We start from the raw sequence: 114217 nt of genomic DNA, 5'->3' as shown, positions 1-114217 counted from the left end.
ACGCGGGCAACGCACTCGCGCAGCAGCACGCGGCTGTCCGCGCCCTTGAACGCCGCATCGGTGTCGGAGAAATGGCGGCCGATGTCGCCGAGCGCCGCCGCGCCGAACAGCGCGTCGGTGATCGCGTGCAGCAGCACATCCGCGTCCGAGTGGCCGAGCAGGCCGCGCTCGTACGGAATCGTCACGCCGCCGATGATGAGGGGGCGCCCCGGGACGAGCTGGTGCACGTCGTAGCCTTGTCCGATTCTGAAATCCATGCGTGTTCCGATTGAGTAAGTGTCAGGTGGATTGCGGGGCGCGCGCGAGGATCGCTTCCGCGAGCGCGAAATCTTCCGGATACGTGACCTTGAAGTTGCGCAGGCTGCCCTGCACGACGCGCGGCGTGTGGCCCGCCCATTCGATCGCGCTCGCTTCGTCGGTCAGGTCGTGTCCTTCGCGCTGCGCGCGCAGGATCGCGTCGCGCAGCATGCCGATGCGGAACATCTGCGGCGTCTGCGCCTGCCACAGCGCGTCGCGCGACTCGGTGCGCGCGATCGCGTCGCCGCCGGCCGGCACGCGCTTGAGCGTATCGGCCACCGGCAGTGCGACGATGCCGCCGACCGGGTCGTCCTTCAGCGTCGCGACGAGCGTGCGGATCAGCTCCGGCGTGATGCCCGGGCGCGCAGCGTCGTGCACCAGCACCCAGTCGTGGTCGGTCGCGCCGAATTCGGCCAGCCCGAGCAGCCCGTTCAGCACCGACGCCTGCCGCGAGCCGCCGCCGCAGCGGCGCACCGCGAAGCGCAGGCCCGCGAAGCGGCGTGCGTCGAAATGGGAATCGTCGGGCGCGAGGACGACGAGCGTCTGCGCGAATTCGCTGCACGCGTCGAACGCGGCGAGCGTGTAATGCAGGAGCGCGCGGCCGGCCAGCGTGCGATATTGCTTCGGCACGGCCGAGCCGGAACGGCTGCCCGTGCCGGCACAGGGAATCAGGGCGAAAAGTCGGGGAGTCACGAAAGGAAACGCCGGAAAGGTGAAATCGAGAAGCGGATTTTATAATAGGTCTTTCGTCTCGACCGGCGCACCGCGATGCGCCCGTGCACGCCACCCCTGCCGTCCCTATGCCAGATAACGCTTCCACCCCGTCCGCCTCGCCCGTTGCCCGCGTCAAACCCGGCCAGCGCTTTGCCTTCGACGGCGCGCACGGTTCCGCCGACGCGCTCGCCATCGCCCGTTATCTCGCCGACAACCGCCGGGACGTGCCGCTCCTCGCGGTGATCTGCGCGAACGCGGTCGACGCGCAACGGCTTTCGCAGGAAATCCGCTACTTCTCGCCCGATGCGCGCGTGCGCCTGCTGCCAGACTGGGAAACGCTGCCGTACGACACGTTCTCACCGCACCAGGACCTCGTGTCCGAGCGGCTCGCGACGCTGCACGACCTCGGCGAAGGCCGCTGCGACATCCTGCTCGTGCCCGCCACCACCGCGCTGTACCGGATGCCGCCGGCGTCGTTCATGGCCGCGTACACGTTCGCGTTCGCGCAGGGCGAACGGCTCGACGAGGCGAAGCTGAAGGCGCAGCTCACGCTGGCCGGCTACGAGCACGTGAGCCAGGTCGTGCGACCCGGCGAATACTGCGTGCGCGGCTCGCTGATCGACCTGTACCCGATGGGCTCGCCGCTGCCGTACCGGATCGACCTGTTCGACGACCAGGTCGACTCGATCCGCGCGTTCGACCCCGACACGCAGCGCAGCCTCTACCCGGTGCGCGACGTGCGGCTGCTGCCCGGCCGCGAGTTCCCGTTCGACGAAGCCGCGCGCACGGCCTTCCGCAGCCGCTGGCGCGAGACCTTCGAAGGCGACCCGAGCCGCGCGCCGATCTACAAGGACATCGGCAACGGCGTGCCGTCGGCCGGCATCGAGTATTACCTGCCGCTGTTCTTCGACGAAACGGCCACGCTGTTCCACTACCTGCCGCAGCACGCGCACCTCGTGTTCACCGGCGATCTCGAAGCCTCGATCCGCCGCTTCACGGCCGATACGAAGCAGCGCCACGCGTTCCTGTCGCACGATCGCGAGCGGCCGATCCTGGAGCCGCAGCGCCTGTTCCTGTCCGACGAGGATTTCTTCGCGTTCGCGAAGCCGTTCGCACGCGTCGTGCTGCCCGCGCAACCGGCCGGCGGCTGGGCGACCGCGCTGCCCGAGCTCACCGTCGACCGGCATTCCGACGATCCGCTCGCGTCGCTGCGTACGTTCGTCGAATCGTCGGGCAAGCGCGTGCTGCTGACCGTCGAATCGGCCGGCCGCCGCGAGACGATCCTGCAGTTGCTCGCCGAGCACCATCTGCGGCCGGTGTCGAACGACCACTTCGCCGGCTGGCTCGCGAGCGACGAACGCTTCGCGCTCGGCGTCGCGCCGCTGTCGAGCGGCTTCGCGGTGCCGGGCGAAGGCTACGCGATCGTCACCGAGACCGAGCTGTACGGCGCGCTCGGCCGCCGCGCGGGCCGTCGCCGGCAGGAACAGGCCAGCAACGTCGACGCGATGGTGCGCGACCTGTCGGAGCTGAAGGTCGGCGACCCGGTCGTCCACGCGCAGCACGGCATCGGCCGCTACATGGGCCTCGTGTCGATGGATCTCGGCGAAGGCGAGACCGAATTCCTGCATCTCGAATACTCGGGCGACAGCAAGCTCTACGTGCCCGTCGCGCAATTGCACGTGATCTCGCGCTACAGCGGCGCCGATCCCGACAGTGCGCCGCTGCACGCGCTCGGCTCCGGCCAGTGGGAGCGTGCGAAGCGCAAGGCCGCGCAGCAGATCCGCGACACGGCCGCCGAGCTGCTGAACCTGTACGCGCGCCGCGCGGCCCGCGAGGGCCACGCATTCGCGCTCGACCCGCGCGACTACGTGAAATTCGCGGAAAGCTTCGGCTTCGAGGAGACGCCCGACCAGGCCGCCGCGATCGCGGCCGTGATCGGCGACATGACGAGCGGCAAGCCGATGGACCGCCTCGTGTGCGGCGACGTCGGCTTCGGCAAGACCGAGGTCGCGCTGCGTGCCGCATTCATCGCGGTGATGGGCGGCAAGCAGGTCGCGCTGCTGTCGCCGACCACGCTGCTCGCAGAGCAGCATACGCAGACCTTCGTCGACCGCTTCGCGGACTGGCCGGTGCGGATCGTCGAGCTGTCGCGATTCAAGACCACGAAGGAAGTCAACACGGCGATCGCGCAGATCAACGAAGGCAGCGTCGACATCGTGATCGGCACGCACAAGCTGCTGTCGTCGGACGTGCAGTTCAAGCGCCTCGGCCTCGTGATCATCGACGAGGAACACCGCTTCGGCGTGCGCCAGAAGGAGGCACTGAAGGCGCTGCGCGCGGAAGTCGACGTGCTGACGCTCACCGCGACGCCGATCCCGCGCACGCTCGGGATGGCGCTCGAAGGGTTGCGCGATTTCTCGGTGATCGCGACCGCGCCGCAGAAGCGGCTCGCGATCAAGACCTTCGTGCGCCGCGAGGAGGAAAGCGTGATCCGCGAGGCGATGCTGCGCGAGCTGAAGCGCGGCGGCCAGGTGTATTTCCTGCACAACGAGGTCGAGACGATCGAGAACCGCAAGGCGATGCTCGAGGAACTCGTGCCCGAGGCGCGCATCGTGATCGCGCACGGCCAGATGCACGAGCGCGAACTCGAGCGCGTGATGCGCGATTTCGTCGCACAGCGCGCGAACGTGCTGCTGTGCACGACCATCATCGAGACCGGCATCGACGTGCCGAGCGCGAACACGATCATCATGCACCGCTCGGACAAGTTCGGCCTCGCACAGCTCCACCAGTTGCGCGGCCGCGTCGGCCGCTCGCATCACCAGGCCTATGCGTACCTGCTGGTCCACGATCCGCAGGCGCTGACCAAGCAGGCGCAGCGCCGGCTCGAGGCCATCCAGCAGATGGAGGAACTGGGCTCGGGCTTCTATCTCGCGATGCACGACCTCGAGATCCGCGGCACCGGCGAAGTGCTCGGCGACAAGCAGTCGGGCGAGATCCACGAGATCGGCTTCCAGCTCTATACGGACATGCTGAACGACGCGGTGAAGGCGCTGAAGAACGGCAAGGAGCCCGACCTCACCGCGCCGCTCGCCGCGACGACGGAAATCAACCTGCATGCGCCCGCGATCCTGCCGGCCGACTACTGCGGGGACGTGCAGGAACGGCTGTCGCTGTACAAGCGCCTCGCGAACTGCGAGCACGGCGACTCGATCGACGGCATCCAGGAGGAACTGATCGACCGCTTCGGCAAGCTGCCGCCGCAGGCGCACGCGCTCGTCGAGACGCACCGGCTGCGCATCGCCGCGAAGCCGCTCGGCATCGTGAAGATCGACGCGAGCGAGGTCGCGATCGGGCTGCAGTTCGAGCCGAATCCGCCGATCGATCCGATGCGGATCATCGAGATGGTGCAGAAGCACCGGCACATCAAGCTCGCCGGCCAGGACAAGCTGCGCATCGAGACGCGCTCGCCCGATCTCGCGATCCGCGTGTCGACGATCAAGGAAACGTTGCGCGCGCTCGCGCCGAAGCAGGGAGCGGCCGCCGCGGTGCGCTGAAGGCCGCGGCGATGCTGCACCGCACCGCGCCCGGCGAAGGCGGGCCGGCGCGTTTTTGAGTATGATTTTCCCATTCATCAGACGGAGTTTTGCCATGTCCACTCTCGACGCGACGGCGCCGTCCGCCGCAACCCAAGGCGACGAATCGCTCATCAGCCTGCCGTGGGTCAAGCAACTGGTGTCGATGGACACGACGAGCCGCGTGCCGAATCTCGGCCTGATCGAAACGGTGCGCGACGCGCTCGCCGCGAAAGGCATCGTTTCGACGATCACGCACGATCCGCGCGAAGGCTGGGCAAACCTGTTCGCGACGGTGCCCGCGCACGACGGCTCCACCAACGGCGGCATCGTGCTGTCGGGGCATACCGACGTCGTGCCGGTCGACGGCCAGCAATGGGACAGCAACCCGTTTGCACCGGAAATCCGCGACGGCCGCCTGTACGGCCGCGGCACCTGCGACATGAAGGGCTTCATCGGCACGGCGCTCGCGCTGTTGCCCGAGATGCAGGCGACGAAGCTCGCGAAGCCGATCCATTTCGCGCTGTCCTACGACGAGGAAATCGGCTGCGCGGGCGCGCCGCTGATGATCGCCGACCTCGTCAAGCGCGGCGTGCAACCGTCCGGCTGCATCGTCGGCGAGCCGACCAGCATGCGGCCGATCATCGCGCACAAGGGCATCAACGCGTACCGCTGCTGCGTGCGCGGCCACGCGGCGCATTCGTCGCTGACGCCGAAGGGGCTCAACGCGATCGAGTACGCGGCGCGCCTCATCTGCCACATCCGCGACATCGCCGAGCGTTTTCGCGCCGAAGGCCCGTTCGACGAGTTGTACGACGTGCCGTTCACGACCGCGCAGACGAGCACGATCCAGGGCGGCAACGCGATCAACACGGTGCCGGCCGAATGCCGGTTCGACTTCGAGTTCCGCAACCTGCCGACGCTCGATCCCGAGCAGATCTTCACGCGCATCGAAGCGTATGCGCAGGAAACGCTGCTGCCGCAGATGCTTCGCGAGCATCCGAATGCCGCGATCGAGTTCTCGAAGATCGCCGCGGCGCCCGGCCTCGACGCGACCGAACAGGCCGCGATCACGCAGCTCGTGCGCGCATTGACCGCCGACCAGGACAAGCGCAAGGTCGCGTACGGCACCGAGGCCGGCCTGTTCGAACGCGCGGGCATCCCGAGCGTCGTGTGCGGGCCCGGCAACATCGAACAGGCGCACAAGCCGAACGAATATGTCGAGCTCGCGCAGCTCGCCGGCTGCGAGCAGTTCCTGCGCAAGTTCATCCGCAGCATGTCGGTCGACGCGCACTGACTGCCTCCCGCCACGCCGGCCCGCGCGTGCGGGCCGGCCCACTCCGCCACCCGCCACGTCATGTCGACTGAACAACAGGGCACTCCCCATACGACGATCGACGGCGAGCCGATTCCGACGCTCGACGAAATCGCCGCGCAGCATTTCGCGTTGTCGCCGTGGGTCGCGCGCACGCCCGTGTTCGAACGCGCCGACCTGCCGTCCCTCGAGGGCACGCACGTCAACTTCAAGTTCGAACTGCTGCAGGTGAGCGGCAGCTTCAAGGCGCGCGGCGCATTCACGCACCTGCTCGCGCTCGACGAAGCACGCAAGGATGCCGGCGTCACCTGTGTGTCGGCCGGCAATCATGCGGCGGCCGTCGCATATGCGGCGATGCGGCTCGGCAGCAGCGCGAAGGTGGTGATGTTCCATACCGCGAGCCCGACGCGCATCGCGCAGTGCAAGCAGTACCGCGCGGAAGTCGTGCTCGCAGGCAGCGCATCGCAGGCGTTCGATCTCGTGCGGCGGATCGAGGCCGAGGAAGGCCGCTTCTTCATCCATCCGTTCAACGGCTATCACACGATCCTCGGCACCGCGACGCTCGGCTACGAATGGGCGACGCAGACACCCGACCTCGATGCGGTGATCGTGCCGATCGGCGGCGGCGGGCTCGCGGCCGGCATGGCGACCGCGCTAAGGCTCGCGAATCCGCACGTGCACGTGTACGGCGTCGAGCCGGAAGGCGCCGACGCGATGAGCCGCAGCTTCGCGGCGAATCACACGATCAAGATGAGCGCGATGCAGACGATCGCCGATTCGCTGATGGCGCCGCATACCGAGGAATACAGCTACCAGCTGTGCCGGCGCCACGTCGACCGCATCGTCACCGTGTCCGACGACGCGCTGCGCACCGCGATGCTGTTCCTGTTCTCGCACCTGAAGCTGTCGGTCGAACCGGCTTGCGCGGCCGCACTCGCCGCGCTGCTCGGCCCGCTGCGCGAAACGCTGCAGGGCAAGCGCGTCGGCGTGCTGCTGTCGGGCACGAACACCGACCCCGGCACGCTCGGCATGCATCTCGCGCACGCGAAACGGCAGCACTGACCGCGGGCCGCGCACCAGCGAACCGACCTAGGGTTATCCCCAGATTATGTTGACAGCCCTGTTGATAACCCGCCGAACAAGCACGCAAGTGGTTGAGCGCGCAGCGTTTTGCACGCGCGGAGGTCGATCGACGCGAAATGGGCAGATGTGGCTGTCTCTGACGCGCGCGGCGACGTGGCGGCAACGCGCGACGCGTGCGACCGGCGCCGCGGCGATCGCCTTGCTCGCGGGTTGCGCGGCCGCGCCCCCGCCGACCGCCGGCGCGCAACCGATGTGCGCGCAACCGGGCGAACACCCCACGCTGCAAGCCGACCTGCTGTTCGGACGCGACATCGCGGGACGCGGCCCCGTCACCGACGCCGAACGCGCGACGTTCCTCGCCGACACGGTCACGCCGCGTTTCCCCGACGGCCTCACGTACTGGGACACGCACGGCCAGTGGCGCGATCGCGCGACCGGCAACATCACACGCGAAGACAGCTTCGTGATCCGTATCATCGCCGACGATACGCCCGACACGCGCGCGCGGCTCGCCGCGATCCGGCACGCGTACGCGGAGCGGTTCCATCAGGAGTCGGTCGGCGTCACGTTCGTGCCGGCCTGCGCGTCGTTCTGATTTCGCTTCTCCCGCTACCGGCAGCGCACAAAAAACGGGCGCCCGAAGGCGCCCGTCGCATGCCGGAACAGCGGCGTACCGCTTACTTGCTCTCGAACATGTCCATGATCTGCTGCTTCTCCTGCGCCGTGACGGGCGGCGGCGTGAGCCCTGCCGCGCCGGCCGAGCCGAGTGCGTCGTTCGCGCTGATCGCGTTCTCGGCCGGGTTGATGTCGACGTTCCCGACGAAGCCGTTGCCCGGCGTGCGATCGGCGTAGAACAGCTCGCCGTCGATCGAGGTCAGGCCGTCCGGCATCGGCATCTGCTGCTCCGGCACGCCGTTCAGCGCGGTGCGCATGTAGTTCACCCAGATCGGCAATGCGAGCTGCGCGCCGAATTCGCGGCTGCCGAGGCTCTTCGGCTGGTCGAAGCCCATCCACGCGACCGCGACGAGCGACTGCTGGTAGCCGGCGAACCAGCCGTCCTTCGCGTCGTTCGTCGTACCCGTCTTGCCCTGCAGGTCGCTGCGGCCCAGTGCGTTGGTGCCCGCGCCCGTGCCGCCCGTCGCAACCGAATGCAGCAGGCTGTTCATCACGAACGCGTTGCGGCCTTCGATCGTGCGCGGCGCGGTGCTGCCCGCGATCACCGGCTGCGACTTCTGCAGCGCCTGGCCGCGCGCATCGTCGACTTCGGCGATCAGGTACGGATCGACCTTGTAGCCGCCGTTCGCGAACACCGCGTAGCCGGTCGCGAGCTGCAGCGGCGTCACGAGGCCCGCGCCGAGCGCCATCGGCAGGTACGGCGGCGTCTTCGCAGGATCGAAGCCGAAGCGCTGCGTCACGTACTGCTGCGCATACTGCGTGCCGATCGATGCGAGGATCCGGATCGACACCAGGTTCTTCGAACGCTGCAGGCCCGTGCGCATCGTCATCGGGCCGTCCGGCTGGTCGTCGTCCTTCGGCTCCCACGCGGTGCCGCCCGGCACGCTCGGCGGGAAATACAGCGGCGCGTCGTTGATCATCGTCGCCGGCCCCATGCCCTTGTCGAGCGACGCCGAATAGATGAACGGCTTGAACGACGAGCCCGGCTGCCGCCATGCCTGCGTCACGTGGTTGAACTTGCTCTTGTTGAAGTCGAAGCCGCCGATGAGCGAGCGGATCGCGCCGTCCTGCGGCGCGATCGCGACGAGCGCGCCTTCGACCTGCGGCAGCTGCACGACCTGCCAACCCGTCTTGCCCTCCTTCAGCACGCGCACGATCGAGCCCGGCTTGATGCGCAGCGCGTTGTTCGCGCGGGCCCCAAGCGCGGCCGACACGAAGCGCAGCCCGGCCGGGCCGATCGTCGTCGTCGCGCCGCCGACGAATTGCACCTCGACCGCGTTCGGCGAGGCCGACAGCACGACCGCCGACTGCAGGTCGCCGTTGTCCGGGTGATCGGCGAGCGCATCGTCGATCGCCTCGTCGCGGTCGTCGCCGGCCGCGGGCAGGTTGATCGACGCTTCCGGCCCGCGATAGCCGTGGCGGCGCTCGTAGTCGAGAATGCCGCGACGCACGGCCTGGTACGCGGCTTCCTGGTCGGCCGAATTGATCGTCGTCGTGACGGTCAGCCCGCGCGTGTAGGTTTCGTCCTTGTACTGCTGGTACATCATCTGCCGCACCATCTCGGCGACGTACTCGCCGTGCACCGCGTACTGGTTACCCGGCGTGCGCACGTGGATCTCTTCCTTCACCGCCGCGTCGTACTGCGGCTGCGTGATGTAGCCGACCTCGAGCATGCGCTTCAGGATGTATTCCTGGCGCACCTTCGCACGCTTCGGATTGACGACCGGGTTATACGCGGACGGCGCCTTCGGCAGCCCCGCGAGCATCGCCGCTTCCGCGAGCGTGATGTCCTTCAGGTCCTTGCCGAAATACACGCGCGCGGCGGCCGCGAAGCCGTACGAGCGCTGACCGAGATAGATCTGGTTCATGTACAGCTCGAGGATCTGGTCCTTCGTCAGGGCCTTCTCGATCTTGTACGCGAGCAGCATCTCGTAGATCTTGCGCGTGTAGGTCTTTTCGCTCGACAGGAAGAAGTTGCGCGCGACCTGCATCGTGATCGTGCTCGCGCCCTGGCGCGCACCGCCGTGCATCAGGTCGGCGACGCCCGCCCGCAGGATGCCGACGAAGTCGACGCCGCCGTGCTCGTAGAAGCGGTAGTCCTCGATCGCGAGCACGGCCTTCTTCATCACGTCCGGAATGTCCTGGAAGCGCACGAGGCTGCGGCGCTCCTCGCCGAACTCGCCGATCAGCACGTGATCGGCGGTGAACACGCGCAGCGGCACCTTCGGCTGGTAGTTGGTCAGCGCATCGAGCGACGGCAGTTGCGGCGCCATCACGACCAGCGCGTAGCCGACGATCAACGCACCGACGATCGCCAGCGTGACGAACAGGCCGGCGAACCACAGCGCGACGCGCGAGCCGAACGAGCGACGGGCCCCGCCGCCGCTGCGCTGTGCGCGGCGGCCGTCGTCGTGATGGTCGCGATCGTCGTCATCGGGGTAATAGGCTCCGGACGGCGAACGGCGCAGCGTGTAGTGGGGTTCGTTCCTGTCGGAAGGAGAAGGCGGTCGTTTGATAATTGGCATGTCGGAATGGCGGGCGTACGTGGCGCCCTCGGACGCATGCGGAAATGCAAGCGGATGGATCAGAGTGAGTGCATCGAGATGCGACTGTCACGTCGACAGACCCCGCCGCGCGGCGATCCGTTCCCGCGACGTGACAGCGCATTTTAATGAAATCGACCGGGCGCCTTCGCGATTTTTTGTAAAAATTCCCGCAACGCCGTGATTCGCGGAACGTATTGTCGGCATCCTCGGCCTATCATGGACACGCAATGCGGGGCGCGCGGCCGATTTTCTTTCAATCGCGAAAGGTTTGTCATTCCGATACGCAAGCCGCTTGAACTCACGCGTTTAAGCCGTATTTAAGTGAACCGGTGGTGTAATATCCGCCGGCTCACGCGGGTCGCAATCGGCCCGCGGCGGGCACTGCCGCGGTCACGCGGCGGGCACTGCCGCGGTCACGCGGCGCCTTTCAACCACGGAGGATTTCATGTCGCTTTTCGACTCTGTTTCGCGCACGATCAAAGGCCTGCTGAACGATGCGGCCGATTCGGTACAGGATCCGTCGCGCGACGCACGGCAGATCGTGCGGGAGCTCGACGACAGCATCGGCCGTGCCGAGAATTCGCTGATCGAGATCGAGGCACAGGTCGCGACCCAGCGCAGCAAGCGCGATGCGGCCGACGACAAGGTGAAGAAGTACGAAGACGGCGCGAAGCGCGCGCTGCAGTCCGGCGACGAAGCGCTCGCACGCGAGGCACTGGCCGCGCAGTCGAACGCGGAAGCCGAGCGCGACGCGCTCGCGGCCGAGTTGACGACGCTCGAGCCGTCGGTCGACAAGCTGAAGGGGCAGATCGCCGACATGCGCCAGCGCCGCAACGACCTGAACGCGCGCTCGAACATCCTGCAGGCCAAGCAGGAAATCGCGCAGGCGAAGGATGTCGCGGCCAGCGCCCTGGGCGGCATCGGCGGCAAGAACCTGTCCGAGGATTTCCAGAAGCTCGAGGACAAGGTTGCGCTGCAGAACGCCCGCTCGGACGCACGGCTCAATTCGGCCGACACGTCGAGCGGCAAGGCGCTCGACGACAAGCTCGCCGCGCTGAACAAGGGCCCGTCGGTCGAGGATCGCCTCGCCGCGCTGAAGAAGCAGCTCGACACGCCCGCGCAGTAACGGCAACCGCGCCGCGCCCCGGCCCGGGCGCGCGGCGCGAACCGATCGTCAGGAGACGGGCGCCTGCGCCCGGTTCGACCATGAAGAAATCTCTCGCCGCACTCGGCCTCTCGCTGATGTTGCTGTCGTCCGCCGCGTTTGCGGTACCGTCGCTGCAGCAGGTCGAGCAGTCGATCGCCCAGCGCAACTGGCAACAAGCCGACACGCAGCTGTCGCAAGTCATCGACGCCCATCCGAACAACGCGCACGCGCGCTACCTGTATGCACAGGTGCTGGACCGCGAAGGCCGCGCGTCCGACGCGCTCGCGCAGCTGCAGCGTGCGAAGTCGCTCGACCCGCAACTGCGCTTCACCGACGCGTCGCGCTTCGCGCAGACGGAGTCGCGCATCCGCGCGGACGCCGCGCGCGTGAGCGGCAACGCGCCGTCCGCCACGCAGGCCGGCACGCTGCAGCCGTCGCTCGCGCCCGCCGTCGCGCCAGCCGAAAAACACGGCCCGTCGACCGGCATGTGGATCGGCCTCGGGCTGATCGTCGCGGTGATCGCGCTGGTGCTGCGCTGGACGCTGCGGCGCGCGCGCACGGCAGACAACAGCCGCGCCGACGACGAACGCCGCACGCAGCTCAAGCGTGCGACCGACGTGCTGAACGACATCCGTCCGCTGAAACTCGACGCGAAGCTGTCGACGGCGCCCGGCGCCGCGGCGCTGATGGGCGAACTCGAGGCGATCGAGACCGACGCGCGCACGCTCGTCGAGGCGCTGGCGAACAGCAAGAATCCGGTGCCGCCGTATCAGGTCGACGAACTCGAGCAGCGTCATGCGAGCGTGAAGGCACGCGTCGAAGGCCGCCCCGATCCGGCCGCGCAACCCGCGGCACCGGCGAACGGCAGCGGCTCCGTGTACGCGCAGGAAGCCGATCGCATGACGGGCGCGCAGGGCCAGCCGTATCCGCAGCAGCCCTACCCGCAACAGCAGCCGCCCGTCGTGATCCAGCAAGGCGGCGGTTTCGGCGGCGGGATGGGCGGGCTGCTGACCGGCGTGCTGCTCGGCGAGGCGATGTCCGGCGGCCGCGAGCGCGTGGTCGAACGCGACGTGATCGTCGACGGCGAGCGCCGCCGGCAGGAAACCGACCCGGGCTTCGACCTCGGCCGCGGCGATGCGTCGAACTGGAGCGACGGCGGCAGTGGCAACGTCGATCTCGGCAGCAACGACGACGGCTGGACGGACGACAACACCTGACCCTGCGCGGCGCGTCGACGTTCCCGTCGACGCGCCGCAACACACGCCACGCTCCCCTGCATGACCGGCCGCGCCGACGCGCGGATTTGTCAATCATTTCAAGATGGACTACCGGCAATGGGGAGCGTTCGCTATCATGCGGCCATCGGCGTGCCACCGACCCTCATTCGACGCAATACAAGCCTGCGCGTCGCGGCACGCCTCCTCTAGCACCAACAAGGAGAAAGCCGCTCATGAGCATCATCAAGGAATTCAAGGAGTTTGCCGTCAAGGGCAACGTGATGGATCTCGCCGTCGGCGTGATCATCGGCGGCGCCTTCTCGAAGATCGTCGACTCGATCGTGAAAGACCTCATCATGCCGGTCATCGGCTTGCTGACAGGCGGCCTGGATTTCTCGAACAAGTTCGTTCTGCTCGGCACCATCCCTCCGACGTTCAAGGGTAATCCCGATTCGTTCAAGGACCTGCAGACCGCCGGTGTTGCCGCGTTCGGCTACGGCTCGTTCATCACCGTGGCGATCAATTTCGTCATCCTCGCGTTCATCATTTTCCTGATGGTGAAATTCATCAACAAGCTGCGCAAGCCGGAAGAAGCCGCGCCGGCCGCGACGCCGGAAGACACCGTGCTGTTGCGCGAGATCCGCGATTCGCTCAAGCAGCGCTGAGCGCCGAGCGCGCCGCCCGCCAGGCCCGCCCCGTGCGGGCCTTTTTATTGCGCGCGCCGTGCACCGCCGCATGCGGCCTGTCTCACTTTTTTGTGACGCGCGAATGCACGCGCGGGGAAAGCGGGTCTATGATGGAGACTAAACGACAGTACGGGCGCCAAGACGCTGGCTGTGTCGATCATGGCGAGCAGGTCGACGGGAGACATTGATCGTCGTACTGCACGAATGCAGCATTTTCGTGTGCTATAAAGGATCGACATGCGGCGTACATAGCCGGGAGTGGGTCGCATGAAAGTGCCGCATTTCTTGCAATTGTTTTTGAGGCGAGTGTTTATGTCCTTCCCGAAAAAACGTCGGCGTGCGCAGCAGGATGGCCAGGAGTCATTCCTTGCGGTGTTGCGCCACTCGAAACCTTTCGCCCAGCTCGACACCAAGATTGCCCGCGCCCGTGCGCAGGACGAACCCGTCCTCTACGCGCATGTGCTGCCCGGTCTCGACGTGCTCCTGTGCAGCGTGCGCGGCGCCCAGCCGCCCTATCCGGCCATCGCCGAGCTGCGCAAACGCTGCATCGAATCGATCGCCAACGCGCTCGAGCAGCCGCTGGACGGCCTCGAGAACGGCGGGTACTGGTACGAAGCGAACGGCTTCGGCTTCCTGGTATTCGCGAGCCGGGCACGCGCGCGCATCCTGCCCGAGTTTGGTGCAGGCACGAAAGCGAGCCTGCGCGGCGGGCTCGGTCGCCAGAACGCCGGCGACACGACACCTCGCTCCCTCGGCTGAACCGCCAGCCATTCGATGGGCCGCCTCCGGGCGGCCCATCTGCCATTCACGCGCCCCGCGTTTCCGTTACGCGGGCTGCCGACGCCCGTTGCCGGGCCGCACGATGTCGATGAACGCGGCGAAATCGGCGTTGGCGAGCCCCTGCGCGGCGCCGAGCCGCAGCACCTGCTGCACGGTGGCCGACACGGGCATCACCGCACCCGTGTCGCGCGCCGCGTCGGCAATCGCATCGACGTCCTTCTGGAACGTGCTGAGCGCGCCGATCGACGCGTGACCGCCCGACGTCATGCGCGGCACGAACGTCTGCAGCAGCACCGAATCGGCCCAGCCGCCGGCCAGCGCCTCGGCCAGCCGCGCGGCGTCGATGCCGCTCGCCTGCGCCAGGCCGACGGCCTCGGCGATCGCGGTCACCGTCGCGGTGACGATCGCCTGGTTGCACAGCTTCGCCGTCTGGCCCGCGCCCGCGTCGCCCATGTGCGTGATGCGTGACGCGTACGTGCCGATCAGCGGCCGCACCGCGTCGAGATCGGCCGCGCGGCCGCCGGCCATCACCGCGAGCGTGCCGGCCTGCGCACCCGGCACGCCGCCCGACACGGGCGCATCGACCCAGCCGGCGCCGAGCGCGGCCGCGCGCGCCGCGTAGTCGCGCGTCGCGGCAGGCGGGATGCTCGAATGATCGACGATACGCCGCAGGCGGCGCGCAGCCGCATCGCCGGAAAACAGCCCGTGCTCGCCGAACGCGACGTCACCGACCGCACGCCCGTCGAGCACGCACACGAACACGGTATCGACGCGTTCCGCCAGTTCGCGCGGCGTGCCGACCACCTGCGCGCCGTCCTTCACGAGCGCCTCGGCCTTGTCGCGCGAGCGATTCCACACGCTGACGCGATGCCCGGCCGCCAGCAGATGCCGAATCATCGGCGCGCCCATCAATCCCGGTCCGCAAAATCCGACTTCCACGATGTTCCTCGTCTCCGATATGGGTTGCACTTGCCGCCCATCATACCTATCACTCAAGAAGCCGGGCACGCGCGGCGCAGCTTCGGGACCGCGGCTTGCACCGGCGAACCATACGGATATCCCAGGGAGCGCATCATGAGCGACCACGTGTACAAGATGATCGAACTGACCGGTTCGTCGCAGCAATCGAGCGACGACGCCATCCGCAACGCGATCTCGAAGGCCGGCAAGACGCTGCACAACCTGCACTGGTTCCAGGTGACCGAAACGCGCGGCCACATCGAAGGCGACCAGGTCGTTCACTGGCAGGTCACGCTGAAGGTCGGCATGCGCATCGACGACTGACGCAACCGCTGCATCACACGCCGCGCCGCGATCCGGGGTCGCACTACACGCGCCTCCGCGCGGCGCCGCGCGCCCGCTTGCAACCCCGTTCGGGCCCCTTGTCGGGACCCGGCCGGCGGGTGCCTGCGGGTATCCATCTCTTGACGCTGACTTTCGTTCATATTAAAAACGATATACCCACAGTACCCCTCGATCAGCCTGGACATATAACCCGGAGAAATCATGAGTCAGCAACGCGAGGCGATCGACACGTACCTCTTGCGCGTCTTGCACACCTTGTTGATGGAGCGCAGCGTCACGCGCGCGGCCGTCAAACTGAACCAGTCGCAACCGGCGATCAGCGCCGCGCTGCGGCGCCTGCGCGACATCACCGGCGATCCGCTGCTGGTGCGCGGCAAATCCGGCATGGTGCCGACCGAATACGGGCTGCGTCTGCTCGAGCCCGTGCAGAACGCACTGCGTGAAATCGAGCGCATCAAGTTCCAGCAGCACAACTTCGACCCGGCCACGTCGATCCGCTGCTACCGGATCGGCTGCCCCGACTACCTGAACGTGCTGTTCGTGCCGACCGTCGTCGAGCGCTTCCGCCTGGCCGCGCCGAACGCGACGCTCGAGTTTCACTCGCTCGGCCCCGCGTTCGACTACGAACTCGCGCTGGAAGACGGCAAGCTCGACATCGTCGTCGGCAACTGGCCCGAACCGCCCGAGCAACTGCACCTGTCGAACCTGTTCGTCGACGAGATCGTCTGCCTGATGAGCAACACGCACCCGTTCGCGAAGCGCGGCGGGCTCACGCTCGACCAGTACCTGAACGCGCCGCATCTCGCGCCGACGCCGTACTCGGTCGGCCAGCGCGGCGCGATCGACGTGCATCTCGCGCGCGAACGGCTCAAGCGCCACGTGGTCGTCACGCTGCCGTACTTCAACCTCGCGCCGTACGTGCTCGTGAAGTCCGACCTGATCTTCACGACCACGCGCCTGTTCGCCGATCATTACGCGAAGTTCCTGCCTCTGTCGGTCGTGCCGGCGCCGCTCGACTTCCCGCCGATGCAGTACTACCAGCTGTGGCACGAGCGCTGCCACTACTCCGACGAAGTGCGCTGGTTGCGCAGCCTCGTCGCCGAAGCCACCCGCACGCTGATCGAGGCGTAACGGCACACTCCGCCCGCGCCGTCGCGGCGCGGTGACGGCTAGCGGCTGGCGGCACGCCCGGCAAGGCGGCCGCCGTATCGCTTCAGGCTTCGTTCAGCGCGATGCGTCGACCAGCGCATGCGCGAGCGCGTTATGGCGCTCGATGACCGGCGGCAGATCGAGCGTCGCCAGCCGCCCTTCCCGCACCACCACCTTCCCGTTCACCACCGTGTACGCCGTCTGCGACGGCGCGCAGAACACCAGCGCCGCGACCGGATCGTGCAGCGCGCCCGCGAACAGCGGTTGACGCAGGTCGAACGCGGCGAAGTCCGCGGCCATGCCGGGCTTCAGCGCGCCGATATCGTCGCGGTTCAGCACCTTCGCGCCGCCGAGCGTCGCGATCTCGAGCGCTTCGCGCGCGGTCATCGCATCGGGCCCGAAACCGACCCGCTGCAGCAGCAGCGCCTGCCGCACTTCAGCGACCATCTGCGCGCCGTCGTTCGACGCGGAGCCGTCGACGCCGAGGCCGACCGGCACACCCGCGAGACGCATCTTCTTCACCGGCGCGATACCCGATGCGAGCCGCATGTTCGAGCACGGACAGTGCGCGACGCCGGTGCCGGTGCGCGCGAACAGGCCGATGCCCGCATCGTCGAGCTGCACGCAGTGCGCATGCCATACGTCGTGGCCGACCCAGCCGAGATCTTCCGCATATTCGGCGGGCGTCATCCCGAACTTCTCGCGGCTGTACTCGATGTCGTTGACGTTCTCCGCCAGGTGCGTGTGCAGCGACACGCCGTACTCGCGCGCGAGCACGGCCGCGTCGCGCATCAGGTCGCGGCTCACGGAAAACGGCGAGCATGGCGCGACCACCACGCGCAGCATCGCGTAGCGGCCTTCGTCGTGATAGGTCTCGATCAGGCGCTGCGTGTCGCGCAGGATGTCGGGTTCGCGCTCGACGACCGAATCGGGCGGCAGCCCGCCGTCGCGCTGGCCGACGCTCATCGCGCCGCGGCTCGCGTGAAAGCGCATGCCGATCCGCTGCGCGGCGCCGATGCTGTCGTCGAGCCGGCTGCCGTTCGGATAGATGTACAGGTGGTCGCTCGACGTCGTGCAGCCCGACTGCAGCAGCTCGGCCATCGCGGTGAGCGTCGACACCTCGATCATCTCGGGCGTCAGGTGCGCCCAGATTCGGTACAGGTTCGTGAGCCAGCCGAACAGCTCGGCGTTCTGCGCGGCCGGCACCGCGCGCGTGAGGCTCTGGTACATGTGGTGGTGCGTGTTCACGAGCCCCGGGATCACGAGGTGGCCACGCAGGTCGAGCACTTCGTCGGCCGTGTCGGGCAGCTCGGCGGTCGGGCCGACCGCGACGATCCGGTTGTCTTCGATGTAGAGCCCCGCGTCGCGCAATTCGCGGCGCGTGTCGTCCATGGTCACGAGCACGTCGGCGTGCTTGACCAGCAGGGATTTCGGGCGGGATGGGGATGCGTTCGGCGCGCGTGCGCCGGCGTGCTGCTCGATGTTCATGCGTTCTCCGCGTCGGTCTGCCCCCAGGCGTCGATCCTGGGGACGGTCACACAGCCGTTCGAACGCTGATTCGCGGCACGCCCCGGTGCCTGCGTCCGTTCGAACGCCCTGGCCCGGTTACCCGGCATGCTCGCCGTCTTCGGGGTACGCGCGGGCCACAGACCGACGCGCACGGCGGGAGGATCGCCCAAGCACGCGCGGCGCACAATGCGCGATCCCGAATACCGCACTTCACGGTTCCGATATGGTACGCCGCGCGCGCTCGGTCCGCCCTGCCGCCGGAGGCCCGAAACGCCCGCTGAAAGCCCTGTCGGCGTGCCGTCGACAGCCGTTCATGCGCGGCGCATTATCTTTGATATCGCGCCCGTATTTGCACGGGGAACGTTTTTACAATGCCTGCACGGCGCTCGCTTCACCTCGCCGACGGGTATGTAGCCACGTGACGTGGAGCCTCGATCCGCCGCACAGTCAATGGATCGAGTCGCCGCCGAACCTCGCATTCACACAAGGACACAACGAATGGGAAAGCTCACTACCCACGTACTCGATACGGCACACGGTCGTCCCGGCGCCGCAATCAAGGTCGACCTCTACGCGCTGGACGGCGAATCGCGCCGCGCGATCAAGACCGTGCTGACCAATAGCGACGGCCGCTGCGACGAACCCCTGCTCGAAGGCGCCGCGCTCGCCGCCGGCGAATACGAACTCGTGTTCCATGCCGGCGACTACTTCGCGTCGCTCGGCGTGAAGGTGCCCGAACCCCGTTTCGTCGACCGCGTCGTGCTGCGCTTCGGCATCGCCGACACCGGCTCGCACTACCACGTGCCGCTGCTCGTGTCGCCGTGGTCGTACAGCACCTATCGCGGCAGCTGACATACGCATCGGCGCCCACATCAAAGACAAACGATCTGAGTCTGGAGGAGTTTCATGGAAGGCTTCATCACCGACTGGCTGAACCTCGCGCTGCGATGGCTGCACGTCATCGTCGCCATCGCGTGGATCGGCGAGTCGTTCTATTTCGTCGCGCTCGACAACAGCCTGAAACCGCCGACCGACCCGAACCAGCGCAAGCGCGGTGTGTTCGGCGAACTGTGGCACGTCCACGGCGGCGGCTTCTACAACATGCAGAAGTACACGGTCGCCCCGCCGGAAATGCCGGATGACCTGCACTGGTCGAAGTGGCCGTCGTACACGACCTGGCTGTCGGGCTTCTCGCTGTTCTTCGTGCTGTACCTGCTCGCACCGAACACGTACCTGATCGACAAGAGCGTGCTCGACATGGGCCCGGTCGTCGCCGTCGCATCCGCACTCGGCTTCCTCGCGGCCGGCTGGATCGTCTACGACTCGCTGTGCCGCCTCCTCGGCACCAACGACCGCGTGCTCGGCATTTGCGTCGGCCTCTACGTCGTCGTCGCAGCGTACCTCGCGTGCCACATCTTCTCGGGCCGTGCCGCCTACCTGATCGTCGGCGCGATGCTCGCGACGATCATGTCGGCGAACGTGTTCTTCGTGATCATCCCCGGCCAGCGCAAGATGGTCGACAAGATGCTCAAGGGCGAAGAGCCGAACCCGATCTACGGCAAGCGCGGCAAGCAACGCTCGGTGCACAACACGTACTTCACGCTTCCGGTCGTGTTCGCGATGCTGTCGAACCACTATGCGATGACGTACACGAACAAGTTCAACTGGGTCGTGCTCGTGCTGATCATGCTGGCCGGCGCGCTGATCCGCCAGTTCTTCGTGATGCGTCACCGCGGCAAGCAGCTGTGGTACCTGCCGATCGGCGGCGTCGCGCTGCTGTCGGGCGCACTGGTGTGGACGATGCCGAAGCCGGTTGCACCGGAGGCGCAAGCCGCGAACGCGCCGAAGATCGTGATCAACGACATCATGCCGATCCTGCAGCAGCGCTGCGTCGAGTGCCACTCGGCGAAGCCGACGCTGATGGGCAGCGCACCCGCGGGCGTGATGTTCGACACGCCGGACGAAGTGTCGAAGAACGCGCAGCGTATCTACGAACAGGCCGTGCGCCTGAAGGCGATGCCGATCGGCAACGTCACGCACATGACCGACGACGAGCGGACGAAGCTCGCCGCCTGGTTCGAGGGTGGCGCGGTCAAGTAAGCCGCCGTGCGCCGATTGCCGGCGCAATCCTCTCCGTTCGCGGGCCCGATGACGGGCCCGTTTTTTTGCGTGTCCCGAATGCGCCGCGCGCTAGCCGTGCATCGCGTCGCGCTGAAGCGCGACGAGCGCCTCGAGTGCGCGCGGACCGTCGTCGAACGGCACGAAGATGTGGTCGTGATACGCGGCCGCCATCACGTTGCAACTGATCCCGGCCGCGCCGAGCGCCCGCGCGAACGCCGCCGTGAGGCCGACGGCCGCGAGATCGGAATGCACGGTCAGCGTGATCCACGCGGCGCGGAACAGCACGGGCCAGCCGCGACGCGACGCCATCTCGTCGCCGACCACTATCGTCAGCCCTTCCGCTTCGCGGAACGTTGCAATCGTTTCGGATAACGATACGTCTGCATCGGTCGGCAGCGAGACGAACGCGAATGCGCCCGGATGCAGTTCGGGTTGCATCGTGCGCAGCAGGATCGCGAGGTCGTTTTCAGGTTGGCTCATCGGAGGAATACGTCCGGAACAGGACGTCGTGCGGTGGCGATGCGGGCACGATAGCACGCGCGATGACGGCGCCATGCACGCACCGCCGCGACTTCGTCCGCAAGCCAGCCTCGGAACGCGGGTGCGCTGCCGGCCACCTCACCCGTCGACGGACTCCGGCAGCCGCGCGATCGCCTTGATCTCGAACTGGAAGCCGTACAGCCAGGTCACGCCGACGGCGGTCAGCGTCGGGTGCGGCGCGTCGCCCCAATACTCGGGGACAATCTCCCAGATCCGCTCGAACGTCGCTTCGGGGTCGACGAGGAACACCGTCACGTCGACGACATCGTCGAACGTGCAGCCGGCCGCACGCAGCACCGCGTTCAGGTTGTCGAACGCGCGGCGGACCTGCGCGCCCAGCTCCGGCTCGGGCGAACCGTCGTCGCGGCTGCCGACCTGCCCGGACACGAACAGGAAACCGTTCGAGCGCAGCGCCGGCGAATAGCGGTTGCGCTCATACAGCGCCCGGCGACCGGGCGGGAAAACTACGCTACGCTTTGCCATCCAACACCTCCATCAGTCAGTGGGGCGAAGCCGCCCCTGCATCAACGATGAAGGCACTTTAAGGACCGTTGCCCGGCGGATAAACCGGCAACCCTGTCCAACACTGTTTGCACGCACCAAACAATTTCCGACCGACGCGGAGCCCTGACCCGATGGATCGATTCGACGCAATGCAGGCGTTCGCCCGCGTGGTGGAAGCCGGCAGCTTCACGAAGGCGGCCGAGACGCTGCACATGAGCCGCACCACCGTCACGCAACTGGTGCAGCAGCTCGAAGCGCGGCTGCGCGTGAAGCTGTTCAACCGCACGACGCGCAAGGTCGTCGTCACCGCCGACGGCGCCGCATACTACGAGCGCGTGGTGCGGCTGCTGGCCGACATGGACGATGCCGAAACGAGCCTGTCCGCAGCGTCCGCGTCGCCCCGCGGGCGGCTGCGCGTGGACGTGCCGAGCCCGTTCGCGCGCCTGATCCTGATCCCCGCGCTGCCTGCGTTCCATGCGCACTATCCGGACATCCAGCTCGACATGGGCGTGAGCGACCGCGTGGTGGACGTGATCGGCGAGAACGTCGACTGCGTCGTGCGCGGCGGCGAACCGGCCGACCGTTCGCTGGTCGCGCGTCGCGTCGGCGACCTGCGGCTCGGCGTGTACGCGTCGCCGGCCTATCTCGCGCGCGCCGGCACGCCGTCGCATCCGAACGAACTGGAAGACACGCATCACCGGATCGTCGGCTTCCTGTGGGCGCGTACCGGCAAGGCGCTGCCGTTCGCGATGGAATGCGACGGCGAGCGCGTCGACGTGCGCGGGCGCTACGTGCTCGCCGTCGACGACGGCAACGCGTACCTCGAGGCCGGCCTCGCCGGGCTGGGCATTCTGTGGCTACCCGACTACATGGCTGCCGCGCATCGCGCGCGTGGTGAACTGGTGCCGCTGTTCGACGCGTGGCAGCTCGAACCGATGCCGATGTACGTCGCGTTTCCGCCGAACCGGCACGTCAGCGCGAAGCTGCGCGTCTTCGTCGACTGGATCGCCGACCTGATGGCGCAGCATGCGCCGGTCGCGAACCGGCGTCGCGGCGGCAACGGTTCGCGCAACACGGGCAAGGCCGTGGCAACCTGAATCGCGCGAAAACGCGCGACACATAAAAAAACCCGCGCAACATGCGCGGGTTTCGACGAGCTGGCGCGGAAACGCCAGCGACTCAGGCGGTCAGCGCGGTTAGCGCCTCGTCGGTGAGCCACAGCGATTCCTGCAGATCCTGCTCGTTGAGGTTCAGGCCATCACCGCCCCGATCCACGACGATGAAGTCGCTGACGCCGCCGAGCGCGATCAGCGGGTGATGCCACACGCCCTTCGCATAGTTGACGCCCTGCCAGCCGCTCGTCACGAACGCGCGGATCTTCGCCGGATCGAGATCGCCCGCGGGCGCCACGACGACGAGATACGGCTGGTCGTTCAGCGGCACGAACGCCTGGCTGCCGAGCGGGTGCCGCTCGAGCATCTTCACTTCGAACGGCAGCGCGCGCGGCTGGCCGCGGAACAGGTTGACGAGCGTGCGGCCCTCTTCGTCGGTCACGTCGACGTTCGCGAGATCGTGAAAGCGGATCGTCGTGCCGAGGTTGATCGGGATCTGCTTCGCGCCTTCCGTTTCGATCACGTCGCCGAACGACGCGAACGCTTCCTTGGTCAGCGGTTCGATAACAAGCGTCTTCATTTGTCGAGCGTTCCCCACAGACGCAGGCGCGACACACCGCCGTCCGGAATGATGTTCAGTCGCACGTGCGTGACGGGGCCGAGCGACGCGATGTCGGCTTCGAAGTAGTGCTGCTTGTCCATCTGCAGCTTCTGTTCGCCGAGCAGAACCGGCCAGAACATCGACTGCGTGATCAGCGAGCTGTCGGTGCCGCCCGACACATAAGCGGCCTGGATCGAGCAGCGATCCGGGTAGTTGCCCTTGAAGAACGCGGTATCGACTTCGATCTTGCGGATCACGCCCGGCTGCGCGAGCGCGATGATCGCCCAGTCGTTGCCCGGTTCGCGGCGGCGACGGGTTTCCCAGCCGTCGCCCATGTTCACGCCGCGGCCCGGCAGCAGCAGGTTCGACGCGACGCCGAAATGCTGGTTGTTCGCGGCCACGACATAACCGCCGTTCTCCATCGCCGCGAGATCGAACTGCTCGGTCGCGCTCGCACCGGCCCAGTCGAGCTGCGGCTGGCCGTACACGCGCAGGCGCGCAATGCCGCCGTCCGGATAGATGTTCACGCGCAGGTGCGTGAATGCACGTGCGTCGCTCGCTTCGACGTAATGATGGCTGTTGCCCTGCAGCGTCGTCGACGGCACGATCTCGACCCACTCGGTCGCATGCGTCGGCGCGCCGTCGGCCACGAAGCCGGCCTCGATCGACGCGGCCGGCGGAAAGTTGCCGGTGAAGTGGCTCGTGTCGATGTCGAAGCCCTTGATCACGCCAGGACGCGCGAGCTTGACGATGCACCAGTCGTAGCCCGTCGTGCGCTTGCGGCGCGTCTCCCAGCCGTCCATCCACTTGCCGTGGTCGTCGTACTTGCCGGGAATGAACACGGCCGGCTCGGGGTTCAGCATCCGGTCCTTCGGCGCGAAGAAATCGTCGCTGGCTTCGAGCGCCTGCGCACCGAGACGCGGGTCGGCAAGATTCACGTAGCGCCGCGTGAATTCGGGTGCGTTGGGATCGAGAAGCGGAACAGCCATGATATTTCCTTGTTTCAGTGATGCGATCCGGCCGCCGCGACGCAGCAGGCCGTATCGCGGTGTCAGGCGTCGATCAGGTCGTCGAGGCGGAAGCGCGCGATCCGGTAGATCTGGTCGAGGCTCGCGCGCAGTTCCTCGGCGCGCGAGTGATTCACGCGCGACTCGAAGTTCGCGATGATGCCGTGCCGGTCGTAGCCGCGCACCGCGAGGATGAACGGGAAGCCGAACTTCTCGCGATACGTGCGGTTCAGCGTCAGCAGCTTGTCGAATTCTTCCTGCGTGCACTGGTCGAGGCCCGCGCCGCTCTGCTCGCGCGTCGACTCCGCCGTCAGCTCGCCGCGCACGGCGGCCTTGCCGGCCAGCTCCGGGTGAGCGTTGATCAGCGCGAGCTGGCGCAGTTCTCCGCCCGTTTCCACCGCGCCCGACATCGTCTTGTGCAGCGCGTCGATGCTCGCGAACGGCCGCTCGCCCGCGGCGACCTCGGCCACCCACGGCGAATGCTCGAAAATCCCCGACAGCGCCGCGACGAATGCGCTCGGCGCCATCGTGTTCAGTTGACTCAACGTGTAACGCATCGCCTTCATGCTTTCCCTTCGTTTCGATGATTGGGCTGATACGGATGATGTTCACGCCAGTGACGCGCGATATCGACACGGCGCGTCACCCATACGCGCTCGTGCTTCTCGATGTGATCGAGGAACCGCTGCAGCCCGCGGAATCGGCCCGGCCGGCCGAGCAGCCGGCAGTGCATGCCGATCGACAGCATCTTCGGCGCCTCGTCGCCCTCTGCGTACAGCACGTCGAACGCGTCGCGCAGATAGTCGAAGAAGTGATCGCCGGTGTTGAAGCCCTGCGGCGTCGCGAAACGCATGTCGTTCGTGTCGAGCGTGTACGGCACGATCAGTTGCGGCGACGTGCCGCCGCCCGACACGGCGACGTCCATCCAGAACGGCAGGTCGTCGCCGTAGTTGTCGGAGTCGTAAAGGAAGCCGCCGTATTCCGCGACCAGGCGGTGCGTATTGGGGCTGTCGCGGCCGGTATACCAGCCGAGCGGACGCTCGCCCGTCACACGCTCGATCGCTTCCATCCCGAGACGCATGTGCTCGGCCTCGAGTTCGGGCGTCATGCTCTGGTAGTGGATCCAGCGCCAGCCGTGGCACGCGATCTCATGGCCGAGTTCGACGAACGCGCGCGCGAGCTCCGGGTGACGCTCGATCGCCATGCCGACGCCGAATACCGTCAGCGGCAACCCGCGCTTCTCGAATTCGCGCAGGATGCGCCACACGCCGGCCCGCGAACCGTATTCGTAGATCGACTCCATGCTCATGTGGCGATCCGGATACGCGGCCGCGCCGACGATTTCCGACAGGAACTGCTCGGAGCCCGGATCGCCGTGCAGCACGCAGTTCTCGCCGCCCTCCTCGTAGTTCAGCACGAATTGCACGGCGACGCGGGCGCGCCCCGGCCAGTTCGCCTGCACGGGATGGCGGCCGTAGCCGATCAGGTCGCGAGGATAGTTGGGATCGAGTGACATGGTTCGAAGTGCGGCGAAGGTTTCGCTGAAATAATGGGTTCGCATCGACCGCGCGGATGCCGCAGGCCGGCCGCGCGGGCCGATGCGTTGACGGCCCAGTGTAGCGAAAACGTCCGGACGCGCCCATACAGCGGCGCAGATAGTGCGTGTCAGACGGTGTGTATGTGCGGTTGCGGCAAATTCGGGACGGGCTCCGCCGCATCCCCATCCGGCGGGCTGAAGCGGGCGAATGCGCCGTCGTAGCGCTTCGGCAGCGGCCGCGCGTAGTCGCCGCGCTTCGCGGTCGCGAGGCGCAGCGAAACGAGCGCCTCGGCCCACTTGACGGCCGCCGTGACGCCCTCGACCACCGGTGCCCCGATCTGCTGCTCGATCTCGTGCGCGAATTCGGCCATCCCCGCGCAGCCGAGCACGATCGCGTCCGCGCCGTCCTCGTCGAGCGCGCGCCGGCATTCGTCGACGATGATCCGTCGCGCGGCCGAGCCCGGCCGGTCGAGTTCGAGCACCGCGACGTCGGTCGCGCGCACGTTGCGGCAGAACCGCTTCATCCCGTAGCGTTCAGCCAGGTGCCACGCCATCCCGCAGGTGCGCGCGAGCGTCGTGACGACCGAGAAGCCGGGCGCGAGCACGCTCGCCGCATGCATCGCGGCCTCGGCGATGCCGATCACCGGCCCGCGCGCGAGCTCGCGCGCCGCGTAGAGGCCCGGATCGCCGAAGCACGCGATCACGTACGCGTCGCAGCCGTCGCGCTCGCCCTGCGCGATCTCGGCGAGCAGCCCGGGCGTCGCGAGCGCCTCGTCGTAATACCCTTCGATCGACGGCGGCCCCATCGACGGGCTCACCGCGACGATCTCCGTGCCCGCGGCCGCGACGTCGCGCGCGCAGCCGCCCATCGCATCGGTCATCCGCTGCGTCGTATTCGGATTGATCAGCCGGATCTTCATCGCATGCTCCTCAAGCCTTCGCGCTCACGAGCAGCCGGTAGAACACGAAGCCGAGCCCCGCGCCGATGAACCACGAGAAGTTCGCGACGCCCTGCCAGCCCGGCACCATCACGCAGGCGACCGCGATCACCGCGGCCGGCAGCAGCGCGGCGAGCGCGCGGCGGTTCACGCCGCCCGTGTACCAGTAGGTGCCGCTCTCCGACATCGTGTACAGGTCGTCGCGCACGAGCCGGCCGCGCTTGACGAGATAGAAGTCGGCGATCAGCACGCCGTACAGCGGGCCGATGAACGCGCCGAGCACGTCGAGCGTGTAATGGATCACGGCCGGGTTGTTGAACAGGTTCCACGGCGTGATGAAGATCGACGCGACGGCCGCGAGCATCCCGCCCGCGCGCCAGCTGATCAGCCGCGGCGCGACGTTCGAGAAGTCGAACGCGGGCGACACGAAGTTCGCGACGATGTTGATGCCGATCGTCGCGATCGTGAACGTCAGCGCGCCGAGGATCACCGCGGTCGGATGGTCGATGCGGCCGACCGTCTCGACGGGATCGGTGATGAGTTCGCCGAACACCGGCAGCGTCGCGGCCGTCGTGATCACCGTGACGAGCGAGAACGCGAGGAAGTTGACGGGCAGCCCCCAGAAATTGCCGCGTTTCACTTCGCCGAACGAGCGGCAGTAGCGCGAGAAATCGCCGAAGTTCAGCATCGGCCCGGAGAAGTACGACACGACCAGCGACACGGCCGTGATCATTACGGGGATCACTTCCGCGCCGTGATACTTGACGCCGCCGAGGTTGATGCCGATGTTGCGCCAGCCCGCGCGCCATACCATGTAGCCGGCGAGGATGAACATCACGACATAGACGGCCGGGCCCGCGAAGTCGATGAACTTCTTGATCGTCTCCATCCCGTTCCAGAACACGAACGCCTGCAGCACCCACAGCAGCATGAACCCGGCCCAGCCGACCGCGGACAGCCCGAGGAAGCCGTAGCGATGCACGTCCGCGTACGGCAGCCATTGCGGGAAGAACTTCAGCACGACGATCACCAGCGCGCTCGACGCGAGATAGGTCTGGATACCGTACCACGCGATCGCGATCAGCCCGCGGATCACGGCCGGCACGTTCGCGCCGAGCACGCCGAACGTCGCGCGGCACGCGACCGGATACGGCACGCCGATCTGCTGGCTCGGCCGTGCGATCAGGTTGCACAGCAGGTTCACGATGCCGATCCCGACGATCAGCGCGATCAGCACCTGCCAGCTCGTCAGCCCGAGCGCGAACAGGCTGCCCGCGAACACGTAGCCGCCGACGCTGTGCACGTCCGACATCCAGAATGCGAAGATGTTGTACGAGCCCCATGTCTGATTCTTCAGGGGTGCCAAATCTTCGTTGTACAGACGTTCACTGTAACCGCCCGGCAGCGTCGGATCGCCGCCCTCGCCGCCTTCTTCCGCCGGATAGGCGCTGTCGTGCGCCACACTGAACTGAGCCATGACTTCTCCTTGACGCGGCCGGCCGGCCGCTCCACTGTCATCGATATCGCTCCGGATCGTCGCCCGGAGTCGGACCAGCGGCCCGCGGCGAACACCGCAGGCCTGCATTGCTCTCGTTCTGTGGCGCGCGGCCGGATTCGCGTCGCCGCTCAGGCGCCGCCGAACACTTCGCGCAAATCGACCTGCCCTTGCGCGGGCCGGTCCAGCATCTTCAGTTCGACATGCTGCAGGTGGTGCGCCATCAGCGTCACCGCCCGCTTCGGGTCCCCCGCCTCCAGTGAGGCGAGGATTTCGTCGTGGTCGTCGCACGAACACGGACTGCGTCCGTGCGATTCATACAGCGCCGACATCAGCGTCGAGCGTGCGACAAGCCCTTCGAGGCACTCGCTGAGCGTCGCATTGCCCATCAGCGCGGCGAGCGCCGTATGGAATTCGCCCGACAGCCGGATCCATGCCGCGAAGTCGTGCCGCTCGAACGCCTTGCGTTCCTTGTCGATCAGCGCGGCAACGCCCTTCAGCCGCTTCGCGCCGGGCCCGGTCGCGAGCCGCTCGACCACGGCGAGCTCGATGATCCGGCGCATCTCGAACACTTCGTGCACGTCCTGCAGCGTCGGGCTCGCGACGAACGCGCCGCGGTTCGGCTCGAGGTCGACCAGCCTGTCGGTCGCGAGCTGCGCGAGCGCCTGGCGGATCGTCCCGCGCTTCACGCCGAACACGTCGCAGAGCTGCGCCTCCGTCAGCTTCGCGCCGGGCGCGAGCCGATGCTCGAGGATCGCCGTGCGAATCCGCTCGGCGATCGCTTCGGGACCGGCTGTGCCGGACAGATGGGAATCGGGCTCGTTCATGGTCTGCATCGCGTGATGGTCCTCATCCTAGAATGGACATAAAGATTGTCAACAATTCTTTTCCGGAATTTCGCACAATCGCCGTGCACGGACGCGACCCCAATCGGTGCATGATGCGCGAAATCCATGCATATCAAGCCTGAACGCCACGACAGAGGCCGTTCTTGTCGTATACCCTCCCGGTCATTTTGTTGACAAAACTGGTGCAAAACCCGGTGGCGATTCTGTCGGCGTCAGCCGAAATTTCCGACCGTTAGTTGCACATTTACATAAAGAAAAAGGCGGGAACCCCGCCTTTCGATCGACCGCGCCCGCATCAGCCGAGATGCGGATAGTCCGACAACGTGAGCCGGAAACCGTGCGCATTCGCGACCAGCTGCGCCTGCGCGCCGAACGGCAGCGTCAGCAGGTCGGGCACGTGGCCGAACTGCAGCCCCGTGACGATCGGAATGCCGACCGTCTCGCGCATCTGGTCGATCATCGCCTGCATGTCGTAGCCGTTGTCGTATTCGAACGGCCGCGCGCCGGTGAACTGGCCGAGCACGAGCGCCTGCTGGCGCGCGAGCAGCCCCGACAGATGCAGTTGATAGATCATCCGCTCGATCCGGAACGGCTGTTCGTTGACATCCTCGATGAACAGGATGCCGCCCTCGATGTCGGGCATGTAAGGCGTGCCGATGAGCGACGTGAGGATCGCGAGGTTGCCGCCCCACAGCGTGCCCGTCACGTTCACGGTCTGCACCTGCGGTGCTTCGGCGATGATCGTCGTGCTCGGCTGCGTCAGCGTCTGCCAGAAGTGCTGCATCGTGAAGTCGCTCGGCGTTTCAGCGCCGAAGTCGGCGGACAGCATCGGGCCGCCGAACGTCTTGATGCGCGCCTTCGCGTACAGCGCGAGCTGGATCGCCGTGAAATCGCTGTGGCCGACGAGCGCGACCGGCCGGTCGCGCAGCCTGCGCTCGAGCCCGCGATAGTCGAGCCCGTGCAGGATCCGCGCGGCACCATAGCCGCCGCGCACCGCGAGCGCGATGTCCGGCAGCGGCCGCTCGGGATCGGCGAGACGGTTCAGGTCGCCTGCCCGCTCGCCGTCGGTGCCGCCGAAACGCTGGAAGCGCCGCTGCGTCGCCTCGATGTTCTCGATGCGCTGCTGCGCAATGCTGAGGCGTTCGAGCGCGCGATTGATCGCGTCGGGATCGTGCGGATAACCGGACGGCGCCAGCAGGCGGATGGTGTAGGACGCGGCGGGCTGGAAGGACATGGCGAAAGGTGTCGGGTCGTCAAACCTGTTTAGAGGGTCCGAACCGTCTTCGGTTCAGGGAACCGTGCGCGCCCGCAGCGACAGGCGCGGCCGGCACGACTATGACGCGCCGGTTTCGGCGTCGCGGGCCTGCCGCGCTTCGCGCAGCGCGCGGCGGCGCTCGGCGAAGAACGACTTCAGCGCGGCGCCGCACTCGTCGGCGAGCACGCCGCCGGTCACTTCGGTATGGTGGTTGAGCTGCGGATTCGCGAACGCGTCGATCACGCTGCCGCATGCACCCGTCTTCGGATCGGCGGCGCCGTAGACGACCCGCGCGATGCGCGCGTGCATGATCGCACCCGCGCACATCAGGCAAGGCTCGAGCGTCACGTACAGCTCGCAGCCGGGCATCCGGTAATTCTGCAAATGTTGCGCGGCCATGCGCAGCGCCGCCATTTCCGCATGGGCCGACGGGTCGTGCCCGCCGATCGGATGGTTGAAGCCGCGTGCGATCACTTCGTCGCCGCGCACGAGCACCGCGCCGACCGGCACTTCACCGGCCGCGCGCGCCTCTTCCGCGGCGGCCTGCGCGAGCCGCATGAAATGCAGGTCGCGCGCCGACACGGGCGCAGCTTCGGGAACAGCAGGTTGGGTGGCGGGTTCAGCGGCCGCGTCGGCCGCCGATCGGGCTGCGTCGTGCAGCGTGTCGGACGTCACATCGGCCCCGCTTCGGCGGGCGCGTCGTCGAGCCCGCGCTCGCACAGGCGTTCCGCGATGCGACGGCAGTAGTCGCGCGGCATCACCATCGGGCCGCCGCGCAGCGATTCGAGCGCCATGTCGAGCGCCAGGATCTTCGCCTGCAGCCGGCAGCGCGCGGCGCGGTCGCTGACCGCCTGCACCTCGTCATGCAGGTTGCGCAGCGCGCGCAATTGCTCGACGGCCGGCGGCACGAAGCCCGCGTTCTTCAGGATACGGTTGGCCACCCGCACCTCCTCGGGCACGAGCAGGTCGTCATCCAGCGCCTGCGGCGCGCCGGTACCCGGCAAATCGTCGAACTCGCCCCGCGCGGCGGCGGCGGCAATACGTTGTTCGACCAGGGCGTCAAGCAATCTCATCAGTCAGTGGGAACAATGCGGCAGGCCGAATTCTAGCAGGGTGACGCGGGTATGACAGGACCTTCGAATACATGCTCGATATTGTGCTTTTAGGGGCCGAATCGTGACGCATGCGCGCCAATCGGCGCCAGTTGCCGGCCTGCTGCGCCGCAGCGAGCGAAGCGCCGTCCGGACACCGGCAAATGCAGGCGGTGTCGGGCCCTGTTTTTTATCTGCGTCGATGCGTTCCGGGCGTCGCCAATCCGGCAAAACGGACGTCGCCCCACTTCCGTTGCCGGGTCACGCGGCCACCGTTTCCGGCCGCGCTTTCGCAAACGGGCGGAACATCATCGCAATCAGGAACGCACCGAGACCGATCGCGAACGAACCGAGGTACAGCCAGCCGTAACCGCCGAACGTATCGACGATCAGGCCGCCGGCAACAGGCCCCGCGGCCATGCCAAGGCTGCCGGCCATCGCGCAGCCGCCGATCACGGTGCCCATCATCCGCAGCGGGAAGTTCTCGCGCGCGAGCACCGAATACAACGGCATCACGCCCGCATAGATAAAGCCGAACAGCGTCGCGACCGCGTAGAACCCGTCCAGCGTGCGCACGAAGTAGTAGCCGAGCGCGCCCAGCGCCTGCGCGAGCAGCCCGGCCACCAGCATGCGCTTCGCGCCGACATGATCGCCGAGGAGCCCGAATACGATCCGGCCGCCCATGCCCGCGAGCCCTTCGACGCTGTAGATCGACACCGCGACGATCAGCGGGATCCCGCACGTCACCGCGTAGCTGACCGTATGGAAAATCGGGCCCGAGTGCGTCGCACAGCAGAAGAAATTGGTCAGCAGCAGCACCATGAACTGCGGCGAGCGCAGCGCGTCCGCAACCGACATCGCCGCGGGCGCGCCGGCAGGCGCAGGCGCCGCGTGCGCACGGTCGAGCGCGGGTGCCCGGCGCACCAGCAGCGACACGGGGATCATCACGACGGCCGCCAGCGCGGCGACGAGCAGCATCGACGTGCGCCAGTCGTGCGTCGACACGAGCCACGCGGCCAGCGGCGACATCGTCATCGGCGCCATCCCCATGCCGGCCGACACGAGCGACACCGCCAGGCTCCGGTGCGTGTCGAACCAGCCCGTCACGCACGCCATCATCGGCGCGAACACCGCGGCCGTCGCGCTGCCGACGGCAAGGCCGAAGGTCAGCTGGAACGCGAGCAGCGACGGCGCGCGGCTCGCCAGCGCGAGGCTCGCCGACAGCAGCACGGCGCCCGTCACGACGACCGCGCGCGTGCCAATCCGGTCCGACAGGCTGCCCCACCCCATGCTCGCAAAGGCCATTGCGATGAAGCCGAGCGTCATCGCGCCGGAAATGCCGGTCATCGACCAGCCCGTGTCGCGCGCAATCGCGCGCAGGAACACCGGCAGCGAAAACATCGCGCCGATCGCGATGCAGCCCATCAGGCCGCCCGCGGCGACGATCACCCAGCGGTATCGGGAATCCGGCATTTGGCGTCTCCTCGTTCGTTTCGGCAATCCTCGGGAACCGCGCGGCGGCCTGCCCGGCTGTCGCATCGACGCTGTCGCGAGCCCGGTCGACATGGATACGACGAGCGACGCATCGGGAAATCGACATGTACGGCGCACACGCCGGCGAATTTTTCGATTGTCGGTCAATCCGCTCGGCTGGCGACGGGTGGATCGGTCGGAGACCGGACACCGGATCGCCCCTCCGGCCCGCCGCCTGCCGCCCCGCTTTTCCGGATTCGGAAAATCGAAATCAGAAATGGTTGGTTCGGACGCGCGATCGCGCTGGCTACACTCGGACCATCTTGTCATAACAAGTTGACCGATGACCCCACCCAACGTCGTGCCGCTGTCGGCGGCCCCGCTCTACGTGCAGATCAAGGACACGCTGCGCACGCGCATTCTCGACGGCACCTATGCGCCGCACAGCCGGATGCCGTCCGAGCACGAACTCTGCGCGATGTTCGACGTCAGTCGCATCACGGTGCGCCAGGCGCTCGGCGACCTGCAAAAGGAAGGCCTGCTGTTCAAGCTGCACGGCAAGGGCACGTTCGTGTCGAAGCCGAAGGCGTTCCAGAACGTGACGTCGCTGCAGGGCTTCGCCGAGGCGATGTCGTCGATGGGCTACGAGATCGTCAACCAGTTGCGCAGCTTTCGCACCGTGAAGGCCGATCGCCATCTCGCGACGAAGCTGCACGTGCCGGAAGGCGCGCCGCTCGTCGAGATCCACCGCGTGCGGCTGCTGAACCGCGAGCCCGTGTCGCTCGAACAGACCTGGGTGCCCGAAGCGCTAGGCAAGCGCCTTGCGGGCGCCGATCTCGCGGCCCGAGACATCTTCCTGATCCTGGAAAACGACTGCGGCATCCCGCTCGGTCATGCCGACGTGTCGATCGACGCGATCCTCGCCGACGACGAGATCGTCGACGCGCTGCGCGTCGAGGAAAGCAGCCCCGTGCTGCGCATCGAGCGCCTCACGCACGACGCGTCGGGCGCGCCGATCGACTACGAATACCTCTACTTCCGCGGCGACGCCTTCCAGTACCGGTTGCGCATCGACCGGCAGAAGGCGCGCAAACCTGCAAGGAACCCGCGATGAATACCCATGTGCACGAATACGACGTCGTCGTGGTCGGCGGCGGCACGGCCGGCCCGATGGCGGCGATCAAGGCGAAGGAGCGCGACCCGTCCCTGCGCGTGCTGCTGCTGGAAAAGGCCAACGTGAAGCGCAGCGGCGCGATCTCGATGGGGATGGACGGCCTGAACAACGCGGTGATCCCCGGGCATGCGACGCCCGAGCAGTACACACGCGAGATCACGATCGCCAACGACGGCATCGTCGACCAGGAAGCCGTGCACGCGTATGCGACGCACAGCTTCGCGACGATCGAGCAGCTCGACCGCTGGGGCGTGAAGTTCGAGAAGGACGGCACCGGCGACTATGCGGTGAAGAAGGTCCATCACATGGGCTCGTACGTGCTGCCGATGCCGGAAGGACACGACATCAAGAAGGTGTTGTACCGGCAACTGAAGCGCGCACGCATCGCGATCACGAACCGGATCGTCGCGACGCGCGTGCTGACCGACGCGCACGGCCGCGCGAGCGGCGTGCTCGGCTTCGACTGCCGCACCGCCGAGTTTCACGTGATCCGCGCGAAGGCCGTGATTCTCTGCTGCGGCGCGGCCGGCCGCCTCGGGCTGCCGGCGTCGGGCTACCTGATGGGCACGTACGAGAACCCGACCAACGCGGGTGACGGCTACGCGATGGCCTATCACGCGGGCGCCGCACTCGCGAATCTCGAATGCTTCCAGATCAATCCGCTGATCAAGGACTACAACGGTCCTGCGTGCGCGTACGTGACAGGCCCGCTCGGCGGCTTCACCGCGAACGGCCGGGGCGAGCGCTTCATCGAGTGCGACTACTGGAGCGGCCAGATGATGTGGGAGTTCTACCAGGAACTGCAAAGCGGCAACGGCCCCGTGTTCCTGAAGCTCGACCATCTCGCGGAAGAAACGATCCGGACCATCGAGCAGATCCTGCATACGAACGAGCGGCCGAGCCGCGGCCGCTTCCATGCGGGGCGCGGGACCGACTACCGCAGCCAGATGGTCGAGATGCACATCTCCGAGATCGGCTTCTGCAGCGGCCACAGTGCGTCGGGCGTCTACGTGAACGCACGCGCGGAGACGACCGTGCCCGGGCTCTACGCCGCCGGCGACATGGCCGCCGTCCCGCACAACTACATGCTCGGCGCTTTCACGTACGGCTGGTTCGCCGGGCAGAACGCGGCCGACTACGTCGCCGGCCGCGACCATGCACCGGTGGACGATGAACAGGTCGATGCCGAGCGCGCCCGCGTGCTCGCCCCGCTGTTCCGCGAGCGTGGCCTGGCGCCCGCTCAGGTCGAATACAAGCTGCGCCGCATGGTGAACGATTACCTGCAACCGCCGAAGGTGACGCGCAAGATGGAAATCGGGCTGCAACGTTTTGACGAAATTACCCAGGATATCGAAGATATAAAGGCGAGCCATCCTCACGAACTGATGCGCGCGGCCGAAGTACGGGCGATCCGCGACTGCGCGGAAATGGCCGCGCGCGCGTCGCTGTTCCGCACCGAGAGCCGCTGGGGGCTGTACCACCATCGCGTCGACTATCCGCACCGCAACGACGCCGAATGGTTCTGCCATACGTGGCTGCGCAAAGACGCCGACGGCGCGATGCACAGCGAGAAACGGCCGGTCGAACCGTACATCGTGCCGCTGGCCGACGACGAACGCGGCGCCTACGCGCATCTGCGCATCCGCGAACCCGCCGCGCTCGCGGCCGCACTTTGAGGAGCCTTACCGTGCCCCATACCCCGCACGACATCTTCCAGCGCAGCAGCGCGCCCGTCACGATCGACGACGCACTGTGCATCGCCGACAAGGGCTGCACCGTCTGCGTCGACGTGTGCCCGCTCGACCTGCTCGCGATCGACGTGACCAAGGGCAAGGCCTACATGCAGTTCGACGAATGCTGGTACTGCATGCCCTGCGAGCGCGATTGCCCGACCGGCGCGGTCAAGGTCGACATCCCTTACCTGCTGCGCTGACCGGGCGCGCGGCCGATCGTCGTCGTGCCGCCCGCGCGGGCCGTGCATCGACGACGTGACGGCCGGGCCGGCGTTCGCCAGGTTCGCGTCGCCCATGCACCGCGCTCCGTGAGCAGCCGCCCTTTCATCGAACCGACCTTTTTCCCATGACCGCTTTCTCTTCCACCTCCTTGCTGCCCGGCACGCACGATCCGGATCGTGTCGCGCTCGTCGCCCGCCTCGCTGCGCCCGACGCATCCGTGCGCCGCATCGCGCTGCTCAAGCTCGCAGATCTCGAGGAATTCGCTCTCGTACCCGCGTTCGTCGCGGCGCTGCGCGACGACCCGTCGGCCGACGTGCGCAGCGAGGCGGCCCGCGTCCTCGGCGAATGGGAACAGCCCGACGTCGTCGACGCGCTGTGCCGCGCGTTGCTCGATCCGGACGACGGTGTACGCGCCACCGCTGCGCAGAGCCTGTCCGAACTTAAGGACGCGGCATCGGGTGCCGTGCTGTGCGGCTGGGCCGACCGGCCCGAGCCGTTCGTGCGCAGCGCCGTGCTGCGCGGACTGCGCGAGTTGCGCGATCCCGATTCGTTCGCGCCTGCGTTGCGCGCGCTCGACGCCGACGCCACTTTCGTGCGCGCCGAGGCGGTCGCCGTGCTCGGCTGGCTCAAGGATTCGCGCGCACTGCCGCCGCTCGCACGCATCGCGACGGCCGACGCCGATGCCGACGTGCGGCGCGCTGCGGTCGGTGCGATCGGGTTCGCGACACCCGGCGACACGGCCGTCGTCACCGCATTGCTCGCGGCACTGCGCGACGCTGCATGGCAGGTCCGCGAGGAAGCGGCCGCAACACTCGGCAAGCTGCGCGTTGTGGACGGTCGCGCACCGCTCGTTGCCGCGCTCGACGACGATTATTGGCAAGTGCGCTTGCGTGCCGTGCGTGCGCTCGGGCAGCTGCGCGATGCTGCCTCGGCGCCGGCCGTCGTTGCGCTGCTATCGCATGCGATCAGCAATCTGCGCAAGGAAGCCGCGCTTGCGCTCGGCGAATTGCGCGCCCCCGCGACGCTGCCCGCGCTGCACGACGCACTGGAGGATCGCGACCCCGAGGTGCGCAAAGCGGTGCGGATCGCGATCGGACAGATCGAGCAACTCGGGGAAAGGTAATGACGCCGCCGACCGAGATCGCGCTCGATCATGCGGCCCGTGCATTGACGCTGCGCTGGCCAGGCGGCGACATGCAGCGCATCGGCTACGCACGATTGCGCAGCGCCTGCCCATGCGCCGCATGCCGAAAGATCCGGCTCGACGGACACGTTGTCGACGCGAAGCCGGACTTGACGCTGGACGGCGTGGAACCGGCCGGTTACGGCATCCGCCCGCTGTTCGCCGACGGTCATGCGCGCGGCATCTACCCGTGGCCGTATCTGATGGCACTCGGCAAGCGCGAGACGGATGCGGACATCGCGGCGCATTGCGTGCGTACATCCGGCGATCCAGCAGGCTGACCATCGACGGGCCACCGTTGCATCGGGCACACGGCACCCCGACGCGCGCCGCCGGCGTGTACCCAAGAACGCCGCGATACCGCCGAAGAGACAACCGTCGACGTCGAAGCGCTGGACGCCTTTACCGCGCTGGATGCCTTCGATTACGATGCTGACGGCGGCGTGCGCCAGCATTTCATCATGGTCGCGGTGCTGTGCAGATGGTTGCGCGGCACACCCGCCGCCGTCGACGATGCGCTCGATGCGCGCTGGTTCGGCCTCGACGAACTCGATCGCGACGACTTGCCGATGAGTGCGGGTGTCCGCGACGTCGCGCGACGCGCGATCGAACGGGCCGCAGCCCTTGGCGATGCGCAGCGTCCATCAACTACTTGAAACATCACCGTCGTTCCCGGATCCGGTGCGGGCGGCCCGATCGGGGCCATGACCGTCTCGGCTAACCGCCGATCTCCGAACCACAACACGTCAAACCATGATCCGAATTCGCAAGTCCACCGAGGCCGACGGCACACGCGTGCTGGATATCTGGCGCAGCGCAGTCGATGCAACGCACCACTTCCTGAGCGACGACGACCGTCGCGCAATCGAATCCGAAGTCGTGGCGTTTCTGCCCGGCGCGCCGCTCGATCTCGCTGTCGATGATGACGAGCGCGCGATCGGGTTCATGCTGCTCGACGGCAGTCACATGGAAGCGCTGTTCGTCGATCCCGCTCACCACGGCGCGGGTGTCGGGCGGCTGCTTGTCGAAGCAGCACTCAGGCGCCATCCCGACCTGTCGACCGACGTCAACGAGCAAAACGAAGCGGCAGCGGGGTTCTATGAACGGCTCGGATTCGAGCGTTGCGGGCGATCGGCGCTGGACGGACAAGGCCGGCCTTATCCGCTGATTCACCTTCGTTATCGCGCGGTACACCCGTCGTCCTCACCGGAATGCGTGTAACCCCGGCCTCCGTGATATCGAGCCGACTTTCATGTCGTACGTGTATCGGCACGCGAACGCGACCAGCCAATGCCGCATCCGCTCCACGCACGCGACACGCAGCCGCGGCTCGCGTAACGCGCGACGCATCGACAGCACGCGTTCGACGATCGCAAAGGCGCGGTGCATGAAACCGTTGAACCGGTCGGCATCGCGCCGCAGTCTTTGGGTGGAACGTTGACAGCAACGGCATGGCATAGGATCTCAAGCGGTGACATGGCGAGGACGATCGCTTCTCGCGCTGAACGCGTCTTGCACAGGCCCGAAGATGCTAACCTCTCGGCCAAACTAACGCGCCACCGCATGAAGTAATAGGATTCAACAATGCAAACCGTTGCGGTACTGGACTTCGAAACGACCGGGCTTTCGCCGAATCTGGGCGACCGTGCCACCGAAATCGCCGTCATCCTTCTACGCGACGGACAAGTCGTCGACCGTTTCCAGAGCTTGATGAATGCGGGCAGACGCATACCGTCCGATGTCGTCGCGCTGACCGGCATCACGAACGACATGATTGCATCGGCTCCCCCGGCGTCGAAAGTCATGAAAGAAGCCGCAGCGTTCATTGGCAAGCATGCCGTCGTGGCACATAACGCCAGTTTCGATAAACGGTTTTGGCAAGCAGAGCTCGGGCTTCTCGACATGTCGGCCGAGCATTCCTTTGCTTGCACGATGCTCGTGGCAAGACGTATCTACCCGGACGCCCGGAGTCACCGCCTGTCGAGCCTGGCCGACACGCTGCAGTTGCCGAAGTCGGGCCGCGCTCACCGGGCGATGGTCGACGCCGAGATGGCCGGTCATCTGTGGTGCCGGCTGCAGCACGACATTGCGCGGACTTATGGACTGGATCGCATCGATCACGCGCTCATGACACGCGTCCAGACAACGAGCAAGGCGAAGGTGCCCGTGTACTTGCGTTCGCTCGTGCGAACGCACGCATGAGGCCCAAGGAACGGAGACACGACGTCTCCTGACTCAACCAACGCGTCAATGCAAAACGGCTTGGCAACCGCCAAGCCGTTTCTTGTCCGAATCTGCGTCCGGACAGCAGACGAATCGAACCAGCAATCCGCTTTCGAACTATCGCGACATCAACCAATGCGCGACGACGCGAGCGGAAGCAAGCGCCGATTCAGCAGGAATGCTTACTCCCACTCGATCGTCGCCGGCGGCTTGCCCGAGATGTCGTACACAACCCGGTTGATCCCGCGCACCTCGTTGATGATCCGGTTCGACGCGCGGCCGAGCAGCGCGTACGGCAGGTGCGCCCAGTGTGCGGTCATGAAATCGGTCGTCTGCACTGCGCGCAGCGACGTCACGTAGTCGTACGTGCGGCCGTCGCCCATCACGCCGACCGACTTCACCGGCAGGAACACCGCGAACGCCTGGCTCGTCAGGTCGTACCAGCTCTTGCCGACATCGGCTTCGCCGCACAGGCCGGCAGCCGCATCGTGCGCGGTCGCGGTCGTGTTGCGCAGTTCCTCGATGAAGATCGCGTCCGCGCGGCGCAGCAGGTCCGCGTATTCACGCTTCACTTCGCCGAGGATCCGCACGCCGAGGCCCGGACCCGGGAACGGATGGCGGTACACCATCTCCGGCGGCAGGCCGAGCGCGACGCCCAGCTCGCGCACTTCGTCCTTGAACAGGTCGCGCAGCGGCTCGAGCAGCTTCAGGCCAAGCGTTTCCGGCAGGCCGCCGACGTTGTGGTGGCTCTTGATCGTCGTCGCCTTCTTCGTCTTCGTGCCGCCCGATTCGACCACGTCCGGATAGATCGTGCCCTGCGCGAGCCACTTCGCCTTCGACAGCTTCTTCGCCTCGGCCTGGAACACCTCGACGAACTCGCGGCCGATGATCTTGCGCTTCGCTTCCGGATCGGTCACGCCGGCCAGGTGGCCGAGGAACTGATCGGACGCGTCGACGTGCACGACCTTCGCATGCAGGCGGCCCTCGAACATGTCGAGCACCATCTTGCCTTCGTTCAGGCGCAGCAGGCCATGGTCGACGAACACGCAGGTGAGCTGGTCGCCGATCGCGCGATGGATCAGCGCGGCCGCGACGCTCGAATCGACGCCGCCCGACAGGCCGAGAATCACTTCCTCGTCACCGACCTGCTCGCGGATCTTCGCGACGGCTTCCTCGATGTGGTTGCGCATGATCCAGTCGGGCTTCGCGCCGGCGATCTGCAGCACGAAGCGTTCGATGATCTGGCGGCCCTTCACCGTGTGCGTGACTTCCGGGTGGAACTGCACCGCGTAGTAGCCGCGCGCCTCGTCGGCCATGCCGGCGATCGGGCAGCTCGGCGTCGACGCCATCAGCGCGAAGCCCGGCGGCAGCTCGGCGACCTTGTCGCCGTGGCTCATCCAGACCTTCAGCATCCCGTGGCCTTCGGCCGTCGTGAAATCCTCGATGCCATCGAGCAGGCGCGTATGGCCGTGCGCGCGCATTTCCGCATAGCCGAATTCACGATGGTCGCTCCACTCGACCTTGCCGCCGAGCTGCACGGCCATCGTCTGCATGCCGTAGCAGATGCCGAGCACCGGCACGCCGAGATCCCACACGGCCTGCGGCGCGCGCAGCTGGTGGTCTTCGTACGTGCTCGCGTGGCTGCCCGACAGGATCACCGCCTTCGGCGCGAACTCGCGGACGAAGTCGTCGGACACATCGTTCGGATGGATCTCGCAGTAGACGTGCGCTTCACGCACGCGCCGCGCAATCAGTTGGGTGACTTGCGAACCGAAGTCGAGAATCAGGATTTTGTCGTGCATGGCTGCGGACGGGATGAAGAGAATAAGAAAAGCAGCGCATCATGCGCTGCGTCAATAGCATGGACAGCGGCGTCGGGCGGCAGGCGGCGCGCGCGACGCATGGCCGGTCAATCCTGCATCGGCGGGCGCTCGTCGAGTGCGACGCCGCCTGACGATTGGCTGGATGCGGCCGACGACGGCGCGGCGGGCGCCGCGGGACGGCTGACAACGGGTTCGACACGCTGCGGTGCGGGCGGCGACGCCGGCGCCATCACCGGCTCGGCCGGACGCTGCGCCGGTGCGCGCGCCTCGAGCGCCTGCGCCTTCTCGCGCCGGCGCACGGCCGATGCGAGCCGCACGCCGCCGAGGCCGAGCACGATCAGCGCGACCCCGGCCACGGCCGACAGCACCCGGCCGGCGGCCGCGAGCGCGGGACCGCTGCCGGTGGCGAGCGACCAGACGATCGTCAGCACGCCGGTCAGCCAGTACACGTGGCCGACCGACCGCGCGACGGGCGCCGTGAGATCGCCGTTGAACGCCGCATGAAACGCGAGCCACGCGAGCCCGAGCAATGCGATGCCGAACGCCTGGCCGAGCATCGCCGGCTGGATGTTCGCAAGCTGCAGCGCGTTGAAAAGCGACTGCCAGGGTGTCAGCACGAACAACACGCCGAACAACAGCAGCAGCACGGCATCGATAATCAGCACGGCTCGCAGCAGCGGTTTCATCGGCGGTCAGTCCACGTGGTAGTTCGGCGCTTCCTTCGTGATCTGCACGTCGTGCACGTGCGACTCGCGCATGCCCGCCGCGGTGATCTGGACGAATTCGGCCTTGTCGTGCAGCTCGTCGATCGTCCGGCAACCGCAGTAGCCCATGCTGGCGCGCACGCCGCCGACCAGCTGGAACAGGATCGCGTTGACCGAGCCCTTGTACGCGACACGGCCTTCGATGCCTTCCGGCACGAGCTTGTCGATGTTCGCCGAGTTGTCCTGGAAGTAGCGGTCTGCCGCGCCGTCCTTCATCGCACCGACCGAACCCATGCCGCGGTACGCCTTGTACTGGCGGCCCTGATACAGGAACACGTCGCCCGGCGACTCTTCGGTGCCCGCCAGCATGCTGCCCATCATCACCGCGTTCGCGCCGGCCGCGAGGGCCTTCGACACGTCGCCCGAGAAGCGCACGCCGCCGTCGGCGATGCACGGCACGCCGGTGCCCTTCAGCGCTTCCGCGACGTTCGCGATCGCGCTGATCTGCGGCACGCCGACGCCCGCGACGATCCGCGTCGTGCAGATCGAGCCGGGGCCGATACCGACCTTGACCGCATCCGCGCCGTATTCGACGAGCGCCTTCGCAGCGGCCGCCGTCGCGATATTGCCGCCGATCACCTCGACGTGCGGGAAGTTCTGCTTGACCCAGCGGACGCGCTCGAGCACACCCTTGCTGTGACCGTGCGCGGTATCGACGACGATCACGTCGACGCCGGCCTGCACCAGCAGCTCGACGCGCTCTTCGTTGTCCGGACCGACGCCGACCGCCGCGCCTGCACGCAGCTTGCCGTGTTCGTCCTTGCACGCGTCCGGGTGCTCGGTCTGCTTCGTGATGTCCTTGACGGTCATCAGGCCGCGCAGTTCGAACGCGTCGTTGACGACCAGCACGCGCTCGAGGCGGTGGCTGTGCATCAGCGCCTTCGCTTCGGCGAGCGGCGTGCCTTCCTTGACCGTGACGAGGCGCTCGCGCGGCGTCATGATCGACTTGACCGGCTCATCGAGGCGCGTTTCGAAACGCAGGTCGCGGTTCGTGACGATGCCGACGAGCTGCGGGCCTTCGACGACCGGGAAACCCGAGATGCCATGCTGGCGCGACAGCGCGATCACGTCGCGCACCTTCATTTGCGGCGGCACCGTGATCGGGTCACGAACGACGCCCGACTCGAAACGCTTGACCTTCGCGACCTCGCGGGCCTGCTCGGCCGGCGTGAGGTTCTTGTGAACGATACCGACGCCACCCTGCTGCGCCATCGCGATCGCGAGACGACCTTCGGTGACCGTGTCCATGGCGGCGGACACGAGCGGCATGTTCAGGGAGATGTTGCGGGTCAGCTTGGTCTTGAGGCTGGTGTCGCGGGGGAGAACGTCGGAGAAGGCGGGAACGAGGAGCACGTCATCGAAAGTGAGTGCTTTTTGGATCAGACGCATGGCAAATCCTATGGGCGCAAAAGCGAATTATACGCGAAGCGCTGCGAATTTTCACAACACGAACAACGGCTTAGCCGTTTTCATGCGTTCGGGGGCCGAATCGTTCGGATCGCCGTTCGGTTCGTTTTCGATCGCCTTTCGTTTCGCCGCCGCATCGAGCCATTCGCGCAACGGGCTGCACCGCGGCAACCGTGCCTGTCTCGGCCGGGCCATACGGCAGCCACGGCACCGGTCGCCCGCGGCCCGGCAACACGCCGGATCAGCCCGCAACGCAACTCGCCTTCCCGGTCTTACACCAGCCCGGCCGCACGCGCGATCATCGCGATGCCGCCCCCGATCGCGATGCCACCGACAAGCCGCGCAACACGCTCGCCGGCCGGCGCCAGGCGCTCGGCGGCAATCGCGACCGTCACGGCAGTCATCACGCGCAGATCCATCATGCCGGCCGCCAGCGCGACCGCCATCAGGTTCCCGCAACAGGCGCCGCAACGCATCGCGGTTCGCATGCCGTGCCGCCAGGCCGCACCGGCAGCCACCCGCGACCGGTGCGGGTCCGCCGTCGCGTGCCGGCAGCACGCCAGCCGACGCGCCTTCCACGCCGAGAACTGCAACACGCCCGCGCCGAGCACGACCGCGCCGGCCGCGAACGGCATCGCGCGGGCAAGCGCCGGCAGCCGTGCCGCGGCGGCCGTCAGCGCGCCGCCGAGCGGAAACGCCACCGCGCCCAGCGCCATCCATACCGCGAAATACCCGGCGCCCGCGACGACAACGAGCCAGGCCGAGCGCGCCGCGGCCAGCGGGCCGACGCTCTGCCGATATCGCCAGAGCGTCGGCGCCAGCACGGGCAGCATCATCGTCGCCGTCATCGCGCCCCACATGCCGGCGAACGCCGCGAACGCGCGGCCGGCGCCCCATCCGCATGGCCGCAGCCACGCCGTCGACAGCGTCCAGCCGCCGGGCATCGGCTCGCCGCCCATCGCGTCCATCGACGCGTGCTGCGCCAGCACGGCCATCGCGGCGGCGGCGAACACGGCGACGAGCGCCGCGCCGAATGCCCACCGATCGCGGCCCGGATCGTCGGTTGCCGGCCGTGTCATCGCACGCTCCCGCCCGTCGCCGGGGCCCGCGCTCAACCGCGCGCGTACTCGTCGTGGCGGCGCCACCACGGGCCCGCCTCGTTGCGCCCGCGCGGCGCGCGATCGAGCCACTGGTACATGCCCCACAACCCGTCGAGCCCGCGCGCATAGGTCGAGTACGTGTGATAGACGGCGCCGTCCTCGCGCACGAACGCGCTCATCCCCGGCCGGTCCAGCGAATAGGTGACCGCGTCGGTGCCGCACGTCGCCGCGAACTGCACGACGGGCGCCGGCGGCGGATCCATGTCCATCGCGTGCCCCGCCCGCGCGTAGTTGTATTCGACATCGCCCGCGCGCCGCTGCGTTTCGGTGAACGACACATTGAAGTCGAAGTTGAAATCGCTGCCGACCGACGACGCCCACGGGAAGGTCCACCCCATCCGCTGCCGGTACGCGAGCAGCTTCGCGAGCGGCGCGCGCGAAACGGCCGCGAGCGTCACGTCGTGGTTCGCCAGGTGCACGGCAAAACCGTCGAAGCCGTCCGCGAGCGCCGAGCACGACGGGCAGCCCGCCTTGTAGTCGGGTCCGAACATGAAGTGATAGACGAGCAGTTGCGACCGGCCGCGAAACAGGTCGTCGAGCGTCGCCTGTCCGTCTTCCGTGTCGAACCGGTAGGTCTTGTCGACGCGCACCCACGGCAGTGCCTGGCGCCGCCGCGCGAGTTCGTCGCTTTGCCGCGTCAGCGCCTTTTCTGCTTCGAGCAGCGCCCTGCGCTCGGCCAGCCATTCGTCGCGCGTTCCGGTGAGATGGGTCGTCATTGCGGGTTCCTCCTTCCGATGGGTATCCGGGCACGGCGTACGGCGCCGTGTGCGTGGTGCTAGATTAGTGCTCGGCATCGGGCCGGAGGGAGTGACAAGTGTGTCGGGATTCGGATGGATTCGCTGATCACCGCGGCCGCGCGCGCGCTCGCGGCCGGTGACGCGCTCGGTGCGCTGAACCGCGTCGCGCTGCGCGACGATGCGCCGGCGCTCGCGCTGCGCGGCATCGCGATGGCGCAGCTCGGTGATTTCGAACGTGCGCGGGCACTCGTGCGTGGCGCCGCGCGCGCGTTCGGCTCAAAGGAAGCCGTGGCGCGTGCGCGCTGCATCGTCGCCGAAGCCGAGATCGCGCTCGCGTCGCGCGACCTCCGCTGGCCGACGCGCGCGCTCGATGCCGCGTGCGCGACGCTCGACGCGCACGGCGATCGCGCGAATGCCGCGCATGCGCGCTATCTCGGCGTGCGCCGGCTGCTGCTGATCGGTCACATCGACGATGCCGAACGGATGCTCGCGCATCTCGATCCCGCGCCGCTGCCGCCCGCGTCGCGCGCCGCCCATGAACTGATCGCGGCCGGCATCGCGATGCGCCGCATCCGCACGCACGTGGCCCGCGCGGCGCTCGCCCGTGCACACGCAGCCGCCCGCGACGCCGGCATCGCCGCGCTGACGGCCGAAGTCGACACCGCCGCGCGCGTGCTCGATGCGCCGGCCGCGCGACTCATCGCGCGCGGCACGTCGCGGCTCGTACAGCTCGACGAAGTCGAGACGCTGTTCGCGTCGAATACGCTCGTCGTCGACGCATGCCGCCACACGGTGCGCGACGCGCGCACGACCGTGTCGCTCGCGCGCCGCCCCGTGCTGTTCGTGCTCGCCCGCGCGCTCGGCGAAGCATGGCCGGCCGACGTGTCGAGAAACGCGCTCGTGGCCGCCGCATTCCGTGCGAAACATGCGGACGAATCGCATCGCGCGCGCCTGCGCGTCGAAATCGGCCGACTGCGCGCGGTGCTGCGGCCGCTCGCGAACGTCACCGCGACGCCGCGCGGCTTCGCGCTCGAACCGCTCGGCGTGCGCGAGACCGTCGTACTCGCGCGCCCGGTCGACGATCGTCACGCGGCCGTGCTCGCGCTCCTCGCCGACGGCGAGGCGTGGTCGAGCTCCGCGCTGGCGCTCGCGCTCGGCGCGAGCCAGCGCACCGTGCAGCGCGCGCTCGACGCGCTCGCCGAAGCGGCCAAGGTGCAGGCGCTCGGTCGCGGCCGCGCGCGCCGCTGGATGACGCCGCCGCTGCCCGGATTCGCGACGACCTTGTTACTCCCTGCTCCGCTGCCGGGAGATTAGGATGGCCTCACCGAACGACGAGGTGACGAACATGAAACGCTCCAATGCAGAGATCATTCGCGAGTACGGCCCGTTTCCGGGCGTCGACGGCGTGCACGGCGTCACGTTCGACGGGCAGCACGTGTGGTATGCATCCGGCGACAAGCTGAATGCGCTCGACCCGGAGCGCGGCGCGACCGTCCGCTCGCTCGACATCGCCGCGCATGCGGGCACGGCGTTCGACGGCCGCCACCTGTTCCAGATCGTCGAGGACCGCATCGAGAAGATCGATCCGGAATCAGGCCACGTGCTCGCGACGATCCCGGCACCCGGCGGCGGCGCCGACTCGGGGCTCGCGTGGGCCGAAGGCACGCTGTGGGTCGGCCAGTACCGCGAACGCAAGATTCATCAGATCGATCCGGAATCGGGCGCCGTGCTGCGCACGATCGAATCGAACCGCTTCGTCACCGGCGTGACGTGGGTCGACGGCGAGCTGTGGCACGGCACCTGGGAAGCCGACCAGAGCGATTTGCGGCACATCGATCCGCGTACGGGACAGGTGCTCGAGCAGGTCGACATGCCTCCCGGCGTCGGCGTGTCGGGGCTCGAATCCGACGGCCACGACCGTTTCTTCTGCGGCGGCGGCAACAGCGGCAAGCTGCGCACCGTGCGGCGCCCGGCGCGGGTGCCGGCGTCGGGCGACGGCGCGGGTGCGACGCCCGATCCGGCAGACGGCTGATCCGCGACGTACCGCGGCCGCGAACCCTCGAACCGTCGAACCGTCGAACCGTCGAACCTTCGATAATCGGGAACAAATCTCGGCCGCGTCATCTCGCGGCACGTCGAAACCCCGCCCTGCACCGAGTGCAGGATTGAACAAGACGCCGCCGAACCGGCATCGCTAAGATGCGCGCTCGTTCATGTATTCGGAGCGGTCGATGCGGCGCGGTGTGGTCTATGGTGTCCTGGCAGGTGCCCTGTGGGGCATGGTATTTCTCGTTCCGCGGCTGCTGACGGACTTCTCGCCGCTGCTGCTGAGCGCCGGCCGCTACGCGATGTACGGCCTCGTGTCGCTCGCGGCCGCCCTACCGATCACCCGCTCGCTGCTCGCGCGGCTGACCCGTGAAGATCTCGTCGCGCTCGTGAAGCTCGCGGTGGTCGGCAACGTCGCGTACTACATGCTGCTGTCCGGCGCCGTGCACCTGATCGGCATCGCGCCCAGTTCGCTGATCGTCGGCGTGCTGCCCGTCACCGTCACGCTCGCCGGCCTCGGCGACCACGGCGCCGTGCCGCTGCGGCGGCTGGCCGTCCCGCTCGCACTGGTGATCGCGGGCATCGCCTGCATCAACGTCGACCTGTTCACGTCCGAGGCCGCGCACGCGACGACGCTCGGCCAGAAGCTCGCGGGCATCGCCTGCGCGACCGGCGCGCTCGCGAGCTGGACCTGGTACGCGGTCGCGAACGCGCGCTACCTGCAGCGCCATCATCATTTCGGCGGCAACGAATGGTCGGTGCTGTGGGGTGTCGTGACGGGGCTGATCGGCGGGCTCTGCTGGATCGCGATCCTTGCGCTGCCGGCCGGCACGGTGCAGGCGGCCGTCCCGGCGTCGCGCTGGCAACTGTTCTGGCTGCTGAACCTCGTGCTCGCGATCGGCGCGTCGTGGCTCGGCAACGGGCTGTGGAATGCCGCGTCGAAGCGGTTGCCGCTCACGCTGTCGGGCCAGTTGATCGTGTTCGAAACCGTGTTCGCGATGCTCTACGCGTTCGTCTACGACCAGCGGATGCCGCACACACTCGAGATCGCCGCGCTCGTGCTGCTGCTCGCAGGCGTGTACGGCTCGGTGCGACAGCACGACGACACGCCCGCCGGCGGCGATACGCCGGGCAGCGCGTCGGTCAACGCGAACATCGCGGCCCACTGAGCGCCGCGGCGTTTGATCGGACGAATCGGAACGGAAGGAACGGAAGGAACGGAAGGAGCGGAAGGAGCGGAACCGCGCGCGTCAACGCGCGTCCTTGTGCATCCACTTGCGGCCCTCGATGGAGCCGGCGCGGCGGGACTTGTCGACGCGCCGCTGGCGCGCCAGCTTCGGATCGACGATCAGCGGGCGGTAGATCTCGACGCGGTCGTGGTCGGCGAGCGGCGCGTCGAGCGGTGCGAGCTTGCCGTACACGCCCGTCTTCGCTTGCGCGAGGTCGATCTCCGGGTGCAGCGCGAGCACGCCGCTCGCGTCGATCGCGGAGCGAACGGTCGCGCCTTCGGGCAGCGACACCCGAATCAGCGTCTGGCGGTCCGGCAGCGCATAACAGACTTCGATCGACAGCATCGCATCACCCCTTTCCGTAGCGCTGGTCCGCACGCTTCACGAACGAATCGACGAACGTGTTCGCGATGTGGCTGAACACCGGCCCGATGATCTTCTCGAGCAGGATGCTCGAAAACTCGTAGTGCAGCGCGAATTCGATCTTGCACGCATCGGCGCGCAGCGCGGTGAAGCGCCACGAGCCCGTGAACTTCCTGAACGGGCCGTCCGTGAACTCCATGTCGATCCGCGTCGGACGCTGCTGCGTGTTGCGCGTTGCGAAGTGCTGCTTGATGCCCTTGAAGTTGATATCGATGCGCGCTTCCATTCCGCTGTCGTCCTGACGGCGAATCTCGACGCCGCCGCACCAGGGCAGGAAATTGGGGTAGTCGGCCACGTCGGTGACGAGGTCGAACATCTGTTCCGCCGAATGACGGATCAATACGGTTTTCTGGACATCTGCCATAAATCGCGCGGCATCGCTCAAGGTGGGAACGCAAGCCGGGCGATTCTCGCCCCGCTTTGCTAAAATCGTGATTTTAAACGAGTTGGCCCAATCCTTTCATGAGCATCATCGACAACAGGAAAGCGCACTTCGATTATCACATCGAGGAACGCTACGAGGCGGGGCTCGTGCTGGAGGGCTGGGAAGTCAAGGCGCTGCGCGCCGGGCGAGGCCAGATCAAGGAAGGCTACGTCGTGGTGAAGAACGCCGAGATCTTCCTGATCGGCACCCACATCAGCCCGCTGCCCGAAGCCTCGACGCACATCAAGCCGGACCCGGTACGCACGCGCAAGCTGCTGCTGCACCGTGAGGAAATCAAGAAACTGATCGGCAAGGTCGAGCAGCGCGGCTACACGCTCGTGCCGCTGAACTTCCACTACAAGGGCGGCCGCGTGAAGTGCGACATCGCACTCGCAAAGGGCAAGAAGCTGCACGACAAGCGCGAAACCGAGAAGAAGCGCGACTGGGAACGCGAGAAAGCGCGCATCATGCGCGCCGGCACCTGACACGCGCGAAGCGCATCACAAACGACACGGCCCGCTCGAAGCGGGCCGTGTTGCTTTTTACAACGTGATTCCTGCATGCCGGCAACCGGACGCGGGCGACGGAATTCCGGATGCCGCGCCGGTGCGGCAGGCAACCGACGGACGTCATCCGGGCCCGCCCGGCTGCGCGACGATTCGCCGCATGCTGACCGCACACGGCGGCCGTCGGCGCATCGGACGCCGGCTCAGCCCTTCCCGCCCGCGGCCGGCGACGCGTTCTTGACGATCGACATTGCCGATGCGATCGCACTGCCGAGATCCGCCAGGTTCGACGGCACGATCAGCGTATTGCCCTGCTTCGCGAGATTCGCGAACGCGCCGACATACTGCTCGGCGACCTTCAGGTTCACCGCGTCCATCCCGCCCTGCGACTGCATCGCGTTCGCGATCTTCTGGATCGCCTGCGCGTTCGCCTCGGCCACGGCAAGGATCGCGGCGGCCTCGCCCTGCGCCTGGTTGATCGCGGCCTGCCGCTCGCCTTCGGACTTCTGGATCGCCGCCTCGCGCGCACCCGACGCCAGGTTGATCTGTTCCTGCTTGCGACCTTCGGATGCGGCGATCAGCGCGCGCTTCTCGCGCTCCGCGGTGATCTGCGCCTGCATCGCGTGCAGGATCTCCTTCGGCGGCGTCAGGTCCTTGATCTCGTAGCGCAGCACCTTCACGCCCCAGTTCGCCGCGGCGTCGTCGAGCGCCGACACGATGCTGTGGTTGATGAAGTCGCGCTCCTCGAAGGTCTTGTCGAGCTCGAGCTTGCCGATCACCGAGCGCAGCATCGTTTGCGACAGCTGCGTGATCGCGAACACGAAGTTGCTCGACCCGTACGACGCCTTCATCGGGTCCATCACCTGGAAATACAGCACGCCGTCGACCTGCAACTGCGTGTTGTCGCGCGTAATGCAGATCTGGCTCGGCACGTCGAGCGGAATTTCCTTCAGCACGTGGCGGTACGCGATGCGATCGACGAATGGCAGCACGATGTTCAGCCCCGGCGACAGCGTCGCGTGATAACGCCCGAAGCGCTCGAGCACCCACGCATGCTGCTGCGGCACGATCTTCACCGTCTTCGACACGATCACGATCGCGATGACGAACAGGACAACCCAGATGATCAGCGAATCCATGAACTATTCCCTCCTTGTTTTATCAGCGGACGATCAGCCCGCGGGTTTCGCCACGACCACGAGACAGCTGCCGCGCACCGCGCTTACCTGATACACGTGCGCATCGTCGCGCTCGCCGTCCGCGAGTTCGACGTCCCAGTCGGCGCCGCGATACTGCACGCGCGCGCGACCGTCACGCCACGCGTCGACCGTGACGGTCGCGCCGATATCGAGATTGACGTCGGGATTCGTCGACGTATCTCGTTTCTGCTTGCGGCCGAGCCCCGATCGGCGCAGCGCGATCATCGCAACGATCGCGACCGCGGCCGCCGCGCCGAACTGCACGTGCGGCGCGAAACCGGCCAGTTGCAGCAACCCGCCCGCGAGAAAGCCGAGCGCGATCATCAGCAGGTAGAACGTGCCCGTCAGCAACTCGGCGACGACCAGCACGCCCACCGCGACCCACCAGAACAGATGCCCGGACATCATTGTGGTCTCCAGAAAACGCCCCCACGCTCACTTGCGTTGCATCGGACCGGAGTACGCGCCGAAGCGCTACTCCGGATCGACACGTTCACCGCCCCCCGAGGGGGCGGTCGGCACGCTTGGGGCGTGCCCGGTGCGTCCCGACAAACAAAAACACCCCGGTACCTACCGGGGTGTTTATAGCATGAACCTTGCATTTTGCCTTCAACGAAAGCACGGCAGGCCCGCGCTTTCGCCGAGGGTTCGTTACCGGCCGTTACTTCCGGTTGGCGAGCGCCTGCCACGTTTCGATGATCGTGTCCGGGTTCAGCGAGATCGACACGATGCCTTCGTCGGCCAGCCATTGCGCGAAATCCGGGTGATCGGACGGGCCCTGGCCGCAGATGCCGACGTACTTGCCCATCTTGCGGCAGGTATCGATCGCACGCTTCAGCAGGAACTTGACGGCCGGGTCGCGTTCGTCGAAGTCAACTGCCAGCAGTTCCATGCCCGAGTCGCGGTCGAGGCCGAGCGTGAGCTGCGTGAGGTCGTTCGAGCCGATCGAGAAACCGTCGAAGTGCTGCAGGAACTCTTCGGCGAGGATCGCGTTGGTCGGGACTTCGCACATCATCACGAGGCGCAGGCCGTTTTCGCCGCGCTTCAGGCCGAACTTCTCGAGCAGGCCGACGACACGCTCCGCCTGCTTCACGGTACGCACGAACGGCACCATGATCTCGACGTTGGTCAGGCCCATCTCGTCGCGCACGCGCTTCAGTGCACGGCACTCCATCTCGAACGCCGGCGCGAAGTCTTCAGCGATGTAGCGCGACGCGCCGCGGAAGCCCAGCATCGGGTTTTCCTCGTCCGGCTCGTAACGCGAACCGCCGATCAGCTTCTTGTACTCGTTCGACTTGAAGTCGGACAGGCGCACGATCACGGGCTTCGGATAGAACGCCGCGGCGATCGTCGCGACACCTTCCGTCAGCTTGTCGACGTAGAACTGACGCGGCGACGCGTGGCCGCGCGCGACGCTCTCGACGGCCTTCTTCAGGTCCTGGTCGATGTTCGGGTACTCGAGAATCGCCTTCGGGTGTACGCCGATGTTGTTGTTGATGATGAACTCGAGACGCGCGAGGCCCACACCGCCGTTCGGCAGTTGCGAGAAGTCGAACGCGAGCTGCGGGTTGCCGACGTTCATCATGATCTTGACCGGGATTTCCGGCAGTTCGCCGCGCTGCACTTCCGTGACTTCGGTTTCGAGCAGGCCGTCGTAGATCTTGCCTTCGTCGCCTTCCGCGCACGACACGGTAACGAGCGCGCCGTCCTTCAGCACATCGGTTGCATCGCCGCAGCCAACCACCGCCGGCACGCCGAGTTCGCGCGCGATGATCGCCGCGTGGCAGGTCCGGCCGCCACGGTTCGTGACGATCGCGGCCGCGCGCTTCATCACCGGCTCCCAGTTCGGGTCGGTCATGTCGGCAACCAGCACGTCGCCCGGCTGCACGCGTTCCATTTCCGACGGATCCTGGATCACGCGCACGGGCCCCGCGCCGATCTTCTGGCCGATCGCACGGCCCGTCGCGAGGACCTGCGACTGGCCCTTCAGCTTGAAGCGCTGCTCGGCCTTGCCGGTCGCCTGGCTCTTCACCGTTTCCGGGCGAGCCTGCAGGATGAAGATCTTGCCGTCGCGGCCGTCCTTGCCCCACTCGATGTCCATCGGACGCTGGTAGTGCTTCTCGATGATGACCGCGTACTTCGCCAGCTCGATCACGTCCTCGTCGGTGATCGAGTAGCGGTTGCGCTGCTCGTGCGGCACGTCGACCGTCTTCACGCGGCCCGGCTCGCCCGGCTGCGTGAATTCCATCTTGATCAGCTTCGAGCCGATCGAGCGGCGGATGATCGGGTACTTGTCCTGGGCGAGCGTCGTCTTGAACACATAGAACTCGTCCGGGTTCACTGCGCCCTGCACGACGGTTTCGCCCAGGCCGTAGCTCGACGTGATGAACACGGCGTCCTTGAAGCCCGATTCGGTGTCGATCGTGAACATCACGCCGGCTGCGCCGACGTCCGAGCGGACCATGCGCTGCACGCCGGCCGACAGTGCGACCTCGGCATGCGTGAAGCCCTTGTGCACGCGGTACGAGATCGCGCGGTCGTTATACAGCGACGCGAACACGTGCTTCATGCGGTCGAGCACGTCTTCGATGCCGACGACGTTCAGGTACGACTCCTGCTGGCCGGCGAACGATGCGTCGGGCAGGTCTTCCGCGGTCGCGGACGAGCGCACGGCGAACGACAGCTCGCCCGGCGAGCCGTTCTTCAGGACTTCGAACTGCGCGCAGATTTCCTGCTCGAGGCGCGCCTGCATCGGTGCGTCGACGATCCACTTGCGGATTTCGGCACCGGCCTCGGCGAGCGCCTTCACGTCGTCGATGTCGAGCGACTCGAGACGTTTGGCGATGCGGTCGGTAAGGTCGTTGTGCTCGAGGAAATCGCGAAAGGCGAGCGCGGTCGTGGCGAAACCGGTGGGCACGCGAACGCCTGCTTCGGAAAGCTGGCTGATCATCTCGCCGAGCGACGCATTCTTGCCGCCGACGATCTCCACATCGGTCATCCGCAACTGCTCGAACGGAATTACATACGCCTGGTCCTTTGCGACGTTTGCTGCGTTAGTCATACAAGCCCCTAAGTGTGAAAAAAATGCTCGATCGCGCAAGTGGGCTTGGACGCGGGCGCTTGCAAAAAGGCGCGGCGCGTCTTGCGCAACCTGTTAGATAAACAATCGCAGCGGCGGAAAATCTTCCGACCCGATTTGCAAAAATCCCGGCAGAACGGCGATATTTGCAGACAAATCGCCAAACTTGCCGGGAATATTGGAATCGAGCGGCCAGGCCGCGGGCGCCGTTCGCGCCCTGCCCCCGCAATTGCTTATCCAACAGGTTGCCGCTATTCTACCGTGCCGGCTGCCGGATGTGGCGCGACCTTGTCACTGCGTCTGGAGGCGAACCTCCAGCCGCCCCGCGCAACTGCCCTTCACGTTCGACACCCAGATTCATGCTGCCTACCGTTTTCATCGTCTCCGACGGCACCGGGATCACTGCCGAAACCTTCGCGCATTCGATCCTCTCCCAGTTCGACCAGAAATTCCGTCTCGTGCGCGTGCCGTTCGTCGACTCGCTCGACAAGGCCTATGCGACCGTCGAGAAGATCAACGAGGCCGCCGTGCACGACGGCCGCCGCGCGATCGTGTTCACGACGCTCGTCGACAGCGAGTCGAACGACATCGTCAAGCGCTCGAACGCGCTCGTGCTCGACATGTTCCAGCGCTTCGTCGAGCCGCTCGAGCAGGAGCTGGAGCTCAAGTCGAGCCACGCGATGGGCCGCGGCCACCAGAACGCGGACACCGAGGAATACAAGACGCGGATCGAGGCGATCAACTTCTCGCTCGCGCACGACGACGGCCAGTCGAACCGCAACCTGTCGGAAGCCGACGTGATCCTCGTCGGCGTGTCGCGCAGCGGCAAGACGCCGACGAGCCTGTATCTCGCGATGCAGTACGGCGTGAAGGCCGCGAACTATCCGCTGATTCCGGAAGACTTCGAACGCGGCAAGCTGCCGTCGGCGCTCTCCGCACACCGCGAGAAGCTGTTCGGGCTGTCGATCGACCCGCAGCGCCTGTCGGAGATCCGCAACGAGCGGCGGCCCGGCAGCAAGTACGCGGCGCCCGAGAACTGCCGCTACGAGATCAACGAGGCCGAAGCAATGATGCGCCGCGAAGGGATCAAGTGGCTGTCGTCGACACACAAGTCGATCGAGGAAATCGCGACGACGATCCTGCAGGAAATCCGCCTCGACCGGCAGTCGTACTGAGCGCCTGCGCGCTTGCGGCCGTCTGGCCGCCGCCGGAATCAAAAAGGCCGCGTCGAACGCGGCCTTTTTTCGTGGTGCGAGGAATGCCCGCATGCGGCATCATGCGCGCCGCTGCTGCCGCACCTGCTCGAACAGGCAAACCGCTGCTGCCGCCGCGACATTCAGCGACTCCATCCCGCCCGGCTGCGGAATCGTCACGCGATGCGTGGCCGCATCGCGCCAGAACGCCGATACGCCGGCGCCCTCGTTGCCGAACACCCATGCGACGGGCCCCGACAGGTCGCAGTCGTAGAGCGCCTGCGCGCCGTGCGAATCGGTCAGCGCGACCGGCACGTCGAGGCGTTCGGCGAGCGCCGCGGCTTCAACATCCTCGTGGATCGACAGCAGGAAATGCGCGCCCATGCCCGAACGCAGCACCTTCGACGACCACGCGTAGGCCGTGCCCGGCGCGCAGAACACGTGGCGCACGCCGGCAGCCGCGGCGCTGCGCAGGATCGAGCCGACGTTGCCGGCGTCCTGCACGCCGTCGAGCACGATCGACGTGTGCGTCACGCGCCCGGGCAGCGGGTGCGCCGGCCGGTCGACAAGCAACAGGAAACCGACGCCGTTGACGACGTTCGACAACTGTCCGAACAGCGCATCGGGCAACGTGACGACACGCTGCGCGTCGACGCGCGCAACGATCGCCTGCGCTTCGGCGTGGCCGAGTGCACCTTCTGTCGCCACACACAGCTCGGGCGTCGCGCCCGTGTCGAGATACGCGCTCGCGAGGTGGAACCCTTCGAGCAGCGCCTGGCCGCTGCGGCGCTGATGGTGCGTCGAACCCGCGAGCGCCTTCAGGCGCTTGTACAGCGGATTGTCGCGGGAAGTAATGCTTTTCATCGAATCAGGTCGAGTGCCGCGCGAACCGGCGCGAACGAGCGCCGGTGCGCTTCGCACGGGCCGTGCTCGCGCAGCGCGGCAAGGTGTTTCGCGGTGCCGTAACCCGCATGCACGTTGAAGCCGTACACCGGGAAGCGTTCGTGCAGGTCGACGAGCATGCGGTCGCGCGTGACCTTCGCGAGGATCGATGCTGCCGAGATGCTCGGTACGAGCGCATCGCCGCTGACGATCGCCTCGGCGCGCACCGTCAGCGTCGGGCAGCGGTTGCCGTCGATCTGCGCGAGCGTCGGCAGGACCGACAGGCCCTCGACGGCGCGCTTCATCGCGAGCATCGTCGCGTGCAGGATGTTCAGCGTATCGATTTCGTCGACGCTTGCCGACGCGACGCAATACGCGCGCGAACGCGTGACGATCAGGTCGTACAGCGCGTCGCGCTTCTTCGCGGACAGCGCCTTCGAATCGTCGAGCCCGTCGATCGGCTGCGCCGGATCGAGAATCACCGCAGCGGCCACCACCGGCCCCGCGAGCGGGCCGCGACCGGCTTCGTCGACGCCGCAGACGATCTCGTCGGGCCGGCTGAAGTCGAAACCGCCCTGCACGTCGCTCGACGCGCGGCGGCGCGGTGCACGTACTGCCGTCATGCGCGCCCCTTGCGTTGTTCGAGCACGCGCACGACCGCTTCGGCCGCCTTCGCGGCCGTGTTCTGCCGCAGCGAAAGATGCATTTCGGTAAACACTTCGGTCAGCGTGCGGCGGTTCGCGTCGTCGCGCAGTTGCGTGAGCGTCGCATCGGCGAGCGCCTCGGGCGTCGCGAAATGCTGCAGCAGCTCGGGCACGACGAAGCGCCCCGCCAGGATGTTCGGCAAGCCGACATACGGCAGGTAGCCCTGCCGGCGCATGATCTGCCCGGTCAGCCAGGGCACCTTGTACGAGATCACCATCGGCTTCTTCAGCAGCGCGGCTTCCAGCGTGACGGTGCCGCTCTTCACGAGGATCGCGTCGGCAGCCGTCATCGCAACCTGCGAACGGCCGTCGGTGATCGTCAGCGCAAGCTGCGGATGCGCGTCGACGAGTGGTTGCAGCAGCTCGCGCAGCGCGGGCGTTGCCGCCGGCATCACGAACCGCACACCGGGCTCGCGCTGCTGCATCAGCGCCATCGCCGCGAAAAACGTCGGGCCGATCAGCGCGATCTCCGAGCGCCGGCTGCCCGGCAGCACCGCGATCACGGGGCCGTCCGCAGGCAGGCCCAGCGCGATGCGCGCGCCGTGCGTGTCGGGCTCGAGCGGGATCTCGTCGGCCAGCGGATGGCCGACGTAAGTCGATGCAACGCCGGCCTTGTCGAGAATCGCCGGTTCGAACGGGAACAGGCACAGCATGTGATCGACGGACTTGGCGATCTTCTTGATCCGGCCGCCTCGCCATGCCCAGATCGACGGGCACACGAAGTGGATCGACGGGATGCCCGCGTCGCGCGCGGCCTGTTCGACGCTGAAGTTGAAATCCGGCGCGTCGACACCGATGAACGCGGCCGGTCGCTCCGCGAGCAGCTGGCGCTTCAGCTCGCCGCGAATCCGCAGGATCTCGGGAATCTGGCCCAACGCCTCGACATAACCGCGCACGGTCAGCTTGTCCATCTGCCAGTGCGAGTCGAAGCCCTGCGCGATCATCCGCGGCCCGCCGATCCCGTAATACTGGGCCGATTCGGGCAGGCGCTCGCGCAGCCCGCCGAGCAGCGACGCCGCGAGCAGGTCGCCCGATGGCTCGCCGGCCACCATCGCGAGCCGGAGCTGATTGGTCGGAAGCGGCATCGCTTAGCGGACGATGCCGCGTTGGGACGCGTCGATGAACTCGACGAGCGCCTTCACCGGTGCATCGCCGTCGCCGCCCGCCTCCGCCAGCTCGCGCAGCTGCACCTTCGCTTCCTCGAGCGACAGGCCGTTCTTGTACAGCAGGCGGTACGCGCTGCGCAGCGCCGAGATCGCATCGGCCGAGAAGCCGCGCCGGCGCAGCCCTTCGACGTTGATCCCGTGCGGCTCGGCCTTGTTGCCTGCCGCGATCACGAACGGCGGAATGTCCTGCACGAGCGCCGACGCGCCACCCAGCATCGAGTGCGCACCGATGCGCACGAACTGGTGAACACCCGACATCCCGCCGACGATCGCCCAGTCGCCGATCTCGACGTGGCCGGCCATCTGCGCGTTGCTCGACAGGATCACGTGGCTGCCGACACTGCAGTCATGGCCGATGTGCACATAGGCCATGATCCAGTTGTCGTCGCCGAGCGTCGTCACGCCGACGTCCTGCACGGTGCCCGTGTGGATCGTCGTGAATTCGCGGATCGTGTTGCGGTTGCCGATCACGAGCCTCGTCGGTTCGTCCTTGTACTTCATGTCCTGCGGACGGCCGCCGACCGACGCGTAATGGCCGATGCGGTTGTCCTCGCCGAGCACCGTGTGACCTTCGATCACACTGTGCGAGCCGATCGTCGTGCGCGCGCCGATCGTGACGTTCGGGCCGACGATCGCGTACGGGCCGATCTCGACCGATTCGTCGATCTGCGCGCCCGGTTCGACGATCGCGGTGGGATGAATCCTGGTCATGCGCCGTTGCCTCTCGATGTGATGTGTCGCGTTACGTTGCCGATGCGTGCCGCGTCGCTCAGGGCGCCGCGTCGGCCGTCTTGACCGTGCACATCAATTCGGCTTCCGCCGCCACCTTGCCGTCCACTTCCGCCACCGCCTTGAACTTCCAGATGCCGCGGATGTAGCGTTCGAACGTCACGTTCAGAATCAGTTGGTCGCCCGGTTCGACCACGCGCTTGAAGCGCGCGCCGTCGATCCCGACGAAGTAGTACAGCGTGTTCTCCGGATCCTTCGGCTGCTCTTCCGCGAAGGTCAGCAGCGCCGCGGCCTGCGCGAGCGCCTCGAGGATCAGCACGCCCGGCATCACCGGCCGCTTCGGGAAGTGCCCCTGGAAGAACGGCTCGTTGATCGACACGTTCTTCAGCGCTTTGATCCCTTTGTGCGGCTCGAGTTCGAGCACGCGATCGACGAGCAGAATCGGGTAGCGATGCGGCAGCAGCGTGAGGATCTTGTGGATGTCGAGATTGATTTTTTCAGTGCTCATGATGGTTCGTCTCACGCAGAGGCTGCGCGGTGGTGATGCAAAGGCTGAAGCGGGCCGCCGCGCGGCCCAGTCTGGCAAACCGGGCCGGTTGCGCTGGCCGTGCCCGGTTGGTGGTCTCGCATGGCGCGCTCAGGCGTCCGTGCCGCCCTGGGCGGCGAGCGCGGCTTCGAGCGCCTTGATGCGGTCGCGCAGCTTGTCGAGGTTGCGCACGAGCGCGGCGCTCTTGTTCCATTCGCCGTGGTCGACGGCCGGGAACGCGCTGGTATAGATGCCGGCTTTCGGCAGCGACTTCGAGACGCCCGACTTCGCGGTGATGATCACGTAGTCGCCGAGCGTTACATGGCCGGCGATCCCCGCCGCGCCGCCGATCATGCAGTGGCGGCCGATCGTCGTGCTGCCCGCGATGCCCGCGCTGCCCGCGATCACGGTATAGGCTCCGATCCGGCAGTTGTGGCCGATCTGCACCTGGTTGTCGATCTTCACGCATTCCTCGATGACGGTGTCCGCCATCGCGCCGCGGTCGATCGTCGTGTTCGCGCCGATCTCGACGTCCGGGCCGATCGATACGCCGCCGACCTGCGGGATCTTGACCCAGCTGCCGGTGCGCGCGTCGCCGTCGCCGACGAAATCCGGCGCGAAGCCGAAGCCGTCGGAGCCGATCACCGCGCCAGAATGAACGATCGCGCGCGGGCCGACCTTGCAGCCGTGGTACACCGATGCGTTCGGATAGAGGTGCGAGCCTGCGCCGATCGTCGTGCCGCGGCCGACGAATACGTTCGCGTCGAGCTGCACGCCGTCCTCGATCACCGCGCCGGCCTCGACCGTCACGTGCGGGCCGATCACCGCGCTCGCGGCGACCTTCGCAGCCGGATCGATCGTCGCGCTCGGATGCACGCCGGCGGCGCGCGGCGGCGCGGCCAGATCGATGAACATCTGCGCGACGCGCGCGAAGTACGCGTACGGATTCGGCGTCACGATGAAATTGCGGGGGCCGCTAGCGGCCGCGCCCAGCTTTTCCAGATCCTTCGGTGCGATCAGCACCGCGCCTGCGCGGGTCGACTCAACCTGCGACAGGTACTTCGGATTCGCGAGGAACGCGAGTTGCTGAGGGCCTGCCTGGTCGAGCGGTGCGAGCCCGCTCACCTTGCACTGTGCGTCGCCGGCGATCTCGCCGCCGAACCGCTTTACGAGTTCCTCAAGCGTCAATGCCATTCGTCGTCTGCTCCGTTCAGTTCGTCGAGCCGGACGCGAGCGCCTTGAGCACCTTGTCGGTGATGTCGATGCGCGGGCTGACGTACACGGCTTCCTGCACGATCAGGTCGTAGTTCTGCTGCTCGGCGATCTGCTTGATGACCTTGTTCGCCCGCTCCAGCACGGCCGCCAGTTCCTCGTTGCGACGCTGGTTCAGGTCCTCGCGGAACTCGCGCTGCTTGCGCTGGAAATCGGTGTCGAGCTGAGCGAGATCGCGCTGCTTCTGCGCGCGATCGGCCGCCGACAGCGACGTGCCACCCTTGTCGAGCGAATCGGACATCGACTTCAGACGCGCCGCCAGATCCTGCAGATCCTTGTCGCGCTTCGCGAACTCGGCTTCGAGCTTCGTCTGCGCCGCCTTTGCGGGCGCCGACTCGCGCAGGATCCGATCCGAATTGACCGCCGCGATGCGGGCGACGTCCTGTGCGTGAACCGTCGCCGCGCCCAGGGCCAGCGCAACGGTCAGCGCGCACATCACTCGTTTCGAAAACTTACCGGTTAGCAAAATTACCCTCTCGTTGCTGTTGTCATGCGTTCGATCAGAACGCTGTCCCGATCTGGAACTGGAATTTCTGGTACTGGTCGCCTTCGTGCTTCTGCAGCGGGAAGCCGAGGCTCAGCTTCAGCGGGCCGATCGGCGAGATCCACGCGAGACCCACACCGTAGCCGTAACGCAGACCGTTCGCGCCCGTGCTCGTGCCGCCCGGCGCATTGCCCCACACGTTACCGCCGTCGAGGAACGTGAACACGCGCAGCGTGCGGTCGTAGCCGGTGCCCGGCAGCGGGAACGTCAGCTCGATGTTGCCGACGAGCATCTTCGAACCGCCGATCGGGTCGTTCGTCTTCGTGTCGCGCGGGCCCAGCGAGCTCGGCTCGTAGCCGCGCACGGAGCCGATACCGCCCGCGTAGTAGTTCTTGAAGATCGGGTACGGGTTGCCGATACCGTTACCGTAGCCGCCTTGCAGGTTCAGGCCCAGGATGAAGCCGCGCGAGAACGAATAGTAGTACTGCGCCTGCAGGTCGGCCTTGTAGTACTGGATCTTGCCGACCGGCACGCCGTACTCCATGTTCGCCTGCGTGAAGTAACCGCGGCTCGGAATCAGCGCGCTGTCGCGCGCGTCGCGCGACCACGCGACGGTCAGCGGCACCGTGTTCGACACGCGGCCGAACTGGTTCACGTAATCCTGGTAGCTCTGCGGCGTGTTCGAATCGACGTCGAGGCGGTTCTGCTCGAAGCCCGCGCCGAAGTAGACGGTGTCGACTTCCGAGAACGGGATGCCGAACTTCAGGTTGCCGCCCGCGCTGATGATCCGGAAGCTCGAGCTGGTCGAATAGTAGAGCGGCTGGTACGTGCGGTAGTAGACGTCCGTGATCCGCTTGATGCCGTCGACCGTGAAGTACGGGTCGACCTGCGTGACGGTCAGCGTGCGGTAGCTCTTCGCGGTGTTGACGTTCACCGACAGGCTGGTGCCCGAACCGAACACGTTGTCCTGCGACACGCCGGCCGACAGCACGACCTTGTCCGTCGACGAGAAGCCGGCACCCAGCGTGATCGCGCCGGTCGGCTTTTCGTCGACCTTCACGTTCACGTCGACCTGGTCGTTCGTGCCTTCGACCGGCACCGTCGTCACGTCGACGTTGGTGAAGTAGCCGAGACGGTTCACGCGGTCCTTCGACAGCGCGAGGCGGTTCGAATCGAACCACGAGCTTTCGAGCTGGCGCATTTCGCGGCGCACCACTTCGTCGCGCGTGCGCGTGTTGCCGACGACGTTGATGCGGCGCACATACACGCGGCGGCTCGGATCGACGACGAGGTTCAGGTTCACCTTGTGGTTCGCCTGGTCGATGTCCGGCTGCGCGTTGACGGCCGCGAATGCGTAGCCGTATTCACCGAGCTTGTCGACGATCGACTTGGTGGTCTGCTGCAGCTTTTCGGCCGAGAAGCGGTCGCCCGGCTTGATCTTGATCAGCTTGTTGAGTTCGGCTTCGCGGTCGAGCAGGTTGCCCGACAGCTTGATGCCCGACACCGTGTACGGCTCGCCTTCGTGCAGCGTGACCGTCAGGTACATGTCCTTCTTGTCGGGCGAGATCGACACCTGGGTCGATTCGATGTTGAACTCGAGGTAGCCGTGGTTCAGGTAGTACGAGCGCACGGCCTCGAGGTCGCCCGTCAGCTTTTCCTTCGAGTACAGGTCGTTCTTCGTGTACCACGAGAACCAGTTCGGCGTCGAAAGCTGCATCTCGTCGCGCAGCGTGCTGGTGCTGAACGCCTTGTTGCCGATGAAGTTGATCTGGCGGATCTTCGCGCTCGGGCCTTCGGCCACCGCGAACAGGATCGACACGCGGTTCGCATCGACCGGCGTGACCGTCGTCTTGACTTCGGCCGCGTAGAAGCCGCGCGTCAGGTACTGGCGCTTGAGCTCCTGCTCCGCCTTGTCGACGAGCGCCTTGTCGTAGTAGCGGCCGTCGGCGAGACCGACTGCGCGCAGCGCCTTCGTCAGGTTGTCCTTGTCGAATTCCTTCGTGCCGGTGAAGTCGATCGACGCGATGGCCGGACGCTCCTGCACCTGCACGATCACGACGTTGCCTTGCGTGGCGATGCGCACGTCGTTGAAAAAGCCCGTCGCATACAGCGCGCGAATTGCTTCGGATGCCTTGTCGTCCGTGAAGGTATCGCCCTGCTTGATCGGCAGATAGGCGAACACCGAACCCGCTTCGACGCGCTGCAGCCCCTCGATCTTGATGTCTTGCACCACGAACGGTGCCGCTGCATGCGCCGCGAGGCCGTGCGCGGCGAGCGCGGCCGCTGCAACTGTCTTAGGTACAAAGCGATGAGGTTTGAACAACATGCATCCCCAATATTTAAGCTGCATCAAATCGGGCGGCTGCCCAGCGGCGGCCGCCTGACGCTTCAGAAATGGATTAGCCGAGCCAGATCGTTGAACAGCGCGATCGCCGACAACGCGACGATGCAGATCAACCCGGCTCTTTGCAGAATCAGTTGCCAGCGCTCCGAGACGGCTTTCCCGGTCGCGGCTTCAACCGCATAATATAACAGATGCCCCCCGTCCAAAACGGGAATCGGCAACAAGTTCAGGACGCCAAGGCTAATGCTGACAAGGGCGAGGAACGACAGGAACGCCGACGGACCGAGCCGCGCGCTCTTGCCCGCGTAGTCGGCGATCGTCACGGGGCCGGACAGGTTCTTCAGCGACGCGTTGCCCGTGATCATCCGCCCGAACATTCGCAGCGAATACACGGAGATGTCCCACGTGCGGTGCACGCCGAGCCGCAGGCTCTCGATCGGCCCGTAGCGCACGTCGACGGACGGCGCGTGCATCGACAGCGCCGCGCCGATGCGGCCGACCTGCTGCCCCGATTCGTCGTCGCGCTGCATCTGCGGCACGATCGATACCGTCTGCGCGGCGCCGCCGCGCTCGATCTGCAGGTCGAGCGCCTTGCCCGCATGGTGCTTGACGGAATCGATGAAGCGCGACGCGCCGCCGATCGGCTTGCCGTCGAGCGCCACCAGCTTGTCGCCGGCCTTCAGGCCCGCCTGCTCCGCCGCGCTGCCGGGCTGCACCGACGCGACCGACAGCGTGCCGCCGCCGGCCTCGAAGCCCAGGTGCGTCATGAGATCGTCGTCGAGCTGACTTTCGGGAACATTGCGGAGGTCGACGCGGAAATCGAACGTCGTGCTGCCGTCGCGCGCACCGAGCACGACCTCGCGATGATCGAACGCGGCCGACAGCAGCTTCCAGTGCAGGTCCGACCACGACCGCACCGGCTCCGACTCGGCGCCCTGCGCGTCGCCTACGCGCACGTTGCGGATCGACACGATCGTCTCGCCGCCGTCGAAGCCCGCGCGGGCCGCCACCGTGCCGGCGGCCGGCGGCGCGACGATCGCGGCCGGCTCGGTCACGCCAGTGGCGAATACAACGGAAAACAGCACGATTGCCAACAGGAAGTTCGCAATCGGCCCGGCCGCGACGATCGCGATGCGCTTGTAGACCGACTGGCGGTTGAACGCCTGGCCGAGTTCCTCCGGCTTGACGCCGGGGCCCGGGTCGCGCTCGTCGAGCATCTTCACGTAGCCGCCGAGCGGCAGCGCGGACAGCGTCCACTCGGTGCCCGTCCTGCGGCTGACCCAGCGCGCGACGGGCTGCCCGAAGCCGATCGAGAAACGCAGCACCTTCACGCCGCACCAGCGCGCGACGCGATAATGTCCGTACTCATGCACGACGACCAGCACCCCGATCGCCACCGCAAACGCGATCAGTTCGACCAGCACGTTCATGAGCACTCCATTCAGACAGCACGCTCCACGCGGGGCGCAGGCGCTTTTGCAATGATCGCGGCGGCGAGGCGGCGTGCCTCGGCATCCGCCGCCAGGACGTCGTCGAGCCCGTCGGGCGCACGGTTCGGCAGCGCGTTGAGCACTGCGTCGACCGTCGCCGCGATCGCCATGAAGCCGATCCGGCGCTCGAGAAACGCTTCGACCGCAACCTCGTTCGCCGCGTTCAATGCGGCGCTCGCGATGCCGCCTTCCTCAAGCGCCTTCAGCGCGAGCGCGAGGCACGGGAAGCGCGCGTAATCGGGCTTCTCGAACGACAACTGCGCGATCTGCGCGAGGTCGAGCTGGTCGACGCCCGCATCGACGCGATCGGGAAACGCAAGCGCGTGCGCGATCGGCGTGCGCATGTCGGGGTTGCCGAGCTGCGCGAGCACCGAGCCGTCGCGGTACGACACGAGCGAGTGGATCACGCTCTGCGGATGGATCAGCACGTCGATCCGGTCGCCCGGCAGCCCGAAGATCCAGTGCGCCTCGATCACCTCGAGACCCTTGTTCATCATCGTCGCGGAATCGACCGAGATCTTGCGGCCCATCACCCAGTTCGGGTGCTTGCACGCCTCGTCCGGCGTCACGTCGACGAGCGTGGCCGGCTCGCGCGTGCGGAACGGGCCGCCCGACGCGGTCAGGATGATCTTCGAGATCCCGCCGTGCTCGCCCGCATCGCGCGGCATGCACTGGAAGATCGCGTTGTGTTCGCTGTCGACCGGCAGCAGGATCGCGCCATGGTCGCGCACGGCGTCCATGAAGATCGCGCCCGACATCACGAGCGCCTCCTTGTTCGCGAGCAGGATCCGCTTGCCGGCGCGCGCGGCCGCGAGGCTCGGCGCCAGGCCGGCCGCACCGACGATCGCCGCGACCACCGTGTCGCAGCCGTCGCTCTTCGACACGTCGACGAGCGCCTGCGGCCCGTGCAGCACGACCGTCTTGCTGCCCGCCGCGCGCAGTTTCGCTTCGACGTGCGCGGCTGTCGCGGCATCGCCGACCACCGCCACTTCAGGCGCGAAGCGCAGACACTGCTCGACGAGCTTGTCGCCGTTGCGGTGCGCGGTCAGCGCGTAGACCGAGAATCGCTCGGGATGGCGCGCGACCACGTCGAGCGTGCTGTCTCCGATCGAGCCCGTGGAACCGAGCAATGTCAGACGTTTTTGCATAACAGAGATAATGGTTTAACCAAGCAGCAGCATCGCGAGCGGCAGCACCGGCAGCAGCGCGTCGACACGGTCGAGCACACCCCCATGGCCAGGCAGCAGCCCGCTCGAATCCTTTACCCCGGCCTGCCGCTTCAGCAGCGACTCGAACAGGTCGCCGATCACGCTGTAAGCGACCAGCAGCGTCAGCGCGGCCCATGCACCGGGCATTCCGTAGCGCACGGCGAATGCGGAAAACAGGGTCGGCTCGAACGCATGCACGGCCATCGCGACACCGGCGACGACCATCACCGCAAGCCAGCCGCCGATCGCACCTTCCCAGCTCTTGCCGGGACTGATCGTAATGGCCAGTTTACGCTTTCCGAAGGCCTTGCCCGCGAAGTATGCGCCGATATCGGCCAGCCAGACGACCAGAAGCAGCGACAGCACGAACGGCACGCCCTGCGCGCGCGCCGCGACGAGCGCATGCCAGCAGGCTGCAAACACGACAAGCCCGGCCGCCAGCAGGAACGGCCGCCAGACGCCGCCCGAAAGTTCGGGCTTGCGCCGCAGCGCGAACGGGCCGACCAGCAGCCAGAACACGCCGGCCGCCATGAAAAGGGGACGGGATCCAGCCGCATCGATGCCGAACGGCGTGGTGGCCGCCAGCGCAAGCGCCGCGACGACCGCATAGACGACCGGGCCGGCGCCACCGAGCTTCAGCAGACGCGCCCATTCCCACGCGGCGAACACGAGCACGACGCCGATCAGGGCCCCGAACCCGGCCAGCGGCGCGAACAGCGTCACCGGCAGCAGCACTGCCAGCATCACGAGTGCCGTGATCACACGGGTTTTCAGCATGAAAGGGAATCGACGTTCTGCGATTGCGGTTCGAGCTGCGCGCTCGTGCGCCCGAAACGGCGCTCGCGCTCGGTATACGACGCCATCGCGTCGGCCAGTGCCGCGCCGTCGAAATCCGGCCAGTATTTGTCGGTGAAATAGAATTCGGCGTACGCGAGCTGCCACAGCAGGAAGTTGCTGACGCGCTGTTCGCCGCCGGTGCGGATGAAGAGATCGGGCTCCGGCGCATAGGCCATCGCCAGGTGCGGCGCGAATGCGTCCTCGGTCACTTCGACCTCGCGACCCTCGCGCACGGCCTGCTCGACGAGTTTCTTCGTCGCCTGCAGGATGTCCCACCGGCCGCCGTAGTTGGCAGCGATGGTGAGCGTAAGACGGGTGTTGCGCGCCGTCTTGGTTTCGGCGCGGCGAATCAGTTCACGGATGCGCGGCTCGAAGCGATCGAGATCGCCGACGACACGCAGGCGGATCCCGTTCGCATGCAGCTTGCCCACCTCGCGCTCGAGCGCAGTGATGAAGAGCCGCATCAGGAACGACACTTCGTCGTTCGGCCGGCGCCAGTTTTCGGAACTGAACGCAAACAGCGTCAGGTATTCGACGCCGGCGCGCGCGCAGCCTTCGACCACCGCCCGCACGGCATCGACGCCGCGGGTATGCCCCGCGACGCGCGGCAAGCGGCGTTCGGTGGCCCAACGGCCGTTGCCGTCCATGATGATCGCGATGTGACGCGGCACGACGCCGACGTCAGGCACGCGAACGGTAGAGCTGGTATAGGTCATGGCCGTTGAGACAGTTGCAGGAAGATGGCGGCGCGCGAGGACGGTCGTCAGACCGTCATGATCTCGGCTTCCTTGGTCTGCACGAGCTTGTCGATTTCGGCAACGTGCTTATCGGTCAGCTTCTGCACGTCGTCGCTCGCACGGCGCTCGTCGTCTTCCGAGATTTCCTTGTCCTTCACGAGCTTCTTGAGCGCTTCGTTCGCGTCGCGGCGCAGGTTGCGGATCGCGACCTTGGCCGTTTCGCCTTCGCTCTTGACGACCTTGGTCAGTTCGCGGCGGCGCTCTTCCGTCAGCGCGGGCATCGGCACGCGGATCAGGTCGCCGGACGTTGCCGGGTTCAGGCCGAGATCGGCTTCGCGAATGGCCTTCTCGACCTTCGCGACCATCGGCTTTTCCCACGGCTGCACACCGATCGTGCGTGCGTCGACGAGCGTCATGTTGGCAACCTGCGAGATCGGCACCATCGACCCGTAGTAGTCGACCTGCACGTGATCGAGCATGCCGGTGTGCGCACGGCCCGTACGGATCTTCGCCAGATCGCTCTTGAATGCATCGATCGAGCGCTGCATCTTCTGCTCGACGCCCTTCTTGGTATCAGCGACACTCATTTCAACCTCCGAACCTTCAAACCTTCAAAAAACGCGGGCGCTGCCCGGCGCGGCACGCACACCTGGGCCGACGACCCGCATCCGCGGGAGTTTACACGTGGACGAGCGTACCTTCGTCCTCGCCCAGCACGATGCGCTTGAGCGCGCCCGGCTTGTTGATCGAAAACACGCGAATCGGCAGCTTCTGGTCGCGGCACAGCGCAAACGCCGTCGCGTCCATCACCTGCAGGTTGCGGCTGATCGCCTCGTCGAAGCTGATCGTCGTGTAGCGCGTGGCCGACGGATCCTTCTTCGGATCGGCAGAATATACGCCATCGACCTTGGTCGCCTTCAGTACGACCTCGGCGCCCACTTCCGAACCGCGCAGTGCCGCAGCGGTGTCCGTCGTGAAGAACGGGTTGCCGGTGCCGGCCGCGAAGATCACGACGCGGCCTTCCTCGAGCTGGCGGATCGCGCGCGGCCGGATGTACGGCTCGACGACCTGGTCCATCCGCAGCGCGGACTGCACGCGCGCCTCGATGCCGGCGTGGCGCATCGCGTCCTGCAGCGCCAGCGCGTTCATCATCGTCGCGAGCATCCCCATGTAGTCGGCGGTCGCGCGGTCCATGCCGGCCGCGCCGCCCGCGACACCGCGGAAAATATTACCGCCACCGATCACGACCGCAAGCTGCGTACCGAGACGCACGACTTCAGCGATATCGGCCACCATCCGTTCGATCGTCGCGCGATTGATGCCGAAGGCATCGTCGCCCATCAGCGCTTCGCCGGAGAGTTTGAGGAGGACGCGTTTGTAGGCATTGGACATAGGGGCTTCCGAGCGACGAGAGGATGACAACCACGAACTGTAGGGGCGAAATACTGATTCGGGCAAGCGCCGACGGTCGGACCGGGGTTCCCGGCCGGCCGGCGGCGCCGCCGGCCGCGGCGGAGCGGACGCCCGCCGCGGATACTGCCTGACTGCTTACTGCTGCTTTGCTGCTGCGACTTGCGCGGCCACTTCGGCGGCGAAGTCGTCCTGGCGCTTCTCGATGCCTTCGCCGACGACGAACAGCGCGAACTTCTGCACCGCGGAATCCGCTGCCTTCAGCATCTGCTCGATCGTCTGCTTGTCGTTCTTCACGAACGTCTGGTTCAGCAGCGACACTTCCTTCAGGTACTTCTGGACGCTACCGTCGACCATCTTCGCGACGATCTCGGCCGGCTTGCCCGATTCCGCAGCCTTCTGCTCGGCCACGCGGCGCTCCGTCTCGATCAGCTCGGCCGGCACGTCGGCCGACGACAGCGCGACCGGCTTCATTGCCGCGATGTGCATCGCGACGTCCTTGCCGACCTGCTCTTCCGCACCCGTGTACTCGACGATCACGCCGATGCGCGCGCCGTGCAGGTACGTTGCGATCTTGTTCGCGGTTTCGAAGCGGACGAAACGGCGGATCGACACGTTCTCGCCGATCTTGCCGATCAGTTCCAGACGCACTGCGTCAACCGTCTTGCCGTCGAGCGGCAGTGCCGACAGCGCGGCCACGTCGGCCGGGTTCTGCGTCGCGACGAGTTCGGCGACCGTCTTCGAGAATGCGAGGAAGTCGTCGTTCTTCGCGACGAAGTCGGTTTCGCAGTTCAGTTCGACCAGCGCGCCTGCGTTGCCGCCGACGAACGATGCGACGACGCCTTCGGCCGTCACGCGCGATGCCGCCTTGCTCGCCTTGTTGCCGAGCTTGACGCGCAGCAGCTCTTCAGCCTTGGCCAGGTCGCCGTCGGCTTCCGTCAGCGCCTTCTTGCACTCCATCATCGGTGCGTCGGTCTTTGCGCGCAGTTCTGCCACCATGCTTGCGGTAATTGCCGCCATCATTCGCTCCTTGAGTCTGTATTCACAACGCCGCCCGCTTGGACGCGAACGGCCGAGATTCGTTTCCGGACCCGCGCCGATTCGGCGCGATCAGGTCCGGCGCACAAGCTTAAAAAAAGGGGGCCTGTTGAGAGCCCCCTTTTTGCGCCGGCTCGGGGCCAGTTACGCGTTTTCCTCGACGTACTCGTCGTCGCCGCGCGCTGCCTGGACCACTTCGTTGACCGCGTTCGCACGGCCTTCCAGGATCGCATCAGCCACGCCTTCCGCGTACAGCGCGACTGCCTTGCTCGAGTCGTCGTTGCCCGGGATCACGTAGTCCACGCCTTCCGGCGAGTGGTTCGTGTCGACCACGGCGATGACCGGCACGCCCAGCTTGTTCGCTTCCGTGACGGCAATCTTGTGGTAGCCGACGTCGACGACGAAGATCGCGTCCGGAATGCCGCCCATGTCCTTCACGCCGCCGATCGACTTCTGCAGCTTGGCGATTTCACGTTCGAACAGCAGCGCTTCCTTCTTGCTCATCTTCTCGGTTTCGCCCGATTCGACAGCCGCTTCCATGTCCTTCAGGCGCTTGATCGACACCTTCAGCGTCTTGAAGTTGGTCATCATGCCGCCGAGCCAGCGTGCATTGACGTACGGCATGCCTGCGCGCTGCGCTTCCTGGGCGATCGTGTCGCGCGACTGGCGCTTCGTGCCGACGAACAGGATCGTGCCGCGATTCGCTGCCAGCTGACGCACGTACTTCTGTGCGTCCGTGAACATCGGCAGCGTCTTTTCGAGGTTGATGATGTGAATCTTGTTGCGGTGACCGAAAATGAACGGTGCCATCTTCGGGTTCCAGAAGCGCGTCTGGTGACCGAAGTGGACACCCGCTTCCAGCATTTGGCGCATCGTAACTGCCATGTGAATTCTCCACGAGGGTTGGGTCTTAAGCCGGCTGCCGTACCGCCGCGCGAACCTGCCCCGAATTACTCCGGAAGGCACCGAATTCCACGCGGCCGGCACCCTGGTTGCGCCGGCTTGCGATTCGACACGTGCAAAACGCCCGTGCCGTAAGCCTGTCACCGCGATGCCGCCCCAAGACGGGGCAAACTCGGCATTTGGATATCGACTTAGCCAAAGAGTATAGCACGCCGATTTGTCGGCCCTCAAGTCGCCCGCCACTTTCGCTTGCCGCGCGGCAGCCGGCCGGACAATCGGCGAAAACCCGCATCCGCGCGGCCGGCAGGGGCTGCGAGGCCCGCCATAAGGTGCGATAATCCACCAATTCACCGCATTCCAGGCATACCTCGATGGCTATTACGCTCAAAAACGAACACGATATCGCCGAGATGCGCGTCGCCTGCCGTCTCGCGAGCGAAGTGCTCGACTTCATCACGCCGCACGTCGTCGCGGGCGTCACGACCGCCGAACTCGATCGCCTCTGCCACGAGTTCATGCTCAACGAACAAGGCACGATCCCCGCGCCGCTGAACTACCAGCCGCCCGGCTATCCGCCGTACCCGAAGGCCACCTGCATTTCGGTCAACGACGTGATCTGCCACGGCATTCCCGGCGAGAAGGTGATCAAGAACGGCGACGCGCTGAACATCGACATCACCGTGATCAAGAACGGCTACTTCGGCGACACGAGCCGGATGTTCATCGTCGGCGAGGGCTCGATCCTCGCGAAGCGCCTCGTGCAGACCACCTACGAGTGCATGTGGCTCGGCATCGACCAGGTCAAGCCCGGCGCGCACCTCGGCGACATCGGCCACGCGATCCAGAAGCACGCGGAAGCGCAGGGCTACAGCGTCGTGCGCGAATACTGCGGCCACGGCATCGGCACGGTGTTCCACGAAGATCCGCAGGTCGTCCACTACGGCCGTCCGGGCACGGGCATCGAGCTGAAGCCCGGGATGATCTTCACGATCGAGCCGATGATCAACGCCGGCAAGCGCGACATCCGCACGATGCCCGACCAGTGGACGGTCAAGACGCGCGACCGCAGCCTGTCCGCGCAGTGGGAGCATACGGTGCTCGTCACCGAAACCGGCTACGACGTGCTGACCGTGTCGGCGGGCACGCCGGCGCGCCCCGTGTTCGCGCAACCGGCCGCCGCAGTCTGAGCGCCGTCGCGCCAGCCCGCCCCGCCCCCACCTGAACGGCCGCCCATGAGCGCTCACGCCGCCCCCTCGCCCGAAGCGCTGTCGCGGCGCGCCGAATTCAAGGCCACCAAGGCCGACATGCTCGAGCGCTTTCGCCGCGCGACGAACGTCGCGTCGCTGATGCACGCGCAGTCGAAACTCACCGACGACGCACTGAAGCGCGTATGGGACGATTGCGGGCTGCCGGCGACGCTCGCGCTCGTCGCCGTCGGCGGCTACGGGCGCGGCGAGCTCGCCCCCTATTCCGACGTCGACATCCTCGTGCTGCTGCCCGATGCGCACGACCCGGCGCTCGACCCGCGCATCGAGCGCTTCATCGGGATGGCATGGGATCTCGGCCTCGAGATCGGCAGCAGCGTGCGCACGGTCACGCAGTGCATCGAGGAAGCATCGCAGGACGTCACGGTGCAAACCTCGCTGCTGGAAGCGCGCCGCATCGTCGGCAGCACCGCGCTGTTCGAGCGCTTCACGGTGCGCTACCACGAGGCGCTCGACGCGCGCGCGTTCTTCACCGCGAAGGTGCTCGAGATGCGCCAGCGCCACGCGAAGTTCCAGGACACGCCGTACAGCCTCGAACCGAACGTGAAGGAAAGCCCCGGTGGGCTGCGCGACCTGCAGACGATCCTGTGGATCGCGCGCGCGGCGGGTTTCGGCAGCAGCTGGCGCGAGCTCGACACACGCGGCCTCATCACCGATCGCGAAGCGCGCGAGCTGCGCCGCAACGAGGGTTTCCTGAAGACGCTGCGCGCACGGCTGCACGTGATCGCCGGCCGCCGCCAGGACATGCTCGTCTTCGACCTGCAGACGCAGGCCGCCGAGAGCTTCGGCTACCAGCCGACGCAGGCCAAGCGCGCGAGCGAGCAACTGATGCGCCGCTATTACTGGGCCGCGAAAGCCGTCACGCAGCTCGCGACGATCCTGATCCAGAACATCGAGGCGCAGCTCTTCCCCGCGACGAGCGGCATCACGCGCGTGCTGTCGCCCGACCGCTTCGTCGAGAAGCAGGGGATGCTCGAAATCGTCGACGACGGCGTGTTCGAACGCCATCCCGATGCGATCCTCGAAGCGTTCCTGCTGTACGAAACGACCCGCGGCGTGAAGGGCCTGTCCGCACGCACGCTGCGCGCGCTGTACAACTCGCGCGAAATCATGAACAACGCGTGGCGCCGCGATCCGCAGAACCGCCACACTTTCATGCGGATCCTGCAGCAGCCCGAAGGGATCACGCACGCGTTCCGGCTGATGAATCAGACGAGCGTGCTCGGCCGCTACCTGCTGAACTTCCGCCGCATCGTCGGCCAGATGCAGCACGACCTGTACCACGTGTACACGGTCGACCAGCACATCCTGATGGTGTTGCGCAACATCCGCCGCTTCGCGGTCGCCGAGCATGCGCACGAATACCCGTTCTGCAGCCAGTTGATCGGCAACTTCGAGCGCCCGTGGGTGCTGTATGTCGCGGCGCTGTTCCACGACATCGCGAAGGGCCGCGGCGGCGACCACTCGACGCTCGGGATGGCCGACGCGCGACGCTTCTGCCGCGAGCACGGGATCGACGGCGACGACGCGGCGCTGATCGTGTGGCTGGTCCAGCATCACCTGACGATGAGCCAGGTCGCGCAGAAGCAGGACACGAGCGACCCCGAAGTCATCAAGCGCTTCGCCGAACTCGTCGGCAACGAACGGCGCCTCACCGCGCTCTACCTGCTGACCGTCGCCGATATCCGCGGCACGAGCCCGAAGGTGTGGAACACGTGGAAGGGCAAGCTGCTCGAGGATCTGTACCGCACCACGCTCGCGGTGCTCGGCGGCGCGAACCCCGACGCGCATTCGGAGCTGAAGTCGCGGCAGGAACAGGCGCTCGCGCTGCTGCGCCTCGAGACGGTACCCGACGACGCGCACCGCGCGCTGTGGGATCAGCTCGACGTCGGCTTCTTCCTGCGTCACGATGCGGCCGACATCGCATGGCAGACGCGTGTGCTGTACCGGCACGTGAATGCCGAAACCGCGATCGTCCGCGCGCGGCCGTCGCCGATCGGCGACGCGCTGCAGGTGCTCGTGTACGTGAAGGACCGCCCCGACCTGTTCGCGGGTATCTGCGCGTATTTCGACCGCAACGGGCTGTCGGTGCTCGACGCGCGCGTCAGCACGACGCGGCACGGCTATGCGCTCGACAACTTCATCGTCACGCAGACCGAACGCGACGTGCGATACCGCGACATCGCGAACCTCGTCGAACAGCAGCTCGCGACGCGGCTCACCGAAACCGCACCACTACCGGAACCGTCCAAGGGCCGCCTGTCGAGGCTGTCCCGAACGTTTCCGATCACGCCGCGCGTCGACCTGCGGGCCGACGAGCGCGGCCAGTACTACATCCTGTCCGTGTCCGCCAACGACCGGCCGGGCCTTCTCTATTCGATCGCGCGCGTACTCGCCGAGCATCGGATCGGCGTCCATGCGGCGCGGATCAATACGCTCGGCGAACGCGTCGAGGACATCTTCCTGCTTGCAGGCGTCGGCTTGTCCGACAACCGCCTGCAGATCCAGCTCGAAACCGAATTGCTGCGTGCGATCGCAGTCTGAATGAATTCCAGCGTTTATGCGCACCAAATTGACCGTCAAGAATCCGCAGCCGGCGTCGCCGACCCGCGCACCTGTCCGCTCCGGCAGCCTCGTCGCCCGCAAGGCGGTGCGCCCCGCTGCGCCGCCTGCGGGAGACAAGCCGGCCCGCCCGAAGAAGGCGTCCCCGGCTGCCGCCGGCGAACGCACATTCAAGCCGCGCGGTGCCGCTGGCGCCGAGCGCCCGGGCGCGGATCGCGCAACGGCCAAGCGTGCGCCGCGTGACGGCGGTGCCGAACGCGGCTATCGCGGCGCTGACGGCAAGCCCGACTCACGCCCGCCCCGTCGCGGCGACGACGATGCGCGTCCGCGCCGCGCAGGCGCCGAAGGCGGCGCACGCGCACCCTATCGCGACAAGGCGGCCGGCGAAGGTGCGAAACGCAGCTTCGATGACCGCCGTACGTCGTCCGATCGCCCTGCTCGTCGCAGCGACGACGATGCACGGCCGCGCCGCACAGGCGCCGAAGGTGGCGCGCGTGCACCCTATCGCGACAAGGCAGCCGGAGAAGGCGCGAAGCGCAGCTTCGGCGACCGCCGTCCGCCTTCGGACCGCCCGGCCCGTCGCGGCGACGACGATGCACGGCCGCGCCGCGCAGGCGCCGAAGGTGGCGCGCGTGCACCCTATCGCGACAAGGCAGCCGGCGAAGGTGCGAAACGCAGCTTCGATGATCGCCGTACGTCGTCCGACCGCCCGCCCCGTCGCAGCGACGACGATGCACGGCCGCGCCGCGCAGGCGCCGACGACGTCAAGCGCACGCCCTATCGCGACAAGGCAGCCGGAGAAGGTGCGAAACGCAGCTTCGATGATCGCCGTACGTCGTCCGACCGCCCGCCCCGTCGCAGCGACGACGATGCACGGCCGCGCCGCGCAGGCGCCGACGACGTCAAGCGCACGCCCTATCGCGACAAGGCAACCGGCGAAGGCGCGAAGCGCAGCTTCGGCGACCGCCGTACGTCCTCCGATCGCCCGGCCCGCCGTAGCGACGACGATGCGCGTCCGCGCCGCGCAGGCGCCGACGACGCCAAGCGCGCGCCCTATCGCGACAAGGCAGCCGGCGAAGGCGCGAAGCGCAGCTTCGGCGACCGCCCGGCTCGCCCCGCACGCGACGGCGAGCGCCGCACGTCCGGCGCGGGCCTGAAGACCGCGCAACCCGTCAAGCGCCAGGCTGCCGACACCGATTACGGTGACGAAACGGGCCTGATGCGCCTGTCGAAGCGGATGTCCGAACTCGGCATGTGCTCGCGCCGCGAAGCCGACGAGTGGATCGAAAAGGGCTGGGTGCTCGTCGACGGCGAACGCATCGACACGCTCGGCACCAAGGTGCGCGCCGACCAGAAGATCGAGATCGACGAGCGTGCGAGCGCCGCGCAGGCCGCGCAGGTGACGATCCTGCTGCACAAGCCGGTCGGTTATGTATCGGGTCAGGCGGAAGACGGCTACGAGCCCGCGGCCGTGCTGATCACGCGCGGGAACCACTGGAGCGGCGACCATTCGCCGCTGCGCTTCTCGCCGCAGCACCTGCACGCGCTCGCGCCGGCCGGCCGGCTCGACATCGATTCCACCGGCCTGCTCGTGCTGACGCAGAACGGCCGGATCGCGAAGCAACTGATCGGCGAGCAGTCGGACATCGACAAGGAGTACCTGGTGCGCGTGCGCTTCGGCGAACGGCTCATCGACATCGACCAGCACTTCCCCGCGGAATCGCTCGCGCAGCTGCGCCACGGCCTCGAGCTCGACGGCGTCGCATTGAAGCCCGCAATGGTGAGCTGGCAGAACGGCGAGCAACTGCGCTTCGTGCTGCGCGAAGGCAAGAAGCGCCAGATCCGCCGCATGTGCGAACTGGTTGGCCTCGACGTAGTCGGCCTCAAGCGCGTGCGGATGGGCCGCGTGATGCTCGGCGCGCTGCCGCAGGGGCAATGGCGCTATCTGTCGGCCGACGAGACGTTCTGACAGGGGGCACGCGATGTTCGACGGCAACAAAAAACCCGCGCAAGCGGGTTTTTTGTTGCCGTCGAACATCGCGAAACGAGTGCCGGCTGGCCGCCCCGCGTGCCGCTCAGTCGTCTGCCGACGGATCGAGCCCCGGGAACAGCACCTCGGTGAAGCCGAAGCGCGTGAAGTCGGTGATCCGCATCGGATACAGCTTGCCGATCAGGTGATCGTATTCATGCTGGACCACGCGCGCGTGAAAACCGTCGGCAACGCGATCGACCTTCGCGCCGAACTGGTCGAAGCCGCTGTAGCGCACCTTCGCATAACGGCTGACGACGCCGCGCATGCCCGGCACCGACAGGCAGCCTTCCCAGCCCTCTTCCATGTCCGGCGGCATGTACTCGATCTTCGGGTTGATCAGCACGGTCTCGGGCACCGGCGGCGCATCCGGGTAGCGGTTGTTGTTGCCGAAGCCGAAGATGATGATCTGCAGCCCGATGCCGATCTGCGGCGCGGCCAGCCCGGCGCCGTTCGCATGGTGCATCGTCTCGAACATGTCCGCGACGATCTCGTGCAGCTCGGGTGTATCGAACCGCTCGACCGGTCTGGCGATTTCGAGCAGGCGCGGATCGCCCATCTTCAGGATCTCGCGAATCATGGCGTATTGCCCTCCAGGAGTTGGTGCAGACCATCTTCGTCCAGCACGGGGATGCCGAGTTCCTCGGCCTTCGCGAGCTTGCTGCCGGCTTCGGCGCCCGCGACCACGTAATCCGTTTTCTTCGATACCGAGCCCGCAACTTTCGCACCCGCCGCTTCGAGCATCTCCTTCGCCTCGTCGCGCGTGAGCGTCGGCAGCGTACCCGTCAGCACGACGGTCTTGCCGGCCAACACGCCCTGCGGCGCCTTCGGCGCGGGCGGCCCTTCGGGCCACGTCACCTTGCCCGGCGCGCGCAACTGCTCGATCACGGTCCGGTTGTGCTCTTCCGCGAAGAACTGATGAAGCGACTCGGCGACGATCGGCCCGACGTCGTTGACTTCGAGCAGTTCGTCGATCGATGCGTCCATGATCGGCGTCAGCGAGCCGAAATGCTTCGCGAGATCCTTCGCGGTCGATTCGCCGACATGGCGGATGCCGAGCCCGTAGATGAAGCGCGCGAGCGTCGTGTGCTTCGCCTTCTCGAGCGAGTCGAGCAAATTCTGCGCGGACTTCTCCGCGAACCGATCGAGCTCGGCGAGCGTCGCGAAGCCGAGATTGAACAGATCGGCCGGCGTGCGCACGAGATTCAGCTCGACGAGCTGGTCGATGATCTTTTCGCCGAGCCCGTCGATGTCGAGCGCGCGGCGCTGCGCGAAGTGCCACAGCGCCTGCTTGCGCTGCGCCGGGCAGAACAGGCCGCCCGTGCAGCGCGCGATCGCCTCGTCCGGCAGGCGCTCGATCTTCGAGCCGCACACCGGGCATTCGGTCGGCATCACGAATTCGGCCGCATCGTCCGGACGCCGGTCGAGCAGCGCGCCGACGACCTCCGGAATCACGTCGCCCGCGCGTCGCACGATCACGGTATCGCCGATCCGGATGTCCTTGCGGCGCACCTCGTCCTCGTTGTGCAGCGTCGCGTTGGTCACGGTCGCACCGCCGACGAACACGGGCTCCAGGCGCGCGACCGGCGTGATCGCGCCCGTGCGGCCGACCTGCACGTCGATCGCGACGAGCTTCGTCAGCGCTTCCTGTGCGGGAAACTTGTGCGCGAGCGCGAAGCGCGGCGCGCGCGACACGAAGCCGAGGCGCTCCTGCTCGTCGCGCCGGTTGACCTTGTAGACGACCCCGTCGATGTCGTACGGCAACGACTCGCGCTTCTCGCCGATCTTGCGGAAGAAGCCGAGCAACCCGTCGGCGCCGTGCACGACCGCGCGCTCGCGGTTCACCGGCAGGCCGAGCGTTTCGTACCAGTCGAGCAGCGCGCTGTGGGTGTCGGGCATCGGCATCCCGTCGAGCACGCCGATTCCGTACGAGAAGAACGACAGCGGACGCTGCGCGGTGATCTTGGAGTCGAGCTGGCGCAGGCTGCCGGCCGCCGCATTGCGCGGGTTCGCGAATTCGCGCTGCTCGGCCGCGCGCTGGCGTTCGTTCAGGCGTGCGAAATCGCGCTTGAACATCAGCACCTCGCCGCGCACGTCGAGCACCGCCGGCACGTTCGCGCCCTTCAGCTTCAGCGGGATCGAGCGGATCGTGCGCACGTTTTCGGTCACGTCCTCGCCCGTCGTGCCGTCGCCGCGCGTCGATGCCTGCACGAACACGCCGCGCTCGTAGCGCAGCGAGATCGCGAGGCCGTCGAACTTCAGTTCGCACGCATATTCGACGGGCTCCGTCACCGAGCCGGCGAGATCGGTCGTCTTGTCGAGCGCGTCGGCGACGCGCTTGTCGAACGCGACGATGTCCTCGTCGGCGAAGCCGTTGTTCAGCGACAGCATCGGCGCGTCGTGGACGACCGGCGTGAAGCCGCCGGCCGCTTCGCCGCCGACGCGCTGCGTCGGCGAATCGGGCGTCACGAGTTCGGGATGATCGGTTTCGAGCTGCTGCAGCTCGCGGAACAGCCGGTCGTATTCGGCGTCGGGCAGATCCGGCTGGTCAAGCACGTAATAGGCGTAGTTCGCCCGCTCGAGTTGGTCGCGCAGCCACGCGGCGCGCGCGTCGGGCTGGCTGGCTGGCGGTTCGGCTTGGGTTCGGGCCATGCTGGCGGCAGATTCGTTCTGAGAAAATCGGATGCCAGATTATCTCAGTTTGATGCCGCCGCGGGGCGTGCAATGCACGCCGGATGAACGTGCTGCAGCGCACACGAAAAGGCGTGCGCCGCAGCGACGGACGACAGTGCCGAGGCCGGCCGTCCGCGCGATCACTTACTGGCTGAAGAGGCGGCGCGTGACCGGCGAACCGGCCGGAATGCCGGCTTCCTCGAGCTTCGCGTACAGCTTCATCAACTGCTGCTCGATCGCGAGCAGCGTCGACTCCGGCAACGGCCGGCGCGAATCGTCGACGACCCGCGCGCCAATCCGCTCGGACAGCGATTTCGCGTAATCGCACATCAGCCGGAACGGCAGGATGTCCTCTTCGGCGACCGGCACGTCGAGTACCAGCGTGATCATGTTGCCGCCCTTGTACGTGAGGTCGTCGCGCAGGAAGTTCGTGTCGCCGAACTGCAGCATGAACACGGGGTTCTGCTTCGCGTCGAGCTTCACGAAACGCGTGCCGTCGCGCGACAGCAGCAGCCCGTCCTGCGACGCGACCGCCTGCACGTAGTTCGCCGACCACGGCGCGCCGTCCGACATCACGTTGATCGACAGTTGCGCGTCGCACTGCGCGGCAAAGGCGTCGAGTTCGCGCGCCATCGCCACCGTCTCCATCATGTCCGGGAATTCAGGTGCGCCGTCGATCGTGTCGGCGAACTGCTGGACGCCCGTCACGAATTCGGAGAATTCGAGCTCGTTCAGCGCGCCGCTGCGGTTCGCGAGCTGCGCGGCCGCGCGCAACTCTTCGTAGCGCACGCCGTTCTGCAGCAGCTCCCACTGGCCGCCTTCCGGCTTGCCTTCGATGTGCACGGGCTTGCTGCCCGCACGGCGCAGCCGCTGCGCGGCCGGCAGGATCTTGTCGCCCGGCAGCGGCCCGGCGAGGCGGATCGGCACGATGCAGTCGATCCGGCGGTCGACGATTGCGGGCGGCGTCGACGAGATCGTCGTCGCGGCCGGCAGCACGGGTTCGGACGGCTCGGCCGGTTCGGCGGCCGCTTCCTGCACGACGGCAGGCACCGCCTCTTCACCGGCGGCCGGTTCGGTCGACTCGGACGGCATGTCGACGCCGGTCGCCTCGGCCTGCAGATCGGCCGGCATGTCCGCAGGCGCCGCGCCTCCGAACGTCGGCTCGACGCGCGCGGCCTCAGCCGGCGTGGCGGCCGCCGCAGCCGGTGCCGCGGGCTCGCGGCGCACCGGCTGACGCACCGGTTCGATGAACGGCAACTCTTCATCGCGCTCGGGGCGATTCATCGCCTCGGCCGCTTCTTCCGGCATCGGGCGCGGCATCCTGCGCCGCACCTTCGCGCCCTGCCATGCGTTGTAGACCACGACGCCGCCCACCACGACGGCGCCCGCGCCGATCAAACCGAGTGTCAACTCGTCCATGCACGCTCCATCAGCAATTCTTTTTCGTCGGGACCGCGAACGGGCGCGCATGCGCCGCGCGAACGCGGTCCGGTTTCGTCAAACGTCAATTCTGGGCAAAACCCGCTGCGGTTTCCATGTCCACCGCAACGATCCGCGACACGCCCTGCTCCTGCATCGTCACGCCGATCAGTTGCTGCGCCATCTCCATCGCGATCTTGTTGTGCGAGATGAACAGGAACTGCGTCTTGTCGGACATCGCGCGCACGAGATTCGCGAAACGTTCGGTATTCGCGTCGTCGAGCGGCGCGTCGACCTCGTCGAGCAGACAGAACGGCGCCGGGTTCAACTGGAACATCGCGAACACCAGCGCGGTCGCGGTCAGCGCTTTCTCGCCGCCCGACAGCAGATGGATCGTCGCGTTCTTCTTGCCGGGCGGCTGCGCCATCACCTGCACGCCGGCATCGAGGATCTCGTCGCCCGTCATGATCAGCTTCGCCTGGCCGCCGCCGAACAGGCGCGGGAACAGGTCGCTGAAGTGGCGGTTGACCTCGTCGAAGGTGCCCTGCAGCAGCGTGCGGGTTTCCTGGTCGATCTTGTGAATCGCGTCCTCGAGCGTCGTGATCGCGTCGATCAGGTCGGCCGACTGCGCGTCGAGGAACACCTTGCGCTCGCTCGCGGCCTTCAGCTCGTCGAGCGCGGCCATGTTAACCGGGCCGAGCGCGTTGATCGCGTTGTTGAGCCGCGTGACCTCGCCCTGCAGGTACGACGGTTTCAGGTCCGGCGTCAGCTTCTCGCTCAGCGCGGCCTCGTCGACCTCGGCCGTTGCGAGCTGCTCGGCGAACTGCTCGACGGACAGGCGCGCGGCCTGCTCCTTCAGTTGCAGCTCGGTGATGCGATCGCGCAGCGGCTGCAGCGAGCGCTCGGCGACGAGACGCTGCTCGTCCGACGCACGCAGCTTCGCGGTCAGGTCGTCGAGCTCGATCCGCGCGGCCTGCAGCGCTTCTTCCTTCACCGCACGAATCTCGAGCGCGTCCTGCAGGCCCGTGTGCGCGGTCTGTTCGTTGATCGTCTCGAGCTCGGCACGCGCGTCTTCCAGCGACGCGGCGACGCGCTCGCTCTGCTCGTGCGCAACCTGGATGCTGCGCTTGAGCTCGTCGATCCGGGTCACCGCGTTACGCGCGGCGAAGCGCGCGTCGTTCGCGCCGCGCTCCAGGTCACGCGCTTCCTGACGCGCCTGCGTCAGCGATTCGTCGAGCGATTCGAACGCGAGCTGGTTGTCCTCGAAGCGCGCCTGCAGCTCCGCGAGTTCGCCGTCGAAGCGCTCGAAGTTCGCTTCCGACTCGGCGCGCAGCGCGCGCTGTTCTTCGATCTGCGCGCCGATTTCCTCGAGTTCCTCGCGGATCTGCGTGCTGCGCTGCGTATAGCGCTCGTGTGCCTGCGCGAGCTTCAGCACGTCCATCTGCAGCGCGTGCACACGCTGCGTCGCACGCTCGGCCTGCGCGCGCACGTCGCCGAGCGCCTGCGTAGCCTGCGTGTGCGCGGCTTCCGCACGTACCGCGACCGTGCGCGCCTCGTCGGCGAGCAGTGCCTGCGCACGCACCTGGCGCGTGAGGTTTTCGATTTCCTGCTGGCGGGCCAGCATCCCGGCCTGCTCCGAATCGGCCGCGTACAACTGCACGCCGACGCGCGTAACGATATGGCCGGCCTTGACGACGAACGCGCCGCCTGCCGGCAGCTGCGTGCGGGCCGCAAGCGCCTGCGCGACGTCGTCGGCGACATAGACGTTGCCGAGCCAGTCGTTCAGCACCGCGCGAATGCCCGCGTCGTCGATGCGCACGAGCGACAGCACCGGACGCAGCCCGGCCACCGCCGCGGGCGGTTCGCCGGCCGCGGGCGGCGCGTAGAACGCGAGCTTCGCGGGCGGTGCATCGGTCGCGAACGCCTTCACCCAGTCGAGATTCGACACTTCGAGCGCGGCGAGGCGCTCGCGCAGCACGGCTTCGAGCGCCGCTTCCCAGCCCGCCTCGACGTGCAGCTTCTTCCACAGGCGCGGTAGCGCGCCGAGCTCGTGCTTGTCGAGCCACGGCTGCACCTTGCCTTCGGTCTGCACGTTTTCCTGCAGCTGCTTCAGCGCGGCGAGGCGCGCTTCGAGCTGGTGAATCTGCGCGCCTTCGGCCTGCACGCGCTCCTGCGCGGCACGGCGTTCGCCGTCGAGGCGCGGCACCGTTTCCTGCGCGTCGGCGAGACGCGCCTGCGCTTCGGCGAGGATTTCTTCCTGCTCGGCAAGCTGCATGCGCAACTCCTCGAGCTGCGCCTCGTCCGGCGCATCGAGCCCGCCCGCTTCGCTCTTCAGGCGCTCATGGCGCTGCTGAAGCTGCTGGAGCTGCTGGTCGGCGTTGCGCTGGTGCGCGGCTTCGAGCTTCAGCGACTGTTCGGTCTGCGCAATCCGCGCGCGCTCGTCGTTCAGCTGCGCCTGCGCGTCGCGCCACTTTGCCTCGAGCGCCGGCAGCGCATCGTGCTTCGCGGCTGCGTTGTCCTCGGCGAGCGCGGCCTTCTCGTCGGCCATCGCGCGCGCCTCTTCGGCTTCCTCGAGCTCGTCCTGCGACTTCTCGGCCTGCGCGCGCCATTGCTCGCGCTGCGCGTTCAGCGCGGCGATCTGCGCCTGCACGCGATTGCGCGATTCGACGATGAACTTGATCTCGGCTTCGAGGCGGCTCACTTCGGCATTCGCCTCGTAGAGCGCGCCCTGCGCGCCCTGCATCGCGTCGCTCGCCGAGTAATGCGCGACACGCAGCGTCTCGAGCTGCGACTCGACCTCGCGCAGCCTGGCCGTCTGCGCCTCGAGGTCGATCTGCGCCTGTTCGATCGCGCGCAACTGCTTCTGCTGCTCGCCGACACCCTCGTTCTTGCGCAGCAGCCACAACAGGCGCTGCTTCTCCTCGCCGTCGGCGACGAGTTCCTTGTACTTGTTCGCGACGACGGCCTGCGCCTCGAGCTTCTCGAGGTTCGCGCCGAGTTCGCGGACGATGTCCTCGACGCGCGTCAGGTTCTCCCGCGTGTCGTGCAGGCGGTTCTCGGTTTCGCGGCGGCGTTCCTTGTACTTCGACACGCCCGCGGCTTCCTCGAGGAACACGCGCAGCTCTTCCGGCTTCGCCTCGATGATCCGCGCGATCATGCCCTGCCCGATGATCGCGTACGCACGCGGCCCGAGGCCGGTGCCGAGGAAGATGTCCTGGATGTCGCGGCGGCGTGCCGGCAGGTTGTTGATGTAGTAGCTCGACGTGCCGTCGCGCGTCAGCACGCGCTTCACGGCGATTTCGCCGTACTGGCCCCACTGCCCGGCCGCGCGGCCGTCGGAGTTGTCGAAGATCAGCTCGACGCTTGCCCGGCTGCCGGGCTTGCGGGCGGTCGAGCCGTTGAAGATCACGTCCTGCATCGATTCGCCGCGCAGCTCGGAGGCGCGCGACTCGCCGAGCACCCAGCGCACGGCGTCGATGATGTTGGACTTGCCGCACCCGTTCGGGCCCACCACGCCGACAAGCTGGCCCGGAACCTGGAAATGCGTGGGATCGACGAAGGATTTGAAGCCAGCGAGTTTGATCGAGCTCAGACGCACGGCGGTATCGGATGTGAAGAAGGTGTGAAACGGACGGGGCCGCGCTGCGCGGGGCCGAACGGCCCATGCGCGCGACGCGCCCCGGAATTCAAAAGCGGGGCCGCGCGCATACAGCGTTGGGCCCCGCAAACGGCTTCCATCATACCATCGCGCGTGCGCCGTCCCGACCGTCGCCGGGTTTGCCCGGTGCCGGCGCGGCACGATGGACCCGGCTCGACAGCAGCGTCGCCAGCACGATGCACACGCCGCCCGCCCACTCGCGCGCGGTCGGCAGCTCGTTTGCGAACACCCACGCCGACAGCGCGGTGATCACGATCTCGAACAGCATGATGATCGACGCGCGGTTCGCCGGCACCCGCGCGAGGCCGTATTGCACGAGCAGGTTGTTCGCCGCCATCGTCACGCCGATCGCGGCGATGATCAGCGCGGCGACGCCGAGCTGACCGTCCGCCGGCGCGGCCGGCAGCCCTTCGAACAGCGACGCGATCGCGCCGAACACGGCCGCGCCGCCGAACAGCGTCGCGGTGCGCATCTCGGCGCGCATCCCGGGCAACTCGCGGCTCGCCTTGATCACGAGCACGTTGCTCATCGCGAAGCTGAGCCCGGCCGCGAGACCGGCCCATTCGGCCGGGGTGGCCGGCAGCGGCAAGCCGAGCTTCGGCGACCACAGCATCAGCATCGCGCCGCCGATCGACAGCGCCGCCAGCCCTGCGCCCGCCCACGTCAGCCGCTCGCGCAGCAGGAAGTGCGCGTAGATCGCGGTCCATGCGGGGGTCAGGTAGAACAGCAGCATCACGCGCAGCACCTCGCCGTGGATCGTGCCCCACACGAAACCGAGGTTCGTCACGCCGGCCGTGACCGCGATGCCCGGCAGCACCCAGTGCCAGCGCAGCGTCGCGATCGTTCGGTGCCGCGTGACGATCACGAACAGAAACGCGACGAGGCTCGTCAGCGCGCTCGCCAGCGTGCCCGTCACGCCGAGCGACGCGAGGATCCGCAGCGGATACCAGATCAGGCCCCATACCGACGCGCCGATCAGGATGGCCAGCGTCGGCAGGCTGCCGCGTACCGCGTTGTTCATTTGGTTCGATACCCTTTATTCGACCGGCCCGGCCGCCGTTCCGGCGGGCCGCGACCGCATTCCGTCACGCTATAATCGTTCGTTGCGACCCGCGCGCCGTCGGCGCCCGTTCGCAGCCGCGCGGCACGCCCGCCGCTTCTTTCGCTCCAACCGGCCGCGATGGCCGCTTCGCCCGTGAACCCTCGACTCGACTCGCTCCAGCCCTATCCCTTCGAAAAGCTGCGCGCCCTGTTCAAGGACGTGACGCCCTCCGGCGACCTCAAACCGATCAGCTTCGGCATCGGCGAGCCCAAGCACCCGACCCCGGCGCTGATCCGCGACGCCGTGGTGGCCGCGCTCGACGGCCTCGCGTCGTACCCGGCCACCGCCGGCTCGGACGCGCTGCGCACGTCGATCGCGCATTGGCTCGAGCGCCGCTACGGGCTGCCGGCGATCGACCCGGCCACGCAGGTGCTGCCCGTGTCGGGGTCGCGCGAGGCGCTGTTTTCGCTCGCGCAGACCGTGATCGACGCGCGCCCGTCCGGGGACGGCGAGAAGGCGATCGTACTCTGTCCGAATCCCTTCTATCAAATTTACGAAGGCGCGGCGCTGCTGGCCGGTGCCGAACCCTATTTCGCGAACAGCGACCCGGCCCGCAACTTCGCGTGCGACTACGCGGCCGTGCCCGACGACGTCTGGGCGCGCACGCAGCTGCTGTACGTGTGCTCGCCGGGCAACCCGACGGGCGCCGTGCTGACGCTCGACGACTGGCGCGAGCTGTTCGCGCTATCCGACCGCCACGGTTTCGTGATTGCGTCCGACGAGTGCTATTCGGAAATCTATTTCGACGAAGCGGCACCGCCGCTCGGCGGCCTCGAGGCCGCCCACCGCCTCGGCCGCGGCTTCGAGCGGCTTGTGATGCTGTCGAGCCTGTCGAAACGCTCGAACGTGCCGGGCATGCGCTCGGGCTTCGTTGCCGGCGATGCGGCGCTGCTGAAGAAATTCCTGCTGTACCGCACGTACCACGGCGCGGCGCTGTCGCCGGTCTGGCAGCACGCGAGCATCGCCGCGTGGAACGACGAGGCGCACGTGCGCGAGAACCGCGCGCTGTACCTGCAGAAGTTCAATACGGTCACGCCGATGCTCGCCGACGTGATCGACGTGAAGCTGCCCGACGCCGCGTTCTACCTGTGGGCCGACGTGTCGCGCACCGGGCTGTCGGACACCGAGTTCGCCCGCCGCCTGTACGCCGACTATAATGTGACGGTTCTGCCCGGCTCGTACCTGGCGCGCGATGCGCACGGGTCGAATCCGGGCCGCGATTTCATCCGGATCGCGCTCGTCGCGGGCACCCCCGAATGCGTCGAGGGCGCGCAACGCATCGTCGATTTCTGCCGTTCTCTCGCGCGGTAATCGTCCATCCCGATCAATTCCATCCATCTCCTGCGAAAACGAACATGTCGCAACAACTTCAGCAAATCATCGATACCGCCTGGGAAAACCGCGCCGAGCTGTCGCCGAAGGCCGCGCCCGCCGAAGTCCGCGAGGCCGTCGCGCACGCGATCGAGCAACTCGACAAGGGTGCGCTGCGCGTCGCCGAGAAAATCGACGGCAACTGGACCGTGCACCAGTGGCTGAAGAAGGCCGTGCTGCTGTCGTTCCGCCTGGAGGACAACGCACCGATGGCGGCCGGCGGCTACTCGCAGTTCTACGACAAGGTACCGTCGAAGTTCGCGAACTACACGGCCGAGGACTTCGCCGCGGGCGGCTTCCGCGTCGTCCCGCCGGCCATTGCGCGCCGCGGCTCGTTCATCGCGAAGAACGTCGTGCTGATGCCGTCGTACACGAACATCGGCGCGTACGTCGACGAAGGCACGATGGTCGACACGTGGGCAACGGTCGGTTCGTGCGCGCAGATCGGCAAGAACGTGCACCTGTCGGGCGGCGTCGGTATCGGCGGCGTGCTCGAGCCGCTGCAGGCGAACCCCGTCATCATCGAAGACAACTGCTTCATCGGCGCGCGCTCGGAAGTCGTCGAAGGCGTGATCGTCGAGGAAAACTCGGTGATCTCGATGGGCGTGTACCTCGGCCAGAGCACGAAGATCTACGACCGCGAAACGGGCGAAGTCAGCTACGGCCGCATCCCGGCCGGCTCGGTCGTGGTCGCCGGCAACCTGCCGTCGAAGGACGGTTCGCACAGCCTGTACTGCGCGGTGATCGTCAAGAAGGTCGACGCGAAGACCCGCGCGAAGGTCGGCTTGAACGAGCTGCTGCGAGGCGACTGATGGCGAAGCCGCACACCGTGGTCGTCTACGGCATTCCGAACTGCGACACCGTGAAGAAGGCCCGCGTGTGGCTCGACGATCACGGCGTCGAATTCGAGTTCCACGATTTCAAGAAGCTCGGCGTCAGCGCGCCGCTGGTTGAAGACTGGCTGAAGGACGTGTCGCTCGACGCGCTCGTGAACAAGCGCGGCACCACGTGGCGCGGCCTGGACGACGCGATGAAGGCGGCCGCCGAAACGAAGACCGGCGCGGTCGCGCTGATGATCCACAAGCCGTCGGTCATCAAGCGCCCCGTGCTCGTCGTCAACGGCCGCGTGAAATCGCTCGGCTTCGTGGCCGATCAATACGCGGCGCTGTTTGCCGCATAGGGCCGCCCGCGCTGCGCCTGTAGAAGGGCCTGTTCACGCTAATAACGGGCTTGCGAACGTGCCTTGCCGGCTGCAGTGCAAGAAGCAAGGAGCGCCGTTTGGCCGAGCCAAACAAGCGACGCGCGACGCCGCAATGCGGCCGGCAAGGCACGTTCCCCTGTTTGGAAAAAATCATTCGTGGGGCTGGCCCCCAGAAGGGCCGATCGCCGCGTCATGCTCCTCGCGAATACGTCGAGTATTCGCTTCGTCGCGATCCTTGCGCTCGGCCCTTCTGGGGGCCAGCGCAAGCCCGTTATTAGCGTGAACAGGCCCTAGCCCGACGTCTTGTCGCTGCCGGCCCCCGTGCCGGCATTTTTTATCGAAAGTGGTCCGAACCATGTCCGCCACCCTAGCCCTTACCGAACAGTTGATCGCCCGCGCGTCCGTGACGCCCGACGACCAGCATTGCCAGCAGATCATGACCGGTCGCCTCGCCGCGCTCGGCTTCGAATGCGAGACCATCGCGTCGCACGGCGTGACCAACCTGTGGGCCGTCAAGCGCGGCGCCGACGGCCGCGACGGCAAGCTGCTCGCGTTCGCGGGCCACACCGACGTCGTGCCGACCGGCCCGCTCGAACAGTGGACCTCGCCGCCGTTCATTCCCGCCCATCGAGACGGCAAGCTGTACGGCCGCGGCGCGGCCGACATGAAGACATCGCTCGCGGCGTTCGTCGTCGCGTCCGAGGAATTCGTCGCGGCCCATCCCGGCCACCGCGGCGCGATCGCGTTCCTGATCACGAGCGACGAGGAAGGCCCGGCCACCGACGGCACCGTCAAGGTCGTCGAACTGCTGCAGGCGCGCGGCGAACGCCTCGACTACTGCATCGTCGGCGAGCCGACGTCGACCGCCGAGCTCGGCGACGTCGTCAAGAACGGCCGCCGCGGGTCGATGTCGGGCGAGCTGGTCGTCAAGGGCGTCCAGGGCCATATCGCGTATCCGCACCTCGCGAAGAACCCGATCCACCTGCTCGCGCCGGCGCTCGCCGAGCTCGCCGCCGAGCAGTGGGACGAAGGCAACGAATATTTCCCGCCGACCACCTGGCAGGTGTCGAACCTGCACGCCGGCACCGGCGCGACCAACGTGATCCCCGGCCATGCCGACCTGCTGTTCAACTTCCGGTTCTCGACCGCGAGCACGGTCGAGGGCCTGCAGGCACGCGTGCACGCGATCCTCGACAAGCACGGCCTCGAATACACGCTGAAGTGGTCGGTGAGCGGCCTGCCGTTCCTGACGCCGCGTGGCGAGCTGTCGAATGCGCTGGAAAACGCGATCCGCACCGAGACCGGCATCACGACCGAGCTGTCGACCACCGGCGGCACGTCGGACGGCCGCTTCATCGCGCGCATCTGCCCGCAGGTGATCGAGTTCGGCCCGCCGAACGGCAGCATCCACAAGATCGACGAGCACATCGAAGTGCGCTTCGTCGATCCGCTGAAGAACGTGTACCGCCGCGTGCTCGAACAACTGACCGCCTGATGGAGCCTCGCATGACGACACCTTTTGCAACTGTTCGCGACCTGCTGCGCTACGCGGTCACACGCTTCTCGAAGGCGAAGCTCGCATTCGGCCACGGCTCCGACAATGCGTATGACGAAGCGGCCTACCTCGTGCTGCACACGCTCGACCTGCCGCTCGACACGCTGGAGCCGTTCCTCGACGCGCGGCTGCTGCCCGACGAAATCGCGGCCGTGCTCGCGGTGATCGAACGGCGCGCCACCGACCGCGTGCCGGCCGCGTATCTCACGCACGAAGCCTGGATGCATGGCCACCGCTTCTACGTCGACGAACGCGTGATCGTGCCGCGCTCGTTCATCGGCGAACTGCTCGACGACGGGCTGCAACCGTATGTGGCCGATCCCGAGCAGGTCGGTGCGGTACTCGAACTGTGCACGGGCTCCGGCTGCCTCGCGATCCTCGCGGCGAGCGCGTTCCCGAACGCCGAGATCGATGCGGTCGACCTGTCCGACAAGGCACTCGAAGTCGCGGAGATCAACGTGCGCGACTACGGCCTCGAAGACCGCATCGCGCTGCATCGCGGCGACCTCTACGCGCCGCTGCCCGCGTTCCGTACCGACCCCGGCGCACGTTACGACGTGATCCTGACGAACCCGCCGTACGTGAACGCGTCGTCGATGGCCGCGCTGCCGCCCGAATACCGGCACGAGCCCGAGATGGCGCTCGCGGGCGGCGACGACGGGATGGACATCGTGCGACGCATCGTCGCCGAAGCACACCGCTGGCTGCACGACGACGGCGTGCTCGTCGTCGAGATCGGCAACGAGCGCGAGAACGTCGAAGCCGCGTTCGGCGGCCTCGAACTCACATGGCTGCCCACCAGCGCGGGCGACGACACCGTGTTCCTGATCCAGGCGTCGGACCTGCCACGCAAGGCCTGAGCCTCCCGGCTCCCCTTCCGTGCGGCAAGGCGCACCGCTGCGCCGCACGGTTGGGTAAGATGCGCGTAAGCGGCCGCCGCGCCGCACGACCTCAGGAGTCCGTCACGCGCCCATGACCCTCGACTGGCTACATCTCGGCACCCTGATCCTGACCATCCACGTGCTCGGGATCGTCGCGGCGTGCCACGCGATCATGAACACGCGCACGTCGCAAGGCGCGATCGCGTGGGCCGTGTCGCTCGCCGCGATGCCATACCTGACGCTCATTCCGTACCTGTTCCTCGGCCGCAGCAAGTTCTCCGGCTACGTCGACGCCCGGCGCCACGAGCTGGAACTGTTGCGCACGCACACACCGCGCTCGCCGTGGCTCAGTACCGATGCGGCCGACGCGACCGACGGGCCGGCCGCCGACGCGCTCGGCCAGGCCGCCGTGCTCGCGCTCACGCGACTCGGCGGCATGCCGTTCCTCGGCGGCAATTCGGTGCGCACGCTCGTGAACGGCGACGCGACGTTCTCGGCGATCCTGTCGGCGATCGATGGCGCGCGCGACTACGTGGTCGTCCAGTTCTTCATCGTGCGTGACGATGCGCTCGGCCAGATGCTGCGCGACTCGCTGCTGGCGCGTGCGGCGGCCGGCGTGCGCTGCTGCCTGCTGTACGACAGCATCGGCAGCTTCGACCTGCCGCACAGCTACGTCGACACATTGCGCCGTGGCGGCGTCGAGGTCCATCCGTTCGCGACCAATCGCAAGTTCGTCAATCGCTTCCAGCTCAACTTCCGCAACCATCGCAAGATCGTCGTGGTCGACGGCAATCGCGCATTCGTCGGCGGCCACAACGTCGGCGTCGAATATCTCGGCGCGAAGCCGCGCCTGTCGCCGTGGCGCGACACGCACATCGAGATTCGCGGCCCCGTGGTCGCAAGCATCCAGTACGTGTTCGCCGAAGACTGGCACTGGGCGACGCAGAAGCTGCCGCCGCTCGCGCCGCCGCCGCCCGCACGGCCCGGCGACGGCATGCATTGCCTCGCGGTGCCGATGGGGCCGGCCGACAAGCAGGAAACCGGCTCGCTGTTCTTCGTCGAGGCAATCAATGCGGCGCGCGAGCGGGTCTGGATCACCACGCCGTACCTCGTCCCCGACGAAGCCGTGATCGCAGCGCTGAAACTCGCGGTGATGCGCGGCGTCGACGTGCGTATCCTGATCCCGAGCCGGCGCGATCACTACGTTGTGTTCGAGGCATCGAAGCTGTACGCGCGCGACCTGATCGACGCGGGCGTCAAGGTGTTCCGCTACCGGCCCGGCTTCCTGCACCAGAAGGTCGTGCTGATCGACCGCATCGCGGCGGCGATCGGCAGCGCGAATCTCGACAATCGCTCGTTCCGACTCAACTTCGAGATCATGGTGCTGACCGTCGACCGCGCATTCGCCGACGAGGTCGAGACGATGCTCGATGCCGACTTCGCGCTGGCATACGAGGTCGATGCGAACGAATACCGCCAGTCGCCCGCATGGCGGCGGATCGCGATGCACGTCGCGCGATTGTTCGCGCCGATCCTGTAACCGCCGGGCGGACGGCAGCCTCCGCGCGATCCGCACCTGCGCGGCGCACGTCGCCCCCTGCCGTTACAGCAGCTTGTCGATATCCGCAGCGATTTCGTCGGGCTTGGTCGACGGCGCGTAGCGCTTGACGATGTGCCCTTCGCGGTCGACCAGGAATTTCGTGAAATTCCACTTGATCGCCTTGAGGCCGAGAATGCCGGGCGCCTCGTCGGTCAGGTAGCGGTACAGCGGATGCGCATGGTCGCCCTTCACGTCGATCTTCGCGAACATCGGGAACGTGACGCCGTAATTGCGCTCGCAGAACGCGCCGATCTGCGCGGCGTCGCCGGGCTCCTGCTTGCCGAACTGGTTGCACGGGAAGCCGAGCACGAAGAAGCCGCGCGCGGCGTACTGATCGTACAGTTTCTGCAGGCCCGCGTATTGCGGCGTGAAACCGCACTCGCTCGCGGTGTTGACGATCAGCAGCACCTTGCCGCGATACGCGTCGAGCGAAACCGGCGCACCGGCGAGCGTCTCTGCGCTGAACGAATACAGGGTGGACATCGGGCACTCCTTTTACGAAACCGGATCGACGTGGAGTCTAGGCGAAATCGGGCCGTTGCGGCATCCGCCGAGCGGCCGATGCCCGGCAAGAGCGGCGCGCAGTCTAGAATAGCGGTTTTGGCCAGTCATTTCCGCCGTGATCCGTTTCAATCAGTTCAGCCTTGCGCGAGGCACCAAGCCGCTGTTCGAGTCGACCTCGTTCGTGCTCAATCCCGGCGAGAAAGCCGGCCTGATCGGCGCGAACGGCGCCGGCAAGTCGACGCTGTTCGCGGTCCTGCGCGGCGAGCTGCACTCGGACGCCGGCGATTTCTCGATGCCGCCGTCGTGGCGGATCGCCCACGTGTCGCAGGAAACGCCCGCGGTCGACCGCTCGGCGCTCGACTACACGCTCGACGGCGACGCCGCGCTGCGCGAGATCGAGGCGCGCATCGCCGCTGCTTCCGCCGCGCATGACGGCGCCGCCGAAGCCGACGCGCACGCGGCCTTCGCCGATGCCGACGGCTACACCGCGCCCGCCCGCGCCGAAGCGCTGCTGCTCGGCCTCGGCTTCACGCTCGCCCAGACACGCGAGCCCGTCGCCAGCTTCTCCGGCGGCTGGCGCATGCGCCTGAACCTCGCGCAGGCGCTGATGTGCCGCTCCGACCTGCTGCTGCTCGACGAACCAACCAACCACCTCGACCTCGACGCGATCGTCTGGCTCGAAGACTGGCTGCACCGCTACCCCGGCACGCTCGTCGTGATCTCGCACGACCGCGAATTCCTCGATTCGATCTGCAACGTCACGCTGCACCTGGAAAACCGCCAGGTGAAGCGTTACGGCGGCAACTACTCGCAATTCGAAGTGCTGCGCGCGCAGCAACTGGCGCTGCAGCAAAGCGCATACGAAAAGCAGCAGAAGACCATCGAGCACCTGCAGAGCTTCGTCGACCGCTTCAAGGCCAAGGCCACCAAGGCCAAGCAGGCGCAAAGCCGGATGAAGGCGCTCGAGAAGATGGAGCTGATCGCGCCCGCGCACATCGCGTCGCCGTTCACGTTCGAATTCCGCACGCCCGACGCCGCGCCGAACCCGATGATGGTGATGGAAGACGTCCGCTGCGGCTACCATGCCGACGACGGTGCGGACATCCCGATCGTCGAACGCGTGGCGCTGTCGATCCAGAACGGGCAGCGCATCGGCCTGCTCGGCGCGAACGGCCAGGGCAAGTCGACGCTGATCAAGACGCTGGCCGGCACGCTCGCGCCGCTGTCGGGCGACGTCCGCGAGGGCAAGGGGCTGACGATCGGCTATTTCGCGCAGCACCAGCTCGAAACGCTGCGCGAGGACGATTCGCCGCTCGCGCATCTCGCGCGGCTCGCACCCGATACGCGCGAACAGGAACTGCGCGACTTCCTCGGCGGCTTCAATTTCTCGGGCGACATGGCGACCAGCGCCGTCGGCCCGTTCTCGGGCGGCGAGAAAGCGCGCCTCGCGCTTGCGCTGATCATCTGGCAGAAGCCGAACCTGCTGCTGCTCGACGAACCGACGAACCACCTCGATCTCGAAACGCGCCACGCGCTGACGATGGCGCTCGCGCAGTTCGAAGGCACGCTGATCGTCGTATCGCACGACCGCCACCTGCTGCGCGCGACGACCGACCAGTTCATGCTGGTCGCGAAGCACCGGCTGCAGCCCTTCGACGGCGACCTCGACGACTACCGCGACTGGCTGCTGCAGCACGCGGCCGAGCAGCGCGCGGCCGCGAAGGCCGACAGCGCGGCTGCGTCGGGCGCGGGCGCCGCGGCGAACCGCAAGGACCAGAAGCGTCAGGCTGCCGAGGAGCGGCAGCGCCTGTCGGTGTTGAAAAAACCGCTGCAGTCGCGCATCACGAAGCTCGAAAAGGAAATGGAGACGCTGCACGCGGAGAAGGCGCGCCTCGACACGTTCGTCGCCGATCCGGCGAGCTACGAGGCCGCGCGCAAGACGGAGCTGACCGACGCGATCCGCAAGCTCGGGGACGTCAACACGCGTCTCGAAACGATCGAGGCCGACTGGCTCGCCGCGCACGAAGAGCTCGAGCAGATCGGCTGACGCGGCCGCAGTGCAGCCGGCCGGCGCCGCCAGCCAAGCACGCTGGCGGCACGGGTTCTTCGACAAGCCATCGGGTCAGCGTCGGGCCCAGATGCGACAAGGCCGGGCGCACCAGCCCGGCCCTTTTCTGCCCTTGTTCGTCGGTTCGTAAGCCGCCTGCCGGCTCAGCGCCGCGGCAGCGTGTCGCGCGGCAGCTGCTCGTCGTCGCCCATCAGGTACCGGCGCCCTTCGGTCGGCCGCCGGATCGCCGCGGCGACCTCCGCTTCGGTCACGTCCTCCGATACGACCTTGCGCGCCAGGCGCCCTTCCTCGTCGATCCATTCGACGATCCGGCATCCACCGCCCCAGGGCTGGCGAATCGGCTCCGACACGCGGCAGCCGCGCAGGTTGTAAAGGCGTCCGCCCGGCGCTTCCCCATACGATTTCAACATAGGTTCCCTTCGCATTGCGCGGTTCGACAATCCGGCAAAGGATAGGGAAAAGCAATGTCCGGCGGGTTACAGCAGCCTACATATTCTTTACAGAGAATTACGCGACAGATCGCCGACAGCCACAGCCCGCGCGGCTGCCGGGCCGATCACTCGAGATCGCGCACGCGGTCGATCGCCTGCTCGATCCGCTCGACAGCCATCACGTTCAACCCTTCGATCGGCTGTTTCGGCGCATTCGCCTTCGGAATCAGCGCGGCCGTAAAGCCGAGCTTCGCCGCCTCGCGCAGCCGCTCCTGCCCGCGCGGGGACGGCCGGATCTCGCCCGCCAGCCCCACTTCGCCGAACACGATCAGCCCCTTCGGCAGCGGCTTGTTGCGCATCGACGAATGGATCGCGAGCAGCACCGCGAGGTCGGCGGCCGGCTCGGTGATCTTCACGCCGCCCACTGCATTGAGGAACACGTCCTGGTCGAAGCACGCGATGCCCGCGTGCCGGTGCAGCACCGCGAGCAGCATCGCGAGCCGGTTCTGTTCGAGCCCGACCGCAAGCCGACGCGGGTTCGGCACATGCGCGGTATCGACCAGCGCCTGGATTTCGACGAGCAGCGGGCGCGTGCCTTCCTGCGTGACGAGCACGCACGAGCCGGGCACGACCTGCTCGTGCTGCGACAGGAACAGCGCGGACGGATTCGCGACGCCGCGCAGCCCGCGCTCGGTCATCGCGAACACGCCGAGTTCGTTGACCGCGCCGAAGCGGTTCTTGAACGCGCGCACGAGCCGGAACGACGAATGCGTGTCGCCCTCGAAATACAGCACCGTGTCGACGATGTGCTCGAGCACGCGCGGGCCGGCCAGATTGCCCTCCTTCGTCACGTGCCCGACCATGATGATCGCAGTGCCCGACTGTTTTGCGATGCGCGTGAGCTGCGCCGCGCATTCGCGCACCTGCGCGACCGAGCCCGGCGCCGACGTGAGCGCTTCCGAATAGACAGTCTGGATCGAGTCGATCACGGCCACGTCGGGCCGCTCCGCGTCGATCGCGGCCTGGATCTTTTCGAGCTGGATCTCGGCGAGCAGCTGCAGCTCGGCCGCCGGCGTACCGCCGTCGAGCAGCGCAAGCCGTTGCGCGCGCAATGCGATCTGCGCGGCCGATTCCTCGCCGCTGATATAGAGCGCGCGCCGTTCGCTCGCGATGTCCGCGAGCGACTGCAGCAGCAGCGTCGACTTGCCGATGCCCGGGTCGCCGCCGATCAGCACGACACCGCCGGGGACCAGCCCGCCGCCGAGCACGCGGTCGAATTCGCCGATGCCGGTCGAGAAGCGCGGCACGTCGGCCGCTTCGATGTCGACCAGCCGCTGTACGGGCGCCCGCTTCGCGAGCGACTGGAAACGGTGGGCCGACGGCGTCTCGGGGACCGATTCGACGAGCGTGTTCCAGGCCTGGCACGACGGGCACTGCCCCTGCCACTTCGGGGACTGCCCGCCGCACTCGCTGCAGACATAAACGGTTTTCTGTTTGGCCACGCGCGACGCCCTTATTCCGCGCGCACGGGAACGCGGCCGGCGACCGCGCACATCAGCTCGTAGCCGATCGTGCCGCAATGACGGGCGACGTCGTCGATCGGCAGTGTATTGCCCCACAGCTCGACGCGCGCACCGACGCCGGCCTGCGGGCACGGGGTCAGGTCGACGGTAATCATGTCCATCGATACGCGGCCGACGATACGCGTGCGGATGCCGTCGACGATCACGGGCGTGCCTTCGGGCGCGACGCGCGGATAACCGTCCGCGTAGCCGCACGCGACGACGCCGACCCGCATCGGCGCCTGCGCGGAGAACGTCGATCCATAGCCGATGGCCTGGCCCTTCGCGATCGTTTGCACCGCGATCAGCTCGGACGCCAGCGTCATCGCCGGCTTCAGCCCCGTGTCGGCGATATCGGACGACAGCCCGGACGGCGACGCGCCATACAGCACGATCCCCGGCCGCACCCAGTCGAAATGCGTATCGGGATGCCACAGCACGGCGGCCGAATTCGCGAGACTGCGCGCGCCGGCGATGTTTTCCGCACCGCGCTCGAACGTCGCGAGCTGCTCGGCGACGCCGCGCTCGTTGTCCGCGTCCGAAAAATGGGTCATCAACGTGATCTGGCCGATGCCGGGGCACGCGCGGGCGCGCTCCCAGGCCGCGCGGTATTTTTCCGGCACGTAGCCGAGCCGGTTCATCCCGCTGTTCATCTTGAGCTGCACGTTGACGGGCTTCGACAGCCGCGCCGTTTCCAGCATCCGCATCTGCTCGTCGTTGTGGACGGTCGTCGTCAGGCTGTAGCGGTCGATCACGTCGATGTCGGTCGACCGGAAGAAGCCTTCGAGCAGCAGGATCGGGCCGGCCCAGCCGAGCTCGCGCAGCTTCACGGCCTCGTCGAGGTCGAGCAGGCCGAAGCCGTCGGTGCCGCGCAGGCCGGGAAACGCGCGGGCGAGACCGTGGCCGTACGCGTTGGCCTTGACGACCGCCCAGACCTTGGACGGGCCGGCAAAGCGGCGGACGACGGAGAGATTGTTCGCGAGAGCGGCGGTGTGGATGGTGGCGGAGATCGGGCGCGGCATGGGAAATTTACGTAAAGACGCTTGCGAATCAGCAGCTTACCGCGCCTTTTGAGCACCGAAGCCGACAATTTGCGGAACGATCGGGGAATCTTGCTAGTCCGAATTGGCGTATTTTCATGTTATAAAGCCGTGCGCACAACCCATTTCGAACGGAATAAGCCGATCGCATATCAGGCGGCCTACGCGGCCCTGCCGCAGCGACGAAAGCATCGCATCAGATGAAAAAAGGTTTTTACACCATCATGGCCGCGCAGTTTTTCTCGTCGCTGGCCGACAATGCGCTTCTCATCGCCGCCATCGCCCTGCTGAAAGACCTCCACGCCCCCAACTGGATGACACCGCTGCTGAAGCTGTTCTTCGTGTTGTCCTATGTGGTGTTGGCGGCGTATGTCGGTGCTTTCGCGGATTCGCGCCCGAAGGGGCGCGTGATGTTCATCACCAACTCGATCAAGGTGGTCGGCTGCATGATCATGCTGCTCGGCGCCCACCCGCTGATCGCGTACGGGATCGTCGGGTTCGGCGCGGCGGCCTACTCGCCCGCCAAATACGGCATCCTCACCGAGCTGCTGCCGGCCGATCGGCTGGTCGCCGCGAACGGCTGGATCGAAGGCACGACCGTCAGCTCGATCATCCTCGGCACCGTGCTCGGCGGTGCGCTGATCAGCCCGCACATCGCGTCGCACGTCATCGCGCACACACCCGCCTGGATCAGCACACCCGCCGAAGCGGCGATGGCGATCATCATGGCGATCTACGTGATCGCCGCGCTGTTCAACCTGCGCATTCCCGATACCGGCGCCCGCTATCCGAAGCAGGAACGCGGCCCGGTCAAGCTCCTCACGGATTTCGCCGACTGCTTCATGGTGCTGTGGCGCGACAAGCTCGGCCAGATCTCGCTGGCGGTCACGACGCTGTTCTGGGGCGCGGGCGCGACGCTGCAGTTCATCGTGCTGAAGTGGGCCGAGGTGTCGCTCGGCATGTCGCTGTCGGAGGGCGCGATCCTGCAGGCCGTGGTCGCGGTCGGCGTCGCGGCCGGCGCAATCGCCGCCGCCGCCCGGATCCCGCTGAAGAAGTCGCTGACCGTGCTACCCGTCGGCATCATCATGGGCATCGCGGTGATGCTGATGGCGTTCTACACGCGCGACCTGTTCCCGTCGAACTGGGCCGTGCACTTCGGCCACCTGCGCATGCCCGTCTACCTGATCGTCGCGTACATCTTCCTGATCTGCGTCGGCGCGCTGTCGGGCTACTTCGTCGTGCCGATGAACGCGCTGCTGCAGCATCGCGGCCACGTGCTGCTGTCGGCCGGCCACTCGATCGCGGTGCAGAACTTCAACGAGAACCTGTCGGTGCTCGTGATGCTGTGCCTGTATGCGGTGCTCGTGTGGCTCGACGTGCCGGTCGGCGTCGTGATCGTGCTGTTCGGCACGTTCGTCTGCCTGACAATGTGGCTCGTGATGCGCCGCCACCAGGCGAACCAGCGTCAGTTCGACTCGGTCGCGTTGATCGGCGAAGCGCGGCACTGACGCTACACTTCCCGTTTCCGTTCGCCAGCGCCCGTCTTCGAACCGGCGCGTTGCCATCATGACGCACCCGATACCCAACATCCTGACGATCGCCGGCTCCGATTCGGGCGGCGGCGCAGGCATCCAGGCCGACCTGAAGACGTTTTCCGCGCTCGGCACGTACGGCGCCAGCGTGATCACCGCGCTGACCGCGCAGAACACGCGCGGCGTAACGGGCGTGCACGCGCCGGACGCCGCGTTCGTGACCGCGCAGCTCGACGCGGTGTTCAGCGACATCCGCATCGATGCGGTCAAGATCGGGATGCTCGCGAACGCGGCAATCGTGCACGCGGTGGCCGACGCGCTGCGCCGTTACGCGCCGCGCTTCGTCGTACTCGACACGGTGATGATCTCGAAGAGTTCGCACGCGCTGCTCGCGCCCGATGCGGTCGACGCGTTGCGCGACGCGCTGCTGCCGCTGGCGACCGTCGTCACGCCGAACCTGCCCGAAGCGGCCGCGCTGCTCGGCGACGCAGCCGCGACCACTGAAGACGACATGGTCCGGCAAGGCCGCGCGTTGCTGCAGACGGGTGCGCGCGCCGTGCTGATGAAAGGCGGCCACCTGCCAGACGCGGCCGCGAGCCCCGACTGGCTCGTCGATGCGGCGCACACCGTGCGGCTCGACGGCCCGCGCGTGCCGGTCAGCAACACGCACGGCACGGGCTGCACGCTGTCGTCGGCGATCGCCGCGCTGCTGCCGCAGCAGCCCGACCTCGAAAGCGCGGTGCGCGAAGCGAAGGCCTACCTGACCGGCGCGATCGCCGCGAGCGGCCGCCTCGACGTCGGCCACGGCGTCGGCCCGGTTCATCACTTCCATCGCTGGTGGTAAGCGCCGCCTGACGCGGCGTCAGTCGTCCTGCGCCGCGAACGCCTGCGCACGCGCCGGCCAGTCGTCCGGCACGACGAAGCCGCGCGCCGTCTCGCGCCACGTGCCATCGCCGCTCTTCTCATAAATGCCGATCAAGTCGGGGGCCTGACGCGTCGCCAGCACGGGCGGCAGCTCGAGTGCGGCCGCGAGCGGTTCGGGTTCGAAGCCCGCGCCGGCGGCAACGCGCCGCGGCGCGAGCCACGCAAGCCGCGGCAACACGCTCCATGCAACGCCGGCACGCTGCGCGGCCGCCCACGCCGGCCACTGCGCATGCGTCAGCCAGAAACCGCGCGGGTGATTCGGCGAGATTTCGGCGGACACCGACGGCAGTGGCGCGCCGTGCGGATAGAACAGCCAACCCCTGATGAACATCTGCGCGTCGGACGGCGCGCCGTAGCCGAGCAGCGCGAACCCAGCGCGATCGCCGAGCCGCAACTGGTGGTCGAGCAGCCGGCTGCGCTTGCGGTCGAACCGGTCGACGAGATTGGGCCCGACAAAGTCGGCGAGCGACGCGCTGTCGCGCACCGGCGCGCACAGATAGCACTTCACCGCGAGTTCCCAGTGCAGGCGCTGCCCGCCCGGCGCATCGACGAGAAAATCGACTTCGCCGAGCGTCAGGCCGTTGCTGCGCAGCGGGAGATTGGCCGCGACGAGCCGCAGCGACGGTCCGTACGAAAGGAAATACTCGAGCAGGCATTCGGCGTAGCGGCCGAGCCGGGTGGGTCGCACCCCGTCGAGCGCGCGGCGCAGCGGCTCGGGCGCCGCATCGAGCGCGGCGAGCCATGCCTCGACGGCCGACTGTCCGGCCGCATCCGGCCACGGTTGCGCGAGCGGCGCGGCGGGTGCCGCGGTCAGCAGGCTCGGGCTCGCGAGCAGCCAGCCCAGATCGCGAACCGCGGCGTCACGCAGCGTATCGACGAATGCGAGCGCCGCGCCGGTCGTCATTGCCCAGCCGGCCCGTTCGCGTCCTCACCCTCTGCGCGCCGGAACGTGTCGCGCGCGAGGCACAGGTCGGCCCACGCCTTCGACTTGTCCTGCAGGCTGCGCAGCAGGTACGCCGGGTGGTAGGTGACGATCACCGGCACGCCTTCGTACGCATGCACGCGGCCGCGCAGCGACGCGATGCTGGCGTCCGTCTTCAGCAACGTCTGCGCGGCGAAGCGCCCGAGCGCGACGATCAGCTTCGGCTTCACGAGCGCGACCTGGCGCTGCAGATAAGGTTCGCAGCTTGCGACCTCGTCCGGTTCCGGGTTGCGGTTGCCGGGCGGCCGGCACTTGATCACGTTCGCGATATACACGTTGTCGCCGCGCTTGAGCGCCAGCGACTGCAGCATGTTGTCGAGCAGCTTGCCGGCCTGGCCGACGAACGGCTCACCCTGTTTGTCCTCGTTCTCGCCTGGCGCTTCGCCGATCAGCATCCAGTCCGCTTCACGGTCGCCGACGCCGAACACGGTGTTGGTCCGCTTCTCGCACAGCCGGCAGTGGGTGCAGTCGCGCACGCGCGCGGCCAGCGCATCCCAGTCGAGCATCGCAACCGGCGTTCCGGCGGGACGCGGTTCGGCTGCCGGCATGGGCTCGCCCGGCGGCGCCGCGTCGAACCACGCGAAATCGTCGGGTGCGTCGTCCATCGGCGGCATTGAATCGGCTGAAGCCGCCGGCGCGAGCGTGCGATCGCCATCGACGATGCGACGCGCCGGTGCTTCCGATGCCGGTATGCCCGGCTCGCGAGCCGGCGAGGCCGCGGCGGCACGTGCGGCAGCCGGCGGCGCATCGTCTTGCACCGGGGCACGCACCGCGCGCGCCGGCCGATCGGCCGCGGCGGCGGCGGAAATGTCGTCCGCCGTACCGGTTTGCGCCACGGCGGGCGCCTCGGCTGCTGCGCCTTCGTCCGCGCGCTGCCCGCGCCGCACCCAGATCTGCGCGAGGCCCATTTCCTCGAGCGCCGCTTCAGCCCACGCCATGTGCGTCCCCCTCGTCCTTGTTCAGCGTCAGACGCATCACGATCGCGTCCTCCCGGCTGCGATGCTTCGCCGGATAGTAGTTCTTGCGCCGGCCGATGGTCACGAAGCCGAAACGCTCGTACAGATGAATCGCGCGCGGATTGGACGGCCGCACCTCGAGCAGCACGCCGTCGAGCCGCTCCGCGCGCGAAATGCGCACGGCCTCGCGCAGCAGCGCGAGGCCCGCGCCCGCGCGCTGCGCGTCCGGCGTGACACACAGGTTGAGCAGATGCATTTCGTCGATCACCGGCATCAGCACGCAATAGCCGATCAGTGAACCCGTCACGTGCCGCAGGCACACGCCCAGATAGCCATTGCGCAACGAATCCTCGAAGTTGCCGCGGCTCCACGGGAATTCGTACGCGACCTGCTCGATCGCGACGACCTCGTCGAGATCGGCATCCGTCATCGGCGCCAGATAGCGGTCGCTCAGCAGTACACCCGTCATCCCTTCGCCCCGCCCGTCTGCGCGGCCCGTGCCGCGATCCGCTCGGCAGTCGTCTGCGCGACCTTGTCGCGCACGTATTCGGGCGCGGCCTGGTCGGCCGGCACCGTGCGCCCGGCGCGGAACGCGCGCAGCGCGGCATGCGCGACCGCCAGCGCATGAGGCAATGCTTCGCCGTCGATCACGGCCGCGCGCGCCGCGGCCGGCAATAGCGCGCCGAACGCGGCAGCCGCATTGCCCGCGAGCGTGAACGGCGCGTCGGGCACGCCGACGGCGCCCGGCGCATCGAGCGACGCCGGATGCAGCGTGCGCCAGTCGCCGGTGCTGTCATCCCACGCGAAGTCCGCCCAGTAGGCTTCGTCCATCCGCGCGTCCAGCGCGGCAAGCACGCGGGCCGTGCCGGGCGCGCGCAGCCTCGCGTGCTCCGCGCACGCGAGCAGCGTGCCGATCGGCACGACCGGCAGCCCGCCCCCGAACGCGAGGCCCTGGGTAATGCCGGTCGCGGTGCGCAGGCCCGTGAACGAGCCGGGGCCCGCGCCGAACGCGATCGCGTCGCAATCGGCGAGCGTCAGCCCGGATTCGGCGAAAAGCTCCTGGATCGCCGGCAGCACGCGCGTGCTCGACACGGCGCCCGTCTGTTCATGGCGGACCCAGGTTTGCGGGGTGGAAACGGCGTCATCGGCATGAGCCGAGCGCAGCAGCGCGACCGAGCAGTATTCGGTCGACGTATCGATGGCGAGGAGCACTGTTTGCGTCATGGCCGACATTGTAATGCGGCGCCCCGCTCCCACGGGCGATCGGGCCCGATCCGTGCACGCGCGCGGCGCCGGTGGCGGTTTGGAAGGATCGCTCGACCCCGCGCGGCGGTCCGCTTGCTAAGATCGCCCGACCTGAAACCCTTACGGAGACACCCGATGAGCGAACTCACCGCCCAATTCGACCAGGCCCAGATCGACGTCAAGCAACTGACGGAACGGCCGGGCAACCTGACCCTGCTGCGCCTGTACGCGCTCTTCAAGCAGGCGACCGACGGCGATGCGCACGGCGACAAGCCGGGCTTCACCGACATCGTCGGCAAATACAAGTACGACGCATGGGATGCACTGAAGGGCACGTCGCAGGATGCCGCGAAGCAGCAATACATCGAACTCGTCGAATCGCTGAAAAACGGCACGGCTTCCTGACCGAACCACGCCCTTCGCAATAGGCAATCAAATCAGTGGCGCAGCGCAGCAAATCTCTTTATAATGCGGCCTGCGTCACCCCCGCGCTCGGCTCGCATGCCGTTCCGGCCCGACGCCTCGTAGCGTTAAGCTCCAATCCGGTTTAGAACCTGTCCCCTCCTGCTTCGACCCTCGCGGTCGTCACTTATCAGGCTGGCGGCCCCGCTCCAGAAGCGCGCCGCACCCAAAACAGCTTCTAATGCCTCATCCGCCGACTGTTCGGCGGATTGCACCCGTTTCCCGATTTGCTCGCTGAATCCGACGACTTGGGTATGCGCGATTGGCGCCGACGTTTCACCCACTGTGTTTCAAGGATTGTTATGACTTCGAGCATCAACTCCAGCCCGCTCAACGCGATCGCCGACCAGGCGCTCGGTCTCGACGACGCCGCCGTACCGGCCGCGGTCGAACCGGCGTCGGACGAGCCGAGCTTCGCGTCGCTCGGGTTGTCGCCGGAGATCGTCTCCGCGCTGCAGGCCGCCGGCTATGTGAAGCCGACGCCGGTCCAGCAGCGCGCGATTCCGGCCGGCATCGCCGGCCGCGACCTGCTGGTGTCGAGCCCGACCGGTTCGGGCAAGACGGCCGCATTCATGCTGCCCGCGATCGAACGCTTCGCGCAGCTCCAGAAGACGCTGGCGCAGCAACCGCGCGCGCCGCGCGAACCGAACCAGGGCGACCGCCGCGTGCGCCGCCCGCAACCCGTCGCGCGCCCGGGCCTGCTCGTGCTGACGCCGACCCGTGAACTCGCGATGCAGGTCACCACGGCCGCATCGACCTACGGCAAGCACCTGAAGCGCCTGCGCACGGTCAGCATCCTCGGCGGCGTCGCCTACGGCCAGCAGCTGATGCTGCTTGCGAAGAACCCCGAAATCCTGGTCGCCACGCCGGGCCGCCTGCTCGACCACCTCGAGCGCGGCCGCATCGACCTGTCCGAGCTGAAGATGCTCGTGCTCGACGAAGCCGACCGCATGCTCGACATGGGCTTCATCGACGATATCGAAACGATCGTCGCCGCGACGCCCGCGACGCGCCAGACGATGCTGTTCTCGGCCACGCTCGACGGCAAGATCGGTTCGCTGACGAGCCGCCTGCTGAAGGATCCCGAACGCATCGAGATCCAGCAGCGCCTCGAGTCGCGCGCAAACATCGCGCAGACCGTGCACTACGTCGACGACCGCGACCACAAGGATCGCCTGCTCGATCACCTGCTGCGCGACGACGCGCTCGACCAGGCGATCATCTTCACGGCGACCAAGATCGACGCCGACCAGCTCGCCGGCCGCCTTGCCGACGCGGGCTTCGAATCGGCCGCGCTGCACGGCGACCTGCCGCAGGGCGCGCGTAACCGCACGATCCGTGCGCTGCGCGAGCGCCGCGTGCGCGTGCTGGTCGCGACCGACGTCGCGGCACGCGGCATCGACATCCCGGGCATCACGCACGTGTTCAACTACGACCTGCCGAAGTTCGCGGAAGACTACGTGCACCGCATCGGCCGTACGGGCCGTGCGGGCCGTTCGGGCACCGCGGTGAGCCTCGTGCACCACGCGGAACAGGGCGCGCTCAAGCGCATCGAGCGTTTCGTGCGCTCGCCGCTGCCGGTCAACGTGATCGAAGGCTTCGAGCCGCGCAAGTCGGCGCCCCCGCGCGGCGGCAATGGCGGCCGCGGCCGTCCGGGCGGCGGTAACGGCGGCGGCCGGCGTTTCGGCGGCAAGCCGGGCGGCGGTCATGGCGGCAACGGCCGCAGCTACGGCGGCGGCAATGGCGGTGGCAATGGCGGTGGCTGGAGCGGCAAGCCGAGCGGCAGCCGCGACGGCGGCCCGCGTCGAGACGGCCAGCGCAGCAGCGGCCCGCGCCGCGGCAATTCCGCGTCCTAAGCACGCACGGGCGGCCGCTGGCCGCCCCACGGATGGCGGCCCCACGGATGACCGTCCCGCCAATCCAGACGACCGGCGCACCTGCGCCGGTTTTTTTTCGTCCCGCCGTACATTTCACAATGCGGAAAATTTTTTTGCGTCGTAAAAAATCATGTTGCGTGGCACAACCCATGCGATTGCAGGATGGGAAAGAGCATTTCTTATCCCGAAATCAAAAATTCAAATCATTGATTTAAAACAACTAAAAATTTACCTACTTCCTGAGACCGCCCCTGTTTCGCTCCCGTCGATTTGCCTAGACTCTTATACAAGACTTCACGAAACGGAACGCACTGCTCCCCGCTTCGAGAACAGCATCCCCACCGTCAGATTCGACCCATTAGGCAACACACCGCATCAAGGAGCTCATCATGTCGCGTCAGCAACAGGCACAGGAACTGCAAAAGCAATGGGAAACCGATCCGCGCTGGAAGGGCATCAAGCGCGGCTACTCGGCTGAGGACGTCGTTCGCCTGCGCGGCTCGATCCCGATCGAGCACACGCTGGCCAAGCGCGGCGCGGAAAAGCTGTGGAGCCTCATCAACAACGAGCCGTTCGTCAACGCACTCGGCGCGCTGACCGGCAACCAGGCGATGCAGCAGGTGAAGGCCGGCCTGAAGGCCATCTACCTGTCCGGCTGGCAAGTGGCCGGCGACGCGAACGTCGCGGGCGAAATGTACCCGGACCAGTCGCTGTACCCGGCGAACTCGGTGCCGCTCGTCGTGAAGCGCATCAACAACACGCTGACGCGCGCCGACCAGATCCAGTGGTCGGAAGGCAAGAACCCGGGCGACGAAGGTTATGTCGACTTCTTCGCGCCGATCGTGGCCGACGCGGAAGCCGGTTTCGGCGGTGTGCTGAACGCGTTCGAACTGATGAAAGCGATGATCGAGGCAGGCGCATCGGGCGTTCACTTCGAGGACCAGCTCGCTTCGGTGAAGAAGTGCGGCCACATGGGCGGCAAGGTGCTCGTGCCGACGCGCGAAGCCGTCGCAAAGCTGTCGGCCGCACGTCTCGCGGCCGACGTGATGGGCACGCCGACGGTGCTGGTCGCACGTACCGACGCGGAAGCGGCCGACCTGATCACGTCCGACGTCGACGACAACGACAAGCCGTTCCTGACGGGCGAACGCACGGTGGAAGGCTTCTTCCGCACGAAGCCGGGCCTCGAGCAGGCGATCTCGCGCGGTCTCGCGTACGCGCCGCATGCCGACCTGATCTGGTGCGAAACGGGCAAGCCGGATCTCGAGTACGCGAAGAAGTTCGCGGAAGCGATCCACAAGCAGTTCCCGGGCAAGCTGCTGTCGTACAACTGCTCGCCGTCGTTCAACTGGAAGAAGAACCTCGACGACGCGACGATCGCGAAGTTCCAGAAGGAACTCGGCGCGATGGGCTACAAGTTCCAGTTCATCACGCTGGCCGGCTTCCATGCGCTGAACTACTCGATGTTCAACCTCGCGCACGGCTATGCCCGCACGCAGATGAGCGCGTTCGTCGAACTGCAGCAGGCCGAGTTCGCGGCAGCCGACAAGGGCTTCACGGCCGTCAAGCATCAGCGTGAAGTCGGCACCGGCTACTTCGACGCGGTGACGCAGACGGTCGAGCGCGAAGCATCGACGACCGCGCTGCACGGCTCGACCGAAGACGAACAGTTCTTCGACGGCAAGAAGGTCGCATAACGCGCGCAGGCGCCACGACTTCGGCAACAAGACAAAAATCAGGGAGGAGACGGCAGGCGCGCGATGCAGATCGCACGACCGGCCGCGCGGCCTGCGGGCCGCCGCAACGACGCGCGCCGGCTTTCGTCCGGCGCGCCCTTTTTCTGCGGTGCCGATCCTGCTGCCGCCCGCGCGGCCGCAACAGCAGGCACCGCTCTATCGATAGACGATCACCGGAATTTTCGTATGGGTCAGCACACGCTGCGTCTCGCTGCCGATCAGCAGGCTGCCGAGCCCGCGGCGTCCGTGGGACGCCATGAAGATCACGTCGCAGCCGCCGCGTTCGGCCGCCTCGATGATGCCGAGATACGGCGACGGATGCACGCTGGTCCACGTGTCGCAGACGACGCCGGCCGCCTTTGCGGCCGATTCGACCTCGTCGAGGTGCGTGCGCGCCTCGCGCTCGCTGCGCGCACGGAAATCGGCGGGCGGCTCGATGATCACTTCGGAGAACGGCGAGTACGGATACTGCGGCAGGCACGCGTAGGCCGTCACGCGCGCGCCGACCGCGCGCGCCAGGTCGATCGCGCCGTCGATCGCCTTTTGCGACAGTTCGGAACCGTCGGTTGGAACGAGGATGTGCCGGAACATCGCGCCCTCCTTCGTCAATCGCACTCCGCGCGCCGCGATCCCGTCCGAGCCGGCCGCCACGCGTCGGTCATGTCTCCTACGATTGTAGTGTGCGAAACCGCGCAACCGGCACCGGCAGCGGGTTCGTCCTCATATCGGAAACGCGCGGGCACGCACGGCCTACGCGCCCCAATAACCGGGCCGCTCGTACGTGTGCTTCAGGTAATCGAGAAACAGGCGCACGCGCAGCGGCAGGTGGCGGCGCTGCGGAAACACCGCGTGGATGCCGATCGGCGGCGCGGCGAATGCGTCGAGCACGCTGACAAGCCGGCCGGCCGCGATGTCCTCGCCGACCTCCCACCACGAGCGCCATGCCAGGCCGTGGCCGGCGAGACACCACTCGTGCAGCACCGCGCCGTCCGAGCATTCCATCGTGCCGTTCACGCGGATCGACACGACCTTGTCGTCCTCCTGGAACGCCCAGCCGCGTTGCTGGTTAGCGTTCGCCGCAAGCGCGAGGCAGTTGTGCCGCGCCAGTTCCGCGAGCGTGGCCGGCGTGCCGCGCCGCGCGAGATACGCGGGAGACGCGACGCACACGCGGCGATTCTCGCCGAGCTTCAGCGACACCAGCGACGAGTCCGGCAGTTCGCCGAGCCGCACCGCGCAATCGAACCCTTCGTTGACGAGGTCGACCATCCGGTCGGACAGGTCGAGCGTGACCGACACGTCCGGATGCCCGCCGCTGAACTCGGGCACGAGCGGCGCGACGTGCCGCCGGCCGAAGCCGGCCGGCGCGGAAATGCGCAGGTGGCCGCTCGCCTTGACGCCCCCGGCGGACACGCTCGCCTCGGCGTTCTGCATGTCGTTGATGACCCGCTGGCAATCCTCGAGGAATGCCGACCCCTCGAACGTCAGCGTGAGCTTGCGCGTCGTGCGCACCAGCAGCTTGACGCCGAGCCGCTCCTCGAGCGCGTCGAGGCGGCGGCCGATGATCGCCGGCGCGACGCCTTCCGCGTGCGCGGCCGCCGACAGGCTGCCCTTCGCCGCGACCGCGGCGAACGTTTCGATCTGTTTGAACCGGTCCATGACTCGCAGGGACGGCACCGCCGCCCTTCAAATAGCTTAAGCCGCTCAAGATTAGGTATATGAAAGTAAAAGATCAAGTGATGATTAGCGTCTTTTTAAGTATCTACGATCACGAATAGAATCGACCCGACCTCTGAAACTGGAGCGCAAGGCTATGTCGGCCACAACGACACTCCCCTCTCCCGACGCAATCCTCTTCGACGCATTCGGCACGTTGTTTGACGTGCATGCAGTCGTGGCTGCGGCAGAGCAGATGTTTCCCGGTCACGGGGAACGGTTGTCGCAGCTGTGGCGACGCAAGCAAATCGAATACTCGCAGCTGCGCACGCTCGCCGATCCGGCCGGCGCCCGCTATCGCCCGTTCCGGGACATCACGCTCGATGCGCTGCGGTTCGCCGCGCGCGCGCTCGGCCTCGCGCTGAACAGCGCGGCCGAGAAGCGCCTGATGGACGAATACGCGTGCCTGTCCACCTATCCCGATACGGTGCCCGCGCTGCGCAAGCTGCGCGCGCTCGAGCCGCGCCCGCCGCTCGCGATCCTGTCGAACGGCAACTCGCAGATGCTCGACATCGCGATCAAGAGCGCCGGCATGTCCGGGCTGTTCGATCGCGTGCTGTCGGCCGACACCGTGCGCGCCTACAAGCCGAGTCCGGCCGTCTACGCGCTCGGCACCGCCGCGTTCGGGCCGAACCCGCGCGGCATCGTGTTCGTGTCGTCGAACGCGTGGGACGTCGCCGGCGCCACCTGGTTCGGCTACACGACGTTCTGGCTCAACCGCACCGGCGCGCCCGCCGAGGAACTCGGCGCGCCGCCCGACGGCACGGGCACCGGCATGGCCGACCTGCTCGCATTCCTCGCCACCCCGGCTCCGTCCGGCAGACACGCAAACCGCACGCGCCCCGGCCCGGGTGCATGACGCTCGCAGCTGCCGCCTTCCCCCTTCACCGAAACCGCAACTGACCGACCAAGGAGATGAGACTCATGAGCACCCCGATCACGCTGCCGCAAGGCATGACGATCACCGGCGAAATCAAGCCGGGTTACGAAGCGATCCTGACGCCCGACGCGCTCGCACTCGTCGCAGCGCTGCACCGCGCGTTCGAACCGCGCCGCCAGGCGCTGCTGCAGGCGCGCGTCGAGCGCACGACACGCCTCGACGCGGGCGAGCGCCCGGACTTCCTGGCCGATACCAGGGCGATCCGCGAAGGCGACTGGAAGGTCGCGCCGCTGCCGGCCGACCTGCAATGCCGCCGCGTCGAGATCACGGGCCCCGTCGAGCGCAAGATGATCATCAACGCGCTGAACTCGGGCGCCGATTCGTACATGACGGACTTCGAGGATTCGAACGCGCCGAGCTGGACGAACCAGATCGACGGCCAGATCAACCTGAAGGACGCGATCCGCCGCACCATTTCGCTCGAGCAGAACGGCAAGTCGTACCGGTTGAACGACAAGGTGGCGACGCTGATCGTGCGTCCGCGCGGCTGGCACCTCGACGAGAAGCACGTGACGGTCGACGGCCAGCGCGTGTCCGGCGGCATCTTCGATTTCGCGCTGTTCCTGTTCCACAACGCGAAGGAGCTGATCGCGCGCGGCTCGGGCCCGTACTTCTACCTGCCGAAGATGGAAAGCCATCTCGAGGCGCGCCTGTGGAACGACATCTTCGTCGCCGCGCAGGAAGCGGTCGGCGTGCCTCGCGGCACGATCCGCGCGACGGTGCTGATCGAGACGATCCTCGCCGCGTTCGAGATGGACGAGATCCTGTACGAACTGCGCGAGCACAGCTCGGGCCTGAACGCCGGCCGCTGGGACTACATCTTCTCGGCGATCAAGAAGTTCAAGAACGACCGCGATTTCTGCCTCGCCGACCGTTCGAAGATCACGATGACGGTGCCGTTCATGCGCGCGTACGCGCTGCTGCTGCTGAAGACCTGCCACAAGCGCAACGCGCCGGCGATCGGCGGGATGAGCGCGCTGATCCCGATCAAGAACGATCCGGAAGCGAACGACAAGGCGATGGGCGGCGTGCGCTCGGACAAGCAGCGCGACGCGACCGACGGCTACGACGGCGGCTGGGTTGCGCACCCGGGCCTCGTGCCGATCGCGATGGAAGAATTCGTCAAGGTGCTCGGCGACCAGCCGAACCAGATCGCGAAGCAGCGCGACGACGTGCAGGTCGAAGGCAAGAACCTGCTCGACTTCCAGCCTGAAGCGCCGATCACCGAAGCCGGCCTGCGCAACAACATCAACGTCGGCATCCACTACCTCGGTGCGTGGCTCGACGGCAACGGCTGCGTGCCGATCCACAACCTGATGGAAGACGCGGCCACCGCCGAGATTTCCCGCTCGCAGGTGTGGCAGTGGATCCGCTCGCCGAAGGGCGTGCTCGACGACGGCCGCAAGGTCACGGCCGAACTCGTGCGCGAATACACGAAGGTCGAGCTCGACAACGTGAAGCGTTCGGTCGGCGGCAACACGCAACCGTACGAGCGCGCCGCGGCGATCTTCGAGAAGATGTCGACGTCGGAAGGCTTCACCGAATTCCTGACGCTGCCGCTGTACGAGGAAATCTGACGAAGCTGTCCGCCGCGATCGGCGGCCGGCCACGTGCCATCGCCGGTCGCACGCGACAACCGCACGAAAAAAGCGCCCCGCGGGGCGCTTTTCCTTTGCGGCGAAACCGACTGCCGCGCGGACGCTCAGGCGGCTTCCCGCTCGCGCCGGTGCTGGACCCAGTCGCCCGACGCGATGCGCGGACGCCCGGCTGCCGCATGGGCGGCGACCGGATAATACAGGCATGCATACTGGCGTCCGCCGAGTTCGACGGTCACCTCTTCCTGCTTGAACAGCGTGTCGACGCCCGGATAGACGCGCTCGATCTCGTCGAGCACGGGAACGAGCCGTTCATCGACCTCGTAGACGTCGCCCCAGACCAGCGACTTGCCGGCCGGCCCGGCGACCATCCCCGGATACGTGCCGAAATCGTACAGTTCGCCCGGCAGCGCGACCGCGCCAAGCAGCGTCGGCGCGGCGATCCCGTGCCGTGCGGCCGCATGGCCGATGTCGTTGGTTTCTCCGGCTCTCAGGGTGCCGTAGACGAATACGTAGCGCATCGTGGTTCTCCTCTTCGATTCGTGTGTTGCCGTGTTCGCGCGCGATTCGTGCGAAATTGCGCACGCATCGATAGACCACCGGATCGACCCTATGGTTCTGACCGGCAAGCGCACGGCCCCGGGCAGCCGCGCAGAATTCGCCCGGCCCCATACAAAGTTCATTTGAACACGGCATGATCGCCCGACAAACCGCCGCATGCGCTCGCGCGGCGCCTTCTAAAATAACGACATCGCCGCCGCGCCGCCCGAACCGTCCATGAATCCGCCCGTCCAAGCCGATACATCGAACCCGTACGACGTCATCGACATTCCGCCCGAATTCGCGCCGACCGCCGTCCATCCGATGCGCGTGCGCGCGCGGCAAGTCGACGCCGGCCGCCGCATCCCGCTGCACACGCATGCGTGGGCGCAGCTCGCGTACGCGTCGCGCGGCGTGCTGCGCGTCGCAACGACCGGCACGACGTGGATGGTGCCGCCGTCCCGCGCGATCTGGGTGCCGCCGCACGTGACGCACGAGGTCGTGATCGTCGAGGAAGCGTATTTGCGCACGCTGTATATCGACGAGTCGATCGTACCGGACGGGCTCGACGCTTGCCGCGTCGTCGAAGTAACGGGATTGCTGCGCGAACTGATCGTCGCGCTCGATGCGCGCGACCTGAGCACCGCGCGCGAGCGCCTGCTGTGCGGGCTCGTGCTCGACGAGCTGAGCCATGCCGAGCCGTTGCCGCTCGCCGTGCCGATGCCCGACGAGAAACGGCTGCGCACACTGTGCGAATCGGTACTCGCGCAACCGGCGCATGCGGAATCACTCGAACACTGGGCAAGCGAGGTCGGTGCGAGCACGCGCACGATTTCGCGGCTCTTCAAGCAGGAACTGGGCGTAAGCTTTTCGCAGTGGCGCCAGCAGGCGCTGCTGGCGCGGGCGATCCCGCTGCTGAACCAGGGGCGCCCGCTGTCGCATATCGCGCGCGAACTCGGCTACCAGAGCCAGAGCGCGTTCTCGGCGATGTTCCGCCGTGCATTCGGCGAAAGCCCGCGCGCGTTCATGCTGCGCGGCTACGAGCACCGCGGCGCGGAAGGTCGCATTGCGGACGATGAAACGCCGGACGACGACGCGATCGACGCCTTCCGCTGAGGGCTGCGCTCCGGATCGTCAGATCTTCAGACCGGCCGCACCATGTGGCGGATCGAGCCGAGTTGCGCGAGCCGCGGCCCCGCTACCTGGTAGCCCATGCGCAGGTAGAGACGCGCGGCGGGATTGTCGACGAACACGCGCAACTGCAATTCGTGCAGCCCGCGCGCACGCGCCCAGCGGTGCGACATGTCGAGCATGTAGGTACCGGCGCCCTGCCCGCGATGGCCGGCCACGATCTGGACATCGCGGATATGCAGCGAGTCGCCTTCCTCGGTCACGCGCAGCACGCCGATGCGCTCGCCGTCGGCTTCGAGGATGAAGTTCTCTGATTCGCGCCAGCTCGCATAGAACAGATCGCTGCGCCACACGAGCCCATGGCGCTTGTAGTAGCCGCCCATGTTGCCGTGCGTCAGCGCTTCGGCAAACGGGAAATCGTCGGGCTCCGCGGGCCGGAGCTGATACAGGAGTCGCAGGTCGGTCGGATCGAGCATCGCGCAGGGGTCAAGAACGCATCCCGCCACGATAGCGCAGTCGCGCACGGATGCAATCGCGAATTTCTCGTAGCGATGTGGCGCCCGATACCCGGATCGGAGTGCCCGACGGACGCAACCGGAAACGCAAATGAAGAAGCCCGCACACAAGGCGGGCTTCTTCAATTTTCTGGCGGAGCGGACGGGACTCGCCTGCATCCCGCAGGCCGCGGCTGCGCTTGCAAGCGCAGCCCTTCGAGTCCCGCCGCAAGCCGCGCAGGCGGCTTCCTCCGATCCGCGACCACGCGCCCGAGGACGGGCGCAACAACCGAACGCACAAACGAAAATGCCCGCACAAGGCGGGCACTTTCGTTTGTTTGGCGGAGCGGACGGGACTCGAACCCGCGACCCCCGGCGTGACAGGCCGGTATTC

The 114217-nt window shown here is 67.2% G+C and carries 105 protein-coding genes and 1 pseudogene (1 of these 106 cut by a window edge); 45 read left to right on the top strand and 61 right to left on the bottom strand.

From position 1 onward, the window contains the following. Together ispF and ispD are read right to left on the bottom strand one after the other, a co-directional pair. Window positions 1–257, bottom strand: partial view of a 2-C-methyl-D-erythritol 2,4-cyclodiphosphate synthase gene (gene ispF, locus OEJ37_RS23285; protein WP_034181174.1) — the 5' portion only. Its footprint begins 229 nt before the window's first position; 257 of the gene's 486 nt are visible here — the first part of the coding sequence; its start codon is at window positions 255–257; the stop codon falls past the left edge of the window. A 22-nt stretch (window positions 258–279) separates the two neighbouring features. Continuing rightward, window positions 280–990 carry a 2-C-methyl-D-erythritol 4-phosphate cytidylyltransferase gene (gene ispD, locus OEJ37_RS23280; RefSeq protein ID WP_174421672.1) on the bottom strand — a complete coding sequence of 237 codons (711 nt, stop codon included), beginning with the start codon at window positions 988–990 and terminating at the stop codon, window positions 280–282. A 107-nt stretch (window positions 991–1097) separates the two neighbouring features. On the opposite strand from ispD, the gene mfd reads away from it, so the two are divergent. From mfd to OEJ37_RS23260, 4 genes are all read left to right on the top strand, one after another. After that, window positions 1098–4568, top strand: a complete 3471-nt coding sequence (mfd, locus tag OEJ37_RS23275) for a transcription-repair coupling factor (protein WP_174421673.1) — start codon at window positions 1098–1100, stop codon at window positions 4566–4568. 94 nt (window positions 4569–4662) lie between these two features. Continuing rightward, a complete protein-coding gene (argE, locus tag OEJ37_RS23270) occupies window positions 4663–5883 on the top strand; it encodes an acetylornithine deacetylase (protein WP_263345970.1) in 1221 nt (406 codons plus the stop codon). 60 nt (window positions 5884–5943) lie between these two features. Further along, on the top strand, window positions 5944–6963 hold the full coding sequence (locus OEJ37_RS23265; protein WP_263345967.1) for a threonine/serine dehydratase: 1020 nt from the start codon (window positions 5944–5946) through the stop codon (window positions 6961–6963). Between the two features lie 145 nt (window positions 6964–7108). Beyond that, window positions 7109–7579, top strand: a complete 471-nt coding sequence (locus OEJ37_RS23260; protein WP_263345965.1) for a DUF3574 domain-containing protein — start codon at window positions 7109–7111, stop codon at window positions 7577–7579. Window positions 7580–7661: 82 nt separating this feature from the next. Here OEJ37_RS23260 and OEJ37_RS23255 read toward each other — a convergent pair whose 3' ends face one another. Then, window positions 7662–10184, bottom strand: coding sequence for a penicillin-binding protein 1A (locus tag OEJ37_RS23255; RefSeq protein ID WP_263345963.1), 2523 nt, complete (start codon window positions 10182–10184; stop codon window positions 7662–7664). A gap of 466 nt (window positions 10185–10650) precedes the next feature. Between OEJ37_RS23255 and OEJ37_RS23250 the strand changes: the two genes are divergently transcribed. The 4 genes from OEJ37_RS23250 to OEJ37_RS23235 all read left to right on the top strand — a co-directional run bounded on the left by OEJ37_RS23250 (window position 10651) and on the right by OEJ37_RS23235 (window position 14014). Further along, window positions 10651–11331, top strand: coding sequence for a PspA/IM30 family protein (locus OEJ37_RS23250; RefSeq protein WP_059233905.1), 681 nt, complete (start codon window positions 10651–10653; stop codon window positions 11329–11331). Between the two features lie 80 nt (window positions 11332–11411). Continuing rightward, a complete protein-coding gene (locus OEJ37_RS23245) occupies window positions 11412–12569 on the top strand; it encodes a tetratricopeptide repeat protein (protein WP_174421678.1) in 1158 nt (385 codons plus the stop codon). A gap of 233 nt (window positions 12570–12802) precedes the next feature. Further along, window positions 12803–13234, top strand: coding sequence for a large conductance mechanosensitive channel protein MscL (mscL, locus tag OEJ37_RS23240; protein WP_034181166.1), 432 nt, complete (start codon window positions 12803–12805; stop codon window positions 13232–13234). A 333-nt stretch (window positions 13235–13567) separates the two neighbouring features. Continuing rightward, window positions 13568–14014, top strand: coding sequence for a hypothetical protein (locus tag OEJ37_RS23235; protein WP_027784713.1), 447 nt, complete (start codon window positions 13568–13570; stop codon window positions 14012–14014). A 66-nt stretch (window positions 14015–14080) separates the two neighbouring features. On the opposite strand, the gene OEJ37_RS23230 is transcribed toward OEJ37_RS23235, so the two are convergent. Continuing rightward, window positions 14081–14974: an NAD(P)-dependent oxidoreductase gene (locus OEJ37_RS23230; protein WP_174420188.1), complete on the bottom strand. Its 894-nt coding sequence runs from the start codon at window positions 14972–14974 to the stop codon at window positions 14081–14083. A gap of 135 nt (window positions 14975–15109) precedes the next feature. On the opposite strand from OEJ37_RS23230, the gene OEJ37_RS23225 reads away from it, so the two are divergent. Both OEJ37_RS23225 and OEJ37_RS23220 read left to right on the top strand, forming a co-directional pair. Further along, window positions 15110–15319: a dodecin gene (locus OEJ37_RS23225; protein ID WP_021160372.1), complete on the top strand. Its 210-nt coding sequence runs from the start codon at window positions 15110–15112 to the stop codon at window positions 15317–15319. A gap of 222 nt (window positions 15320–15541) precedes the next feature. Beyond that, window positions 15542–16471, top strand: coding sequence for a LysR substrate-binding domain-containing protein (locus tag OEJ37_RS23220; protein WP_006478550.1), 930 nt, complete (start codon window positions 15542–15544; stop codon window positions 16469–16471). A gap of 93 nt (window positions 16472–16564) precedes the next feature. Here OEJ37_RS23220 and OEJ37_RS23215 read toward each other — a convergent pair whose 3' ends face one another. Then, a complete protein-coding gene (locus OEJ37_RS23215; protein WP_263345949.1) occupies window positions 16565–17977 on the bottom strand; it encodes an 8-oxoguanine deaminase in 1413 nt (470 codons plus the stop codon). A 519-nt stretch (window positions 17978–18496) separates the two neighbouring features. Between OEJ37_RS23215 and uraH the strand changes: the two genes are divergently transcribed. Both uraH and OEJ37_RS23205 read left to right on the top strand, forming a co-directional pair. Next, window positions 18497–18850, top strand: coding sequence for a hydroxyisourate hydrolase (uraH, locus tag OEJ37_RS23210; protein WP_011352401.1), 354 nt, complete (start codon window positions 18497–18499; stop codon window positions 18848–18850). Between the two features lie 54 nt (window positions 18851–18904). Beyond that, window positions 18905–20098: a urate hydroxylase PuuD gene (locus OEJ37_RS23205; protein WP_263345945.1), complete on the top strand. Its 1194-nt coding sequence runs from the start codon at window positions 18905–18907 to the stop codon at window positions 20096–20098. Between the two features lie 90 nt (window positions 20099–20188). Here the strand turns inward: OEJ37_RS23205 and OEJ37_RS23200 are convergent, their stop codons facing one another. Further along, entirely contained in the window at window positions 20189–20599 is a 411-nt protein-coding gene (locus OEJ37_RS23200) for an ACT domain-containing protein (RefSeq protein WP_174420191.1), read from the bottom strand. A gap of 138 nt (window positions 20600–20737) precedes the next feature. Beyond that, entirely contained in the window at window positions 20738–21142 is a 405-nt protein-coding gene (locus OEJ37_RS23195; protein ID WP_174420192.1) for a RidA family protein, read from the bottom strand. Window positions 21143–21294: 152 nt separating this feature from the next. Here OEJ37_RS23195 and OEJ37_RS23190 point away from each other — a divergent pair, with 152 nt between their 5' ends. Next, window positions 21295–22260 carry a LysR family transcriptional regulator gene (locus OEJ37_RS23190; RefSeq protein ID WP_174420193.1) on the top strand — a complete coding sequence of 322 codons (966 nt, stop codon included), beginning with the start codon at window positions 21295–21297 and terminating at the stop codon, window positions 22258–22260. An 82-nt stretch (window positions 22261–22342) separates the two neighbouring features. Here the strand turns inward: OEJ37_RS23190 and OEJ37_RS23185 are convergent, their stop codons facing one another. From OEJ37_RS23185 to OEJ37_RS23135, 11 genes are all read right to left on the bottom strand, one after another. Continuing rightward, window positions 22343–22855: an ureidoglycolate lyase gene (locus tag OEJ37_RS23185; RefSeq protein ID WP_175947482.1), complete on the bottom strand. Its 513-nt coding sequence runs from the start codon at window positions 22853–22855 to the stop codon at window positions 22343–22345. Further along, a complete protein-coding gene (alc, locus tag OEJ37_RS23180; RefSeq protein WP_263345935.1) occupies window positions 22852–23865 on the bottom strand; it encodes an allantoicase in 1014 nt (337 codons plus the stop codon). The genes OEJ37_RS23185 and alc overlap by 4 nt, the downstream gene beginning before the upstream one ends. Window positions 23866–23927: 62 nt before the next feature. Continuing rightward, window positions 23928–24449 carry a 2-oxo-4-hydroxy-4-carboxy-5-ureidoimidazoline decarboxylase gene (gene uraD, locus OEJ37_RS23175; RefSeq protein ID WP_174420195.1) on the bottom strand — a complete coding sequence of 174 codons (522 nt, stop codon included), beginning with the start codon at window positions 24447–24449 and terminating at the stop codon, window positions 23928–23930. Then, window positions 24446–25399, bottom strand: coding sequence for an allantoinase PuuE (puuE, locus tag OEJ37_RS23170; protein ID WP_175920226.1), 954 nt, complete (start codon window positions 25397–25399; stop codon window positions 24446–24448). Before puuE ends, uraD begins: the two co-directional genes overlap by 4 nt. Before the next feature lie 149 nt (window positions 25400–25548). Next, window positions 25549–26340 (bottom strand): aspartate/glutamate racemase family protein, encoded by a 792-nt coding sequence (locus OEJ37_RS23165; protein WP_263345931.1) that lies wholly within the window; start codon window positions 26338–26340, stop codon window positions 25549–25551. 10 nt (window positions 26341–26350) lie between these two features. Continuing rightward, on the bottom strand, window positions 26351–27835 hold the full coding sequence (locus OEJ37_RS23160; protein WP_174420198.1) for an NCS1 family nucleobase:cation symporter-1: 1485 nt from the start codon (window positions 27833–27835) through the stop codon (window positions 26351–26353). A gap of 149 nt (window positions 27836–27984) precedes the next feature. Then, window positions 27985–28689 (bottom strand): GntR family transcriptional regulator, encoded by a 705-nt coding sequence (locus tag OEJ37_RS23155; RefSeq protein WP_174420199.1) that lies wholly within the window; start codon window positions 28687–28689, stop codon window positions 27985–27987. A 307-nt stretch (window positions 28690–28996) separates the two neighbouring features. After that, complete coding sequence (gene ldcA, locus OEJ37_RS23150; RefSeq protein ID WP_174420200.1) at window positions 28997–29935, bottom strand: muramoyltetrapeptide carboxypeptidase; 939 nt, start codon at window positions 29933–29935, stop codon at window positions 28997–28999. 99 nt (window positions 29936–30034) lie between these two features. After that, a complete protein-coding gene (tadA, locus tag OEJ37_RS23145) occupies window positions 30035–30631 on the bottom strand; it encodes a tRNA adenosine(34) deaminase TadA (RefSeq protein ID WP_263345929.1) in 597 nt (198 codons plus the stop codon). Further along, window positions 30628–31029, bottom strand: coding sequence for a DnaJ family domain-containing protein (locus OEJ37_RS23140; RefSeq protein ID WP_072437118.1), 402 nt, complete (start codon window positions 31027–31029; stop codon window positions 30628–30630). Before OEJ37_RS23140 ends, tadA begins: the two co-directional genes overlap by 4 nt. 279 nt (window positions 31030–31308) lie before the next feature. Further along, window positions 31309–32520, bottom strand: coding sequence for an MFS transporter (locus tag OEJ37_RS23135; protein ID WP_263345926.1), 1212 nt, complete (start codon window positions 32518–32520; stop codon window positions 31309–31311). A 343-nt stretch (window positions 32521–32863) separates the two neighbouring features. Between OEJ37_RS23135 and OEJ37_RS23130 the strand changes: the two genes are divergently transcribed. The 8 genes and pseudogenes from OEJ37_RS23130 to OEJ37_RS23095 all read left to right on the top strand — a co-directional run bounded on the left by OEJ37_RS23130 (window position 32864) and on the right by OEJ37_RS23095 (window position 39034). Then, entirely contained in the window at window positions 32864–33634 is a 771-nt protein-coding gene (locus OEJ37_RS23130; protein ID WP_263345924.1) for a GntR family transcriptional regulator, read from the top strand. Further along, on the top strand, window positions 33631–35370 hold the full coding sequence (locus OEJ37_RS23125; protein WP_263345921.1) for a fumarate reductase/succinate dehydrogenase flavoprotein subunit: 1740 nt from the start codon (window positions 33631–33633) through the stop codon (window positions 35368–35370). Before OEJ37_RS23130 ends, OEJ37_RS23125 begins: the two co-directional genes overlap by 4 nt. Before the next feature lie 11 nt (window positions 35371–35381). Beyond that, window positions 35382–35627: a ferredoxin family protein gene (locus tag OEJ37_RS23120; RefSeq protein ID WP_175920231.1), complete on the top strand. Its 246-nt coding sequence runs from the start codon at window positions 35382–35384 to the stop codon at window positions 35625–35627. 146 nt (window positions 35628–35773) lie between these two features. Beyond that, window positions 35774–36772: a HEAT repeat domain-containing protein gene (locus tag OEJ37_RS23115; RefSeq protein WP_263345919.1), complete on the top strand. Its 999-nt coding sequence runs from the start codon at window positions 35774–35776 to the stop codon at window positions 36770–36772. Beyond that, window positions 36772–37113 (top strand): gamma-butyrobetaine hydroxylase-like domain-containing protein, encoded by a 342-nt coding sequence (locus tag OEJ37_RS23110; RefSeq protein ID WP_263345916.1) that lies wholly within the window; start codon window positions 36772–36774, stop codon window positions 37111–37113. The genes OEJ37_RS23115 and OEJ37_RS23110 overlap by 1 nt, the downstream gene beginning before the upstream one ends. A 72-nt stretch (window positions 37114–37185) precedes the next feature. Beyond that, window positions 37186–37488 (top strand): annotated as a pseudogene (locus OEJ37_RS23105) (NUDIX domain-containing protein); the annotation flags it as partial. A gap of 97 nt (window positions 37489–37585) precedes the next feature. Next, entirely contained in the window at window positions 37586–38053 is a 468-nt protein-coding gene (locus tag OEJ37_RS23100; RefSeq protein ID WP_263345911.1) for an acetyltransferase, read from the top strand. 363 nt (window positions 38054–38416) lie between these two features. Further along, window positions 38417–39034: a PolC-type DNA polymerase III gene (locus OEJ37_RS23095; RefSeq protein WP_263345910.1), complete on the top strand. Its 618-nt coding sequence runs from the start codon at window positions 38417–38419 to the stop codon at window positions 39032–39034. 203 nt (window positions 39035–39237) lie between these two features. On the opposite strand, the gene guaA is transcribed toward OEJ37_RS23095, so the two are convergent. The 5 genes from guaA to OEJ37_RS23070 all read right to left on the bottom strand — a co-directional run bounded on the left by guaA (window position 39238) and on the right by OEJ37_RS23070 (window position 44925). Continuing rightward, on the bottom strand, window positions 39238–40857 hold the full coding sequence (gene guaA, locus OEJ37_RS23090; protein ID WP_263345907.1) for a glutamine-hydrolyzing GMP synthase: 1620 nt from the start codon (window positions 40855–40857) through the stop codon (window positions 39238–39240). Between the two features lie 107 nt (window positions 40858–40964). Next, on the bottom strand, window positions 40965–41564 hold the full coding sequence (locus OEJ37_RS23085; protein WP_263345906.1) for a hypothetical protein: 600 nt from the start codon (window positions 41562–41564) through the stop codon (window positions 40965–40967). Between the two features lie 6 nt (window positions 41565–41570). Further along, window positions 41571–43031, bottom strand: coding sequence for an IMP dehydrogenase (guaB, locus tag OEJ37_RS23080; protein ID WP_034181136.1), 1461 nt, complete (start codon window positions 43029–43031; stop codon window positions 41571–41573). A gap of 290 nt (window positions 43032–43321) precedes the next feature. Next, window positions 43322–44128: a DUF2182 domain-containing protein gene (locus OEJ37_RS23075; RefSeq protein ID WP_263345903.1), complete on the bottom strand. Its 807-nt coding sequence runs from the start codon at window positions 44126–44128 to the stop codon at window positions 43322–43324. A gap of 32 nt (window positions 44129–44160) precedes the next feature. Next, window positions 44161–44925: a DUF899 domain-containing protein gene (locus OEJ37_RS23070; RefSeq protein ID WP_152864432.1), complete on the bottom strand. Its 765-nt coding sequence runs from the start codon at window positions 44923–44925 to the stop codon at window positions 44161–44163. Between the two features lie 114 nt (window positions 44926–45039). On the opposite strand from OEJ37_RS23070, the gene OEJ37_RS23065 reads away from it, so the two are divergent. The 3 genes from OEJ37_RS23065 (at window position 45040) to OEJ37_RS23055 (ending at window position 48161) form a co-directional block, all read left to right on the top strand. After that, window positions 45040–46260: a helix-turn-helix domain-containing protein gene (locus tag OEJ37_RS23065; RefSeq protein ID WP_175920238.1), complete on the top strand. Its 1221-nt coding sequence runs from the start codon at window positions 45040–45042 to the stop codon at window positions 46258–46260. A 31-nt stretch (window positions 46261–46291) separates the two neighbouring features. Further along, complete coding sequence (locus tag OEJ37_RS23060) at window positions 46292–46978, top strand: DUF5074 domain-containing protein (protein WP_263345899.1); 687 nt, start codon at window positions 46292–46294, stop codon at window positions 46976–46978. A 199-nt stretch (window positions 46979–47177) separates the two neighbouring features. Beyond that, entirely contained in the window at window positions 47178–48161 is a 984-nt protein-coding gene (locus OEJ37_RS23055; protein WP_263345894.1) for a DMT family transporter, read from the top strand. Between the two features lie 81 nt (window positions 48162–48242). On the opposite strand, the gene OEJ37_RS23050 is transcribed toward OEJ37_RS23055, so the two are convergent. After that, window positions 48243–48566: an RnfH family protein gene (locus tag OEJ37_RS23050; protein WP_034181131.1), complete on the bottom strand. Its 324-nt coding sequence runs from the start codon at window positions 48564–48566 to the stop codon at window positions 48243–48245. A gap of 4 nt (window positions 48567–48570) precedes the next feature. Further along, entirely contained in the window at window positions 48571–49008 is a 438-nt protein-coding gene (locus OEJ37_RS23045) for a type II toxin-antitoxin system RatA family toxin (protein ID WP_152864442.1), read from the bottom strand. 98 nt (window positions 49009–49106) lie between these two features. Here OEJ37_RS23045 and smpB point away from each other — a divergent pair, with 98 nt between their 5' ends. Next, window positions 49107–49553 carry an SsrA-binding protein SmpB gene (gene smpB / locus OEJ37_RS23040; RefSeq protein ID WP_006478511.1) on the top strand — a complete coding sequence of 149 codons (447 nt, stop codon included), beginning with the start codon at window positions 49107–49109 and terminating at the stop codon, window positions 49551–49553. Between the two features lie 224 nt (window positions 49554–49777). On the opposite strand, the gene OEJ37_RS23035 is transcribed toward smpB, so the two are convergent. The 3 genes from OEJ37_RS23035 to ppsA form a co-directional block, all read right to left on the bottom strand. Beyond that, window positions 49778–50713 carry an SPFH domain-containing protein gene (locus tag OEJ37_RS23035; protein WP_174420218.1) on the bottom strand — a complete coding sequence of 312 codons (936 nt, stop codon included), beginning with the start codon at window positions 50711–50713 and terminating at the stop codon, window positions 49778–49780. Window positions 50714–50746: 33 nt separating this feature from the next. After that, on the bottom strand, window positions 50747–51181 hold the full coding sequence (locus tag OEJ37_RS23030; RefSeq protein WP_152864445.1) for an NfeD family protein: 435 nt from the start codon (window positions 51179–51181) through the stop codon (window positions 50747–50749). A gap of 253 nt (window positions 51182–51434) precedes the next feature. Then, window positions 51435–53834: a phosphoenolpyruvate synthase gene (gene ppsA / locus OEJ37_RS23025; protein WP_263345886.1), complete on the bottom strand. Its 2400-nt coding sequence runs from the start codon at window positions 53832–53834 to the stop codon at window positions 51435–51437. Window positions 53835–54211: 377 nt separating this feature from the next. On the opposite strand from ppsA, the gene OEJ37_RS23020 reads away from it, so the two are divergent. Beyond that, window positions 54212–55027 carry a pyruvate, water dikinase regulatory protein gene (locus tag OEJ37_RS23020; protein ID WP_047900996.1) on the top strand — a complete coding sequence of 272 codons (816 nt, stop codon included), beginning with the start codon at window positions 54212–54214 and terminating at the stop codon, window positions 55025–55027. Between the two features lie 99 nt (window positions 55028–55126). Here the strand turns inward: OEJ37_RS23020 and OEJ37_RS23015 are convergent, their stop codons facing one another. The 16 genes from OEJ37_RS23015 to rpsB all read right to left on the bottom strand — a co-directional run bounded on the left by OEJ37_RS23015 (window position 55127) and on the right by rpsB (window position 70757). Continuing rightward, entirely contained in the window at window positions 55127–55909 is a 783-nt protein-coding gene (locus tag OEJ37_RS23015) for a TrmH family RNA methyltransferase (RefSeq protein WP_174420220.1), read from the bottom strand. Beyond that, complete coding sequence (gene rnhB / locus OEJ37_RS23010) at window positions 55906–56550, bottom strand: ribonuclease HII (RefSeq protein WP_174420221.1); 645 nt, start codon at window positions 56548–56550, stop codon at window positions 55906–55908. Before rnhB ends, OEJ37_RS23015 begins: the two co-directional genes overlap by 4 nt. Then, window positions 56547–57716, bottom strand: coding sequence for a lipid-A-disaccharide synthase (gene lpxB, locus OEJ37_RS23005; RefSeq protein WP_152864453.1), 1170 nt, complete (start codon window positions 57714–57716; stop codon window positions 56547–56549). The genes rnhB and lpxB overlap by 4 nt, the downstream gene beginning before the upstream one ends. Before the next feature lie 3 nt (window positions 57717–57719). Continuing rightward, a complete protein-coding gene (lpxA, locus tag OEJ37_RS23000; protein ID WP_174420222.1) occupies window positions 57720–58508 on the bottom strand; it encodes an acyl-ACP--UDP-N-acetylglucosamine O-acyltransferase in 789 nt (262 codons plus the stop codon). A gap of 58 nt (window positions 58509–58566) precedes the next feature. After that, a complete protein-coding gene (gene fabZ, locus OEJ37_RS22995) occupies window positions 58567–59034 on the bottom strand; it encodes a 3-hydroxyacyl-ACP dehydratase FabZ (protein WP_006495559.1) in 468 nt (155 codons plus the stop codon). A gap of 129 nt (window positions 59035–59163) precedes the next feature. Beyond that, window positions 59164–60246, bottom strand: a complete 1083-nt coding sequence (lpxD, locus tag OEJ37_RS22990; protein WP_263345880.1) for a UDP-3-O-(3-hydroxymyristoyl)glucosamine N-acyltransferase — start codon at window positions 60244–60246, stop codon at window positions 59164–59166. Between the two features lie 16 nt (window positions 60247–60262). Further along, window positions 60263–60760: an OmpH family outer membrane protein gene (locus tag OEJ37_RS22985; RefSeq protein WP_034185423.1), complete on the bottom strand. Its 498-nt coding sequence runs from the start codon at window positions 60758–60760 to the stop codon at window positions 60263–60265. A 64-nt stretch (window positions 60761–60824) separates the two neighbouring features. After that, window positions 60825–63134: an outer membrane protein assembly factor BamA gene (gene bamA / locus OEJ37_RS22980; RefSeq protein ID WP_174420224.1), complete on the bottom strand. Its 2310-nt coding sequence runs from the start codon at window positions 63132–63134 to the stop codon at window positions 60825–60827. 62 nt (window positions 63135–63196) lie between these two features. Next, window positions 63197–64582: an RIP metalloprotease RseP gene (gene rseP, locus OEJ37_RS22975; protein ID WP_175920242.1), complete on the bottom strand. Its 1386-nt coding sequence runs from the start codon at window positions 64580–64582 to the stop codon at window positions 63197–63199. A gap of 11 nt (window positions 64583–64593) precedes the next feature. Continuing rightward, window positions 64594–65790: a 1-deoxy-D-xylulose-5-phosphate reductoisomerase gene (locus OEJ37_RS22970; RefSeq protein WP_152864465.1), complete on the bottom strand. Its 1197-nt coding sequence runs from the start codon at window positions 65788–65790 to the stop codon at window positions 64594–64596. Window positions 65791–65805: 15 nt separating this feature from the next. Continuing rightward, window positions 65806–66627 carry a phosphatidate cytidylyltransferase gene (locus OEJ37_RS22965; RefSeq protein WP_174420227.1) on the bottom strand — a complete coding sequence of 274 codons (822 nt, stop codon included), beginning with the start codon at window positions 66625–66627 and terminating at the stop codon, window positions 65806–65808. Next, window positions 66621–67403 (bottom strand): polyprenyl diphosphate synthase, encoded by a 783-nt coding sequence (gene uppS / locus OEJ37_RS22960; RefSeq protein WP_174420228.1) that lies wholly within the window; start codon window positions 67401–67403, stop codon window positions 66621–66623. Before uppS ends, OEJ37_RS22965 begins: the two co-directional genes overlap by 7 nt. A gap of 47 nt (window positions 67404–67450) precedes the next feature. Then, the gene (gene frr, locus OEJ37_RS22955; protein ID WP_047901007.1) at window positions 67451–68011 is read right to left on the bottom strand and encodes a ribosome recycling factor; all 561 of its coding nucleotides are present in this window, start codon (window positions 68009–68011) and stop codon (window positions 67451–67453) included. 91 nt (window positions 68012–68102) lie between these two features. Further along, window positions 68103–68816, bottom strand: a complete 714-nt coding sequence (pyrH, locus tag OEJ37_RS22950; RefSeq protein WP_006402648.1) for a UMP kinase — start codon at window positions 68814–68816, stop codon at window positions 68103–68105. Window positions 68817–68972: 156 nt separating this feature from the next. Further along, window positions 68973–69854, bottom strand: coding sequence for a translation elongation factor Ts (gene tsf, locus OEJ37_RS22945; RefSeq protein ID WP_065500997.1), 882 nt, complete (start codon window positions 69852–69854; stop codon window positions 68973–68975). A 162-nt stretch (window positions 69855–70016) separates the two neighbouring features. Further along, window positions 70017–70757 carry a 30S ribosomal protein S2 gene (gene rpsB / locus OEJ37_RS22940; protein WP_011352461.1) on the bottom strand — a complete coding sequence of 247 codons (741 nt, stop codon included), beginning with the start codon at window positions 70755–70757 and terminating at the stop codon, window positions 70017–70019. Window positions 70758–71146: 389 nt separating this feature from the next. On the opposite strand from rpsB, the gene map reads away from it, so the two are divergent. From map to OEJ37_RS22925, 3 genes are read left to right on the top strand one after another with little or no spacing between them, the layout of a single operon-like run. Further along, window positions 71147–71962, top strand: a complete 816-nt coding sequence (gene map, locus OEJ37_RS22935; protein WP_152864471.1) for a type I methionyl aminopeptidase — start codon at window positions 71147–71149, stop codon at window positions 71960–71962. Window positions 71963–72007: 45 nt separating this feature from the next. Then, complete coding sequence (locus tag OEJ37_RS22930; RefSeq protein ID WP_263345859.1) at window positions 72008–74584, top strand: [protein-PII] uridylyltransferase; 2577 nt, start codon at window positions 72008–72010, stop codon at window positions 74582–74584. A gap of 16 nt (window positions 74585–74600) precedes the next feature. Further along, on the top strand, window positions 74601–76571 hold the full coding sequence (locus OEJ37_RS22925; RefSeq protein WP_174420393.1) for a pseudouridine synthase: 1971 nt from the start codon (window positions 74601–74603) through the stop codon (window positions 76569–76571). A 106-nt stretch (window positions 76572–76677) separates the two neighbouring features. Here the strand turns inward: OEJ37_RS22925 and def are convergent, their stop codons facing one another. The 5 genes from def to OEJ37_RS22900 form a co-directional block, all read right to left on the bottom strand. After that, entirely contained in the window at window positions 76678–77211 is a 534-nt protein-coding gene (def, locus tag OEJ37_RS22920) for a peptide deformylase (RefSeq protein ID WP_174420392.1), read from the bottom strand. Continuing rightward, the gene (ligA, locus tag OEJ37_RS22915) at window positions 77208–79283 is read right to left on the bottom strand and encodes an NAD-dependent DNA ligase LigA (protein ID WP_263345856.1); all 2076 of its coding nucleotides are present in this window, start codon (window positions 79281–79283) and stop codon (window positions 77208–77210) included. Before ligA ends, def begins: the two co-directional genes overlap by 4 nt. A gap of 165 nt (window positions 79284–79448) precedes the next feature. Continuing rightward, entirely contained in the window at window positions 79449–80723 is a 1275-nt protein-coding gene (locus OEJ37_RS22910; protein WP_174420390.1) for a cell division protein ZipA C-terminal FtsZ-binding domain-containing protein, read from the bottom strand. An 85-nt stretch (window positions 80724–80808) separates the two neighbouring features. Then, window positions 80809–84321, bottom strand: a complete 3513-nt coding sequence (gene smc, locus OEJ37_RS22905) for a chromosome segregation protein SMC (RefSeq protein WP_263345854.1) — start codon at window positions 84319–84321, stop codon at window positions 80809–80811. Between the two features lie 139 nt (window positions 84322–84460). Beyond that, on the bottom strand, window positions 84461–85402 hold the full coding sequence (locus tag OEJ37_RS22900) for a DMT family transporter (protein ID WP_263345853.1): 942 nt from the start codon (window positions 85400–85402) through the stop codon (window positions 84461–84463). A 159-nt stretch (window positions 85403–85561) separates the two neighbouring features. Here OEJ37_RS22900 and dapC point away from each other — a divergent pair, with 159 nt between their 5' ends. From dapC to cls, 6 genes are all read left to right on the top strand, one after another. Then, window positions 85562–86794, top strand: coding sequence for a succinyldiaminopimelate transaminase (gene dapC / locus OEJ37_RS22895; RefSeq protein WP_263345851.1), 1233 nt, complete (start codon window positions 85562–85564; stop codon window positions 86792–86794). 44 nt (window positions 86795–86838) lie between these two features. Then, the gene (gene dapD, locus OEJ37_RS22890; protein WP_072437081.1) at window positions 86839–87666 is read left to right on the top strand and encodes a 2,3,4,5-tetrahydropyridine-2,6-dicarboxylate N-succinyltransferase; all 828 of its coding nucleotides are present in this window, start codon (window positions 86839–86841) and stop codon (window positions 87664–87666) included. After that, window positions 87666–88034 carry an ArsC family reductase gene (locus OEJ37_RS22885; protein WP_014896722.1) on the top strand — a complete coding sequence of 123 codons (369 nt, stop codon included), beginning with the start codon at window positions 87666–87668 and terminating at the stop codon, window positions 88032–88034. The genes dapD and OEJ37_RS22885 overlap by 1 nt, the downstream gene beginning before the upstream one ends. Window positions 88035–88410: 376 nt before the next feature. Continuing rightward, on the top strand, window positions 88411–89550 hold the full coding sequence (gene dapE, locus OEJ37_RS22880; RefSeq protein ID WP_263345846.1) for a succinyl-diaminopimelate desuccinylase: 1140 nt from the start codon (window positions 88411–88413) through the stop codon (window positions 89548–89550). Window positions 89551–89561: 11 nt separating this feature from the next. Further along, window positions 89562–90470 (top strand): 50S ribosomal protein L3 N(5)-glutamine methyltransferase, encoded by a 909-nt coding sequence (gene prmB / locus OEJ37_RS22875; RefSeq protein ID WP_174420386.1) that lies wholly within the window; start codon window positions 89562–89564, stop codon window positions 90468–90470. Between the two features lie 112 nt (window positions 90471–90582). Then, entirely contained in the window at window positions 90583–92031 is a 1449-nt protein-coding gene (gene cls, locus OEJ37_RS22870) for a cardiolipin synthase (RefSeq protein ID WP_263345844.1), read from the top strand. Between the two features lie 63 nt (window positions 92032–92094). Here cls and OEJ37_RS22865 read toward each other — a convergent pair whose 3' ends face one another. Then, window positions 92095–92574 carry a glutathione peroxidase gene (locus OEJ37_RS22865; protein WP_152863955.1) on the bottom strand — a complete coding sequence of 160 codons (480 nt, stop codon included), beginning with the start codon at window positions 92572–92574 and terminating at the stop codon, window positions 92095–92097. Window positions 92575–92710: 136 nt separating this feature from the next. Here OEJ37_RS22865 and OEJ37_RS22860 point away from each other — a divergent pair, with 136 nt between their 5' ends. Continuing rightward, window positions 92711–94642, top strand: a complete 1932-nt coding sequence (locus OEJ37_RS22860) for an ATP-binding cassette domain-containing protein (protein WP_175947448.1) — start codon at window positions 92711–92713, stop codon at window positions 94640–94642. A gap of 164 nt (window positions 94643–94806) precedes the next feature. Here OEJ37_RS22860 and OEJ37_RS22855 read toward each other — a convergent pair whose 3' ends face one another. The 3 genes from OEJ37_RS22855 to alr all read right to left on the bottom strand — a co-directional run bounded on the left by OEJ37_RS22855 (window position 94807) and on the right by alr (window position 97678). Beyond that, complete coding sequence (locus tag OEJ37_RS22855; RefSeq protein WP_034184728.1) at window positions 94807–95073, bottom strand: DUF2866 domain-containing protein; 267 nt, start codon at window positions 95071–95073, stop codon at window positions 94807–94809. Window positions 95074–95219: 146 nt separating this feature from the next. Continuing rightward, complete coding sequence (radA, locus tag OEJ37_RS22850; protein WP_175947447.1) at window positions 95220–96596, bottom strand: DNA repair protein RadA; 1377 nt, start codon at window positions 96594–96596, stop codon at window positions 95220–95222. An 11-nt stretch (window positions 96597–96607) separates the two neighbouring features. Beyond that, window positions 96608–97678, bottom strand: a complete 1071-nt coding sequence (gene alr, locus OEJ37_RS22845; protein ID WP_174420382.1) for an alanine racemase — start codon at window positions 97676–97678, stop codon at window positions 96608–96610. A 218-nt stretch (window positions 97679–97896) separates the two neighbouring features. Between alr and lplT the strand changes: the two genes are divergently transcribed. Both lplT and thiD read left to right on the top strand, forming a co-directional pair. Beyond that, window positions 97897–99204: a lysophospholipid transporter LplT gene (gene lplT, locus OEJ37_RS22840; protein ID WP_174420381.1), complete on the top strand. Its 1308-nt coding sequence runs from the start codon at window positions 97897–97899 to the stop codon at window positions 99202–99204. Between the two features lie 58 nt (window positions 99205–99262). Beyond that, window positions 99263–100072 (top strand): bifunctional hydroxymethylpyrimidine kinase/phosphomethylpyrimidine kinase, encoded by an 810-nt coding sequence (thiD, locus tag OEJ37_RS22835; protein ID WP_263345834.1) that lies wholly within the window; start codon window positions 99263–99265, stop codon window positions 100070–100072. Between the two features lie 18 nt (window positions 100073–100090). Here thiD and OEJ37_RS22830 read toward each other — a convergent pair whose 3' ends face one another. The 4 genes from OEJ37_RS22830 to tsaB are packed head-to-tail and all read right to left on the bottom strand — an operon-like array spanning window position 100091 to window position 103323. Continuing rightward, the gene (locus OEJ37_RS22830; protein ID WP_263345832.1) at window positions 100091–101056 is read right to left on the bottom strand and encodes a DUF1853 family protein; all 966 of its coding nucleotides are present in this window, start codon (window positions 101054–101056) and stop codon (window positions 100091–100093) included. Continuing rightward, window positions 101053–102072 (bottom strand): uracil-DNA glycosylase family protein, encoded by a 1020-nt coding sequence (locus OEJ37_RS22825; RefSeq protein ID WP_263345829.1) that lies wholly within the window; start codon window positions 102070–102072, stop codon window positions 101053–101055. The genes OEJ37_RS22830 and OEJ37_RS22825 overlap by 4 nt, the downstream gene beginning before the upstream one ends. Continuing rightward, window positions 102059–102559 carry a ribosomal protein S18-alanine N-acetyltransferase gene (gene rimI, locus OEJ37_RS22820; protein ID WP_174420377.1) on the bottom strand — a complete coding sequence of 167 codons (501 nt, stop codon included), beginning with the start codon at window positions 102557–102559 and terminating at the stop codon, window positions 102059–102061. Before rimI ends, OEJ37_RS22825 begins: the two co-directional genes overlap by 14 nt. Next, a complete protein-coding gene (tsaB, locus tag OEJ37_RS22815) occupies window positions 102556–103323 on the bottom strand; it encodes a tRNA (adenosine(37)-N6)-threonylcarbamoyltransferase complex dimerization subunit type 1 TsaB (protein WP_174420376.1) in 768 nt (255 codons plus the stop codon). The genes rimI and tsaB overlap by 4 nt, the downstream gene beginning before the upstream one ends. Window positions 103324–103470: 147 nt before the next feature. On the opposite strand from tsaB, the gene OEJ37_RS22810 reads away from it, so the two are divergent. From OEJ37_RS22810 to aceA, 3 genes are all read left to right on the top strand, one after another. Continuing rightward, window positions 103471–103740: an acyl-CoA-binding protein gene (locus OEJ37_RS22810; protein ID WP_011352486.1), complete on the top strand. Its 270-nt coding sequence runs from the start codon at window positions 103471–103473 to the stop codon at window positions 103738–103740. A 359-nt stretch (window positions 103741–104099) separates the two neighbouring features. Further along, complete coding sequence (locus OEJ37_RS22805) at window positions 104100–105653, top strand: DEAD/DEAH box helicase (RefSeq protein WP_174420375.1); 1554 nt, start codon at window positions 104100–104102, stop codon at window positions 105651–105653. A 410-nt stretch (window positions 105654–106063) separates the two neighbouring features. Next, window positions 106064–107371 (top strand): isocitrate lyase, encoded by a 1308-nt coding sequence (gene aceA, locus OEJ37_RS22800; RefSeq protein ID WP_152863933.1) that lies wholly within the window; start codon window positions 106064–106066, stop codon window positions 107369–107371. A 195-nt stretch (window positions 107372–107566) separates the two neighbouring features. Here the strand turns inward: aceA and OEJ37_RS22795 are convergent, their stop codons facing one another. Beyond that, entirely contained in the window at window positions 107567–108001 is a 435-nt protein-coding gene (locus OEJ37_RS22795; protein WP_174420395.1) for a universal stress protein, read from the bottom strand. A 159-nt stretch (window positions 108002–108160) separates the two neighbouring features. Continuing rightward, window positions 108161–109066: a LysR family transcriptional regulator gene (locus tag OEJ37_RS22790; RefSeq protein ID WP_152863930.1), complete on the bottom strand. Its 906-nt coding sequence runs from the start codon at window positions 109064–109066 to the stop codon at window positions 108161–108163. Between the two features lie 154 nt (window positions 109067–109220). Here OEJ37_RS22790 and OEJ37_RS22785 point away from each other — a divergent pair, with 154 nt between their 5' ends. Continuing rightward, window positions 109221–109982 (top strand): haloacid dehalogenase type II, encoded by a 762-nt coding sequence (locus OEJ37_RS22785; RefSeq protein WP_175920257.1) that lies wholly within the window; start codon window positions 109221–109223, stop codon window positions 109980–109982. Between the two features lie 65 nt (window positions 109983–110047). After that, on the top strand, window positions 110048–111640 hold the full coding sequence (gene aceB / locus OEJ37_RS22780) for a malate synthase A (RefSeq protein WP_263345821.1): 1593 nt from the start codon (window positions 110048–110050) through the stop codon (window positions 111638–111640). A 125-nt stretch (window positions 111641–111765) separates the two neighbouring features. Here aceB and OEJ37_RS22775 read toward each other — a convergent pair whose 3' ends face one another. Further along, entirely contained in the window at window positions 111766–112179 is a 414-nt protein-coding gene (locus OEJ37_RS22775; RefSeq protein ID WP_174420371.1) for a gamma-glutamylcyclotransferase, read from the bottom strand. A gap of 256 nt (window positions 112180–112435) precedes the next feature. Between OEJ37_RS22775 and OEJ37_RS22770 the strand changes: the two genes are divergently transcribed. After that, window positions 112436–113314: an AraC family transcriptional regulator gene (locus OEJ37_RS22770; protein ID WP_175920259.1), complete on the top strand. Its 879-nt coding sequence runs from the start codon at window positions 112436–112438 to the stop codon at window positions 113312–113314. 26 nt (window positions 113315–113340) lie between these two features. Here the strand turns inward: OEJ37_RS22770 and OEJ37_RS22765 are convergent, their stop codons facing one another. Beyond that, window positions 113341–113805 (bottom strand): GNAT family N-acetyltransferase, encoded by a 465-nt coding sequence (locus OEJ37_RS22765; RefSeq protein WP_174420369.1) that lies wholly within the window; start codon window positions 113803–113805, stop codon window positions 113341–113343. 130 nt (window positions 113806–113935) lie between these two features. Between OEJ37_RS22765 and OEJ37_RS22760 the strand changes: the two genes are divergently transcribed. Beyond that, a partial coding sequence (locus OEJ37_RS22760; RefSeq protein ID WP_263345816.1) for a hypothetical protein occupies window positions 113936–114217 on the top strand: 282 nt, incomplete at its 3' end.

It is taken from the genome of Burkholderia sp. BKH01 (assembly GCF_025685725.1).
In the GTDB taxonomy this organism is placed as follows: Bacteria; Pseudomonadota; Gammaproteobacteria; order Burkholderiales; family Burkholderiaceae; genus Burkholderia; species Burkholderia pyrrocinia_C.
Note: the sequence above shows the minus strand (reverse complement) of the source record. Positions and strands in the feature narration are given on the sequence as shown.

Excerpts from the sequence above, each read along its gene's own strand:
- aceA (WP_152863933.1), top strand. The coding sequence starts at position 106,064 with ATGTCGCGTCAGCAACAGGCACAGGAACTGCAAAAGCAATGGGAAACC.
- OEJ37_RS23070 (WP_152864432.1), bottom strand. The coding sequence starts at position 44,925 with ATGACGACCCATCTCACCGGAACGCGCGACGAATGGCTGGCCGAGCGC.
- OEJ37_RS23065 (WP_175920238.1), top strand. The coding sequence starts at position 45,040 with ATGGATTCGCTGATCACCGCGGCCGCGCGCGCGCTCGCGGCCGGTGAC.
- OEJ37_RS23130 (WP_263345924.1), top strand. The coding sequence starts at position 32,864 with ATGACCCCACCCAACGTCGTGCCGCTGTCGGCGGCCCCGCTCTACGTG.
- lplT (WP_174420381.1), top strand. The coding sequence starts at position 97,897 with ATGAAAAAAGGTTTTTACACCATCATGGCCGCGCAGTTTTTCTCGTCG.
- smpB (WP_006478511.1), top strand. The coding sequence starts at position 49,107 with ATGAGCATCATCGACAACAGGAAAGCGCACTTCGATTATCACATCGAG.
- OEJ37_RS23140 (WP_072437118.1), bottom strand. The coding sequence starts at position 31,029 with ATGAGATTGCTTGACGCCCTGGTCGAACAACGTATTGCCGCCGCCGCC.
- fabZ (WP_006495559.1), bottom strand. The coding sequence starts at position 59,034 with ATGAGCACTGAAAAAATCAATCTCGACATCCACAAGATCCTCACGCTG.
- OEJ37_RS23250 (WP_059233905.1), top strand. The coding sequence starts at position 10,651 with ATGTCGCTTTTCGACTCTGTTTCGCGCACGATCAAAGGCCTGCTGAAC.
- mscL (WP_034181166.1), top strand. The coding sequence starts at position 12,803 with ATGAGCATCATCAAGGAATTCAAGGAGTTTGCCGTCAAGGGCAACGTG.
- OEJ37_RS22785 (WP_175920257.1), top strand. The coding sequence starts at position 109,221 with ATGTCGGCCACAACGACACTCCCCTCTCCCGACGCAATCCTCTTCGAC.
- OEJ37_RS22765 (WP_174420369.1), bottom strand. The coding sequence starts at position 113,805 with ATGCTCGATCCGACCGACCTGCGACTCCTGTATCAGCTCCGGCCCGCG.
- OEJ37_RS22965 (WP_174420227.1), bottom strand. The coding sequence starts at position 66,627 with ATGCTGAAAACCCGTGTGATCACGGCACTCGTGATGCTGGCAGTGCTG.
- frr (WP_047901007.1), bottom strand. The coding sequence starts at position 68,011 with ATGAGTGTCGCTGATACCAAGAAGGGCGTCGAGCAGAAGATGCAGCGC.
- dapC (WP_263345851.1), top strand. The coding sequence starts at position 85,562 with ATGGCCGCTTCGCCCGTGAACCCTCGACTCGACTCGCTCCAGCCCTAT.
- OEJ37_RS22865 (WP_152863955.1), bottom strand. The coding sequence starts at position 92,574 with ATGTCCACCCTGTATTCGTTCAGCGCAGAGACGCTCGCCGGTGCGCCG.
- rnhB (WP_174420221.1), bottom strand. The coding sequence starts at position 56,550 with ATGACGGCAGTACGTGCACCGCGCCGCCGCGCGTCGAGCGACGTGCAG.
- lpxD (WP_263345880.1), bottom strand. The coding sequence starts at position 60,246 with ATGGCATTGACGCTTGAGGAACTCGTAAAGCGGTTCGGCGGCGAGATC.
- OEJ37_RS22855 (WP_034184728.1), bottom strand. The coding sequence starts at position 95,073 with ATGTTGAAATCGTATGGGGAAGCGCCGGGCGGACGCCTTTACAACCTG.
- OEJ37_RS22830 (WP_263345832.1), bottom strand. The coding sequence starts at position 101,056 with ATGACGACCGGCGCGGCGCTCGCATTCGTCGATACGCTGCGTGACGCC.
- OEJ37_RS22925 (WP_174420393.1), top strand. The coding sequence starts at position 74,601 with ATGCGCACCAAATTGACCGTCAAGAATCCGCAGCCGGCGTCGCCGACC.
- OEJ37_RS23205 (WP_263345945.1), top strand. The coding sequence starts at position 18,905 with ATGGAAGGCTTCATCACCGACTGGCTGAACCTCGCGCTGCGATGGCTG.
- bamA (WP_174420224.1), bottom strand. The coding sequence starts at position 63,134 with ATGTTGTTCAAACCTCATCGCTTTGTACCTAAGACAGTTGCAGCGGCC.
- OEJ37_RS23185 (WP_175947482.1), bottom strand. The coding sequence starts at position 22,855 with ATGAAGACGCTTGTTATCGAACCGCTGACCAAGGAAGCGTTCGCGTCG.
- OEJ37_RS22825 (WP_263345829.1), bottom strand. The coding sequence starts at position 102,072 with ATGGCGTGGGCTGAAGCGGCGCTCGAGGAAATGGGCCTCGCGCAGATC.
- OEJ37_RS23235 (WP_027784713.1), top strand. The coding sequence starts at position 13,568 with ATGTCCTTCCCGAAAAAACGTCGGCGTGCGCAGCAGGATGGCCAGGAG.
- lpxB (WP_152864453.1), bottom strand. The coding sequence starts at position 57,716 with ATGCCGCTTCCGACCAATCAGCTCCGGCTCGCGATGGTGGCCGGCGAG.
- OEJ37_RS23260 (WP_263345965.1), top strand. The coding sequence starts at position 7,109 with ATGTGGCTGTCTCTGACGCGCGCGGCGACGTGGCGGCAACGCGCGACG.
- OEJ37_RS23035 (WP_174420218.1), bottom strand. The coding sequence starts at position 50,713 with ATGGATTCGCTGATCATCTGGGTTGTCCTGTTCGTCATCGCGATCGTG.
- alc (WP_263345935.1), bottom strand. The coding sequence starts at position 23,865 with ATGGCTGTTCCGCTTCTCGATCCCAACGCACCCGAATTCACGCGGCGC.
- OEJ37_RS23155 (WP_174420199.1), bottom strand. The coding sequence starts at position 28,689 with ATGCAGACCATGAACGAGCCCGATTCCCATCTGTCCGGCACAGCCGGT.
- OEJ37_RS22790 (WP_152863930.1), bottom strand. The coding sequence starts at position 109,066 with ATGGACCGGTTCAAACAGATCGAAACGTTCGCCGCGGTCGCGGCGAAG.
- OEJ37_RS22930 (WP_263345859.1), top strand. The coding sequence starts at position 72,008 with ATGAGCGCTCACGCCGCCCCCTCGCCCGAAGCGCTGTCGCGGCGCGCC.
- uraH (WP_011352401.1), top strand. The coding sequence starts at position 18,497 with ATGGGAAAGCTCACTACCCACGTACTCGATACGGCACACGGTCGTCCC.
- OEJ37_RS22885 (WP_014896722.1), top strand. The coding sequence starts at position 87,666 with ATGGCGAAGCCGCACACCGTGGTCGTCTACGGCATTCCGAACTGCGAC.
- OEJ37_RS23045 (WP_152864442.1), bottom strand. The coding sequence starts at position 49,008 with ATGGCAGATGTCCAGAAAACCGTATTGATCCGTCATTCGGCGGAACAG.
- OEJ37_RS22985 (WP_034185423.1), bottom strand. The coding sequence starts at position 60,760 with ATGTGCGCGCTGACCGTTGCGCTGGCCCTGGGCGCGGCGACGGTTCAC.
- OEJ37_RS23015 (WP_174420220.1), bottom strand. The coding sequence starts at position 55,909 with ATGAAAAGCATTACTTCCCGCGACAATCCGCTGTACAAGCGCCTGAAG.
- tsf (WP_065500997.1), bottom strand. The coding sequence starts at position 69,854 with ATGGCGGCAATTACCGCAAGCATGGTGGCAGAACTGCGCGCAAAGACC.
- dapD (WP_072437081.1), top strand. The coding sequence starts at position 86,839 with ATGTCGCAACAACTTCAGCAAATCATCGATACCGCCTGGGAAAACCGC.
- OEJ37_RS22810 (WP_011352486.1), top strand. The coding sequence starts at position 103,471 with ATGAGCGAACTCACCGCCCAATTCGACCAGGCCCAGATCGACGTCAAG.
- OEJ37_RS23115 (WP_263345919.1), top strand. The coding sequence starts at position 35,774 with ATGACCGCTTTCTCTTCCACCTCCTTGCTGCCCGGCACGCACGATCCG.
- pyrH (WP_006402648.1), bottom strand. The coding sequence starts at position 68,816 with ATGTCCAATGCCTACAAACGCGTCCTCCTCAAACTCTCCGGCGAAGCG.
- OEJ37_RS23135 (WP_263345926.1), bottom strand. The coding sequence starts at position 32,520 with ATGCCGGATTCCCGATACCGCTGGGTGATCGTCGCCGCGGGCGGCCTG.
- uraD (WP_174420195.1), bottom strand. The coding sequence starts at position 24,449 with ATGAAGGCGATGCGTTACACGTTGAGTCAACTGAACACGATGGCGCCG.
- OEJ37_RS22910 (WP_174420390.1), bottom strand. The coding sequence starts at position 80,723 with ATGGACGAGTTGACACTCGGTTTGATCGGCGCGGGCGCCGTCGTGGTG.
- mfd (WP_174421673.1), top strand. The coding sequence starts at position 1,098 with ATGCCAGATAACGCTTCCACCCCGTCCGCCTCGCCCGTTGCCCGCGTC.
- OEJ37_RS23200 (WP_174420191.1), bottom strand. The coding sequence starts at position 20,599 with ATGAGCCAACCTGAAAACGACCTCGCGATCCTGCTGCGCACGATGCAA.
- prmB (WP_174420386.1), top strand. The coding sequence starts at position 89,562 with ATGACGACACCTTTTGCAACTGTTCGCGACCTGCTGCGCTACGCGGTC.
- tsaB (WP_174420376.1), bottom strand. The coding sequence starts at position 103,323 with ATGTCGGCCATGACGCAAACAGTGCTCCTCGCCATCGATACGTCGACC.
- OEJ37_RS23255 (WP_263345963.1), bottom strand. The coding sequence starts at position 10,184 with ATGCCAATTATCAAACGACCGCCTTCTCCTTCCGACAGGAACGAACCC.
- OEJ37_RS22900 (WP_263345853.1), bottom strand. The coding sequence starts at position 85,402 with ATGAACAACGCGGTACGCGGCAGCCTGCCGACGCTGGCCATCCTGATC.
- ppsA (WP_263345886.1), bottom strand. The coding sequence starts at position 53,834 with ATGACTAACGCAGCAAACGTCGCAAAGGACCAGGCGTATGTAATTCCG.
- OEJ37_RS23220 (WP_006478550.1), top strand. The coding sequence starts at position 15,542 with ATGAGTCAGCAACGCGAGGCGATCGACACGTACCTCTTGCGCGTCTTG.
- OEJ37_RS23020 (WP_047900996.1), top strand. The coding sequence starts at position 54,212 with ATGCTGCCTACCGTTTTCATCGTCTCCGACGGCACCGGGATCACTGCC.
- rimI (WP_174420377.1), bottom strand. The coding sequence starts at position 102,559 with ATGACGGGTGTACTGCTGAGCGACCGCTATCTGGCGCCGATGACGGAT.
- OEJ37_RS22970 (WP_152864465.1), bottom strand. The coding sequence starts at position 65,790 with ATGCAAAAACGTCTGACATTGCTCGGTTCCACGGGCTCGATCGGAGAC.
- rseP (WP_175920242.1), bottom strand. The coding sequence starts at position 64,582 with ATGAACGTGCTGGTCGAACTGATCGCGTTTGCGGTGGCGATCGGGGTG.
- rpsB (WP_011352461.1), bottom strand. The coding sequence starts at position 70,757 with ATGGCAGTTACGATGCGCCAAATGCTGGAAGCGGGTGTCCACTTCGGT.
- OEJ37_RS23055 (WP_263345894.1), top strand. The coding sequence starts at position 47,178 with ATGCGGCGCGGTGTGGTCTATGGTGTCCTGGCAGGTGCCCTGTGGGGC.
- argE (WP_263345970.1), top strand. The coding sequence starts at position 4,663 with ATGTCCACTCTCGACGCGACGGCGCCGTCCGCCGCAACCCAAGGCGAC.
- map (WP_152864471.1), top strand. The coding sequence starts at position 71,147 with ATGGCTATTACGCTCAAAAACGAACACGATATCGCCGAGATGCGCGTC.
- OEJ37_RS23215 (WP_263345949.1), bottom strand. The coding sequence starts at position 17,977 with ATGAACATCGAGCAGCACGCCGGCGCACGCGCGCCGAACGCATCCCCA.
- alr (WP_174420382.1), bottom strand. The coding sequence starts at position 97,678 with ATGCCGCGCCCGATCTCCGCCACCATCCACACCGCCGCTCTCGCGAAC.
- uppS (WP_174420228.1), bottom strand. The coding sequence starts at position 67,403 with ATGACCTATACCAGCTCTACCGTTCGCGTGCCTGACGTCGGCGTCGTG.
- OEJ37_RS22795 (WP_174420395.1), bottom strand. The coding sequence starts at position 108,001 with ATGTTCCGGCACATCCTCGTTCCAACCGACGGTTCCGAACTGTCGCAA.
- thiD (WP_263345834.1), top strand. The coding sequence starts at position 99,263 with ATGACGCACCCGATACCCAACATCCTGACGATCGCCGGCTCCGATTCG.
- cls (WP_263345844.1), top strand. The coding sequence starts at position 90,583 with ATGACCCTCGACTGGCTACATCTCGGCACCCTGATCCTGACCATCCAC.
- OEJ37_RS23165 (WP_263345931.1), bottom strand. The coding sequence starts at position 26,340 with ATGAAGATCCGGCTGATCAATCCGAATACGACGCAGCGGATGACCGAT.
- OEJ37_RS23110 (WP_263345916.1), top strand. The coding sequence starts at position 36,772 with ATGACGCCGCCGACCGAGATCGCGCTCGATCATGCGGCCCGTGCATTG.
- lpxA (WP_174420222.1), bottom strand. The coding sequence starts at position 58,508 with ATGACCAGGATTCATCCCACCGCGATCGTCGAACCGGGCGCGCAGATC.
- guaB (WP_034181136.1), bottom strand. The coding sequence starts at position 43,031 with ATGCGTCTGATCCAAAAAGCACTCACTTTCGATGACGTGCTCCTCGTT.
- def (WP_174420392.1), bottom strand. The coding sequence starts at position 77,211 with ATGATTCGCGAGATCCTGAAGATGGGCGATCCGCGCCTGCTCGAAATC.
- OEJ37_RS23060 (WP_263345899.1), top strand. The coding sequence starts at position 46,292 with ATGAAACGCTCCAATGCAGAGATCATTCGCGAGTACGGCCCGTTTCCG.
- OEJ37_RS23190 (WP_174420193.1), top strand. The coding sequence starts at position 21,295 with ATGGATCGATTCGACGCAATGCAGGCGTTCGCCCGCGTGGTGGAAGCC.
- aceB (WP_263345821.1), top strand. The coding sequence starts at position 110,048 with ATGAGCACCCCGATCACGCTGCCGCAAGGCATGACGATCACCGGCGAA.
- OEJ37_RS23245 (WP_174421678.1), top strand. The coding sequence starts at position 11,412 with ATGAAGAAATCTCTCGCCGCACTCGGCCTCTCGCTGATGTTGCTGTCG.
- OEJ37_RS23075 (WP_263345903.1), bottom strand. The coding sequence starts at position 44,128 with ATGACACGGCCGGCAACCGACGATCCGGGCCGCGATCGGTGGGCATTC.
- OEJ37_RS23100 (WP_263345911.1), top strand. The coding sequence starts at position 37,586 with ATGATCCGAATTCGCAAGTCCACCGAGGCCGACGGCACACGCGTGCTG.
- OEJ37_RS23125 (WP_263345921.1), top strand. The coding sequence starts at position 33,631 with ATGAATACCCATGTGCACGAATACGACGTCGTCGTGGTCGGCGGCGGC.
- puuE (WP_175920226.1), bottom strand. The coding sequence starts at position 25,399 with ATGTCACTCGATCCCAACTATCCTCGCGACCTGATCGGCTACGGCCGC.
- OEJ37_RS23095 (WP_263345910.1), top strand. The coding sequence starts at position 38,417 with ATGCAAACCGTTGCGGTACTGGACTTCGAAACGACCGGGCTTTCGCCG.
- OEJ37_RS22770 (WP_175920259.1), top strand. The coding sequence starts at position 112,436 with ATGAATCCGCCCGTCCAAGCCGATACATCGAACCCGTACGACGTCATC.
- OEJ37_RS23195 (WP_174420192.1), bottom strand. The coding sequence starts at position 21,142 with ATGGCAAAGCGTAGCGTAGTTTTCCCGCCCGGTCGCCGGGCGCTGTAT.
- guaA (WP_263345907.1), bottom strand. The coding sequence starts at position 40,857 with ATGCACGACAAAATCCTGATTCTCGACTTCGGTTCGCAAGTCACCCAA.
- OEJ37_RS23050 (WP_034181131.1), bottom strand. The coding sequence starts at position 48,566 with ATGCTGTCGATCGAAGTCTGTTATGCGCTGCCGGACCGCCAGACGCTG.
- OEJ37_RS23085 (WP_263345906.1), bottom strand. The coding sequence starts at position 41,564 with ATGAAACCGCTGCTGCGAGCCGTGCTGATTATCGATGCCGTGCTGCTG.
- OEJ37_RS22775 (WP_174420371.1), bottom strand. The coding sequence starts at position 112,179 with ATGCGCTACGTATTCGTCTACGGCACCCTGAGAGCCGGAGAAACCAAC.
- ldcA (WP_174420200.1), bottom strand. The coding sequence starts at position 29,935 with ATGTCCTTCCAGCCCGCCGCGTCCTACACCATCCGCCTGCTGGCGCCG.
- OEJ37_RS23030 (WP_152864445.1), bottom strand. The coding sequence starts at position 51,181 with ATGATGTCCGGGCATCTGTTCTGGTGGGTCGCGGTGGGCGTGCTGGTC.
- OEJ37_RS23225 (WP_021160372.1), top strand. The coding sequence starts at position 15,110 with ATGAGCGACCACGTGTACAAGATGATCGAACTGACCGGTTCGTCGCAG.
- dapE (WP_263345846.1), top strand. The coding sequence starts at position 88,411 with ATGTCCGCCACCCTAGCCCTTACCGAACAGTTGATCGCCCGCGCGTCC.
- ligA (WP_263345856.1), bottom strand. The coding sequence starts at position 79,283 with ATGGCCCGAACCCAAGCCGAACCGCCAGCCAGCCAGCCCGACGCGCGC.
- OEJ37_RS22805 (WP_174420375.1), top strand. The coding sequence starts at position 104,100 with ATGACTTCGAGCATCAACTCCAGCCCGCTCAACGCGATCGCCGACCAG.
- OEJ37_RS23265 (WP_263345967.1), top strand. The coding sequence starts at position 5,944 with ATGTCGACTGAACAACAGGGCACTCCCCATACGACGATCGACGGCGAG.
- OEJ37_RS23160 (WP_174420198.1), bottom strand. The coding sequence starts at position 27,835 with ATGGCTCAGTTCAGTGTGGCGCACGACAGCGCCTATCCGGCGGAAGAA.